Annotated in this window: 104 protein-coding genes and 4 pseudogenes (2 of these 108 cut by a window edge); 57 read left to right on the top strand and 51 right to left on the bottom strand. The window is 69.4% G+C overall.

The window, feature by feature from the left end:
- The 3 genes from ABFO07_RS24605 to ABFO07_RS24595 all read left to right on the top strand — a co-directional run.
- Positions 1–2,298: the 3' portion of a GH92 family glycosyl hydrolase gene (locus tag ABFO07_RS24605; RefSeq protein WP_322229290.1), read on the top strand. It extends 708 nt beyond the left edge of the window; 2,298 of the gene's 3,006 nt are visible here — the last part of the coding sequence; its start codon lies off the left edge, out of view; its stop codon occupies positions 2,296–2,298.
- A 181-nt stretch (positions 2,299–2,479) separates the two neighbouring features.
- Positions 2,480–2,944 (top strand): GNAT family N-acetyltransferase, encoded by a 465-nt coding sequence (locus ABFO07_RS24600; protein ID WP_322229292.1) that lies wholly within the window; start codon positions 2,480–2,482, stop codon positions 2,942–2,944.
- Between the two features lie 263 nt (positions 2,945–3,207).
- On the top strand, positions 3,208–3,681 hold the full coding sequence (locus tag ABFO07_RS24595; RefSeq protein ID WP_155629764.1) for a hypothetical protein: 474 nt from the start codon (positions 3,208–3,210) through the stop codon (positions 3,679–3,681).
- A gap of 222 nt (positions 3,682–3,903) precedes the next feature.
- Here the strand turns inward: ABFO07_RS24595 and ABFO07_RS24590 are convergent, their stop codons facing one another.
- The 4 genes from ABFO07_RS24590 to ABFO07_RS24575 form a co-directional block, all read right to left on the bottom strand.
- Positions 3,904–4,194 carry a hypothetical protein gene (locus ABFO07_RS24590; RefSeq protein WP_060027981.1) on the bottom strand — a complete coding sequence of 97 codons (291 nt, stop codon included), beginning with the start codon at positions 4,192–4,194 and terminating at the stop codon, positions 3,904–3,906.
- 262 nt (positions 4,195–4,456) lie between these two features.
- The gene (locus tag ABFO07_RS24585; RefSeq protein ID WP_059884263.1) at positions 4,457–5,845 is read right to left on the bottom strand and encodes a uracil-xanthine permease family protein; all 1,389 of its coding nucleotides are present in this window, start codon (positions 5,843–5,845) and stop codon (positions 4,457–4,459) included.
- A 134-nt stretch (positions 5,846–5,979) separates the two neighbouring features.
- Positions 5,980–6,447 (bottom strand): cupin domain-containing protein, encoded by a 468-nt coding sequence (locus ABFO07_RS24580; protein ID WP_059910453.1) that lies wholly within the window; start codon positions 6,445–6,447, stop codon positions 5,980–5,982.
- Between the two features lie 64 nt (positions 6,448–6,511).
- The gene (locus ABFO07_RS24575; RefSeq protein WP_322229385.1) at positions 6,512–6,712 is read right to left on the bottom strand and encodes a hypothetical protein; all 201 of its coding nucleotides are present in this window, start codon (positions 6,710–6,712) and stop codon (positions 6,512–6,514) included.
- A gap of 317 nt (positions 6,713–7,029) precedes the next feature.
- Between ABFO07_RS24575 and ABFO07_RS24570 the strand changes: the two genes are divergently transcribed.
- Positions 7,030–7,305, top strand: a complete 276-nt coding sequence (locus tag ABFO07_RS24570; RefSeq protein WP_322229299.1) for a DUF4148 domain-containing protein — start codon at positions 7,030–7,032, stop codon at positions 7,303–7,305.
- 28 nt (positions 7,306–7,333) lie between these two features.
- Here the strand turns inward: ABFO07_RS24570 and ABFO07_RS24565 are convergent, their stop codons facing one another.
- The 9 genes from ABFO07_RS24565 to ABFO07_RS24525 all read right to left on the bottom strand — a co-directional run bounded on the left by ABFO07_RS24565 (position 7,334) and on the right by ABFO07_RS24525 (position 21,795).
- Positions 7,334–8,728, bottom strand: a complete 1,395-nt coding sequence (locus ABFO07_RS24565; protein ID WP_059884260.1) for a heavy metal sensor histidine kinase — start codon at positions 8,726–8,728, stop codon at positions 7,334–7,336.
- Positions 8,725–9,408 (bottom strand): heavy metal response regulator transcription factor IrlR, encoded by a 684-nt coding sequence (gene irlR, locus ABFO07_RS24560; RefSeq protein ID WP_059563553.1) that lies wholly within the window; start codon positions 9,406–9,408, stop codon positions 8,725–8,727. The genes ABFO07_RS24565 and irlR overlap by 4 nt, the downstream gene beginning before the upstream one ends.
- Complete coding sequence (locus tag ABFO07_RS24555) at positions 9,389–12,649, bottom strand: efflux RND transporter permease subunit (protein WP_347468722.1); 3,261 nt, start codon at positions 12,647–12,649, stop codon at positions 9,389–9,391. Before ABFO07_RS24555 ends, irlR begins: the two co-directional genes overlap by 20 nt.
- 63 nt (positions 12,650–12,712) lie before the next feature.
- The gene (locus tag ABFO07_RS24550; protein WP_347468721.1) at positions 12,713–14,170 is read right to left on the bottom strand and encodes an efflux RND transporter periplasmic adaptor subunit; all 1,458 of its coding nucleotides are present in this window, start codon (positions 14,168–14,170) and stop codon (positions 12,713–12,715) included.
- A 10-nt stretch (positions 14,171–14,180) separates the two neighbouring features.
- The gene (locus ABFO07_RS24545; protein ID WP_060013703.1) at positions 14,181–15,485 is read right to left on the bottom strand and encodes a TolC family protein; all 1,305 of its coding nucleotides are present in this window, start codon (positions 15,483–15,485) and stop codon (positions 14,181–14,183) included.
- A gap of 138 nt (positions 15,486–15,623) precedes the next feature.
- Positions 15,624–15,887: a PAAR domain-containing protein gene (locus ABFO07_RS24540; RefSeq protein WP_059563611.1), complete on the bottom strand. Its 264-nt coding sequence runs from the start codon at positions 15,885–15,887 to the stop codon at positions 15,624–15,626.
- A gap of 62 nt (positions 15,888–15,949) precedes the next feature.
- On the bottom strand, positions 15,950–17,287 hold the full coding sequence (locus tag ABFO07_RS24535) for a T6SS immunity protein Tli4 family protein (RefSeq protein WP_059563557.1): 1,338 nt from the start codon (positions 17,285–17,287) through the stop codon (positions 15,950–15,952).
- Positions 17,284–19,083, bottom strand: a complete 1,800-nt coding sequence (locus tag ABFO07_RS24530) for a hypothetical protein (RefSeq protein ID WP_059988943.1) — start codon at positions 19,081–19,083, stop codon at positions 17,284–17,286. The genes ABFO07_RS24535 and ABFO07_RS24530 overlap by 4 nt, the downstream gene beginning before the upstream one ends.
- Before the next feature lie 6 nt (positions 19,084–19,089).
- Complete coding sequence (locus ABFO07_RS24525) at positions 19,090–21,795, bottom strand: type VI secretion system Vgr family protein (RefSeq protein WP_347468720.1); 2,706 nt, start codon at positions 21,793–21,795, stop codon at positions 19,090–19,092.
- Between the two features lie 434 nt (positions 21,796–22,229).
- Here ABFO07_RS24525 and ABFO07_RS24520 point away from each other — a divergent pair, with 434 nt between their 5' ends.
- Positions 22,230–23,387, top strand: a complete 1,158-nt coding sequence (locus ABFO07_RS24520) for an iron-containing alcohol dehydrogenase (RefSeq protein WP_347468719.1) — start codon at positions 22,230–22,232, stop codon at positions 23,385–23,387.
- A gap of 2 nt (positions 23,388–23,389) precedes the next feature.
- Here the strand turns inward: ABFO07_RS24520 and ABFO07_RS24515 are convergent, their stop codons facing one another.
- From ABFO07_RS24515 to ABFO07_RS24505, 3 genes are all read right to left on the bottom strand, one after another.
- Positions 23,390–23,929: a hypothetical protein gene (locus tag ABFO07_RS24515; protein WP_060013694.1), complete on the bottom strand. Its 540-nt coding sequence runs from the start codon at positions 23,927–23,929 to the stop codon at positions 23,390–23,392.
- A gap of 65 nt (positions 23,930–23,994) precedes the next feature.
- The gene (locus ABFO07_RS24510; RefSeq protein ID WP_059808406.1) at positions 23,995–24,993 is read right to left on the bottom strand and encodes a sulfonate ABC transporter substrate-binding protein; all 999 of its coding nucleotides are present in this window, start codon (positions 24,991–24,993) and stop codon (positions 23,995–23,997) included.
- A 214-nt stretch (positions 24,994–25,207) separates the two neighbouring features.
- Positions 25,208–25,615 (bottom strand): DUF427 domain-containing protein, encoded by a 408-nt coding sequence (locus ABFO07_RS24505; RefSeq protein ID WP_059884250.1) that lies wholly within the window; start codon positions 25,613–25,615, stop codon positions 25,208–25,210.
- Between the two features lie 228 nt (positions 25,616–25,843).
- Here ABFO07_RS24505 and ABFO07_RS24500 point away from each other — a divergent pair, with 228 nt between their 5' ends.
- Positions 25,844–27,505, top strand: a complete 1,662-nt coding sequence (locus tag ABFO07_RS24500; protein WP_059924095.1) for an ABC transporter substrate-binding protein — start codon at positions 25,844–25,846, stop codon at positions 27,503–27,505.
- 51 nt (positions 27,506–27,556) lie between these two features.
- Here the strand turns inward: ABFO07_RS24500 and ABFO07_RS24495 are convergent, their stop codons facing one another.
- The 6 genes from ABFO07_RS24495 to ABFO07_RS24470 all read right to left on the bottom strand — a co-directional run bounded on the left by ABFO07_RS24495 (position 27,557) and on the right by ABFO07_RS24470 (position 33,396).
- Complete coding sequence (locus ABFO07_RS24495) at positions 27,557–28,504, bottom strand: TauD/TfdA dioxygenase family protein (protein WP_059963828.1); 948 nt, start codon at positions 28,502–28,504, stop codon at positions 27,557–27,559.
- Between the two features lie 82 nt (positions 28,505–28,586).
- Positions 28,587–29,540, bottom strand: a complete 954-nt coding sequence (locus ABFO07_RS24490; protein ID WP_059988952.1) for a TauD/TfdA dioxygenase family protein — start codon at positions 29,538–29,540, stop codon at positions 28,587–28,589.
- A 147-nt stretch (positions 29,541–29,687) separates the two neighbouring features.
- Positions 29,688–30,545: an ABC transporter ATP-binding protein gene (locus ABFO07_RS24485; RefSeq protein WP_059910491.1), complete on the bottom strand. Its 858-nt coding sequence runs from the start codon at positions 30,543–30,545 to the stop codon at positions 29,688–29,690.
- 61 nt (positions 30,546–30,606) lie between these two features.
- A complete protein-coding gene (locus ABFO07_RS24480) occupies positions 30,607–31,407 on the bottom strand; it encodes an ABC transporter permease (protein WP_347468718.1) in 801 nt (266 codons plus the stop codon).
- A 41-nt stretch (positions 31,408–31,448) separates the two neighbouring features.
- Positions 31,449–32,294 (bottom strand): ABC transporter permease, encoded by an 846-nt coding sequence (locus ABFO07_RS24475; RefSeq protein WP_347468717.1) that lies wholly within the window; start codon positions 32,292–32,294, stop codon positions 31,449–31,451.
- A 16-nt stretch (positions 32,295–32,310) separates the two neighbouring features.
- Positions 32,311–33,396 carry an ABC transporter substrate-binding protein gene (locus ABFO07_RS24470; RefSeq protein ID WP_059982555.1) on the bottom strand — a complete coding sequence of 362 codons (1,086 nt, stop codon included), beginning with the start codon at positions 33,394–33,396 and terminating at the stop codon, positions 32,311–32,313.
- 87 nt (positions 33,397–33,483) lie between these two features.
- Between ABFO07_RS24470 and ABFO07_RS24465 the strand changes: the two genes are divergently transcribed.
- From ABFO07_RS24465 to ABFO07_RS24405, 13 genes are all read left to right on the top strand, one after another.
- On the top strand, positions 33,484–33,846 hold the full coding sequence (locus ABFO07_RS24465) for a hypothetical protein (RefSeq protein ID WP_124490237.1): 363 nt from the start codon (positions 33,484–33,486) through the stop codon (positions 33,844–33,846).
- Positions 33,847–34,259: 413 nt separating this feature from the next.
- Complete coding sequence (locus ABFO07_RS24460) at positions 34,260–34,442, top strand: Flp family type IVb pilin (RefSeq protein WP_059884242.1); 183 nt, start codon at positions 34,260–34,262, stop codon at positions 34,440–34,442.
- Between the two features lie 89 nt (positions 34,443–34,531).
- On the top strand, positions 34,532–35,020 hold the full coding sequence (locus ABFO07_RS24455; protein ID WP_059563571.1) for an A24 family peptidase: 489 nt from the start codon (positions 34,532–34,534) through the stop codon (positions 35,018–35,020).
- 19 nt (positions 35,021–35,039) lie between these two features.
- On the top strand, positions 35,040–36,050 hold the full coding sequence (gene cpaB, locus ABFO07_RS24450) for a Flp pilus assembly protein CpaB (protein ID WP_347468716.1): 1,011 nt from the start codon (positions 35,040–35,042) through the stop codon (positions 36,048–36,050).
- Positions 36,051–36,101: 51 nt separating this feature from the next.
- The gene (locus ABFO07_RS24445) at positions 36,102–37,481 is read left to right on the top strand and encodes a type II and III secretion system protein family protein (RefSeq protein WP_059884240.1); all 1,380 of its coding nucleotides are present in this window, start codon (positions 36,102–36,104) and stop codon (positions 37,479–37,481) included.
- Positions 37,482–37,498: 17 nt separating this feature from the next.
- The gene (locus tag ABFO07_RS24440) at positions 37,499–37,882 is read left to right on the top strand and encodes a CpaD family pilus assembly lipoprotein (RefSeq protein ID WP_059563574.1); all 384 of its coding nucleotides are present in this window, start codon (positions 37,499–37,501) and stop codon (positions 37,880–37,882) included.
- Between the two features lie 17 nt (positions 37,883–37,899).
- The gene (locus ABFO07_RS24435) at positions 37,900–39,114 is read left to right on the top strand and encodes an AAA family ATPase (RefSeq protein ID WP_059808380.1); all 1,215 of its coding nucleotides are present in this window, start codon (positions 37,900–37,902) and stop codon (positions 39,112–39,114) included.
- On the top strand, positions 39,111–40,508 hold the full coding sequence (locus tag ABFO07_RS24430; protein ID WP_059963810.1) for a CpaF family protein: 1,398 nt from the start codon (positions 39,111–39,113) through the stop codon (positions 40,506–40,508). The genes ABFO07_RS24435 and ABFO07_RS24430 overlap by 4 nt, the downstream gene beginning before the upstream one ends.
- Positions 40,505–41,482 (top strand): type II secretion system F family protein, encoded by a 978-nt coding sequence (locus tag ABFO07_RS24425; RefSeq protein WP_347468715.1) that lies wholly within the window; start codon positions 40,505–40,507, stop codon positions 41,480–41,482. The genes ABFO07_RS24430 and ABFO07_RS24425 overlap by 4 nt, the downstream gene beginning before the upstream one ends.
- The gene (locus ABFO07_RS24420) at positions 41,479–42,423 is read left to right on the top strand and encodes a type II secretion system F family protein (RefSeq protein ID WP_059808371.1); all 945 of its coding nucleotides are present in this window, start codon (positions 41,479–41,481) and stop codon (positions 42,421–42,423) included. The genes ABFO07_RS24425 and ABFO07_RS24420 overlap by 4 nt, the downstream gene beginning before the upstream one ends.
- The gene (locus ABFO07_RS24415) at positions 42,420–43,283 is read left to right on the top strand and encodes a tetratricopeptide repeat protein (protein WP_124479952.1); all 864 of its coding nucleotides are present in this window, start codon (positions 42,420–42,422) and stop codon (positions 43,281–43,283) included. The genes ABFO07_RS24420 and ABFO07_RS24415 overlap by 4 nt, the downstream gene beginning before the upstream one ends.
- A complete protein-coding gene (locus ABFO07_RS24410) occupies positions 43,280–43,708 on the top strand; it encodes a TadE/TadG family type IV pilus assembly protein (protein WP_059563580.1) in 429 nt (142 codons plus the stop codon). Before ABFO07_RS24415 ends, ABFO07_RS24410 begins: the two co-directional genes overlap by 4 nt.
- On the top strand, positions 43,701–44,741 hold the full coding sequence (locus tag ABFO07_RS24405; RefSeq protein ID WP_060364575.1) for a TadG family pilus assembly protein: 1,041 nt from the start codon (positions 43,701–43,703) through the stop codon (positions 44,739–44,741). The genes ABFO07_RS24410 and ABFO07_RS24405 overlap by 8 nt, the downstream gene beginning before the upstream one ends.
- On the opposite strand, the gene ABFO07_RS24400 is transcribed toward ABFO07_RS24405, so the two are convergent.
- Positions 44,705–45,967 (bottom strand): glycosyltransferase family 87 protein, encoded by a 1,263-nt coding sequence (locus tag ABFO07_RS24400; RefSeq protein ID WP_347468714.1) that lies wholly within the window; start codon positions 45,965–45,967, stop codon positions 44,705–44,707. The genes ABFO07_RS24405 and ABFO07_RS24400 overlap by 37 nt on opposite strands.
- A gap of 15 nt (positions 45,968–45,982) precedes the next feature.
- Positions 45,983–47,083, bottom strand: coding sequence for a glycosyltransferase family 2 protein (locus ABFO07_RS24395; RefSeq protein WP_060013679.1), 1,101 nt, complete (start codon positions 47,081–47,083; stop codon positions 45,983–45,985).
- A gap of 246 nt (positions 47,084–47,329) precedes the next feature.
- On the opposite strand from ABFO07_RS24395, the pseudogene ABFO07_RS24390 reads away from it, so the two are divergent.
- Positions 47,330–47,679 (top strand): annotated as a pseudogene (locus ABFO07_RS24390) (phage protein NinX family protein).
- 60 nt (positions 47,680–47,739) lie between these two features.
- On the opposite strand, the gene ABFO07_RS24385 reads toward ABFO07_RS24390, so the two are convergent.
- On the bottom strand, positions 47,740–48,618 hold the full coding sequence (locus ABFO07_RS24385; protein ID WP_059808356.1) for a LysR family transcriptional regulator: 879 nt from the start codon (positions 48,616–48,618) through the stop codon (positions 47,740–47,742).
- A gap of 100 nt (positions 48,619–48,718) precedes the next feature.
- Here ABFO07_RS24385 and ABFO07_RS24380 point away from each other — a divergent pair, with 100 nt between their 5' ends.
- Complete coding sequence (locus tag ABFO07_RS24380; RefSeq protein WP_059884233.1) at positions 48,719–50,302, top strand: MFS transporter; 1,584 nt, start codon at positions 48,719–48,721, stop codon at positions 50,300–50,302.
- Between the two features lie 509 nt (positions 50,303–50,811).
- On the opposite strand, the pseudogene ABFO07_RS24375 reads toward ABFO07_RS24380, so the two are convergent.
- The 3 genes and pseudogenes from ABFO07_RS24375 to ABFO07_RS24365 form a co-directional block, all read right to left on the bottom strand.
- Positions 50,812–51,873 (bottom strand): annotated as a pseudogene (locus ABFO07_RS24375) (LysR family transcriptional regulator); the annotation flags it as partial.
- Positions 51,874–51,909: 36 nt separating this feature from the next.
- Positions 51,910–52,077, bottom strand: a pseudogene (locus tag ABFO07_RS24370) (NCS1 family nucleobase:cation symporter-1); the annotation flags it as partial.
- 354 nt (positions 52,078–52,431) lie between these two features.
- Positions 52,432–52,629 carry a hypothetical protein gene (locus ABFO07_RS24365; protein ID WP_185642572.1) on the bottom strand — a complete coding sequence of 66 codons (198 nt, stop codon included), beginning with the start codon at positions 52,627–52,629 and terminating at the stop codon, positions 52,432–52,434.
- A 258-nt stretch (positions 52,630–52,887) separates the two neighbouring features.
- Here ABFO07_RS24365 and ABFO07_RS24360 point away from each other — a divergent pair, with 258 nt between their 5' ends.
- Together ABFO07_RS24360 and ABFO07_RS24355 are read left to right on the top strand one after the other, a co-directional pair.
- Positions 52,888–53,292: a BON domain-containing protein gene (locus tag ABFO07_RS24360; RefSeq protein ID WP_059884485.1), complete on the top strand. Its 405-nt coding sequence runs from the start codon at positions 52,888–52,890 to the stop codon at positions 53,290–53,292.
- Positions 53,293–53,436: 144 nt separating this feature from the next.
- Positions 53,437–54,048, top strand: a complete 612-nt coding sequence (locus ABFO07_RS24355; RefSeq protein ID WP_347468713.1) for a DUF4142 domain-containing protein — start codon at positions 53,437–53,439, stop codon at positions 54,046–54,048.
- A 612-nt stretch (positions 54,049–54,660) separates the two neighbouring features.
- On the opposite strand, the gene ABFO07_RS24350 is transcribed toward ABFO07_RS24355, so the two are convergent.
- The 3 genes from ABFO07_RS24350 to ABFO07_RS24340 form a co-directional block, all read right to left on the bottom strand.
- Complete coding sequence (locus tag ABFO07_RS24350) at positions 54,661–55,158, bottom strand: PRC-barrel domain-containing protein (protein WP_347468712.1); 498 nt, start codon at positions 55,156–55,158, stop codon at positions 54,661–54,663.
- Positions 55,159–55,234: 76 nt separating this feature from the next.
- Positions 55,235–55,666 carry a CBS domain-containing protein gene (locus ABFO07_RS24345; protein ID WP_059563590.1) on the bottom strand — a complete coding sequence of 144 codons (432 nt, stop codon included), beginning with the start codon at positions 55,664–55,666 and terminating at the stop codon, positions 55,235–55,237.
- Positions 55,667–55,717: 51 nt separating this feature from the next.
- Positions 55,718–55,873: a hypothetical protein gene (locus ABFO07_RS24340; protein ID WP_196482759.1), complete on the bottom strand. Its 156-nt coding sequence runs from the start codon at positions 55,871–55,873 to the stop codon at positions 55,718–55,720.
- Positions 55,874–56,224: 351 nt separating this feature from the next.
- On the opposite strand from ABFO07_RS24340, the gene ABFO07_RS24335 reads away from it, so the two are divergent.
- The 4 genes from ABFO07_RS24335 to ABFO07_RS24320 all read left to right on the top strand — a co-directional run bounded on the left by ABFO07_RS24335 (position 56,225) and on the right by ABFO07_RS24320 (position 58,987).
- A complete protein-coding gene (locus ABFO07_RS24335; protein WP_059808339.1) occupies positions 56,225–56,464 on the top strand; it encodes a hypothetical protein in 240 nt (79 codons plus the stop codon).
- A gap of 2 nt (positions 56,465–56,466) precedes the next feature.
- Positions 56,467–56,778, top strand: a complete 312-nt coding sequence (locus tag ABFO07_RS24330) for a hypothetical protein (RefSeq protein ID WP_347468711.1) — start codon at positions 56,467–56,469, stop codon at positions 56,776–56,778.
- A 225-nt stretch (positions 56,779–57,003) separates the two neighbouring features.
- On the top strand, positions 57,004–58,455 hold the full coding sequence (rpoN, locus tag ABFO07_RS24325; protein WP_347468710.1) for an RNA polymerase factor sigma-54: 1,452 nt from the start codon (positions 57,004–57,006) through the stop codon (positions 58,453–58,455).
- Positions 58,456–58,654: 199 nt separating this feature from the next.
- Positions 58,655–58,987: a hypothetical protein gene (locus tag ABFO07_RS24320; protein WP_059884225.1), complete on the top strand. Its 333-nt coding sequence runs from the start codon at positions 58,655–58,657 to the stop codon at positions 58,985–58,987.
- A 58-nt stretch (positions 58,988–59,045) separates the two neighbouring features.
- Here the strand turns inward: ABFO07_RS24320 and mmsB are convergent, their stop codons facing one another.
- From mmsB to ABFO07_RS24305, 3 genes are all read right to left on the bottom strand, one after another.
- Positions 59,046–59,942 (bottom strand): 3-hydroxyisobutyrate dehydrogenase, encoded by an 897-nt coding sequence (gene mmsB / locus ABFO07_RS24315; protein WP_059808330.1) that lies wholly within the window; start codon positions 59,940–59,942, stop codon positions 59,046–59,048.
- Between the two features lie 65 nt (positions 59,943–60,007).
- Positions 60,008–61,534: a CoA-acylating methylmalonate-semialdehyde dehydrogenase gene (locus ABFO07_RS24310; RefSeq protein ID WP_347468709.1), complete on the bottom strand. Its 1,527-nt coding sequence runs from the start codon at positions 61,532–61,534 to the stop codon at positions 60,008–60,010.
- Between the two features lie 98 nt (positions 61,535–61,632).
- Complete coding sequence (locus ABFO07_RS24305; RefSeq protein WP_059910552.1) at positions 61,633–62,952, bottom strand: MFS transporter; 1,320 nt, start codon at positions 62,950–62,952, stop codon at positions 61,633–61,635.
- A 156-nt stretch (positions 62,953–63,108) separates the two neighbouring features.
- On the opposite strand from ABFO07_RS24305, the gene ABFO07_RS24300 reads away from it, so the two are divergent.
- From ABFO07_RS24300 to ABFO07_RS24285, 4 genes are all read left to right on the top strand, one after another.
- Positions 63,109–64,068, top strand: coding sequence for a LysR family transcriptional regulator (locus ABFO07_RS24300; protein WP_059563599.1), 960 nt, complete (start codon positions 63,109–63,111; stop codon positions 64,066–64,068).
- Between the two features lie 86 nt (positions 64,069–64,154).
- A complete protein-coding gene (locus ABFO07_RS24295) occupies positions 64,155–64,766 on the top strand; it encodes a J domain-containing protein (RefSeq protein ID WP_059891050.1) in 612 nt (203 codons plus the stop codon).
- 88 nt (positions 64,767–64,854) lie between these two features.
- Entirely contained in the window at positions 64,855–65,268 is a 414-nt protein-coding gene (locus ABFO07_RS24290) for a hypothetical protein (protein ID WP_330997175.1), read from the top strand.
- A 417-nt stretch (positions 65,269–65,685) separates the two neighbouring features.
- Positions 65,686–67,938 (top strand): putative bifunctional diguanylate cyclase/phosphodiesterase, encoded by a 2,253-nt coding sequence (locus ABFO07_RS24285; protein WP_060013661.1) that lies wholly within the window; start codon positions 65,686–65,688, stop codon positions 67,936–67,938.
- Between the two features lie 39 nt (positions 67,939–67,977).
- Here ABFO07_RS24285 and ABFO07_RS24280 read toward each other — a convergent pair whose 3' ends face one another.
- The 7 genes from ABFO07_RS24280 to ABFO07_RS24250 are packed head-to-tail and all read right to left on the bottom strand — an operon-like array spanning position 67,978 to position 76,832.
- A complete protein-coding gene (locus ABFO07_RS24280) occupies positions 67,978–69,096 on the bottom strand; it encodes a diguanylate cyclase (protein WP_059563603.1) in 1,119 nt (372 codons plus the stop codon).
- Between the two features lie 47 nt (positions 69,097–69,143).
- On the bottom strand, positions 69,144–70,151 hold the full coding sequence (locus ABFO07_RS24275; protein WP_059923174.1) for a chemotaxis response regulator protein-glutamate methylesterase: 1,008 nt from the start codon (positions 70,149–70,151) through the stop codon (positions 69,144–69,146).
- On the bottom strand, positions 70,148–72,493 hold the full coding sequence (locus tag ABFO07_RS24270; RefSeq protein ID WP_347468708.1) for a hybrid sensor histidine kinase/response regulator: 2,346 nt from the start codon (positions 72,491–72,493) through the stop codon (positions 70,148–70,150). Before ABFO07_RS24270 ends, ABFO07_RS24275 begins: the two co-directional genes overlap by 4 nt.
- Entirely contained in the window at positions 72,490–73,194 is a 705-nt protein-coding gene (locus ABFO07_RS24265) for a chemotaxis protein CheW (RefSeq protein ID WP_059910560.1), read from the bottom strand. Before ABFO07_RS24265 ends, ABFO07_RS24270 begins: the two co-directional genes overlap by 4 nt.
- The gene (locus tag ABFO07_RS24260) at positions 73,175–74,611 is read right to left on the bottom strand and encodes a CheR family methyltransferase (RefSeq protein ID WP_347468707.1); all 1,437 of its coding nucleotides are present in this window, start codon (positions 74,609–74,611) and stop codon (positions 73,175–73,177) included. The genes ABFO07_RS24265 and ABFO07_RS24260 overlap by 20 nt, the downstream gene beginning before the upstream one ends.
- A gap of 8 nt (positions 74,612–74,619) precedes the next feature.
- Positions 74,620–75,141, bottom strand: a complete 522-nt coding sequence (locus tag ABFO07_RS24255; RefSeq protein WP_059910563.1) for a chemotaxis protein CheW — start codon at positions 75,139–75,141, stop codon at positions 74,620–74,622.
- A 14-nt stretch (positions 75,142–75,155) separates the two neighbouring features.
- Positions 75,156–76,832: a methyl-accepting chemotaxis protein gene (locus tag ABFO07_RS24250; protein WP_059962372.1), complete on the bottom strand. Its 1,677-nt coding sequence runs from the start codon at positions 76,830–76,832 to the stop codon at positions 75,156–75,158.
- Positions 76,833–76,887: 55 nt separating this feature from the next.
- Between ABFO07_RS24250 and ABFO07_RS24245 the strand changes: the two genes are divergently transcribed.
- Positions 76,888–77,232 carry a hypothetical protein gene (locus ABFO07_RS24245; RefSeq protein ID WP_155628942.1) on the top strand — a complete coding sequence of 115 codons (345 nt, stop codon included), beginning with the start codon at positions 76,888–76,890 and terminating at the stop codon, positions 77,230–77,232.
- 183 nt (positions 77,233–77,415) lie between these two features.
- On the opposite strand, the gene ABFO07_RS24240 is transcribed toward ABFO07_RS24245, so the two are convergent.
- The gene (locus ABFO07_RS24240; protein WP_017329817.1) at positions 77,416–77,640 is read right to left on the bottom strand and encodes a hypothetical protein; all 225 of its coding nucleotides are present in this window, start codon (positions 77,638–77,640) and stop codon (positions 77,416–77,418) included.
- Positions 77,641–77,663: 23 nt separating this feature from the next.
- Here ABFO07_RS24240 and ABFO07_RS34800 point away from each other — a divergent pair.
- The 3 genes and pseudogenes from ABFO07_RS34800 to ABFO07_RS24230 all read left to right on the top strand — a co-directional run.
- Positions 77,664–77,831: pseudogene (locus ABFO07_RS34800) on the top strand (hypothetical protein); the annotation flags it as partial.
- A 102-nt stretch (positions 77,832–77,933) separates the two neighbouring features.
- On the top strand, positions 77,934–78,956 hold the full coding sequence (locus ABFO07_RS24235) for a DUF2891 domain-containing protein (protein WP_347468706.1): 1,023 nt from the start codon (positions 77,934–77,936) through the stop codon (positions 78,954–78,956).
- A gap of 252 nt (positions 78,957–79,208) precedes the next feature.
- Complete coding sequence (locus tag ABFO07_RS24230; RefSeq protein WP_347468705.1) at positions 79,209–80,276, top strand: asparaginase; 1,068 nt, start codon at positions 79,209–79,211, stop codon at positions 80,274–80,276.
- 42 nt (positions 80,277–80,318) lie between these two features.
- Here the strand turns inward: ABFO07_RS24230 and ABFO07_RS24225 are convergent, their stop codons facing one another.
- Positions 80,319–81,293, bottom strand: a complete 975-nt coding sequence (locus ABFO07_RS24225) for a LysR family transcriptional regulator (RefSeq protein ID WP_059884213.1) — start codon at positions 81,291–81,293, stop codon at positions 80,319–80,321.
- A gap of 209 nt (positions 81,294–81,502) precedes the next feature.
- On the opposite strand from ABFO07_RS24225, the gene aspA reads away from it, so the two are divergent.
- Together aspA and ABFO07_RS24215 are read left to right on the top strand one after the other, a co-directional pair.
- Entirely contained in the window at positions 81,503–82,909 is a 1,407-nt protein-coding gene (aspA, locus tag ABFO07_RS24220) for an aspartate ammonia-lyase (RefSeq protein WP_059962367.1), read from the top strand.
- 72 nt (positions 82,910–82,981) lie between these two features.
- Positions 82,982–84,490, top strand: a complete 1,509-nt coding sequence (locus ABFO07_RS24215; protein ID WP_059808296.1) for an amino acid permease — start codon at positions 82,982–82,984, stop codon at positions 84,488–84,490.
- Between the two features lie 39 nt (positions 84,491–84,529).
- Here the strand turns inward: ABFO07_RS24215 and ABFO07_RS24210 are convergent, their stop codons facing one another.
- Complete coding sequence (locus tag ABFO07_RS24210; protein ID WP_124491115.1) at positions 84,530–85,210, bottom strand: alpha/beta hydrolase; 681 nt, start codon at positions 85,208–85,210, stop codon at positions 84,530–84,532.
- A 213-nt stretch (positions 85,211–85,423) separates the two neighbouring features.
- Here ABFO07_RS24210 and ABFO07_RS24205 point away from each other — a divergent pair, with 213 nt between their 5' ends.
- The 8 genes from ABFO07_RS24205 (at position 85,424) to ABFO07_RS24170 (ending at position 92,434) form a co-directional block, all read left to right on the top strand.
- Positions 85,424–85,666: an antitoxin gene (locus ABFO07_RS24205; RefSeq protein WP_059561605.1), complete on the top strand. Its 243-nt coding sequence runs from the start codon at positions 85,424–85,426 to the stop codon at positions 85,664–85,666.
- Complete coding sequence (locus ABFO07_RS24200) at positions 85,663–86,064, top strand: type II toxin-antitoxin system VapC family toxin (protein ID WP_059561602.1); 402 nt, start codon at positions 85,663–85,665, stop codon at positions 86,062–86,064. Before ABFO07_RS24205 ends, ABFO07_RS24200 begins: the two co-directional genes overlap by 4 nt.
- A gap of 380 nt (positions 86,065–86,444) precedes the next feature.
- On the top strand, positions 86,445–88,844 hold the full coding sequence (locus tag ABFO07_RS24195; RefSeq protein WP_347468704.1) for an ATP-binding protein: 2,400 nt from the start codon (positions 86,445–86,447) through the stop codon (positions 88,842–88,844).
- A gap of 2 nt (positions 88,845–88,846) precedes the next feature.
- Positions 88,847–89,584: a methyl-accepting chemotaxis protein gene (locus ABFO07_RS24190; RefSeq protein WP_081068455.1), complete on the top strand. Its 738-nt coding sequence runs from the start codon at positions 88,847–88,849 to the stop codon at positions 89,582–89,584.
- Positions 89,581–90,129: a hypothetical protein gene (locus tag ABFO07_RS24185; RefSeq protein WP_347468703.1), complete on the top strand. Its 549-nt coding sequence runs from the start codon at positions 89,581–89,583 to the stop codon at positions 90,127–90,129. Before ABFO07_RS24190 ends, ABFO07_RS24185 begins: the two co-directional genes overlap by 4 nt.
- Before the next feature lie 49 nt (positions 90,130–90,178).
- Positions 90,179–91,138 carry a chemotaxis protein CheX gene (locus ABFO07_RS24180; protein ID WP_347468702.1) on the top strand — a complete coding sequence of 320 codons (960 nt, stop codon included), beginning with the start codon at positions 90,179–90,181 and terminating at the stop codon, positions 91,136–91,138.
- 29 nt (positions 91,139–91,167) lie between these two features.
- Entirely contained in the window at positions 91,168–91,533 is a 366-nt protein-coding gene (locus ABFO07_RS24175) for a response regulator (protein ID WP_017329799.1), read from the top strand.
- 106 nt (positions 91,534–91,639) lie between these two features.
- Positions 91,640–92,434: an enoyl-CoA hydratase gene (locus ABFO07_RS24170; RefSeq protein ID WP_059808281.1), complete on the top strand. Its 795-nt coding sequence runs from the start codon at positions 91,640–91,642 to the stop codon at positions 92,432–92,434.
- A 64-nt stretch (positions 92,435–92,498) separates the two neighbouring features.
- On the opposite strand, the gene alr is transcribed toward ABFO07_RS24170, so the two are convergent.
- The gene (gene alr / locus ABFO07_RS24165) at positions 92,499–93,614 is read right to left on the bottom strand and encodes an alanine racemase (protein ID WP_347468701.1); all 1,116 of its coding nucleotides are present in this window, start codon (positions 93,612–93,614) and stop codon (positions 92,499–92,501) included.
- A gap of 310 nt (positions 93,615–93,924) precedes the next feature.
- Between alr and ABFO07_RS24160 the strand changes: the two genes are divergently transcribed.
- Positions 93,925–94,296, top strand: coding sequence for an MAPEG family protein (locus tag ABFO07_RS24160; RefSeq protein WP_059561578.1), 372 nt, complete (start codon positions 93,925–93,927; stop codon positions 94,294–94,296).
- Positions 94,297–94,364: 68 nt separating this feature from the next.
- Here ABFO07_RS24160 and ABFO07_RS24155 read toward each other — a convergent pair whose 3' ends face one another.
- Complete coding sequence (locus ABFO07_RS24155; RefSeq protein WP_059561574.1) at positions 94,365–95,315, bottom strand: LysR family transcriptional regulator; 951 nt, start codon at positions 95,313–95,315, stop codon at positions 94,365–94,367.
- A 120-nt stretch (positions 95,316–95,435) separates the two neighbouring features.
- Between ABFO07_RS24155 and ABFO07_RS24150 the strand changes: the two genes are divergently transcribed.
- The 8 genes from ABFO07_RS24150 to ABFO07_RS24115 all read left to right on the top strand — a co-directional run bounded on the left by ABFO07_RS24150 (position 95,436) and on the right by ABFO07_RS24115 (position 105,046).
- Complete coding sequence (locus ABFO07_RS24150; RefSeq protein ID WP_347468700.1) at positions 95,436–98,972, top strand: ABC transporter ATP-binding protein; 3,537 nt, start codon at positions 95,436–95,438, stop codon at positions 98,970–98,972.
- A 343-nt stretch (positions 98,973–99,315) separates the two neighbouring features.
- Entirely contained in the window at positions 99,316–100,068 is a 753-nt protein-coding gene (glnH, locus tag ABFO07_RS24145) for a glutamine ABC transporter substrate-binding protein GlnH (RefSeq protein WP_059561565.1), read from the top strand.
- A 15-nt stretch (positions 100,069–100,083) separates the two neighbouring features.
- The gene (gene glnP / locus ABFO07_RS24140; protein WP_230942283.1) at positions 100,084–100,791 is read left to right on the top strand and encodes a glutamine ABC transporter permease GlnP; all 708 of its coding nucleotides are present in this window, start codon (positions 100,084–100,086) and stop codon (positions 100,789–100,791) included.
- Positions 100,788–101,516 carry a glutamine ABC transporter ATP-binding protein GlnQ gene (gene glnQ / locus ABFO07_RS24135; protein ID WP_347468699.1) on the top strand — a complete coding sequence of 243 codons (729 nt, stop codon included), beginning with the start codon at positions 100,788–100,790 and terminating at the stop codon, positions 101,514–101,516. The genes glnP and glnQ overlap by 4 nt, the downstream gene beginning before the upstream one ends.
- 17 nt (positions 101,517–101,533) lie before the next feature.
- Complete coding sequence (locus ABFO07_RS24130; protein ID WP_347468698.1) at positions 101,534–102,595, top strand: C45 family peptidase; 1,062 nt, start codon at positions 101,534–101,536, stop codon at positions 102,593–102,595.
- Between the two features lie 8 nt (positions 102,596–102,603).
- On the top strand, positions 102,604–103,938 hold the full coding sequence (locus tag ABFO07_RS24125) for an aspartate aminotransferase family protein (RefSeq protein ID WP_060158145.1): 1,335 nt from the start codon (positions 102,604–102,606) through the stop codon (positions 103,936–103,938).
- Between the two features lie 23 nt (positions 103,939–103,961).
- Complete coding sequence (locus ABFO07_RS24120) at positions 103,962–104,516, top strand: carboxymuconolactone decarboxylase family protein (RefSeq protein ID WP_060013639.1); 555 nt, start codon at positions 103,962–103,964, stop codon at positions 104,514–104,516.
- A gap of 107 nt (positions 104,517–104,623) precedes the next feature.
- Positions 104,624–105,046 (top strand): VOC family protein, encoded by a 423-nt coding sequence (locus ABFO07_RS24115; RefSeq protein ID WP_347468697.1) that lies wholly within the window; start codon positions 104,624–104,626, stop codon positions 105,044–105,046.
- A 96-nt stretch (positions 105,047–105,142) separates the two neighbouring features.
- On the opposite strand, the gene ahpF is transcribed toward ABFO07_RS24115, so the two are convergent.
- The 3 genes from ahpF to ABFO07_RS24100 form a co-directional block, all read right to left on the bottom strand.
- Positions 105,143–106,738 carry an alkyl hydroperoxide reductase subunit F gene (gene ahpF / locus ABFO07_RS24110; RefSeq protein ID WP_069236618.1) on the bottom strand — a complete coding sequence of 532 codons (1,596 nt, stop codon included), beginning with the start codon at positions 106,736–106,738 and terminating at the stop codon, positions 105,143–105,145.
- A 119-nt stretch (positions 106,739–106,857) separates the two neighbouring features.
- Positions 106,858–107,421, bottom strand: a complete 564-nt coding sequence (gene ahpC / locus ABFO07_RS24105) for an alkyl hydroperoxide reductase subunit C (protein ID WP_010089952.1) — start codon at positions 107,419–107,421, stop codon at positions 106,858–106,860.
- Positions 107,422–107,547: 126 nt separating this feature from the next.
- On the bottom strand, positions 107,548–108,444 hold the full coding sequence (locus tag ABFO07_RS24100) for a LysR substrate-binding domain-containing protein (protein ID WP_059808250.1): 897 nt from the start codon (positions 108,442–108,444) through the stop codon (positions 107,548–107,550).
- Positions 108,445–108,621: 177 nt separating this feature from the next.
- Between ABFO07_RS24100 and ABFO07_RS24095 the strand changes: the two genes are divergently transcribed.
- The 3 genes from ABFO07_RS24095 to ABFO07_RS24085 are packed head-to-tail and all read left to right on the top strand — an operon-like array spanning position 108,622 to position 111,612.
- Positions 108,622–109,788 carry a branched-chain amino acid ABC transporter substrate-binding protein gene (locus ABFO07_RS24095; RefSeq protein WP_059808247.1) on the top strand — a complete coding sequence of 389 codons (1,167 nt, stop codon included), beginning with the start codon at positions 108,622–108,624 and terminating at the stop codon, positions 109,786–109,788.
- A 32-nt stretch (positions 109,789–109,820) separates the two neighbouring features.
- On the top strand, positions 109,821–110,363 hold the full coding sequence (locus ABFO07_RS24090; protein ID WP_059808244.1) for an L-2-amino-thiazoline-4-carboxylic acid hydrolase: 543 nt from the start codon (positions 109,821–109,823) through the stop codon (positions 110,361–110,363).
- Complete coding sequence (locus ABFO07_RS24085) at positions 110,353–111,612, top strand: Zn-dependent hydrolase (protein WP_347468696.1); 1,260 nt, start codon at positions 110,353–110,355, stop codon at positions 111,610–111,612. Before ABFO07_RS24090 ends, ABFO07_RS24085 begins: the two co-directional genes overlap by 11 nt.
- Before the next feature lie 21 nt (positions 111,613–111,633).
- Here the strand turns inward: ABFO07_RS24085 and ABFO07_RS24080 are convergent, their stop codons facing one another.
- Together ABFO07_RS24080 and glmS are read right to left on the bottom strand one after the other, a co-directional pair.
- On the bottom strand, positions 111,634–112,896 hold the full coding sequence (locus tag ABFO07_RS24080) for a hypothetical protein (protein WP_347469688.1): 1,263 nt from the start codon (positions 112,894–112,896) through the stop codon (positions 111,634–111,636).
- Positions 112,896–113,091 carry the end of a glutamine--fructose-6-phosphate transaminase (isomerizing) gene (gene glmS / locus ABFO07_RS24075; protein WP_059923154.1) on the bottom strand. Its footprint extends 1,628 nt past the window's final position, so the window shows 196 of its 1,824 coding nt (coding positions 1,629–1,824); the start codon falls outside the window, past its right edge; its stop codon occupies positions 112,896–112,898. The genes ABFO07_RS24080 and glmS overlap by 1 nt, the downstream gene beginning before the upstream one ends.

Genomic DNA, 113,091 nt, shown 5'->3' with positions numbered 1-113,091 from the left:
GCGTCGACGGCGGGCAGCATCGGCTATGCGGGCAACGACGCGCTGCAGGGCTCGACGGTGGGCGGCGGCTTCTGCGGCGCGCCGAACTACACGGTCTATTTCTACATTCGGTTCGACCGCAACATCGACAAGACGGCGACCGACCTCGGCAACGGCAACGCGAAAGTGCGCTTTGCCGCGACAAACGCGCCGATCCAGATGAAGGTGGCGTTGTCGTACGTCAGCATCGACAACGCGAAGCGGAACCTGGAGGCGGAGAATCCCTCGCCCCACTGGGATTTCGACGCCGTGCGCAAGGCCGCCGACGACACCTGGAACGATCGGCTGAATACGATCCAGGTGGAGGGCGGATCGCTCGTCGACAAGCGCAAGTTCTATACGGCGCTGTATCACTCGATGCTGTCGCCGAACGTCAACAGCGACGTCACCGGGGATTACATCGGCTTCGACAGGAAGGTTCACCGGGTCGAGAGCGGCCGGACGCAATACGTGAACTATTCGAACTGGGACACGTATCGAAGCCTGATGCCGCTGCTCGGCATGCTGTTCCCGCGCGAGACCAGCGACATGCTGCAGTCGCTCGTGACCGACGCCGACCAGTGCGGCGCGATTCCGCGCTGGTCGCCGATCAACGTCGACCAGGGCATCATGCCGGGCGACTCCGGCGTGCCCGTGATCGTCGGCGGCCATGCGTTCGGCGCCACGGCCTTCGATACCGCGGGCGCACTGAAGTACATGAGGCTGGCCGGCAACAAGCGCGTGGTGCGCTGCGGCAACACGATTCCGCGCGACGGCGACGACCGGATGAGCGATCACCTGACGCGCGGCTTCGTGTCGCTCAGCCGGGGGTGGTGGGCCGGCTCGCTGACGCCCGAATTCAGCGCCGTCGACTTCGCGATTGCGTCGTTCGCGAAATCGCTCGGCAACGAACCGGCCTATCGCCAGTTCCTCGCGCGCGCCGCGCAGTGGAAGAACATGTTCAACGCGCAGCAGAAGCAGATCCTGCCGCGCTTCGACGACGGCAGCTGGAAACTTGCGCCGATCGCGAACCAGGACATGGTCGAGGGCAACGCCGAGCAATATACGTGGATGACGCTGCACGACACGCGCGAACTGTACGCGCTGATGGGCGGCAACGACGCTGTCGTGAAGCGGCTGGATGCGTACTTTTCCAACCTGAACGCCGGCATGTCGCCGCCGAATTTCTATATCGGCAACGAGCCGAGCTTCGCGTCGCCGTGGCACTACAACTGGGCCGGCGCGCCGTGGCGCACGCAGAAGGTGGTGCGCGACATCGTCAACGGCAATCCGGGCGAGAACATCGCCGCCGTGTTCAGCGACGGCCCCGGCGGGCTGCCCGGCAACGACGATCTCGGCGCGGTATCGTCGTGGTACGTATGGGCCGCGCTCGGGGCCTACCCGGCCATCCCGTCCGTCGGCGGGCTCGCACTGCACGCGCCCGTGTTTCCGAAGGCCGTCGTGCGCTGGGCGGACGGCACGAAGCAACTGGTCATCAACGCGAGCGGCGCCGGCCCCGACTCGCGCTATGTCCAGAGCGCTTCGCTGAACGGCGCCGTGCTCGACGTGCCGTGGGTCTGGCTGCAGGACGATCTTCGCAAGGTGGCGAGACTCGATGTCGCGATGGGCAGCGAGCCGTCGAAATGGGGCGCGTCCGCCGCCGGGAAATTGCCGTCCTATGGCCTCGACGGATTCGCCGGCATCGCCGATGCGCTCAACAACACCGGCGTCGGCGCGAACGGTTCGAGGCCGGACCTCGCCGCCGAAGGCTATACGTTCGACGGATCGGGATGGCGATATTCGCGGGAAGCGCTCGCCGCGGCCGGCGCGGCGCCGGGTGCGCAGCTCGCGTTCAACGGTCTGACGTTCGCCTGGCCGGACGGCAGGATGGGGCTGGACAACATGGTCGTCCAGGGGCAGACGATCACGTTTGCGACACCGGTGCGCGGCAGGTCGCTGTCGCTGCTCGGTAGCGCGACCAATGGCCCGTCCACCGGCAGGTTGACCGTCACCTATGTCGACGGCACGCAGGCGGCATACGATCTGACCTTCGACGACTGGACGCTGAACGGCGGCAGCAGGCAGCCGGGCGCCTACAACACGGTTGCGCTGTCGACGCCGACGCGCGTGCAGATGGACGGCAGTGCGGATAACGTCCCGGCCAAGGTGTTCCAGTGGACGCAGGCCATCGATCCGACCCGGGCCGTGAAGAGCGTCACGTTCCCGTATCAGGTCAGCAGCGGGCGTCAGCACGTGTTTGCGATGGCTGTGGGCGGTTGATCGCGATGTTTCGATTTAGCGGCTGGTGACGATTCATCCGGACTGAAACCGGGCGACCGGGAGGCATGGGTCTTCCGGTTTCCTCGTGCTGTCCCGGTGCTGTCGAACATACGGGCGATCCGAAAACGGGTTCGGGGCGGCGCCGTCATCTTGAGAAGGCCGCAACGGAGAAGAAGACGACATGCATGGCCCCTTCATCATCCGCGCTGCCGATCCTTCTGACGCGGATCAGCTTTCGAAGCTGGCATTCGTGTCGAAGGCACATTGGGGCTACCCGAAGGATTGGCTGGACGTGTGGCGAGCCGACCTGACGATCACGCCCGAGCGGCTCGAAAGCGCGATGGGCTGCGTTGCCGAAGCCGACGGAAAAATCATCGGGTTCTGGGTCAGGGAAGCCGTGGCGTCGGATCGACCGACGCCGGGCTCGCTATTCGTTCACCCCGACCATATGGGGCGGGGCGTCGCCCGCGCGCTCTGGACGGCGCTCCGGAAAGAAGCTGCCGCACGGGGCATCCGGCATTTCGTGATCGAGGCGGATCCCCATGCGATGCCGTTCTATCTGGCGCTCGGCGCGGAAAAGATCGGCGAGAAGGAATCGGGCGCCATCCCCGGAAGGTTCTTCCCGATCCTGCGGATCACCATTTGACCTGATTCCCCGCGCCGATGCCGGATCACGCCCGCATCAATGCCTTTCCGGCAAAAACCAGTTCATCACCAGCGCGCAGATGCCGCCCGTGACGACGCGGATTGCCGGATGGATGGATTCAAAATTTCGTGCGAATTGCGATTTAATTTATAAAAATGCACTAATTTGATTTTCGTGGTCGGAAATAAGTATTCCCTTGGTTGTATATCCGGCGATTTTGAATATACTAATTCTGTCTTGCCGACCTAGAGAGGAGTTGAACGATGACAAATCCAATCAATGCTCTTACGACACAAGCCGACAGCACCCCGGGTCCTCAGTATCAACCACCTTGGGACTTCCTCACTGTTGATACAAACACCGGCGTGGGCGGCAAGTATATCTATCTCGGTTATCAGCTTGGCAGCGGTAATCCGGTCACGTCACTCAATTTCGTTGCTTACGACCAGCCGCAATCCAATCCGCCGTCGGGTTGGAGCTGGAGCCCGCAAGATCTGAAGGAAGGCGCGGGCGGGAAATACATCTACATGATATGGAAGAACGGCGAGCCGAATAAAGCGCCTATCACCGCAATCATGCTGCTTGTAAATAACCAGTCCGAACCGCCGGAAATCAAGGGCTATACTCCGATTTATCAGGATTTGAATCAGGGGGCTGGTGGTCCTTATATTTGGCCCTATTACAGCACGACTGTAAATATGGCTCTGAAAGAAGAGGCGGTGATTCGCAAGGCGTGATCGGCTGGCAGCAGATGTGCGGCAAGCTCGTTTTCGGGCTTGCCGCTCTCGGTCTCCCTATATATCGGCCTTCAAACCCGGCAGGGGGCGTCAGACGCTCCCTGGTAGATTCGACTCCCGCTGCCTTCCGCTACCTCGGCAACTACCCCGAAGCGCGAATAGCGCCGACGCGCGTGTACTCGGCGATCCGGCATGAAAGCCGATGTCCGGCCGCACGCGGTGTCAAGCGTGCTCTTCGTGCGCGACATCGTCGCCGGAGGAGTCCGACTGCTCGGTTTCCTGCTGGAACGTCGCAGTGCGCATGCCCGCGCCAGGCGGATGTATCAACTGCACGGCGATGCTGCGAATGGACGGATCCGAGATGTTGTAGGTATTGCCCTTGATCAGATCGCTATTCGGATAGGGCTGGATATTGCTGACCAGGTATCGCGTCGGCGGGCCTGCCTCGACCTGAATGTTGCCTCCGGTCGCGACTTGTGCGAACCCGGGGACTGCCTTGATGGTGGTCGTCATGTTTGCCTCTTGCGTCGAGAGCCCGAGGCCGGGAAAGGCCGCCTCGCGTCGCCTGAACAGGCGCCAGGCACGGACGTGAAGCCGTCGTCATGGCGTCATCGCGCGTACCTTGTGCCTGTCGGAAACGATAGCGTCTGCCGCGAGGCCGCCCAATGCGCCTCAAGTCACATTGGCGACCCGGGAGGCTCGTCATATGTCTGCAATCGAACCGCCTGTCGTGGAATGCGGCGACGGTCGCGCACGGCAGTACATCACGACCGCATCAATGCCTTTCCGGCAAAAACCAGTTCATCACCAGCGCGCAGATGCCGCCCGTCGCGACGCCCGATTCCAGCACGTTCTTGAGCGCATGCGGCAGGTGGGTCAGGATGTCCGGCACCTGCGACACGCCGAGGCCGAGCGCCAGCGAAACGGCGATGATCAGCAGCGCGCGGCGATCCAGCCGGATGCCGGCGAGGATGTTGATGCCGGACGCGGCCACCGCGCCGAACATCACCATCGCCGCGCCGCCGAGCACGGGCTCGGGCACGGCCTGCAGCACGCCGGCGACCGGCGGGAACAGGCCGAGCACCACGAGCATGCCCGCGATCCACAGGCCGACGTGGCGGCTCGCGATGCCGGTGAGCTGGATCACGCCGTTGTTCTGCGCGAACACGGAGCTCGGGAAGGTGTTGAACACGCCGGCCAGCAGCGAGTTGGCGCCGTTGACCAGCACGCCGCCCTTGATGCGCTGCATCCACAGCGGCCCCTCGACCGGCTGCTTCGAGATCTTGCTGGTCGCGGTGACGTCGCCGATCGCCTCCAGCGACGTGACCAGGTAGATGATCAGCATCGGCACGAACAGCGACCACGAGAAACCGAGGCCGAAGTGCAGCGGCGTCGGGATCTGGAACAGCGCGGCCTCGCGCGCGCCGGTGAAATCCAGGCGGCCGAGGAACGCGGCCGCGAGATAGCCGATCGCCAGCGCGATCACCAGCGCGGTGCTGCGCACCCACACGACCGGCACGCGGTTGAGCAGGATGATCGTGCCGAGCACCAGCCCGGACAGCGTGAGGTTCTCGACGCTCGCGAAGCTGCCCTTGGCCATCGCGCCGTAGCCGCCGCCCATGCTGACGAGGCCGACCTTGATGAGGGTGAGGCCGATCAGCAGCACCACGATGCCGGTGACGAGCGGCGTGATGAGCCGCTTGACGAACGGCAGGATGCGCGACACGCCCATCTCGACGAACGAGCCGGCGATGACGACGCCGAAGATCGCGGCCATCACGGTCTCGACCGGCGTGCCTTGCTTGACCATCAGGCTGCCGCCGGCGATCAGCGGGCCGACGAAGTTGAAGCTGGTGCCCTGGACGATCAGCAGGCCGGCGCCCAGCGGGCCAAAGCGGCGGCACTGGACGAACGTGGCGATGCCGGAGATCACCAGCGACATCGACACGATCAGCGTGGTGTCGCGGCTGGGCACGCCCAGCGCCTGGCAGATCAGCAGGCCGGGCGTGACGATCGGCACCAGGATCGCCAGCAGGTGCTGCAGGGCCGCGACGAAGGCGACCGTCGGCGCGGGCCGGTCGTCGGGGCCGTAGACCAGGTCGCGGGCGGTGTCGGCGTCGTCGGCGCCATGGGCGGCGGGTTGGGTGGCGGAGGCGGGTTGCATGACGAAAGGGCCGGTCGGGATGGAAAGTGCGGAATTTTACGGGAAGACGCGGCGGCCGCCGCCGGCGGCGTGTCTGAAGCGGGGGCGGAAGGGGGCGACAGGCGCTCCGGCGCACCGGCTCCGGGTGCCCTCCGTCACGCGCCGGGCGCCGGATACGGCGTGCCGTCCTTGTGCAGGAAGCGGCCGTCGGCGCTGGGGCTCATCATGTCGACGTCGGAGCAGGTGATGACGTCGGCGGGCGAGCGCGAGCCGACTTCGAGATAGACGGCCGTCGCCGCCGAGCGGTTGACCAGGTGATGGCCGTTGCCGCTGTTTTTCGGGAAGGCTGCGCAGTCGCCGGCGCGCAGCACCGTTTCGCCGCCGTCCTCGATCAGCGTCACTTCGCCTTCGAGGATAAACACGAATTCGTCCTCGGCCGAATGCCAGTGACGCTGGCTCGACCAGTTGCCGGGCGGCAGGCGCATCAGGTTGACGCCGAAATCGGCGAGCCCGCCCGCATCGCCGAGCCGCTGGCGTATGCGCTCGGCGCAACGCGCATCGAACGGCGCCGGATAGCCCGTGCCTTTGCGTTCGGGGACGTGGGCGATGTCGATCCTGGGCATGGGCGGCTCCTCGAGGTCGCGCGGGCAATGCGCACGACGTCGATTGTAGGCGTGCCGCGCGCCTTTATCGCCGCGGAAAGACGCAAGGATGCGTCTTCACGTGCAGGTTCTGGTTGCCGCACGGATGCCCCGCATAGTCGACCAGCTGGTCGCTCGACGTTCGCGCGGCGCGCGACGGGTCTGGCGAGGTGGCCGGGGCCGCATTGCCCAGCGCGCAGCCGGCGAGCAGGAACGGAACGGCGAAGGTGACGAGGCGTGCTTTCAAGATCCTGGCGGTGCGTACACATGGAAGGGAAAAGAGCCCCGGACACGCAAGGTGTCCGGGACAAGGCGCAGCCGGGCTACTCGCCGCCCGTGCGCGTCGCGTGGTCGAGGGCCCGGAGCGGGCCACTCAGGCAGCGATCTTAGGCAGCGGCCGCATCGCCGCCGTGATCGGCGCATGACAAATCCGTCATCTGCGCGCCCGGCGGCCGCGCGCCGTCGATGACGGATTTGTCATCCCGTGCTCACGGGCGCGTACCGTCGCTGAACGAGACTGGAAGCACCTGCCGACCGGCAGTCTTCTCACAAGGAGCACTCCAGATGAACGTCGCAAAACTATCGACCTGTCTCGTCGCCGCGATCCTGGCCGCGGGCGGCATCGCGCCGAACGCCTTCGCGCAGGGCAAGACGCGCGCCGACGTGCGCCAGGAACTCGTGCAGGCGCAGCACGACGGCACGATCCCGTCCAACAAGCACGACTATCCGCCCGGCCCGCAGCAGGTCGACCGCAACAAGGTGCTGCACGGGATATCCGTCCACGGGAAGGAGACGACGCCGGGCCTGGACGCGCACGACGGCCGGCTCGCGACGCGCTGAGCCCGGTCGTGCGAGCGGCGGCGCGCGCTCAGCGCGCGGCCGCCGGAAACCGCAGCCAGAACGCGGTGCGCACGTGCGGCTCGCTTTCGACGCCGCACTCGCCGCCGTGGCTCTGCATGATCGACCTGACGATCGCGAGGCCGAGGCCGGTGCCGGACGCCGAGTTGTGCCGCGCCGGATCGACCCGGTAGAAGCGCTCGAAGATCCGTTCGCGGTGCGCTTCAGCGATGCCGGGCCCCGCGTCCGATACGGTGATCGTGGTCGCGTCGTCGGTCTGCGTGCAATCGATATGGATCGTCGTGTCGCGCGGCGCATGCGCGATCGCGTTGCTCAGCAGGTTGCTGAGCGCACGCTGGAACAGCAGCACGTCGGCGCGCACGGTGCCCGCGCCGTCGACCCGGATCGTGACCCCCGCATCGTCCGCCATCGGCTCGTAGTAGCCGGCGACGCGCTCGGTCTCGTCGAACGCGTCGAGTGTGCGGATCGCCAGATGGCTTTCCGCGTTGTCCGCGCGCGCGAGGAACAGCATGTCCTCGATCATCCGCGACAGCCGCTGGTATTCGTCGATCGCCGACTCGATCACCTCGCGGTATTCCCCGGCGCTGCGCGGCCGCGACAGCGCCACCTGCGCCTCGGCAACCAGGTTCGTGAGCGGGGTGCGCATGTCGTGCGCGAGATTCGACGAGAACTGGCTCAGCCGCGTAAACGACTCATCGAGCCGCGCGAGCATGCCGTTGAACGCATGCTCCAGCTCCTTCAGCTCGCCGGCCGTATCGAGGCCCTGCAGCGGCTGAGCGAGGCGGCTCGTCGACATCTCCTCCGCGCGCCGGACGAGCCGCCGCAGCGGGCTCAGCCCGAGCATCGCGATGCCGTACGCCAGCGCGGCGGCGAGCACCACGCCGAGCACCTCGATCACGACGATCGTCCACGCATACGCGTGCAGCAGCGCGCGATCGCTTCGCGCGTCGCGCTGGATCACGACGCGCACGCGCAGGCCGCCGGGCCCGTCGAGCGGCGCGCTCGCGACGAGATAGTGCAGCGTCGAATCCGGCGCGGCGATCGCGACGGGCGTCTGCGAGGCCGGCCCGCCCGTCGCGCGCGCGCCGGGCACGTAGCCGGACGTGGCCAGCAACAGCGCGCCGGCCGCGTCGTACATCGCGAGATCCATGTTCTGGTGGCCGTGCAGCTGGTCGATCCAGATGTCGGCATGGCGCGGGATCTCGTCGACGAAGCGGATCGCGGCCAGATGCGCCTGCAGCGCGCTCATCGTGACGGCCATTTCCTGCGCGGACGAACTCTCGATCCGGTTGTACAGCGCGCGGTACAGCGCGAACCCGCTCAGCGCGAGCACCGCCGACGTCGACAGCACGATCAGCAGCGTCAGGCGCGCGCGCAGCGTGCGGGGCAGGGCGCGCGCGATCATCGGCCGCCGGCGCCGCGCAGTTCGAGCACGTAGCCCATGCCGCGCACCGTATGGATCAGCTTGGGCTCGTACGGATCATCCACCTTCACGCGCAGCCGCCGGATCGCGGCATCCACCACGTTGGTGTCGCTGTTGAAGTTCATGTCCCACACCTGCGACGCGATCGTCGCGCGCGGCAGGATCTCGCCCTCGCGGCGCATCAGCAGCCACAGCAGCGAGAACTCCTTCGCGGTCAGCAGGATCGTGTCGCCCTGGCGGGTCGCCTTGCGCCGCGTGAGGTCGAGCTCGAGGTCGGCCACCTTCAGCACCGTCGATTCGCGCGGCTGCCCGCGCCGCAGGATCGAGCGCACGCGGGCCACCAGCTCGACGAAATCGAACGGCTTCGCGAGATAGTCGTCCGCGCCGAGCTCGAGCCCCTTCACGCGATCGCCGACGTCGTCGCGCGCGGTGAGGAACAGCACCGGCGTCTCGCGCGTGCGGCGCAGGTGTTCCAGCACGGTCCAGCCGTCCTTGCCGGGCAGCATCACGTCGAGGATCACGAGGTCGTAATCCTCGGTGGTGGCCTGGTGCAGGCCGGTGATGCCGTCCTCGACCCAGTCGGCGACGAAGCCGGCTTCGGTCAGGCCCTTGCGCAGGTAGGTGCCGGTCTTGGGTTCGTCTTCAACGATCAGGATTCGCATCGGGAGTTGCCTTGGGTTGCCCGGAAGGTGCGGCGCCGCCGCGTGTCAGTCGCGCCAGCCAGCCGCCGAGCGCCGTCCGGATCGATACCGAATACGCGACGCGGTACAGGACGGGCAGGACGAGCAGCGTCAGCGCCGTGGACGACAGGATGCCACCAATCACGACGGTTGCAAGCGGCCGCTGCACTTCGGCGCCGGTTCCGGTCGCGAACGCCATCGGCAGGAAGCCCAGCGACGCGACGAGCGCGGTCATCAGCACCGGCCGCAGGCGCGTGAGCGCGCCTTCGCGCACGGCCGTGCCGAGCTCGACGCCCTCGTCGCGCAGGTTGCGGATGAACGAGATCATCACGAGGCCGTTCAGCACCGCGACGCCCGACAGCGCGATGAAGCCGACTGCCGCGGTGATCGACAGCGGGATGCCGCGCAGCCACAGCGACACGACGCCGCCGCTCAGCGCGAACGGAATGCCGGTGAACACCAGCAGGCCGTCCTTCACGTTGTTGAACATCACGAACAGCAGCACGAACACCATCAGCAGCGCGACGGGCACGACGATCTTGAGCCGCTCGCTGGCGCTCTGCAATTGCTCGAACTGCCCGCCCCACGACAGCCAGTAGCCGGCCGGCACCTGCACGTCCTGGCCGATCTGCGCCTTCGCGTCGGCGACGAACGAACCGATGTCGCGGCCGCGCACGTTCGCGCTGACCACCACGCGGCGCTTGCCGTCCTCGCGGCTGATCTGGTTCGGGCCCGGCGCGACGTCGACCGTCGCGAGCTCGGCGAGCGGCACGTAGGGCGCCTGCACCAGCGGGCCGCTCGCGCCGATCGCGCCGGCCGCGCCGCCGGCGGCCTGGAACGGCAGCGCGATCGGCAGCCGCTTGATCGCCTCGACGTCCGAGCGCAGCGCGTCCGGCAGCCGCACGACGATGTCGAAGCGGCGATCGCCCTGGAACAGCGTGCCGACCTTTTGCCCGCCGACCGCCGCGGCCACCGCGTCCTGCACGTCGCCGATGCTCACGCCGTAGCGCGCGAGCTTCTCGCGGTCGAGCTGGATCGTCAGCACGGGCAGGCCGCTGGTCTGCTCGACCTTCACCTCGGACGCGCCCGGCACCTTCTGCAGCGCGGCCGCGATGCGCGTGCCGGTATCGTTGAGCTGCGCCATGTCGTCGCCGAAGATCTTCACCGCGACGTCGCTGCGCACGCCGGAAATCAGCTCGTTGAAACGCAGCTGGATCGGCTGCGAGAACTCGTATGCGTTGCCGGGCAGGTCGGCGAGCGCGGCCTCGATTTCCTCCTTCAGCGTGTCGCGCGATTTCTTCGGGTCCGGCCACTGGTCGACCGGCTTCAGCATGATGTAGCCGTCCGACAGGTTGGGCGGCATCGGGTCCGCGGCGATCTCGGCGGTGCCGGTGCGCGCGAACACGCGGTCGATCTCGGGGAAGCGCTGCTTCAGCGTCTTCTCGATCGCCCGCTGCATCGCGACGGATTGCGACAGGCTCGTGCCGGGAATCCGCAGCGCGGCCACCGCGAGATCGCCTTCGTTCAGGCTCGGGATGAACTCGCTGCCGAGCCGGGCGGCGAGCAGCAGCGTCGCCGCGACGATCGCGACCGCGCCGGCGAGCACCCGCGCGGGGCGCGTCATGAAGCGGTCGAGCGCGGGCGCGTAGAGCCGCTTCGCCCAGCCCATCAGGCGGTTTTCCTTTTCCTGCACGCGATTGCCGATGAACAGCGCGACGGCGGCCGGAATGAAGGTGACGGTCAGCACCATCGCGGCGGCGAGCGCCATCACGACCGTGATCGCCATCGGGTGGAACATCTTCCCCTCGACGCCCGTCAGCGCGAAGATCGGCAGGTACACGACCATGATGATCAACTGGCCGAAGATCAGCGCGCGGCGCGCCTCCTGCGACGCGGCGAACACCTCGGCGTAGCGTTCGTCGCGCGTGAGCGGCCGGCCGGCCGCGGCCTGCGCGTGCGCGAGGCGGCGGATGCAGTTCTCGACGATCACCACCGCGCCGTCGACGATGATCCCGAAATCGAGCGCGCCGAGGCTCATCAGGTTCGCGCTGACCTTCGCGTTGACCATGCCGGTGAACGTCATCAGCATCGACAGCGGGATCACGAGCGCGGTGATCAGTGCCGCGCGGATGTTGCCGAGAAACAGGAACAGGATCGCGATCACGAGGATCGCGCCTTCGAGCAGGTTTTTCCTGACCGTCGCGACGGCCTTCTCGACGAGCACGGTGCGGTCGTATACGGGCACCGCGCGCACGCCGGCCGGCAGCGTGCGGTTCACGTCGTCCATCCGCGCGGCCACGGCCTTCGCGACGGTGCGGCTGTTCTCGCCCATCAGCATGAACACCGTGCCGAGCACGACTTCCTCGCCGTTCGCGGTGGCCGCGCCGGTGCGCAGCTCGCGGCCGACGTCGACCTCGCCGAGATCCTTCATGCGCACCGGCACGCCGCCGACGTTGGCGAGCACGACGTTGGCGATGTCGTCGACCGTGCGCGCCTGCCCCGGCACGCGCACCAGGTATTGCTCGCCGCGCTTCTCGATGTAGCCGGCGCCGACGTTGTCGTTGTTGCGCTCGAGCGCGCGCACGACGTCGGCGAGCGTCAGCCCGTACGACATCAGCTTCGCGGGGTTCGGCGCGACCCGGAACTCCTTCACGTAGCCGCCGATCGAGTTGACCTCGGTGACGCCCGGCACGTTGCGCAGCTGCGGCTTGATCACCCAGTCCTGCAGCTCGCGCAGGTCGGCCGGCGTGTAGCGCGTGCCGTCCGGCTTGCGCGCGGCCGGCTCGGCCTCGACGGTCCACAGGTAGATTTCGCCGAGCCCCGTCGACGTCGGCCCCATCGCCGGCGACACGCCGGGCGGCAGCTTGTCCTTCGCCTCCTGGATCCGCTCGTTGACGAGCTGGCGCGCGAAGTAGATGTCGGTGCCGTCCTTGAAGATCACCGTGACCTGCGACAGGCCGTAGCGCGAGATCGAGCGCGTCTGCTCGAGGTTCGGCAGCCCGGCCATCGCGGTCTCGACGGGGTAGGTGATGCGCTGCTCGGCCTCGAGCGGCGAATAGCCGGGCGCGGACGTGTTGATCTGCACCTGCACGTTGGTGATGTCGGGCACGGCGTCGATCGGCAGCTTCTGGTAGCTGAACACGCCAAGTGCCGCCGCGGCGGCGATCGCCAGCATCACGAGCCAGCGATGGGCGATCGCGAAGCGAATCAAGCGCTCGAACATGGAACGGGAATCCTCGGGAATGCGAAAGAGAGAGGCGCCGCCCTCGGGCGGCGTCGGGCGGGGTCAGTGTTCGTCCGCGCTGCCTTTGCCCAGCTCCGCCTTCAACACGAAGCTGTTGGCGGTCACGTATTCCTGGCCCGGCTTGAGGCCGGCCAGGATCTCGACCACCTGGCCGTCGCGCCGGCCCGTCTCGACCGGCTGCGCGACGAAGCCCTTCGGCGAGCGGACGAACACCGACGGCGCGCCGTCGATCTGCTGCAGCGCGTCGTTGGCGATCGCGACGGGCGCGTCCTGCTTGCCCGCGTCCACCGACACGTTGACGAACATCCCGGGCCGCCATGCGCCGTCCGGATTCGGCAGCACGATGCGCGCGGCGGCGGTGCGGGTCTGCTCGCCGAGCAGCGCGCCGACGTACGCGATGCGGCCGCCGGCCTTCGAATCGAAAGCCGCCGCGCTGACCATCGCGTCGCGCCCGACGCGCACGTCGTTCAGCCGCTGCGCGGGGACGGCCAGCTCGGCCCACACGGTGGACAGGTCGGACACGACGAACACGTTCGCGTCGGCGGCGACCGCTTCGCCGGGCGCGAGGTGCTTCTCGACGATCGTGCCGGCGAACGGCGCGCGCAGCTCGAAGCGGTTCAGCGCCGACGCGGACGCGGGCGCATTCAGCGCGGCCAGCTTCTGGCGCGCATTCTGCGCGGCGATTTCCGCTTCACGAAGCTGAACCTGCGCCTGCAGGTAGTCCTGCTCGGCCGAGATGCGCTCCTCCCACAGCGTGCGCTCGCGCGCATAGGACGTGCGGGCCGCCTGCAGCCGGCGCTCGGCGCTCAGCAGCTCGCTGCGCCGGTCGGCGAGATCCGTGCTCGCGATCACGGCCAGCAACTGGCCTTGCTCGACCCGCTGGCCGATCGACACGGCCACCCGTTCGACGATGCCCGCGACGCGCGGCACGACGTGGGCCGTGCGGTCCTCGTTGAACTTGATCTCGCCCGGCAGCTGGAAACTCGTCGCGATCGACGCGGGGCCCGCGCGCGCGGTCTCGATGCCGGCCGCGGCGGCCTGCTGCGCATTGAGCGCGATTGCGCCGTCCGCGCGCGAGAACGGAAACGTCGCGGTGCGGCCGCCGGCCTTCACCGTGATCGCGCTGTCGAACACGTGCGGTGCCGCGACCGGCTGGGCCGTCGTGAACGTTCCTCCGGCCTCGTTGAACGCGAGCGGCACGCGCGCGCCGTCGTAGCGGGTCAGCACGCCGGCCACGTGCGCGCCTTTCGGCGCGGGCTTGCCGTCGAGCGACGGGTAGACGATCAGCCGCGCGTCGCCGGGTTTCTCCGACAACACGATTTCGACCGACAGCGGGCCGTCGGCGACGAGCTGCCCGCCATGCGGGCCGGTGCCGTCGGCGGCCTGGGCGGCGGATGGCGCGGCGGCGGAAGGGCCGCGCGACAGCGCGAGCGCGCCCACCGCAACGGAGAGCGCGCCGAGCGTGGCGGCGGCGACGAGGATCAGTTTCTTGCGCTGCATGACGGAACCTTCAACGGAGAGGGGCGGCGGGATCGAGCGGCTCGCCGACGAGCCGGCCGATGTCCGCGTAGGCCTGGTGGGTGTCGGCGAGCACCTGCACGTAGCGGGATTCGGCCTGGTACAGCGTGCGTTGCGCGTCGATGACGTCGAGCAGCGCGAACTTGCCGAGTTCATAGCCGCGCGCCATCGCGTCGAGCGACTGCCGCGCGGCCGGCAGCACGTCGGACTTCAGTTGCCGCGCCTCGTCGGCGGCGCGCTGGTAGCGCGTGAACGCCTGGGACAAGTCGAGGTCGATGCGCGCGCGTTCGCTGTCGAAGCTCGCGCGCGCCGCCTCGGCCTTGTGGGTGGCCTCGAGGATCGCGCCGCGGTTGGTGTCGAACAGCGGCAGCGGGATCGACACGCCGACCACCGCCTGGTTGTCGGGGCTGCCGCCCGCGACGACGTGCTTCATCCCGGCGGTCACGGTGAGATCCGGGATGCGGCGGGCCTTTTCCAGCGAGATCTGCGCGTTGGCGCGCAGCATGCCGGCGCGGGCGGTGCGCGACTGCGGCGCGTCGTCGAGGCGCTGGCGAAGCTGCGCGAGCGGCGCGACGTCCGGAATCGCATCGAGGTCGCCGGCTGCCGTGCGGCCGGCCACGGCCGGATTGCCGGTGACGTTCGCGAGCTGCTCGGCGGCGGTGGCGACCTGCGCGGCCGCGTTCGCGAGTTCGATCCGCGCGCCGCTTTCGGCGACGCGCGCCTTGGTGGCCTCGACCGGCGACACCTTGCCGGCGCGCGCGCGCTTGTCGGCCATGTCGGCGGAACGGGCGGCGATGGCGGTCGACTGCTGCGCGACCTTCAGCTGCCGCTGCGCGGCGAGCAGGCCGTAGAACGCGCGGACGACGTCGGCGCGCAGCGTGGCGGCCCGCTCGTCGAGCGACGCGAGCGCCGCTTCGCGCCCGTACGACGCGACGTCGAGCCGGGCGCGCCGTTTTCCGCCGAGTTCGAGCGTGTGCGAGAGCTGCCCGGTGGTGGTGCGCTCCTGCGCGGCGAAGCCTTCCTGCAGGAACGACAGCGTCGGGTTCGGGCGCGCGCCGGCCTGCATCAGCGTGCCGGCGGACGCGTCGGCGTCCGAGCGGGCACTGCGCAGCGCCGGGTTGCGTTCGCCGGCCATCGCGAGCACGGCGGTGAGCGATAGTGGGTCTTGTGCGGTGGACGGCGCGGATAAAGGATTCAGCGTGGCACGCGCCGGTTCGCCGGGCGGCGGCGGGGACTGTGCCAGCGCGGCGCCCGCGAACGGGACGAACAGCACGGCGGCGATTCTACGTTTGAGCATGGACGACTGGAGCGGGATTGAGCGCAGTCGATGCTACGGACGGGGTGCAATGCAAACATGAGGCGAAGATGACAATTTCGTCAGAATCGCGGGGAGGGGGGGAGTGGCGCCGATCGAAGCCCGGCGCGATACGTCACGTCAATCGGAAGCGAAGTTCGTTGTGGTGGCGCGGAGGATCGCGCCGCAGCTCGTTTTATGGCCGTCGAGCGCGACCGCGCGACCGCCGACGACGAATCCCGCGTCGCCTTCGACGATGACGCACGCCTGGTGCCCCGCAAGCGGGCAGGTGCACGTGTCGCCAACGCGCGCGATTGCACGGCCGTCGACCAGAAAGCTATCGTCCCCGCTTGTCACGACCCCGCCGTGGCTGGTCGGGTCGCCGATACGAATGACATTCTTCACGATATATTCCACCGGCGAGGATCGGCCGGAAACGCCGAGGCCAGGACATGACCGCCCACGTGTCAGGCATCGTTTTCGGGTGTCGCGTCGTCGACGCCGTCTCCCGCCTTTCCGCGTGGCGGGGTGTCGGGCTGCGGATCGGCGTACCCGACGAGTTGCCAGGTGGTCGAGATACTGAATTGCCTGTGTTTGCCGCGCGCCTTGTCGAACCAGCGCGCCTTGTCCAGCACCTGCGCGGCGGGCATGACCGACCCTTGCGTCAACAGCTGGCGCGCGCCGCCCACGATTTCGTGTCCGCTTGCTTCAGGGCATGTCCACCATCCCGTTTGCGGACACGGGGCGCCGGTGGCCGCGAGCGTGCCGAGCGGGAGCGGCGCGGCGGGGCCGCCGTCCGACAAGGTGCCGCCGGCGCTTGGCCGCAACCGGATCGAATTGACGACGGCGTCGAACAGCTGGGTGGCTTGCTCGTCGGTGACCTTGGGGCGAATCGGTTGCCCGTGGTCGTACTTCGCGCCGCTCTGGAATTCGACGATCAGCGTCGGGTCCAGCGGGGCGTTGAGTTTCGTACCCTGCGCCTCCCAGCGGAACTGATGCAGCCTGTATCCGCCGTCTGTCGGAACCGTGGAAAGCATTTCCTCGCCGGCGCGGCCGGCTGCGATTCGCTCGCCCTTGCGCAGAACGTGGACCTGGGCCAGCAAGCCGGAGAGCGATCGGGAGGACGATGCATTGCCGAGGCGCGCGAGGAGCTTCGGCTCGCCGGGCTTCGACACGGTCATCGAACGCACGGTGACGACGACCCCCGGCCATTGCGGAAACCGGAAGCTCATCCACGCTTCTTCCGGCTGCTCGGTCGTGCCGGCCCCGGCGATGAAGCCGTTGCCGAGACAGAAGCCGGATTTCGATGGAATGTCGTCCGGTTCGCGATACTGCAGCTTGTCGAGCACCTCACCCTGCACGCCGGCAACGACGGACGGCAGTTTTTCGGCGGAATAGCCCGAGTACTGCATGCTGAACGTCGTCCCGCGATCCCACTTGTACGCTTCGAAGCCGCCCGCCATGAACGTAATCACTTTCTTCGAGAGCTCGAAGATGCGGATGTTCTTCGCCGGCTGACGTTCGGCGGCAACGTCGAACCCGTCTTTCTGTTTGCCTGCTTTCAGGGCTTCGTACCGTGTCTTCATGCGCCTGTCGAAACCCGCCAGGTCGCTGTCCTCCTTCGATGCGTCGATGCGTCCGTAGTCGTATTCATATCCCTGTCCGGTCAGTTGGGCGTCCGCTGGAAGATCGACCAGATAGCGGCCGTAGCAGTAGGTTTTCACATTGCTCATCGAAGGCTCTTTCGCAAGGCAGGGAAAAGCAATCAGGCCGGCGAACAGCGCCGGCCACACCTTTGTGTTCATGCGGGTGCTCCTCCTGATGCATCGGCCGAGATCGCCGGCGCCAGCTGTACGATCTTCGCGATACAGTACATCACGTTGTTCAGGACGTTTTCGTTCTTGTAGCTTGCCGCGTGGTCGAAGCCATCCATGCGGAATACCTTGGGCGCCGGCGACCCCTTCTCGATCAGCGCGCCCGACTGCGACGGAACGGTGCCGTCGCCGGCATTGGCCATGTCGTATTCAGTCGGTTCCTGATGGTTCTCGAGGCGGAACCGGATGTTGCTATCGCCCAATTGGACGGTGGATTTGCCCAGCTCGTTGAATGATGCTGCTTTCGCATTCGACAGGAGGCTGGCGATATCCGATCCGAGGTCGGAGCCGGGACGGATCTCGTCGCTCGTCTTCCATACGATGCGCCCGAACGATATCTGCCTGGCGTCGTAGCCGTAATGCGCATAGGTCACCGGGTGGCAATCGAGTTTCACGGTGTCGTGAAATTTTTCCGCCGCGCCGAGCGTCACCATGTATTGCCCATAGGGTTCCATTCCCTTGGGCGTCTTGTTGGCGGGGTCGATCAGCATCTCGTCGACCATGCCCCACCATACCTCCTGTGCACGCTTCGAATAGATTTCCAGATAGGGGTCCGCATTCGGCAAGCGGGGCATCACTTCCTTGCTTTGACCCCCTCGCTCCTGGACGAAGCGTAGCCAGCCGCCCGGATACTGCTTCGTCGGGAGCAATTCGAGCGGGCCTGGAGAGTTTGCCATCACACACGTAATGTCGGCAGCGCTCCATCCGAACACGGCGGCGAGCGCCATGCCCTGCAGATCGAACCAGCCGTTCGTTTCGGTCCCGGCTCGAAGGCGGCGATAGACCACCGGGGCACCGCCGACGGGCTGTACACCGTGAACGACACCCAGGATCGTCTCCTGGAGATCCTGAGCCGCGCGTCGCGTGACGAGCCCTCCCATCGAATGGGTGACGACGATCACCTTGTCGGTTGAAATCCAGTAATTTCCACGTTTGTAATAGTCGAGGGCCGTGTGAATGCGGGCAATCAGCTCCTGTGCCGATTCTTCATTGCTCTTCAGCCAGTTATAGCCGCAAGCCCATACCGGGAAGAAATAGTCGTCGAGCCTGGAGAATTCCTGGCTGCCGAGGGGGGGAACGGTCGTGTTGACCGGATGCCAGTCCTTGTCGACCACGTCGACGTCCTTACCCGACGCGTGGCTGCCTTCCCTGCGTCTCAGGGTCTTGGCGATCTCCCAAACGGGCATCAGGGTGTGGTCCTTCGTGCCTGCGTCGAGGTATTGTTCGTTCAGCGCGATCTCGAGTTCGGCCAGCACATGTCCGTAGCTGTCGAGATGCACCTCGCCCCAGCCACGCTTGCGCGCTTCCTTTTCCGTGATCGTGTACAGGCTGCGCGGAATGCTGATCTTTCCGCCGGTATCGACTCGAACCGATTCGGGCTTCATTTGCTTCTGACGCTCGGCCGGCGTTTGATTGGCGCGTCGCCACAATTCCCCCAGACCCTGTATCTTGCCGTTCGGCGGTCGCCATGCCGCGGTTCCGTCGTCCGCGTCCGTGCCGTTCGAACAGAGATTGCTGCCCATGATCCCGGGCACGAAGATGACCGGAATGACATGTCGTGGCGGCAATACGCACAATGCCCGCATTTTGAAATTCGTCGGGCTCGTGACGCTTTCGAAGTAGGGGTCGCCCGTCTGGTCGTCGAACTGCAACGATACGCGACGGCGCGCCTTCGGGTCGACCGGGCAGCCGGTCGTGAGCGGAGGTTCGGTTTCTGGCGTCGCCATGGTCGATCAAAGTTTCGGAATGAAAGTCAGCGGTCGAATCTGGGCATCCTGCACGGTCGTTTCGTGTGCGCCATCGGCAGCAAGGCGGCCGGTGTCGCGCACGGCCTGAGTCTCGTCCTCGACCTGATGCCCGAGCCGTGAGAACGCGTCGCCGCGACGCGTCGCGACGGCGAATTTCTCGTCTGTCTGCATCGTCGACGCCGGCATGTGAGGCAGGTCGGGATTGCCGCCGCCTCCGCCCGAATGCGTGAAGCCTGCGGACTCGATGGTGTGCGGGCCGCTCGACGACGCGAGCACCTTGCCGTCGGCAAGCGAGTAGGTGACGCCGCTGGCCTTGAACGTGATGCTCGGCGCCTCGATCAGCAGTTCCTTCAGCGAGTACAGATGCAGCCGCTCGGCGGAGCCGACTTCGGCCTTGCCCTGTTGCGCTTGAACGACCACGTCGCCGGTGCCCGCAATCAGCTTCATGCCGGCCTTCGCGAATGCGGACAGGCCCTGGGCCGCACGCAGCAGGATCTTGCGTCCCGTGCTGAGGTTGGCATCCTGTACGGCGATCATGTCCAGGTGCCGGCCTGCCGACGCGACGATGTTGCGCGGCGTCGCAGCCGCGATGCCGTTTGGAGCGCTCAACGCGATCGCGCCGCCGCCGGCCCCGTCCTCCCATTTCCTGATCTGCTCGACGAGCTTCTCTTGTCCGTCGGTATCGGTCGTATCCGCCTCATGCGTTTCGGCGAGGCTCGCAAGCTGCCTGGCGATCGCGAGGGCCGTCTCCAGCTGTCCGATCAGTTCCTGCCGGTCCATGACCTTGCCGGTCGCGTTCTGACGGGAATCCGTGCTGATCATCAACTGTGCAGCGCGAATTGCGCCGGATAGATCAGTGCGCAATTCGAAACCCTCGCCGCGCTTCTCGGATCGGCCGTCCGCACGCGGATGACCGATCCAGCCTTGATTGAGCTGGGTCTTGCCATGCTCGGACGACAATTTGGTCTTCGTCTCCCCGGTCGTGTCGTCGAACAGAAGCTCGCCGTAGCCAACGCCCTTGACCTCCTTTGAGCGAATCCCGTACAGCGCCGCATTGCCGGGCAGCGCGCCAGCGCCGGAGAACTGCGGCGGTGGCGTGTTCGCGCCGTGCAGGGTCGCGATGCCGATCGGTTTGTCGGGGTCGCCATGCTGGAACAGGATCAGGATCTCGTTGCCGACGCGTGGCCAAAATGCCGTGCCCGCGCGCTGGTCGGCCCACGGTGGAGCGTAGCGAATGCGCGCGGAGTCGCGCGGCGTGCCGCTTGCCCCTTTGACTGGGTGATCCTCTTGCCGGGCGAAGTGGAAGCGGACCGCGATTCGGCCTTCTTCGTCCACGTCGATCTCGGCGCCCGGGGCGCCGACAACGCTCGCGGTCATCGGCCCCGGATGCGGCACGGCGGCGGGGTCGTAGTCGGGCACGAAGGGGATATCCGCGCGTATGCAGCGAAAGCGATTGAGGTAGCCAGGCTCGTCCGTCGCGTCGGCGGTCAGGCGATTGCCTGGCGACCGCGGCAGGAAGTTGTTGCGAACGTCGACTTCGACGGACGTAAGCAGAAAGCGGCGTTGATCGGGGGCATGCGTATCGATCTCGGGATGACCGTTCAACGTAAAGATCGAGCCGGCGGCGCCACTGAATGCGCGTACGACGCTTTCGCCCGAAAAGTCCTTGGAGCGCAGCGCGTGCGCCTGTTGACGACGGCTGTTGATCTGTTCGTAATGCAGAAGGCTGTCGGCGACGTGAGGGGCGTCATAGTGGTAGCGGCTGAGCGTCGCGCTCAGCGCGTGACCGCGCGTGCCCTGATCGGCACGGCTATCTTCCGACACCGATTGCGGACGGCCGGTTCGATAATCATGCGAGCGGCCCTGTACGCTTGCGGGCGTCACGCGGCGATGTGCGCGGAACGCGACGATGGTGTCCTCGGGCTCGGTTGCGTCGGCGCGATTGAACCGGACCGAGTGCGCCGGATTATTGCGCCACGCGTGAATGTCGTCGACCAGCCGCAATGTATGAACCGGGTGGTCATTCTTGACTTCATGCGCGAAATACCATGCGATGCCCTCGCGACGCCAGAGCCGCATCAGGAACCCGGCATCGCTTTCGCCGGCCTGCATGGTGAACGCCCGTTGCGGGTACGTTCCGCGCAAGTGGCTCGTGTCCAGCTCGAAGGCGCCGGCCAGAACGTGGTTTTCACGCACGTGTTCGCCGAGGATCGCATCGGTGACGTCGATGACGGATGCGGCCGGAAACACCCGCCACGTGACCCGTTCCTCGATCACGCCGAGTGCGTCGACGCACGTCAGCTCGTTCAGCACGAATCCGCCGTCGGAGGTGATCTGGTCGACTGCGGTGACGATCGCGCAGATCGTGTGTTTGCGATTGTGGTCGTCGACGATATGGAAGGCAATTGGCAGCCCGCTCAACGTCTTGAGCGGCAAACGCACGTCGGTCGACAGGCATTTGAGCGAGTATCGCAACGGTTCGCAAATGCCTTCGCTACCGATGAGCCGCAACGGGAGAAGTGCGCCGTCCGGGAGGCCGGAGTCGGGGGCGAGCGCGATCCGAAACAACCGCTGGGCCTGGGAGAAGGGCGACGCGAGTTGATCGAACTGCCGGGCGATTGCCGCCAGTTGCGCGTCGGAAGGCCCGCCCGACAGGCCGGACGCCGCCGGCACGGATGAAGATATTGGCATGGTTTCATCGGCTGCACGGCGGATCTCGGTCGCCGCGCAATCGCCCCGGAATGATGATGCGGTTTCGTCAAAGCGTGCCGTTGTCGGCCGCCATTGCTCTACTCGCAAAACGCCCGCGAAATCTCTCAGTTTCGCGCTTCAACCTTTTTCAGCGAGACGTATACCACATTGCCCGGGCACTTTTCCAGTGCGGAAAAGGGGATCGACAATGTCCCACGATTGGGCCGTAGATCGCGGGGTCGCATCCTGGATTTTCTGTAACGCCGCTTGAATCCCCGAACCGAACCTCGTTCCGCCCCGGACTTGACGCTTACCGTGAAACCCCGCATGTTCACGCAGTCGGCCAACGCTCCCGCCGTTGCCCGACCGCCGACCCGCAGGCAGCCACGCCGCGCTGCCGGACACGCGCGCGGCGCCAACTCCGGAGACACCCGATGACCCCATTCCAATTCCGCACCGTGCCGACGCTGATCGTCGAGTTCGGCGCGGCACGCAAGCTCGGCGCCTTGCTGCGCGAACGCTTCCCGTCGCTCGTGCGGCTGTGCGTCGTCACCGATGCGTTCCTGCATCGCAGCGGCGTGCTAGCGCCGGCGCTCGAAAGCCTGGCTGCGCACGGCTGGCAGGCGACGGTGATCGACGACGTGATCGCCGATCCACCCGAGCACGTAGTGCTCGACGCAACCGCCCGCGCGATGGCGGCCGATGCGGAAATCGTGCTGGGCCTCGGCGGCGGCTCGTCGATGGACGTCGCGAAGCTGATCGCGGCGCTCGCGCCCGGGCAGCAGCCGCTCGCGGACATGTACGGCGTCGACAAGGTCACGAGCGCGCGCCTGCCGCTCGTGCAGATGCCGACCACGGCCGGCACCGGCTCGGAAGTGACGGCGGTGTCGATCGTCACGGTCGGCGAAGCGCGCAAGATGGGCGTCGTGTCGCCGCACCTGCTCGCCGACGTCGCGATCCTCGACGCCGAACTGACGCTCGGCCTGCCGCGCGCGGCCACCGCGGCGACCGGCATCGACGCAATGGTTCACGCGATCGAGGCCTATACGTCCGCGCGCCTGAAGAACCCGGTGTCCGACATGCTCGCGCAACAGGCGCTGGCGCTGCTGTCGCGCAGCCTGCTCGCGGCCTGCGACGACGGCAACGATCGCCACGCGCGCGAGGCGATGCTGGTCGGCGCGATGTTCGCGGGGCAGGCGTTCGCGAATGCGCCGGTCGCGGCCGTGCACGCGCTCGCGTATCCGGTCGGCGGGATCTTCCATGTGCCGCACGGCCTGTCGAATGCGCTGGTGCTGCCGCACGTGCTGCGCTTCAACGCGCCGGCGGCCGCGCCGCGCTATGCGGAACTCGCGGCGATCGTCGCGCCGGCCGCGACCGGCAGCGACGACGCGAAAACCCGCGCGCTGATCGACGAAATCGATCGGCTGATCGTCGCGACGGGAATTCCGCGCCGGTTGCGCGACGTGGGCGTGACCGAGGGCGACCTGCCGAGGATGGCATCCGAAGCGATGCTGCAAACCCGCCTGCTCGTGAACAATCCGCGCGAGGTGACGGAGGCCGATGCGCTGGAGATCTACCGGCAGGCGTGGTGACGCTACTTGCCGGCCGCGCCGCCGCCGTCGAGGTCGCTGTCCTTGCAGTTCGGCTCGAACTCGCCGTCGAAGTACAGGTACAGGTGCACCAGCAGCTTGCGGCTGCCGGGCTTCCTGCCGAGGTAATGCACGCCTTCCGTCGACGTGCAGGTCGAAAACGCGAGCCGCAGGTCGTCGTCGAGCACGGCTTCCGGATGCGCGCCTGCGCGCACGAAACGCGCCGGCCCGACCACACCGAAGCCCGACGCGTCAGCGGGGATCGACGGCGGCATCGTCAATGCATACGCGGCCATCGTGCGGTCGCGCAGGCTGTCGAAAACCTGCCTCGGCGGTTTCCTGGCGGGCCCCTTGATGGTCGCGCAACAGCGGGCGACGCCCGTGTCGTCGTCGGGCAGGATCTGCAGCGGCGTGCCGGCCGCGAGATGCGGGTTCGGCGTGTAGTAGACGCCGCCCGTCACCACGCCGACCTGCTGCGCGTGCGAAGTCACGGAAACGGCGAGCGCCGAGGCGATCAGGAAAGTGCGGAGGGGATGGATCGTCATGGTGGGCGGTAGCGTACACGAAGCGCGCGCCGCGCGACCGGTCCGCATCCGCCATCGCGTGGCGCTTACCGCGCGTTCGCGACCGTCACCTTGCCCGGGATCAGCTTCAGCGTGCTGAACACGTCGGCGATGTTCTGCTGGTAGGCGAGCGTCTCGTCGGTGATCGGCTGGACGCCGTATCCCGCGCGCTTCAGCGCGATTTCGAGCGTCGGCGCGTCGAGCCCGACCAGCGGCGACAACTGCGCCGCGACCTCCGGCACGTGGTCGCGCCCCCAGCGGTCGACCGCGTCCACTTCGTCGAGCAGCGCGCGCAGCACCTGCGGCTGCGCGGCCGCGTACTTGCGCGATGCGAGGTAGTACTGCGTGTTGCGCACGAGCCCTTCGCCGTTCGCGACCACGCGCGCGTTCAGCTGCCGTTCCGCGGCGGCCAGGTACGGATCCCAGATCACCCACGCGTCGACGTTGCGCTGCACGAACGCGGCGCGCGCGTCCGCGGGCGTGAGGTAGATCGGCTGGATGTCGGTGTACGCGAGGCCCGCGTGTTCGAGCGCCTTCACGAGCAGATAGTGGACGTTCGAGCCCCGGTTGAGCGCGACCTTCTTGCCGCGCAGCTGCGCGACGGTGCGGATCGGCGAATCGGGCAGCACGACGATCGCCTCGCCGCGCGGCGCGGGCGGCTCGTGGCCGATGTAGACGAAGTCGACGCCGCCGGCCTGCGCGAAGATCGGCGGCGTTTCGCCGACCGTGCCGACGTCGATCGCGCCGGCGTTCAGCCCTTCGAGCAGTTGCGGCCCGGCGGGAAACTCGAGCCATTGCACCGACACGCCCTGGCTCGCGAGCCGCTTCTCCAGCGTGCCGCGCGCCTTGAGCACGACGAAGTTGCCGTACTTCTGGAAGCCGACGCGCAGCCGCGTGCCGTTGCCTTGCGCGTGCGCTTGCCGGCCCGCGAGCGGCCCGAGCGCGAGCCCGGCCAGCCCGGCGGCGGCGCCTTGCAGCCACTGGCGGCGATGCGGGTTCGGCGGTGTCGTATCGGTGGCGACGTCTGCGTGCGGTGTGTCGTTCATCGGGTGTCCTGGCGGCGAGGGAGCGGGCCGCGCGCGGAAGCGGCGCGGTCGGCACACGGCGGGGCCGGCCACGGGCGACACGCGCCACGGGCCGGCCCGCGCCGGACCCACGACGATACGGCCGCGCACGCCGGCGGCCAACCAACGAATGCGCATATGCAAATCAGCGGCGCGCCCGATGCGTGAACGATGGATCGGCAGGGTGCCGTGACGCTCAATCGGTGCCGATCGGGCTTTCCTCGATCGAATCGACGCGATCCGGATAGAACGCGAGGTGCCCGCGAATCGCGTCGACGGCCGGGTACGGCTGCTCGTAGGTCCAGACCGCATTGACCGCGCGTGCGCCGCCGGCGGGAATCGAGTAGTACCCGCAGTCGCCCTTGTACGGGCAGTACGTCGCATGATCGGTGCGTTGGAGCAGCGTCATGTCGGCGTCGTCGCGCGGGATGTAGAGCACGGCGGGGTAGGCGGCCTCGCGCAACGCCAGCGCGCGGCGCGTATCGGCGACGACCTTGCCGGCCGCCTTGACCACGACGCGCAACGGGTGCGGCTCGACCGTGATCGGGTGATCGGGGCCCGGCGTCTTTACCGGGCGAGCGGATGTATCGGGGCTGACAGGCATCGTGAGTCCTCCAGGAAGCGGCGGCATGAACCGACACGATGCGCCCGTTTCGGAAAACGCGCAGGGGGCCAGAAGGCGGCTGGCGATGCTCGCGCGGCGATCTCCGTGCACGGGCAGCGGGATGCACCCGCAGCGATAAGCAACGCGGAATTAATTGGTAAGCGATCGGCGGGAGGCGCGCGAAGATCGGCCGTCGTCATTCGCATGACAGCCACCCTTTCCGCCACCATGAAGATCCCTTTCGTTTCGTCGGCCGTGCGCCGCGCGCGCCACGCGCCGCGTGCCGTGACGGCCCTTCGCTGCATCGCCGCGTCGCTGCTGCTCGCCGGCGCGACGGCGCCCGCCTTCGCCGCGCCCGCCGGCAAGACGCTCGTGTTCTGCACCGAAGGCAGCCCGGCCGGCTTCGATCCGGGCCAGCACACCACGAGCACCGATTTCGACGCGAGCACGTTCACGATCTACAACGGCCTGGTGCAGTTCAAGCGCGGCACGCTCGATCTCGAGCCGGGGCTCGCGACGCACTGGGACGTGTCGCCCGACCAGCGCGTCTACACGTTCCACCTGCGGCGCGGCGTGAAGTTCCAGACCACCGCGTGGTTCAAGCCGACGCGCCCGTTCCAGGCCGACGACGTGGTGTTCACGTTCCGCCGGATGCTCGACCGCGACGATCCGTTCCGCAAGGCGTACCCGACGAGCTTCCCGTATTTCAGCGATCTCGGCTTCGACCGCAACGTCGAGCGCATCGAGAAGCTCGACGACGACACGGTGCGCTTCGTGCTGAAGACGCCGGACGTGGTGTTCGTGCGCAACCTGGCGATGGCCTTCGCGTCGATCCTGTCGGCGGAGTATGCGGCGCAGCTCGCCGCGCAGCATCGCGAGGCCGACATCAACCAGCTGCCGGTCGGCACCGGGCCGTTCCAGCTGCGCGCGTACCAGAAGGACGCGGTGATCCGCTACGACGCGAACCCCGACTACTGGAAGCCGGACGACGTGAAGCTCGCGCATCTGGTGTTCGCGATCACGCCGGACCCGGCCACGCGCCTGCGCAAGCTCGTCGGCGGCGAATGCCAGATATCGGTGTTCCCGCGTCCCGAGGATCTCGACACGGTGCGGCGCGACGCGAAGCTCACGCTGTTCTCGGGAACGGGCTTCAACGTGGGCTTCGTCGCGTACAACACGCAGCATCCGCCGCTCGACCGCGTGGACGTGCGGCGCGCGCTCGACATCGCGGTCGACAAGGCCGCGATCCTGAAGACCGTGTTCAACGGCGATGCGACGATCGCGACGAACCCGATGCCGCCCGCGCAATGGTCGTACAACCCGCGGCTGAAGGATGCGCCGCGCGACCTCGCGGCGGCGAAGGCGCTGCTCGCGCGCGCGGGCTTTCCGAACGGCTTCGAGCTGACGCTGTGGGCGATGCCCGTGCAGCGCCCGTACAACCCGAACGCGCGGCTGATGGCGCAGCTGATCCAGCAGGACTGGGCGAAGATCGGCGTGCGCGCGAAGATCGTCAGCTACGAATGGGGCGAATACAACCGCCGCTCGAAGCTCGACGGGCAGCACGACGCGATCCTGTACGGCTGGTCCGGCGACAACGGCGACCCGGACAACTGGCTCGGCGCGCTGCTCGGCTGCAGCGCGGTGCACGGCAGCAACCTGTCGAAGTGGTGCAACGCGGATTTCGAACAGCTGGTCGACCGGGCGCGCGCGAATGCCGATGTCGCGAAGCGCACCGCGCTCTACGAGCAGGCGCAGGTGGTGTTCAAGGATCAGGTGCCGTTCACGCCGATCGCGACGTCGATCGTGTCGCTGCCGGTGTCGAAGCGCGTGCGCGGCCTCGCATACTCGCCGCTCGGCGGGCACCGGTTCGACGGGGTGTGGCTGGATTGATGGGGGGAGCGCGCCGCAGGACGCGGCGCGCTTGCCGGCTTCGGCCGACGCTCAGTTGAGCGCGATGGCGGCCGCCGCGCCCACCGGCGTGCCGTCGAGCGCGACCGACGGCGCGCCGTCCGGCCCGACCGGCACGTCGCCGACGAGCGTGGTGCGATAGAGCTGGCGATCGGCGTCGAGATCGAAGATGTCGACGGGCGCGAGGTGCGCGGTCGCGCGGTTGTCCCAGAACGCGATGCTGCGCGGCTCCCACTTGAAGCGCACCGTGAATTCCGGCCGCGTCACGTGTTCCCACAGCAGCTCGAGCAGCGCCTGGCTCTCGCGCGGCGTCAGGCCGACGATCGACTTCAGGAAGCTCGGGCTCACGTACAGCGCGCGCTCGCCGGTTTCCGGATGCACGCGCACGAGCGGATGTTCGGTCACGAGCGGGCGCTGCGCGACCGCGTCGTCGAACGCGCCGGTGGCGCGCGCGCCCGGCGGCGGCGTGAAGCGGTGGATGCCGCGCAGCCCGTCGACGAAGCCGCGCAGCGGCGCGGACAGCGTCTCGTATGCGCGCACGAGATTGGTCCATTGCGTGTCGCCGCCGTACGGCGGAATCGTCACGCCGCGCAGGATCGATGCCCACGGCGGATTGACGGCCGCCGTCACGTCGGTGTGCCAGCCGGTCCACGGCCGGCGGATCGGCTCGCCGTCGAAGCGGATCGCCTTGCGGTACTTCGCGACCGAATAGATTTCCGGATGATCGTCGACGTGCCCGAACACCGGATGGCCGACGGTGGGCTCGCCGAACTGCGCGGAGAATGCGACGTGCTGCGCGTGCGTGAGGAACTGCTCGCGGAAGAACACGACGCGCCAGCGCAGCAGCGCGGCGCGGATCTCGGCGACCTGCGCGGCCGCCAGCGGCTGCGTGAGGTCGACGCCGCGAATTTCCGCGCCGATGTGCGCGGACAGCGGGATGACGTCGATCGAGCGGGTGTCGGGTTCGAGTACGGCGCTCATGGGAGGCTCCTGGCTGAAAGAGACGAAGGGCAGGGCGGAATCATGGTGACACCGCGGCGCCGCCGCCGCGATGCGCGAGGCGTCATTGCAGCGTCGCGCCGGGCCCCTTGAGCACGACGCTCTGCCGGCCGTCGACGCCCACCGGCACGTCGCCGTGCACGGTCGCGCGGCGCACGACCCGCCGGGCGTCGCCGTAGTCGTTGATCGCGTAGTGCTGCGTCGCCCGGTTGTCCCAGATCGCGACGTCGCCTTCCTGCCAGTGCCAGCGCACGGTGTTCTCGAGGCGCGTCACGTGCTCGTGGAAGACCTGCAGCAGATGCGCGGAATCGTGCGCCGACAGGCCCTTCAAACGCTGCACGAAGTGGCCGAGCACGAGCGTGCGCTCGCCGGTTTCCGGATGCACGCGCACCACCGGGTGCTCGGTCTCGTAGACGGTCGACGTGAACACCTCGCGATAGCGCTTGAGCTGCGCTTCGTCGGCGTTCACGTGCGTCGACGCGTAGTCGTAAGCGTTCGTGTGCACGGCCCACAGCGTGTCGGCGAGCGCGCGCAGCGGCTCGGGCAGGTTCGCATAGGCGGCCGCGGTGTTGGCCCACACGGTGTCGCCGCCGACGGGCGGGATCACGACCGCGCGCAGGATCGAGATCTTCGGATACGCATCGACGAACGTCACGTCGGTATGCCACGAATTCGCGCGTGCACCGTGCACGGAGTCGAGTTCGAGCAGGTGCGCGCTGCCGTCGACGGACGGCACGGTCGGATGCGCGACGGTGTGCCCGAAGCGGCGCGCGAACGCTTCCTGCGCGGTGTCGTCGAGATGCGCCTGGCCGCGGAAGAACAGCACCTTGTGGCGCAGCAGCGCGGCCTGGATCGCGTCGAACGTGGCGTCGTCGAGCGTCGACGACAGCCGGATGCCGGCGATCTCGGCGCCGATCCGGCCCGCGACCGGGCGGAGCTGAAGCGGGACGGCCGACGCGCGGGGTTCCGCGTGCGGCGCATGCGATGACGGGTGGGCGGCGTGCTGGACTTCGGACATCGGGCATCTCCTGGACGCGAGGGGGATCGAGCCTTCATTCAATCAGCGCGCGCGCCGAAACTGAACCGATGAATCGTCACAACCTTAGCGGCGCGGCACGCATGATCGATATGCGGTTCGCTGCTGAGCGCGGCGCGGGCGGCGCCGCTACCACGCGAGCCGCCACGCGCCGATCGGATGCGGGCGGCCCGCGTCGGCCGGCGTGCCGCCGGATCCGCTGCCGGGCCTGTCTTCACCCGGCGGTTCGCTGTCGTCGAAATCGGCCAGCACCGTGTCGCGCAGCCGCGCGAACGCGGGCGCGTCGCGGCGGCGCGGCCGCGGCAGGTCGACGCCGACGATGCGTTCGATCCGGCCCGGGCGCGGCGCCATCGTGACGACGCGGTCGCCGAGGTACACCGCTTCGTCGACGTCGTGCGTGACGAGGATCATCGTGATGCGCTCCTGTTCCCAGATGCGCAGCAGTTCGTTCTGCATGCGCGCGCGCGTCTGCGCATCGAGCGCGCCGAACGGCTCGTCGAGCAGCAGCACGCGCGGCCGGTTCACGAGGCCGCGCGCGATCGCGACGCGCTGCGCCATCCCGCCCGACAACTGGTGCGGATACGCGTGCTCGAAGCCGTTCAGCCCGACCAGCGCGATATGGTCGGCCACCGCGCGCCGCTTCGCGGCCGGGTCGAGCGGCGCGTTGCGCAGCGCCGCCTCGATGTTCTGCGCGACCGTGAGCCACGGGAACAGCCGATGGTCCTGGAACACGATCCCGCGCTGCAGCGACGTGTCGCGCACGAGCGCGTCGCCGGCGCGGATCTCGCCATCGTAGTCGGCGTCGAGGCCCGCGATCAGCCGCAGCAGCGTCGACTTGCCGCAGCCGCTCGCGCCGACGATGGTGACGAATTCGCCGGCGCGCACATGCAGCGACACGTCGTCGAGCACGACGAGGGACGCGCCGCGCTGCGCGTAGCGTTTGCCGACGTGGCGGATGTCGATCGAATCGGAGGCGGTGGTCGTCATGAGGCTATCCGGTGAAGGCGATACGGAACTGGGAAGCAGAACGAAGCAGAACGAAGCAGCGTCAAGCGCGCAGGTCGCCGCGCCGGGCGAGCACCCGGCGTTCGAGCGCGCGCGCCAGCGCATTGATGGCCCAGCCGGTCGCGCCGACCACGACGATGCCGAACAGCACGAGATCCATCCGGAACTGTTCGCTGCCGTCGATCAGCGTGTTGGCGATGCCGCTGCCGGCAACCAGCAGGTATTCGGCGCCGAGCGTCGCGAGCCATGAATAGATGAGGCCGAGATACAGCCCGGTGAAGATCGACGGCAGCGCGGCCGGCAGGATCACGTGCCGCACGAGCTGGACGCGCGAATAGCGCAGCGCCCGCGCGACGTCGACGTACGCGCGCGGCACCGCGTGGATGCCGTCGCAGGTGTGCGCGGCCACCGGCAGCAGCGCGGCGAGCGACAGGAACACGACTTTCGCGGCGTCGCCGAGGCCGAACCACACGGAGATCAGCGGAATCCACGCGAACAGCGAGATCTGCTTGAAGGTGTCGAAGCTCGGGCCGATCGTGCGCGCCGCGATGCGCGACAGGCCCAGCGCGGTGCCGAGCAGCAGCCCGCCGGCCGCGCCGATCGCGAAGCCGCACGCCTCGCGCGCGAGCGACGCCGACAGCGCGCGGGTGAGGGCGCCGCTCGTCACCTGCGCCCATGCGGTGCGCAGCACGGCGTCCGGGCTGACGAACAGCCCGCTCTTCACGACGTGCGACGCGGCGAGCGCCCACCAGATCGCGAACGCGGCGAGCGGCAGCACGATGCCGCGCCAGTCGGCCGCGTGGCGGCGATCGGGCGCGGCGGCGGGGGAAGAAGCGAATGACACGGCGGTTGCCTCCGGAAATGGGCGCGGGGTCAGCCGCGAAATCAGCCGCGAAACGCCGACGGCAGGCCGCGCCGCAGGCGCGCTTCGAGCGCATCGAGCAGCCGGTTGATCGCGAAGCCGACCGCACCGACCACGACCACCGCCGCCATCACGAGGTCGAGCTGGAACAGCTGCCGGCCATAGACGATCAGGTAGCCGAGCCCTTCCGACGACGCGACGAGCTCGACGACCACGAGCGCGAGCCACGATTTCGTGAACGCGAGCCGCACGCCGGTCGCGAGCGTCGGCACCGCGGCGGGCAGCACGACGTGCAGGATGCGCTGCCGGCGGCTGTAGCCGAACCCGCGCGCGACCTCGTCGAGCGCGGCGGGCGCCTGGCGGAACCCCTGCAGCGTGCTCAACGTCACGGGCACGAGTGCCGCATGCGCGATCAGCAGGTACTTGAGCGGCTCGCCGACGCCGACGAGCAGCAGCAGGAACGGCAGCCAGCCGAGCACCGGAATCTGCACGATCGCGTTGAAGCTCGGCAGCACGTACGCCGCGGCCGTGCGCGACAGGCCGAGCGCGGCGCCGGTCGCGAAGCCGAGCAGGGTGCCGAGCGCGAAGCCGAGCAGCACGCGCTGCAGGCTGACCAGCGTGTGGCGCGCGAGGTCGCCGCTCGCCGCGAGTTCGACGAGCGAGTCAACCACGCGCTCGGGCGGCGGCAGGATCTGCGGCGCGATCCAGCCGCGCGCGCAGCCGACCGTCCACAGCGCGAACAGCGCCGCGGGCAGCGCCCACGGCGCGAGCCGCCACAGCCAGCGCCGCAGGCCGGCCGCCGCACGCGGCGGGCGAACGGCCGCGCCTGCGTGCGGCGCGGCGGAAATCGTGATCGCGGTATCGCTCATCCGGCAGCCTCCCGAATCAGGACGACAGCGGCTTGCCGGCTGCGTCGTAGCGCGGCCAGAACTGTTCGAGCTTCAGCGTGCGCAGCGCCTGGTCGAGATACTTCGGCTCGAACCAGCCGTCGACGCTCACCGGCTGGCGGATCAGCTTCAGCCTCAGCGCGTCCTGCGCGACCGCCTTGTAGCGTGCGACGAGGAACGGATCGATCAGCGGCGACACGCGGTCCTTCAGCCGCTGGTTCGCGTATTCGGCCTGCCACGACGCGACCGGCACGCCGCTTTTCGCCCAGAGCTTGAACAGCGCATCGCGGTTCGCCTCGTCCGACGACCATTGCGCGCCCTTGACGACGGTGGTGACGACGCGCTGCACGATGTCCGGATGCGCGCGCTCGAACTCGTCGAGCACCAGCAGGTGGGTTTGCCGCGTCAGTTGCGGGCCGTCCTGCTGCGATTCGTAGACGATCCGCGCGAGCCCCGCGTCGCGCAGCTTGTACAGCGAATAGTCGCCGACCGACGCGTCGATGCCTTTCGACGCGAGCGCGGCGAGCGAACTCGCGTTGTCGAGGTTGATCACGCGCAGGTCGCGCTCGTCGAGCTGGTTCTTCGCGAGCGCGTTGTCGGCGACCAGCTGCAGGTTGGTGCCGCGGAAGATCGACACGCGCCGCCCCTTCAGGTCCTTCAGCGAGCGGACGTCGGAATCGGGCGGCACCGCGATCTTGACGCCGCCGCGCACGCTGGTGGCCACCAACAGCTTCGTCTTCAGGCCGTTCGCACGCGCGAGCACCGCGGGCAGGTCGCCCTGGTAGGCGAAATCGAGCGACTTGTCGGCGATCGCCTCGTTGACGGCCGGGCCCGCGCCCTTGAAGAACAGCCACTGCACCTTGATGCCGTCGGCCGCGAATTCCTTTTCGAGCAGTTGCTGAATCTGTACGGTCGCGGCCGACGAGCCGCCGAACGTCGGCGGGTCGCCCGAACCCTGCTGGGCGACGCCGATCCGGATCACGGCGGGTTTGTCGGCATGCGCGGCGGTGGCGGCCAGCGTCATCAGGGTGGCGGCAAGCAGCGATCGCAGCAGGCGCAGGGGGGAAGGGAATCGATCGGTCATGGTGCGTCGGGTCAAGAGGGAACGAAGTCGGGCCGGGTGGCGTCGGGCCATTCTGGTGGACGCCGCCCGCGCGGGACAAGCAACGATTTGAACTATGCTTATCGCCGCTTCGCGGGTTGCCGGGCCGGGTGGTGGGCGCGGCATGCGGCGGGCGGGCATTGGACATTCGATCAGGATTCCGATCGTCTCAAATGGCGTCGCATGCCGAATCCGGCAGTCGCCGAATGGAAACGCGCTGCAACGGCGATGGCGGATTGGCATGCCGACCGGCCGGAGCATTCGATCAAAAAAGCGCGATTCGGGCCCGTCATATTTACCGGGTTCTCCGCGCGGCGTGCGAATGAATTTCCGGCGCATGCACGCGATCCGACGCTTGAAATGGCGAACATGAAGCTGTCCGGCATATCGAAAAATCGAATGAAAATGGGTTATCCGGGTCGCCGGAAATGACGTATCGCGGCAGTTAACAATCTTTCTGCGGGGTGTGATCCGCGTCGATTGTCGCGAGAAATAATTGCAGCGGATGAGCTGCATGGTTTTCATCGTTGCGGGGTGCTATCCATAAATGCACTCCGACGCCAAATTATTTGAAATCGCCCAAAAAATTGTCTATACCCTAGACGAATCGACGTGGCCGGCATCGTGGCAGCACGGCCGCGCGAAAGAGGCGCAAATGAAACGGCACGTGCCGCCGTTGCATTCAGCGTGTCGCAGCAGTCGAGAGGACTCCGGGGGATGCGGGCGGCCGATGCCGGGCCACCCGCATGAGTCGCAACCTGGCTCACGCCATGCGCAGCCGCCGGAGCAACGCAGCTTTTTTACGTTCAACGGTCGATTACCGGCCCCGTCACACGGAGGTTGTCATGCTGCAATACGTCAAGTCCCTGCTGCGCGACGAACGTGGCGTCAGCTCGCTCGAATATGCGGTTCTGGCCGGTATCGTCGTGGTCGCGCTGGCGGCGGTCGGCGCGATCCTCAGCAGCACGTCCGGCGGCTTGCCGAGCGTGTTCTCGACGCTGATCACGAAGGTGACGAGCCTGATCTGATCCCCTGAACCCGCGCGCCACCGACGCTTGCACGGATCCGCAGCGGCAGAGCGCATCGTGCCGGGGGCGCGCCGACGAACGGCTCTCCCATGCTCACGCTCGTGCAGTCGGTGGCGACGGTCGTGCTGGCGTCGCTCGCGGTGCAGGACCTGCGCGACCGGCGCCTGTCCAACCGCGCGGTGCTGGCGTTCGCGATGCTGTATGTCGTCGCGGCGGCGCTCGCGCGCGAAGGCGTCGCGCCGCTGGCTGGCCACGTCGCGACCGCCGCGGCGATGCTGCTGCTGTTCGGCGGCATGCGTCACGCGGGCTGGCTCGGCGGCGGCGACGTCAAGCTGGCGGCGGCGGTGTTCCTGTGGGCAGGCCCGGCGCTGGCGTTTCCGGTGCTCGTGATCGTCGGCGCGTGCGGCACGCTGTGCGGCATCGCGATGCTGGCGGGCGGCGCATGGCGGCGGCGCGCGGCGCCCGCACGCGCGGCCGCCGGGCGTGGCGTGCGCGGTGTGCCATATGGCGTCGCGCTCGCGCTCGGCGGGGCGCTGGCCGTCTGGGCGCCGTTTCCTTACGCGGTTTCGCCAACCTAGCCGGGGGACGCACGCCGCCATGCCCAAGACTCTGAGATTGGCCGTGCTGATCGTCGCCGCCGGCATTGGCGCGTTCATCCTGCGCGAAGTGTACGTCGCCGCGTCGACGCCGAAGATGGCCGGCGAAGCGGCGGACGAGCGCGTGCGCGTCGCGGCCGCCGACCTGCCGGAGGGGCTGCTGCTGCGCGACAACGATCTCGCGTGGAAGCGCCTGCCGCGCGCGCAGGTGCCGCCCGGCGCGTTCGTCGAGTCGCAGCCCGGCGCGGACCTGAAGGGCGCGCTGCTGCGCAGCCGTGTCGGCGCCGGCACGCCGATCCGCGCGGAGAACGTGATCCCGGCCGGCGCGCCGGATTTTCTCGCGGCGGCGCTGCAGCCCGGCATGCGCGCGATCTCGGTGCCGGTCGACGACGTGTCGGGCAACGCGGGGCTGATCCAGCCGGGCGACTTCGTCGACGTGGTGCTCACGCAGCAGATCGGCGGCACGGCGACGACGCCCGGCACCTACGAAGCGGAGACGGTCGTGCGGCGCGCGCGCGTGCTCGCGGTCGGCTCGGAATTCCAGCGCGCGAAGGCGCCCGCGAGCGCGCCGGACGCGGCCGCCCGCGCCCGCACGGTCACGCTCGAAGTCGCGCCGCGCACCGCGCAGGTCGTGCTGGTCGCGACGCGCCTCGGCTCGCTGTCGCTCGCGCTGCGCAGCTTCGCGACGCGCGACCGCGGGCAGACGCCGGGCGGCGACGAACAGGAGCCGGATACGCAGCCGGTGTGGGCCGGCGACGTGTCGCGCGCGGCCCGCGAGGTCGCACGCGCGCCGTCGGCCGCGCCGGATGGCGGCGTGCGGCCGGCGTGGCAGGGCAACACGGTGGTGATCTATCGCGGCTCGTCGGTCGACGACGGCTCGCGCGGCGGCGGCATCGGCACGCCGGGCCTGCCGCCGTTGCCGTCCGGGCTGCCGGGGCTGCCCGGGCTGCCGGGCGGCGGCACGATCGCCGCGGATGCGGCGGCGCAGCCGAGGGCGGCCGCGCCGCAGTGACGGATCGGGCCGGCCGCCCGGCGGCCGGCGTTTGATTTGACGGGAATACGCATGGTGCGCATGGTTCGTTGGATCGCTCTCTGGTGCCTCGCCTGCGCCGCCGCCCCCGGCGTCGCGCTCGCGCAGGACGCGCGCGCGACGGATGCCGGCGCGGCGCTGTCGATCGCGACCGGCAAGGGCGAGATGCTGTCGCTGCCCGAGCCCGCGAGCGCGATGTTCGTCGCCGATCCGAGCATCGCCGACATCCAGGTGCCGTCGCCGCGCACCGTGTTCGTGTTCGGCAAGAAGGCCGGCACCACCACGCTGATCGCGCTCGGCGCGAACCACCGGCCGATCCTGCGCAGGACGGTGATCGTGCAGGTCGACACGGCTTCGCTGCAGCGCGTGCTCGACAGCCGCTTCCCGCAGCTGAAGCTGTCGGTGTCCGGCGCGCCGGGCTCGCTGATGGTGTCGGGCAAGGTGCCGAGCGCGGCCGATGCGGACGCCGTGATGCAGTCGCTCACGCCGTACCTGCACGACAAGGAAAAGATCGTCAACCGGCTGATGCTGTCGCGCCCGATCCAGGTGAACCTGCGCGTGCGGGTGACCGAGGTGAGCCGCAACATCACGCAGCAGCTCGGCATCAACTGGAGCGCGCTCGGCGGCGCCGGCAACTTCGTCGGCGGGCTGTTCAACGGGCGCACGCTGTTCGATCCGACCACCAGCCTGTTCAACCTGTCGCCGACGGGCGCGTATTCGGTGCTCGGCGGCTTTCGCGCGGGGCGCTGGTCGATCGACGTCGTGCTCGACGCGCTCGACCAGGAAGGGTTGATCACGATGCTCGCCGAACCGAACCTGACCGCGATGTCCGGCGAGACCGCGAGCTTCCTCGCGGGCGGCGAGATTCCGATTCCGGTCGCGCAGAGCGGCAACAACGGCGCGATCACGGTCGAATTCAAGCCGTTCGGCGTGTCGCTCGACTTCACGCCCACCGTGCTCGCCGACAACCGGATCAGCCTGAAGGTGCGGCCGGAGGTGAGCGAGGTCGACGCGACCAACAGCGTGACGACCGGCGGCGTCAAGGTGCCGGGGCTGAGCGTGCGGCGCGTCGAGACGACGGTCGAGCTGTCGAGCGGGCAGAGCTTCGCGATCGGCGGGCTGCTGCAGAGCCAGACGGCCGACACCGTGTCGCAGATCCCGGGGCTCGGCCGGCTGCCGATCATCGGCCGGCTGTTCTCGTCGAAGAACTTCCAGGACAGCAAGACCGAGGTGGTCGTGATCGTCACGCCGTACATCGTCCAGCCGGCCGGGCCCGGCCAGCTCGAGCAGGCGATCGACACCGTCGCGCGGCCGAGCAGCGACCTCGAGTTCGCGGTGCAGCGCAACCTCGGGCTCGACCTGCTGTCGGGCGACACGCCGCGCCTGGTCGGCGCCGCGGGCTTCGTGTACTGACTTCGGGGAGCGCGCGCATGCGAGTTCGAACCACCGTCTCCGCCCTGCTGCCGCTGCTGCTGGCGGGCTGCCTGTCGGCGCCGCCGCCGCTGAACCTGCCCGATGCGCGGGCGATCGGCTTCGACGGCACGCGCGCGGTGCCGCCCGATTGCGCGAAGCTGATGCAGCCGTCGCACCTGGTCGACGCGGGCTTCGGCCGGCCGGGCGTGCCGTTCGGCTGCGCGACCTACACGAACCTCGCGACGATGCTCGCGCGGCCGCAGGATCTCGTCGCGCCGGTGCCGTACGGCGGCGCCGACGCGGCCGTGGCGTCCGACGCGGTGCGCCGCTACGTCGAGGACCGCGTGAAGCAGCCGACGCCCGGCAAGACGCTGACGACGACCGGCTCGCCCGGCCACTGAACCGACTCCCGACGCCCATGAAGGTTCTTGCACGCCAGAACGCCAAACGCGCCGCTCCCGCCGGAGCGGCGGATCTCCTTGCGGTGGTGTCCGATGCGGGCAGCGAGGACGTGATCCGGCGCGTCGCGCAGGATCTGTCGATCACGCGCGCGCACCTGCACACGGGCACCTGCGACGACGCGATCCGGCTGCTGCAGCAGCACGAGCGCTCGCCGCGCCAGCTCGTCGTCGACGTGTCGGATTCGGTGCTGCCGGTGTCGGACCTGATGCGGCTCGCGGAAGTGTGCGACCCGTCGGTGCGGGTCGTCGCGATCGGCACGCAGAACGACGTCGGGCTGTTCCGCAACCTGCTCGGCATCGGCGTGCAGGACTACATCGTCAAGCCGCTGACCGTCGAGCTGATGCGGCGCGCGCTGACGGCGACCGAATCGGTCGTGCAGGCGCGCACCGGCAAGACCGTGAGCTTCGTCGGCGCGCGCGGCGGCGTGGGCGCGACGACGATCGCGGTGAGCCTCGCGCGCTGCCTGGCGGGCGAGAAGCGCCGCCGCGTCGCGTACGTCGACCTGAACCTGCATGGCGGCGGCGCGAACTCGATGCTCGGGCTGTCCAGCAACAACGGGCTGATCGAGTTGCTGAACATGGAGCAGCGCCCCGACGACGCGCTGTTCGACCGCATGTTCGTCACCAAGGGCGACCGGCTGCACGTGCTGTCGGCCGAGCTGGCGTACGGCGCCGACGCGCCGCTGCGCGACGGCGCGATCGCGCGCCTGGTCGACATGCTGAAGGACCGCTTCCACTACGTGCTGTTCGACGTCGGCGGCGGCGTGGGCAGGCTGTTCGAGGACGCGCTCGAGGCGTCCGATCTCATCTATGTCGTTGCCGACCGCTCGGTGCACGCCGCGTACGAAGCCGCGCGGCTCGCGCGCTTCGCGCGGGAACTGCCGGGCGAGCGGCTGCTGTCGATGGTGCTGAACAATCCGCTTGCGCCGGTCGAGGGCCGCGTCGCGCCGGCCGATTTCGAGGAGGCGTTCGGCGGCGTGCGGCTGCGCGAGCTGCCGCACGAGCCGCAGACGCTCGCGGTCGCGGAGAACCTCGGCGAGCCGCTCGACGGCGCGAAGCGCAGCGGTTTCCGCGACGAGATCCGGCTGCTCGCGAACGGCATCACCGGCGAATCGATGGCGGTCGCCGAGCCGTGGTACGCGCGCTTCGTCAAGTGGAGGAAAGGATCGTGAAGTTCGGCACCCGCAGCCGGCCGACGGCCGACCCCGTGCCGGCGGCACCGGCCTCGCCCCCGGCCGCCGTGCGCTCGCCCGCGCCTGCGCCGATGCCGACCCGCGCGCCCGTGGCCGCCGACACCCACGAGTCGCTGATCCGCTCCGGCAAGTTCGATGCGATCCGCACCGCGGTGTTCGCGTCGATGAACATGTCGGCGGCGCTGATGAAGACGCGCGACGAAGTGCGCGCGGGCATCGAGCAGGTGGCCGCGCACACGGTCGAGCGCGAGCAGCTGAAGATCACGGCCGGCGAGCAGGTGCTGATCGTCGACGCGATCCTGAACGACATGTTCGGCGTCGGGCCGATCGAGCCGCTGCTCGCGGACGACACGGTGACGGACATCCTCGTCAACGGCCCCGACCAGGTGTACGTCGAGCGCGCGGGGCGGCTGGAACTCACGTCGCTGAAGTTCCGCGACGACGCGCACGTGACGAGCGTCGCGCAGCGGATCGCGGCGGCGGTGGGCCGCCGCGTCGACGAGAGCAGCCCGATGGTCGACGCGCGCCTGGCCGACGGCAGCCGCGTGAACGTCGTGCTGCCGCCGATCGCGATGCGCGGCCCGTCGATCTCGATCCGCAAGTTCGCGAAGCGCGACATCACGCTCGCGCGGATGGCGCAGCAGGGCAACATCTCGCCCGCGATGCTGCAGGCGCTGAAGATCGCCTGCACGTGCCGGCTGAACATCGTGATCTCGGGCGGCACCGGCTCGGGCAAGACGACGCTGCTCAACGCGCTGTCGCAGCATATCGAGGAGCACGAACGGATCGTGACGATCGAGGACGCGGCCGAGCTGCAGCTGCTGCAGCCGCACATCGTCAGCCTCGAAACGCGGCCGGAGAACACCGAGGGGCTCGGCGGCATCTCGCAGCGCGACCTCGTGCGCAACGCGCTGCGGATGCGGCCCGACCGCATCATCCTCGGCGAGATCCGCGGCCCCGAGGCGTTCGACGTGCTGCAGGCGATGAACACGGGCCACGACGGCTCGATGACGACGATCCACGCGAACTCGCCGCGCGACGCGATCAGCCGGCTCGAGAGCATGGTGATGATGGCGAACGCGAACCTGCAGCTGCTGTCGATCCGCCGCCAGATCGCGAGCGCGGTGCACCTGTTCGTGCAGGTCGAGCGGATGCGCGACGGCGTGCGCCGCGTGACGCGGATCACCGAGATCGTCGGGATGGAGGGCGAGGTGGTCATCACGCAGGACCTGTTCTCGTTCCGCCAGGAAGGCGACACCACGCGCGACGCGGTGAAGGGCGTGTTCGACGCGTCGTCGCTGCGGCCGGCGTTCGCGGCGCGCGCCGCGTACTACGGCGTCGAGGACGCGCTCGCCGAGGTGTTCCGGCAATGAGGGCCGCCGACCTGTTCGCGGTGTGCGCGTTCGTCGTGATCCTCGGGATCGGGCTCGCGCTGTCGTCGCTGCTCGATCGCGCGCGCCACACGCCCGCGCAGCGCATTCGCGAGCGGATGCGGCGCCTGTCGCCGTCGCTCGCGGGCCGCGGCGCGGGCGCGGCCGACGGGGGCGGCATCGCGCTGTTCAACCTCGAACGCCGGCAAAGCCGCGCGCGCACGTGGCTGCAGCGCTACGTGACGCGCGTGCGCGCGGTGGGCGGTGAAGGCGGCATGCGGATCGTCGTCGCCAGCACGGTGGCCGGCGCGCTCGCGGCGATCGTCGCGGTGAAGCTGATCGGGCCGCCGGGCTTTCTGCGTCCGCTGATCTACGTCGGGCTGCCGCTGGTCGCGATGCGCGCCAGCTACCGCATGCTGGTCGAGCGTTTCCGGATCCGCTTTCTCGAGGCGTTCCCGGACGCGATCGACCTGATCGTGCGGGCCGTGCGCGCGGGCATTCCGGTCACGCAGGCGATCAGCACGGTGGGCGACGGCGCGGCCGAGCCGGTGCGTTCGACGTTCCGCACGATGGGCGACAGCCTGCGGGTGGGCGCGGATCTCAAGGAGGTGCTCACGCAGGCGGCGGACCGGCTGATGATCGCGGACTTCTCGTTCTTCACCGTCTACCTGCTGCTGCAGCGCGAAACCGGCGGCAGCCTCGGCGAGACGCTCGACGAGCTGTCGAGCATCATCCGCACGCGCCGCGACATCCGCCTGAAGACCCGCGCGCTGACCGCCGAAGGGCGGATCACGACGAACATCATTTCGGCCGTGCCGTTCGTGATGATCGGCGCGCTGTTCCTCGTGAACCGCGGCTACGTGATGCTGTTGTTCACGACCCATGCCGGCAACATGATGCTGACGATCGCCGCCGGGCTGCTGGCGGTCGGGCTGCTGACGATCCGCAAGATCTCGAAACTGGATACCGCGCGATGACGATGTCGATGCTGGCCGCCCGCGGCCTCGAACTGCTGCTGTTGCTCGTGTGCGTGGCCGTGGCGCTCTTCACGCCCGGCGGCGGCACGCGCCGGCGCATCGCCGCGCGCGTGCAGCAGGCGGCCGGGCAGCGCGCGCCGTCGCTCGCGGCCGGGCGGCTGCAGCCGGGCGACGTCCGCCAGGGCGTGACGCAGCGGCTCGCGCAGCTCGGCGAGCGGCTGCCGGTGCTCGACCCGATGCAGCGCGTGAAGCTCGGCCTGCAACTGGCGCGCGCGGGCTTTCGCGACCGCCGCGCGGTGTCGCAGATGATCGGCATCAAGCTGAGCTGCGGCGTGCTGTTCGCGGGCATCGCGATCGTCTTCAGCCCGTTCATTCCACGCCTCGGCGAATACTTCGTGATCCGCGCGCTGGCAATGGTCGCCGCGTTCGTGATCGGCGTGATCGTGCCCGAGTACGTGCTCGGCGCGATGATCCGGCGGCGGCGGCGGGCCATCGCCGCGTGCTTTCCGGATGCGCTCGACCTGCTCGTGATCTGCACGATGGCCGGCAACAGCCTCGCGTCGGGCATCCGCCGCGTCGCGCACGAGCTGGCGCGCATCTGCCCGCCGCTGGCCGACGAGCTGACGGTGTGCGCGGACGAGCTGACATTGAGCGGCGACGTGTCCGCGACGCTCACGCATTTCGCGACGCGCGTCGACTTCACGTCCGCGCGCTCGCTCGCGACGACGCTCACGCAGTCGCAGCGGTTCGGCACGCCCATCACGCAGGCGCTGCGGACCCTGTCGCGCACCGAGCGCAACGAGCAGATCGTCGCGCTCGAGGAACGGGCCGCGAAGCTCGCGCCGAAGATCACGCTGCCGATGATGCTGTTCATTCTGCCGACGGTCTGCCTGATCGCGGCGGGCCCGGCGGCGATCCGCCTGCTCGAGGTATTCAAATGACCCGATCCGTCGTACGTGTGCTGATGCTCGCGGCCGTGCTGCCGGTGCTGGCCGGCGGCTGCGGCGCGCCGGGCGTCCAGACGCGGCCGGTGCTGTCGCACAAGCGCGACGATCCGCAGGCCGAACTGCGCATCGCGGACAGCGCGCTCGCCGGCGGCAACGTCGATCTCGCGACGACGCTGTACGAGAAGGTGCTGACCGCGCACCCCGATTCGCTCGCCGCGCGCCTGGGGCTCGGCGACGTCAACTACCGCACCGGCAACCTGGAGCGCGCGCGGATCCTCTACGACGAAGCGCAGCGGCAGGCGCCCGCGGAGCTCGGCCCGCAGCTCGGGCTCGCGCGCGTCGCGCTGCGGCAGCGCCGGCTCGACGATGCCGCGCAGCGCTATCGCGACCTGCTGGCCGCGCAGCCGAACCACCCGCTCGCCGCCGAAGGGCTCGGCACCGTGCTCGACCTGCAGGGCCGCCATGCGGATGCGCAGGCCGTGTATCGCGACGCGTTGCGTGCGCATCCGGACGCGCAGGGGCTGCGCGTCGATCTCGGGCTGTCGCTGGTGCTGAGCAACCGGCCGCGCGAGGGCGTGAACGTGCTGCTCGACGTGGCGGGGCTGCCCGATGCACCGTGGCAGGCGCGCCAGAACCTCGCGTTCGCGTATGGCGTGCTCGGCAATGCCGATTCGGCGAAGAAGCTGCTGTCCGCGGACCTGCCCGCGTCGGCGGTGGCCGACAACCTGCGCTTCTACCAGGCGGTGCGCGCGCGGCTCGCGTCGCGCGGGGCGGGCGGGGGTGTCGGTTCGGCGTCGCTGTCCGGCGCGCTGGAGCCGGGCGCCGCGCCGCCGGGCACGGGGGCCGCAAAATGACACGCGGGGCGATGGGCGCGCGCCGCGCGCGCGGCGTCGTGTCCCTCGAGTTCGTGCTGATGCTGCCGTTCCTGCTGATGGTGCTGCTCGGCATCATCGACACGAGCCTGATCCTGTGCGACAAGGCCGTCATCACGAATGCGAGCCGCGAGGCCGCGCGCGCCGGCGTGGTGCTGCGCGTGCCGATGCTGACCACCACGCAGATCGCCAACGTCGCGCTCAGCTACACGCAGAACAGCCTGATCACCGGCGGCACCCCGACCACGCCGACGGTGAACGTGACCCAGGCGAACGGCACGACGTCGGGCACCGCGCTGACGGTGACGGTCACCTACACGTATACGGGGCTGGTGCTCGGTTCCGCGTTCAGCGCGCTGACCGGCCCGGTGACGGTCTCGGCCACTTCGGTGATGCTCTATGAATGACGCGGGCGGCGCGCGGCGCATCGTTGGCGGGCGGCAGCGCGGCTCGATCGCGCTGTTCTTCCTGCTGTTCCTGATCCCGCTGCTGTCGTTCGGCGCGCTGGCGATCGACGTCGCGTGGGTGGCCATTGCGCGCAACCAGCTGCAGAACGCCGCCGACGCGGCTGCGCTCGCGGGGGCCGACGCGATGATGTCGCCGAGCGGCGGCGCGCTGAACTGGTCGCAGGCCGCGTCGGCGGCGAACGGCGTGATCGCGCAGAATTCGGCGGCCGGCGCCCCGCTGTCGTCCGGCACGGTGGCCACCGGGTACTGGAACATGACGCGCAGCCCCGCGGGCATGCAGGCGACCACCATCACGCCCGGCGCGTACGACGTGCCGGCGGTGCAGGTGACCGTGTCGCGCGCGCCGGGCGTGAACGGCGGCTCGATTCCGCTGCTGCTCGGCGGGCTGCTGGGGATTCCCGGCGCGTCCGGCAGCGCGACCGCGGTGGCGGTGCTGGCCGCGCCGGGCGGGGTGGCGGCCGGCGGGCTGTTTCCGGTCGCGATCGACCAGTGCGTGTACAACCAGTACTGGAACGCGGCGACCAACCAGCCGCTGATCAACCCGCTGACGAACCAGCCTTACGAGTTCTCGATCACGAACGGCCAGACCTACGGTGCATTGTGCATGGGCGGGCAGTGGACGTCGTTCCAGTCGACCGCGACCGACACGACGACGATGGGGGCGCTGATGGTGAGCGGCAACCCGACGACGCTGAACATCGGCGACAGCATCTACCTCGCGACCGGCGTGAAGGCGACGCTCTACACGTCGGTGCCGGTCGGCTCGACCGTGATCCTGCCGGTCGTCACGCAGACGGCCAGCAGCACCTACGTGCCGATCGTCGCGTTCGCGGCGTTCCGTATCGACGTGTCGCTCGGCGGCTCGTACAAGTACATCCAGGGCCATTTCGTCGCCGGCGTGAAGATGACCGGCGTCGCGACCGGCATCGGGCCGTACTACGGCGTATACGTGCCGCCGCGGCTCGCGATGTGAGCGCCGGCGCGCGCGCGGCGCAGCAGCATCAGCAGCGCGAGCAGCGTCACGGCCGGGCCGATCTGCGGCAGTTGCAGCCACGGGTTCAGGTATTCGCCGAGCGGCAGCAGCCACATCAGCGCGATGGTGGCCTGCTCGCCGCGCAGCCAGCCGTCGCGCCAGCCGATCCCCAGCATGCATGCGGCCGCGATGCCGAGCCACACGAGCTCGTAGTGCCATACGTACGGGTTCGCGGCGAGCGTCGCGACCGCGAGCACCGCCGCGCGCACGCGGATGTCGCGCGAGCGCGCCCACACGATGCACGCGGCCGCGATCGCGATTACCGCGACGCACGCGTGCGCGGCATACGCGGCCGCGAGCGGCAGGCCCGCGAAGCGGAACGCCGCGAACGGCGTGGGCGACGCGAGCCAGAACACGACGCTGTGCTCGAGGATGATCGACCGTGCGAGCCCCGCGCTGGCGACGAACAGGCGCAGCGATTCGACGCCGCAGACCAGCACGCTCAGCGCGACGAACGCGGTGGTGGCCAGCGCGGCCCACGCGATCGTGCGCCACGCGCGCGCGGCGACCAGCACGAACGGAAACAGCAGCGCCATCTGCGGCTTGACCGACAGCAGCGCGATGCACAGGCCGGCCCACATCGGCCGCCGCTCGGCCCAGTAGACGGCCAGCGCCGCGCACGACACGGTGAGGAACGCGTTCTGCCCGAACATCGCGGTGACGAACACGCAGGGCGCGGCGACCAGCGCGAACGCGCAGCAGCGGCCCGCGCCGGGGATCGCCGCGAGGCCCGACACGCGCCACGCGGCGAAGCCGAACACGACGACGCCGAACGCGACGAACAGCGGATAGCCGACCGCATAGGGCAGCAGCGCCAGCGGCGTCACCAGCAGCAGGTAGGTGGGCGGGTAGAGCCACGCGAGGAAGCCTTCGCGATGGAAGTACGGGAACATCCCGGCCGACAGCCGCGAGAAGGTCGGGTAGTCGTAGGCCTGCCACGGCGTGCCGTGCAGCATCACGTACGACGCCGACCAGAACACCGAGTAGTCGGCGCCCGGGCGCGACGTGACGGGGCCGGGCGCGCTGTGGATCACCCATGCCCAGATCGCGGCGAACTGCAGGCAGAACACGAGCACGAACGCGCTGTACACGACGACGCGCTTCGGCGTCAGCCACGCGCGCACGGGGCGGTCTGCTGCTCGCATCGAGTGTCGGGAAATGTCCATGCGCCGCGTGCCCGGTTACTTGCCCGAGACTTTCCTGACGCCGTGGCCGCTTGCGGCCGGCATCGCCGGCCGGCGGCGCGCGACGTTCGCCCGCTTGAGCGGGAACTGCAGCAGCTTCGACGTCGGCAGCGCGCTCGCGTGACGCGCGGGCTGCGCGGCGGCGGCCCGCTCGGCGCGGTAGCGGCGCCGCACGAGATAGACGGGGCGCTGTTTCGATTCGTGATAGATGCGGCCGAGGTATTCGCCGATCACGCCGATGCCGATCAGCTGGATGCCGCCCATGAACAGCACGACGGAAATCAGCGACGCGTAGCCGTGCACCGGGTTGCCGAACAGCAGCGTGCGCAGGACGATGAACGCGCCGTACACGAGCGCGAGCATCGCGAACGCGACGCCGAGATAGGTCCACACCCGCAGCGGCACCGTGCTGAAGCTCGTGATGCCTTCGAGCGCGAAGTTCCAGCGCCGCCAGCCGGAGAATTTCGAGTGGCCGCCGCTGCGCGGCGCGCGCGCGTATTCGACGATCGCGGTGCGGAAGCCGACCCACGCGAACAGCCCCTTCATGAAGCGCCGCCGCTCGGGCAGCGCGCGCAGCGCGTCGACTACCTCGCGGTCCATCAGCCGGAAGTCGCCGACGTTTTCCGGCATCTCCACTTCGGATAGCGCATTGTGCACGCGATAGTAGAGCGCGGCGGCCGCGCGCTGCATGAACGGGTCGCACATCCGGTCGGTGCGCTTCGCGGCGACCACCTCGGCGCCGGCGCGCCAGTGCTCGATCATCGCGGGGATCAGCGCGGGCGGGTCCTGCAGGTCGGCGTCGATCAGGATCACCGCGGCGCCGGCCGCTTCGTCGAGGCCGGCGGTGAGCGCGGCTTCCTTGCCGAAGCGGCGCGTGAGATCGATCACGCGCACGCGCGGGTCGCCGGCCCCCACCGCGATCAGCCGGTCGAGCGTGCGATCGCGGCTGCCGTCGTTGATGCAAACGATTTCAAAGCGCACCGTGTCGACCGATTCGAGTATGGGCAGCGTTTCGGCAAAGAACGCGTCGATCGCTTCCTCTTCGTCGTGAAACGGCACGACGAGCGATACCAGCGGTTTTCTGGCGTGCGTGGACATGCGTCCCCCCGAGAGATCCGGCGTGCGCGGCATCGTGCGAACCCGTGGTCGTCCGCCGGACGGGCCCGCCCCGGTCCGGCGCGTATTCTGGTTCCGGCCATTGTACGCAGGAATCGGCGATTCGTAACATGGATGCAGGGGTGCGCGCGGCGGGCCGTTTCACCCGTGGAAACCCGGTTCGCCGGCGGCCGGCGAGCCGGGCGAGCGGGCGCTGCGATGGGGTTTTCGACGGCGCAGGAGGGCGCGATGCAAGTCCAGGATTTGAGCGGCGCGCCGTTGGACTATTGGGTGGCGGTGGCCGAAGGGCTCGGCGCGCCGCGCGTCGCCGATGGCATATGCCGGGCGATCTGCGGCGCGGGCGGCGTGCCGGTGCCGTTTGCGCCGTCGTCGTCGTGGGCGGACGGCGGCCCGCTCGTCGAACGCCTGCCGGGCGCGGCGCATGGCGGGCGGTGCTGCACCGCGCGGTGCCGTCGGCGGGCGAGCGCTGCACGTTCAACCAGTCGGGCCCGACGCTGCTGGTCGCGGCGATGCGCACGCGCGTCGCCGCGGCGTTCGGCGACGACGTGCCGGATCTCGACCTGACGAAAGCGCCGTGAGCGTGCATGAGCATTGGCGCGCGACCGGCGCGCCGTGGATCGCGGAATCGGTTCCGCCCGTCACTCAACCCGCGACACGGCCCGCAGGAACGCGCGCACCGCGGGCGCCTTCTCGAAGCGCCGGCACGCGAGCGCGAGTTCGGACGTGATCGGCTTGCCCGCGAGCGGCCGGTAGGCGACGCCCGGCAGCGACACGCACTGCGCGAGCACGTCGGGGATCACGGCCACGCAGCCGTTCACCGACACGCAGGCCAGCACCGCGAGCAGCCCGCCCGGCCGCGCGGCGACCACCGGCGCGAAACGGCCGCGCCGCGCGACTTCGAGCGTGCCGAGTTCCTGCTCGGGCACCGCGAAGCGGGCGCCGGCGAGCTCGGCGGCCTTCACGGTCTCCCGCGCGGCCAGCGGCGAGTCGGCCGGGACGGCCGCGATGAACACGTCGCGCTGCAGCGTGACGGTGCGCAGCTCGCCGGGCAGCGGCAGCGGCGGCCGGACATACGCGATGTCGAGCCGGCCCGCGTCGATCTGCTTCGCGACGTCGTCCATCGGCACCTCGCGCAGGTTGAGCTCGATGCGCGGATGGGCGGCGCGAAACGCGCCGACCGTGCGCTGCAGCGCGCCCGAATAGACGGCCGACGACACGTAGCCGACCTCGATCCGGCCCAGCTCGCCGCGCTCGGCCAGCGCGGCGAGCTCGCGGCCGCGCTGCAGGTGCTCGAACGCGGCGCTCGCCTCGACGAGATACGCCTCGCCTGCGGCGCTCAGCGTGACCGCGCGCCGCGACCGGTGAAACAGCCGCACGCCGAGCAACCGCTCGGCTTCCTGGATCTGCCGCGTGAGCGCGGGCGGCGCCATGTCGAGTTCGTCGGCCGCGCGGGCGAAGTGGAGATGGCGCGCGACGCTGAGAAACGCGCGCACGTGGCGGAATTCGAGCCGGTCCATGATTGCAAAAATCGTCAATAAAACAGCGTGGAGGGTTCAATGACAGGCAATACCGGGCAAGCCTAGCATAGGGCTCGTTCATCCTGTTCCGGAGTTGCAGATGTCCCAGCCTTCCCCGGCGCCGCATGCGGGAGACCCCGCCGCCGCGCCGTCCACCGGCGCCCGCATGCCGGCCGTCGCGACGCTCGTCGTCGCCTCCGCCACCTGTTCGCTGATCGTGCTCGACACCAACGTCGTGGCCGTGTCGCTGCCGAGCATCGCGCGCAGCTTCCATGCGAGCTTCGCCGACATCGAATGGGTCGTCAGCGCGTACATGACCGCGTTCGCCGCGTGCCTGCTGCCGGCCGGCGGGCTGGCCGACCGCTTCGGCCGCAAGCGGATGCTGGCGGCGGGCCTCGCGATTTTCTTCGTCGCGTCGCTCGGTTGCGGGCTCGCGCCGTCGGCCGGCTGGCTGATCGCCGCGCGCGCGGTGAAGGGCGGCGGCGCGGCGCTGCTGCTCACGGCCGCGCTCGCGGTGATCGCGAACCGCTTTCCGGAAGGGCGCGCGCGCACCCGCGCGTGGGCGATCTGGGGGATGTGCATGGGCGTCGCGACCGCGATCGCGCCGCTCGTCGGCGGTGCGATCACGCAGTGGATCGGCTGGCGCTGGGTGTTCCTGCTCAACCTGCCGGTGTGCGTGCTGCTCGGCGTGGGCGCGCGCGTCGCGATCGACGAATCGCGCGATCCGCACGCGAAGCGCGTCGACGCCGTCGGCAGCCTGCTGTTCGGCGCGGCGCTCGCCTGCGGCATCGCCGCGCTGATCGGCGCGCCGTCGCACGGCTGGCTGTCGGCGGCGACGCTCGGCCGTTTCGCGCTCGCCGCCGCGCTGTTCGCGGGCTTCGTCGGCGCGGAGCGCTGGCAGGCGCGGCCGATGATCGACCTCGCGCTGTTCCGCGCGCCGCGCTTCGTCGGCGCGGTGCTCGCGATGTTCGGCTACGCGGCGTGCGCGCAGGTGATGATGACGTTCCTGCCGCTCTATCTGCAGAACGCGTTCGGCATGTCGGCGATCGACGCGGGGCTCGGCATGCTGCCGTTCGCGTTCGCGATGATCGTCGGGCCGTCGTTCGGCGCGATGCTGGCGGCGCGCGTGTCGCCGGGCGGCGTGCTGGCGGGCGGGCTTGCGCTGATCGGCGCCGGCAACCTGCTGACCGCGGCGCTGACGGCGAGCGGCGACTACCGGCTGGTCGCGCTCGGGATGTTCGTGACGGGCTGCGGCGCCGGCATCATGAACGGCGACACGCAGAAGGCGATCATGGCGTGCGTGCCGCCGCACCGCACCGGCATGGCGTCCGGGATCAGCACGACGACGCGGTTTTCCGCGATCGTGACGGCGGTGGGCGTGCTCGGCGCTGTCCTGGCCGCGCGCACGCACGCGCAGCTCGACCACCTGCTCGCGGCGACGCCGGGTTTGCGCGCGAGCGTCGATGCGCCGTTCATGTCGAGCCTGCTGGCCGGCGATCTCGCGCGGGCGCTCGCCCGCGTGCCGCCGCATGCGGCGCGCGTGCTCGGCGACGCCGCGCCGGCGGCGTTCGCGAGCGGGTTCGCGGATGCGCTGCTCGTGAGCGGGGGGCTGGCGCTCGTCGGGGCGCTCGTCGTGAAGACGTTGCTTGCGCAACCACGGCCGAGCGGCGTATCGGCGACGTGAAGCGGAAGCAGGCGGCGCGTGGTGAACGAACCGGGCAGGCCGTCGTCGGCAGGTCAATGCGGCTTCGTCGCGCCGCGATGCGCCCGCGCGGAATGCGCGACGGCGGCCGGCCGAGGCTGCCCGCAGCGCGCCTCGTGCCGTCGGCCGCTGCCGCGCGCCGGTTCGGGCAATCCCGCGGCGGGCGACCCCGCGGCGGGCGATCCTGCGGCGGACGACCCCGCGGCGGGCGATCCCGCGGCAGGCGATCCTGCGGCAGGCGATCCCGCGGTGGGCGATCCTGCGGCGGACGACCCCGCAGCGGGCGATCCCGTGGCAGGCGATCCTGCGGCAGGCGATCCTGCGGCAGGCGATCCCGCGGTGGGCGATCCTGCGGCGGACGACCCCGCGGCGGACGACCCCGCAGCGGGCGATCCCGTGGCAGGCGATCCCGCGGCAGGCGATCCCGCGGCAGGCGATCCCGCGGCAGGCGATCCCGCGGCGGGCGATCCCGCGGCGGGCGATCCCGCGACGGGCGACTCCGCGGCGGGCGATCCTGCGGCAGGCGATCCCGCAGCAGGCGTCGCCGCCTTTACCGCCGCACCGCCCGGACGCGCGGCGTCCGCGTCGAGCCAGCCGCGCGTCGCCTCGGCAATCAGCCCGCGCAGCCAGCGCACGCCATCGACGCACGGCCCGGCTTCGTTCCACGTCATCCGGTAGACGATGTCGGGCGGCTCCACCGGCAGCGCGACCACGCCGAGCGGCAGCAGCTTCACGTAGTGCCGCGCGAGCCGGACGGTGGTCGTCAGGATCAGGTCCGAGCGCACCAGCGCGTGCGCGGCGAGCTCGAAGTGCGGCAGCGTGACGGCGATCCGGCGCTGCAGGCCGACGCGTTCGAGCTGCCGGTCGATCGCGCCGGACGCCTCGAGCCATGACGGCGTCGGGCATAGCTGCGGCGCCTGCGCGTATTCGGCGGCGGTGATCCTGCCGCGCTTCGCGACCGGGTGCGTCGCGCACATCAGGCAGACCACGCGATCGTCGAACAGGTCGTCCTGGCGGAATCGCGACGTGCGCGCGGCGCGGTTGTCGATCACGATGTCGAGTTCGCCGTCGGCGAGCGCGCGTTCGGTGTCGAAGCCGTCCCCGAGCGGATGGAATTCGAGCGTCGCGTGCGGCGCGCGTGCGCGGAACAGCGCGACGAGCTTCGGCACGAACAGCACGTTCAGGTAGTCGGGGCAGCCGATCCGGTAGGCGCGCACCGACGTGCGCGCGTCGAAGGTCGGCTGCTGGATGCGGATGAAGTCGATCACGCGCAGCGCATTGCGCAGCGGGTCGATCAGCCGCGCGCCGAACTCGGTCGGCACCATCCCGTAGCGGCTGCGCACCAGCAGCGGATCGCCGAGCAGCGTGCGCAGCCGCTTCAGCGCGGCGCTCGTCGCCGGCTGCGACATGTTGAGCCGCACCGCCGCGCGCGACACGGTTCGCTCGGTCAGCAGCACCAGCAGGATCCGCATCAGGCGCGCATCGAGCACGTCCAGCACGTCGGCGGCGTCGTGCGGGTGTCCGGCGTCGCCTGCGTCGGGCGGGGCGGGCATGGCGGGCAGGCTTTCGGGCGAGGGTTATCCGAGCGTGCCCGCCAGCACGAAGCTAACCGTCGCGAACACGAGGATGTTGACCGGCAGGCCCCGGAAGTTGCCGACGCGCACCGTCCTCGCGCTCGGCGACGGGCGCGCGAAGTCGCAGAAGTTCAGCGCCAGCGTGCCGTAGATCGCGAGCCACAGCGCGCCGCCCGCGAACACCTGCAGCCGCGGGCTGAGCGCGGGGTCGCGCGCGGCGGCGTCGCCCCGATGCACTGCGTCGTCCGCCGCGAGCCCGAGGCCCGCGCGGTGAGTGGCTTCCAGTTGCACGCCGATGTCTCCTTCCATGTAGGGGCGCGGGCATGCCGCTTCTGTGCGCAGCTTCGGCCCGGGCGCCGTGGACGTTATGTGTCGGATTCCTTCGCGAGTATGTGTGGCGTCCGTGGCAATGGGAAATTAAATATTCGGGTGAGCGTCATTCGGGAAATGAATGGGGCGAGATCGTCGCGCGGGCGTGGTGCGGAACCTGCTGATCGGGGGGCGAAGTTCCTTCGACACGGGAGGTGTCATGCAACGTCAATCACTACGCAACGTATGGCGTGCGCTCGCCGTCGGCCTTCTGGTGGCCGGCGTCGCGGCAGGCACGGGATGCTCGAAGCGGAGCGACAGCGACTCGGGCTCGAGCGCATCGAGCGGCAGCATGGCGCCTTCGCCGTCCACCGTGCCGGGCACCGCGCCGGCCAGCAGCGCGGCGGGCGCGACGAGCGGCGGCATGGGGGCGCCGGGGGCCGCATCCGCGCCGGGCGCGAGCGGCGGCTAGCCGGTCAGTTCGACACGACACCGGGCGTCATCCGTCGCCCGGTGTCGTGTCGCGTGCGCAAAAATTTCAAAGGTCGTGCAGAAATCGAGCGCCGGCGCGGGCCGTCGACGGGCGCCGGGGCGTGTGCGATCAGGCGGCCAGTCGTCGCGGCACGCAGCTTGCGACCTCGTGGCCGTAACCGGCGAACGCCGGATCGACGAATGGAGGTCACGATGAGCGCGAGTCAGTGGCGGGCAGGGCGCCCGGGGCTGAAACGCCGCGCGGCGATGCGACCGGGCGCGGCGATTGCCGTCGCGGCCGTCGCGTTCCTCGTGGTCGTGCCCGGCGCGTCGGCCGCGGGCGACACGGGCGACGCGACCGACGCGGACGCATCTTCGCTGGTGGCGATGATCGGCACGGAGATTCACGACGCGACGATCACGACCAAGGCGAAGGCGGCAATGTTCGGCAGGGAGGATCTGTCGTCCGGCGACATCCACGTGACGACGCGGCACGGCGACGTGCTGCTGACCGGCAGTGTGCCCGACGAGCAGCAGCACATCGCGGCCGTCAGGATCGTGAAGCAGATCGACGGCGTGCAGCACGTGCGCGACGAACTCTCGATCCGCGCGAAGTGATCGCGGCGGACAGCGGTGCGCGCACCGCGCACTGCGCAATGTGGTCGGCCTGCTGCTGCACATGCGCCGATCGCGGATATGGCGCGCCGGCGTCGGCGTCGAAGGCGTCGGGCCGGCTGTCGCCGAAGCGTCAGGAGGTATCCGATGAGAACCGGCATCTGGACGTGCGCGGCGATCGCCGCCGCGCTGGGTGTGGCAGCGACCACGCCTGCACAAACGCCTGACGTGCCGCCCGCGTCGAACACGCGTGCGCCGCGCGGCGTGATCGAGCCGCCGGCCGTGCCCGACGACACGCAGATGTCCAAGCGTCCGCAAGGCATCGACGCGGAGTTCGTCGACAAGGCGGGGCTCGCCGGCAAGAGCGAGATGCAGGCGAGCCAGCTCGCGCTGGAGAAGGCGTCGTCGCCCGACGTGCGCGCGTTCGCGAAGCGGATGGTCGACGATCACGGCAAGGTGAGCGCGCGGCTGCGCGGGCTCGGCGTACGCAAGGGCCTGCCGGTGCAGACCGTGCAGATCGTCGATCCGGACGTCGAGGCGCTGCGCCGCCGTGCCGGCCGCGATTTCGACGTGGCGTACCTGGCCGTGGCCGGACCCGAAGCGCATCGCAAGGCGATCCGGGTGTTCGAGGACGAGGCGCGCAACGGCCACGACGCCGATCTGCGCGCCTTCGCGAACGACACGCTGCCGCTTCTCAGGCAGCACCTCGCGGCGGCGCAGGCGCTGGCGCGCAAGCTCGGTGCGCCAGGCGCGCCGTGATGTGCGCGCCGATGTGCCGATGTGTCGATGTGTCGATGTGCTGATGTGCTGATGTGCTGATGTGCCGATGTGCCGATGCGCCGATGCGCCGATGTGTCGATGTGTCGATGTGTCGATGTGTCGATGTGTCGATGTGTCGATGTGCCGGTGCGCCGATGTGCCGATGTGCCGATGTGCCGATGTGTCGATGCGCTGATGCGCTGATGCGCCGATGTGTCGATGTGTCGATGTGTCGATGTGCTGATGTGTCGATGTGCCGATCTGCCGATCTGCCGATGTGCCGATGTACCGATGTGCCGATGTGCCGATGTGCCGATGTGCCGATGTGCCGATGTGCCGATGTGCCGATGTGCCGATGTGCCGATGCGTCGATGTGCCGATGTACCGATGTACCGATGTACCGATGTGTCGATGCGCCGATGTGCCGATGTGCCGATGTGCCGATGCGTCGATGTGCCGATGTACCGATGTGTCGATGCGCCGAAGTGCCGAAGTGCCGAAGTGCCGAAGTGCCGATGCGCTGATGCGCTGATGCGCCTACGGGCCGACGCACCGACGCACCGGCGCACCGGCGCACCGGCGCACCGGCGCACCGACGACCCAACCCGCTGCTCACTCGCGCTCCGTGCCGCGCTCCGGGCCGTCCGGCGACGCCTCGTGCGGCGGCGCATCCATCTCCGAGTCGTAGTCGTCGTCCATGTTCCAGTCGGGCGCGCTGTCATCCGCGTGCGGCGGCAGGGCGGCCCACTGCGCATCGGCCGTCTCCGGCCAATGATCCTGGTCGAATCCCGGCGCATCGCGGATCCGCGCGGCCGGCACCGCCAGGCGCAGGCACCGTTGCCGCGTGTCGAGCGTGAACGCGCTCCACGGAATCGCGAGCAGCTTGTCGCCGATGCCGAGCGTGCCGCCGCTCGCCAGCACCGCATACGCGATGCGGCCCGAATGCACGTCGAGCATGATGTCCTTGATCCGGCCGACGTCGTCGCCGTCGGCTGCATAGACCCGGTCGCCCGTCAGCGTGCCGGCGGCCATCACGTCGGGGCCGGGGCCGCGCGCGGTGTCGCGCTCCTTGCGGATGATGCGGGTGCGGTCGGGGGCGGGTGTCTGCATGATCGTGCTCCTGATGGGGCGCGCACGCGGCCTGCACGGGGCGGCGTGCGCGCGGATGAGGGGCGGCCCGGCGCGTTTACTTCGGCTTCGGTTGCGACACGCGTTCGAGCGTGTTCGCGACTTCCTCGCGCGATGCGCCGTCTGCGCGCGTCGCGATATCGGCGAGCGTCAGCATGCCCACCAGCCGCCGGTCGTGATCGATCACCGGCATGCGGCGCAGCTGCGCGGCGGCCATGTATGCCTGGATTTCGTCGAGCGCATCGTCGTCGAAGCAGAATTCGAGCGGCCCCGATGCGACTTCGCGCACCCGCGTTTCGGGCGGCTTGCCGGTGGAGATCGCACGCACCGCGAGATCGCGGTCCGTCACCATGCCCACCAGCCGGTTGTGGTCGCACACCGGCAACGCGCCGATGTCGTAGCGCGCCATCAACTGCGCGGCATGGCGGATCGTGTCGGTCGGCGCCACGCGCACGACGTCCCGCGACATGATTTCGTCGACGCGATGCATGAGCGTCTCCTTGCAGTTCGGATGAAGTGAGCCGGCGCGCGCCGGCCGCGGCTACAGTCCGCCGTGCGGAATGCCGAGCGCGGTCAGCAGGCCGAGCACCAGCGCGCATTCGACCGCCGCCAGCGCGGTCACTTCGAGCGCGCCTTCCACTTCGCGCCATCGCGCGGGCTTGCGATTCGTCGCGGGCTTGGGATTCGTCTGAGACATTTTCTTCTCCTGCAGAGTCGGTGCATGGTCGGCCCCGGGCATGCCCGATGTGCCATGCGGCATGCCCTCGTCTCCGCAATGTGTATTCCCGAGCCTGCGTGTGCATGCGGTTTGGCGTTTGGCCGGAGTGCCGGAGCCTCGGAGCGCCGGTACGCCGGTACGCCGGTACGCCGATACGCCGATACGCCGATACGCCGGAGCCCCGGAGCCCCGGAGCCCCGGTGCAGCACGCGATCGCACAGCGAAACGCAGCATGCAAAATATGCCGCGGCCGGTGTAGCAATTGCACACCGGCCGAGCGGCACGCCGATTGCGAACCGGCGGCATGCGTAACGACATGAGGGGGCCCAGATGGAACAGGTGCTTGCGAGGTGGTTGCACCGGCCCGAGCCGACGATGCCCGATATCGATTCGGACGACCCCGATCCGCTCGACGACGACCTGCCGCCCGATCCGACCCGGCCGTACCGGTATCCGGAAGGCGATCGGCCCGGCCACCCGCCGCCGCGGCGCGAACCGCCCGGCGGCAAGCCGCCGGTGCATGCGGCGCGCGCGCCGCGTGCCGGCGCGATGACGTGCCGAGGCGGCTGACGATGAGCATCCGCGTGGTGCCGGGCCTGCGGCGCGAGATTGCCGAGACGCTCGGCCGCTACTTCGAGGCGCGCGGGGTGCCGTTTCATGTCGAGGAGCGGCCCGCCGGCGTGCTGCATGTCGGCTTTCGGGCCGACGGCCATCCGGCCGCGGTTACCGTGACGTTCGACGAGGACGCGTTCGCCGCGTTCGCGCACTGGGATATCGCGCAGCAGCGGCGCGCGCTGGCGCGACTCGAGACGGAATTCGCCGGGATGATGGCGCGGCGCAGCTCGACCGCCTGCGCGGGGGATTTCCATATCAACCGGTTCTGACCGGGCGCCCGCGCCGGCCGCGGGCCACCGCGCGCACGGCGCGTGCCGCGTAGCGCCGGTTGCGCGGGTCAGACTTGCCGCGCGGTTGTAAAAAGGACAGGGTCCGATGCGCCGCGCGGCGTGCGAACCCGCACCGCCCGTCGTTGTGCCGCACGGCGCGCGGATGGCGTGGAAGTTGCGTGCGAGTGGTGGGCCCGTATCACCGACCACCGAGGAGGTCCGCCGATGTCCATCACGCTGACGCTCCAGATGCGGCAGCATCTGGCACTCACGCCGAGGCTTCAGCAATCGCTGCGCCTGTTGCAGCTGTCGTCGCTCGAATTCCAGCAGGAACTGCGGCAGGCGCTCGATACCAATCCGTTTCTCGAGGATGGCCGTGCCGCCGACGAGGAAGCCGGCGTCGCGCCCCAGGCCGACGCCGAGGCCGATCGCGCCGAGCAGGCGCCCGGCGACATATCCGATGACATGCCCGACGAAGCACCGCCGTCGGACGGCGAACCCGCCTACACGGCCGAGCCGTCGGCGCGGGGCCCCGGCCGCCAGGACGACGACGGGCCGGGCACCGGCCCCGGCGAATGGACCGCGGCCGAGCCCTCGCTGCATGCGCAACTGCACGATGCGCTGCGGCTCCATCCGCTGAACCGGCGCGACCACGCGGCTGCGCATCTGCTGATCGACGCGCTCGACGACGACGGCTACCTGCGGCAGTCGCTGCCGGATCTCGTGCTCGCCGCCGACCCGGCGCTGCTGCTGAGCGAACGGGATCTCGCCGTCGCGCTGCGCCTCGTGCAGTCGCTCGACCGGCCCGGGATCGCCGCGCGTTCGCTGTCCGAGTGCCTGCTGCTGCAGCTCGACGCGATGCCGGCCGACACGCCGGCGCTCGACAGCGCGAAGGCGATCGCGCGCGAGCATCTCGAACGGCTCGCGCGGCGCGAGACGGCCGAGCTGCAGCGCCGGCTCGGCTGCGACGTGCACACGCTGCATGCCGCGTGCGCGCTCGTGCGCGGGCTCGACCCGCGCCCCGGCAATCACTACGGCAGTACACGCGGCGATTACGTCGTGCCGGACGTGATCGTGCGCCAGGTGCGCGACGAATGGGTCGTGACGACCAATCCGGCGGTGCTGCCGCGCGCCCGGCTGCACCAGCGCTATGCGGAACTGTTCGCGCGCTCGAGCGGCGAGCGCGATTCGCCGCTCGGCCGGCAGCTTCAGGAGGCGCGCTGGCTGATCCGCAACGCGCACAAGCGTTTCGATACGATCCAGCGCGTCGGTGCGTGCATCGTCGCGCGCCAGCGGGATTTCTTCCGCTACGGCGAGATCGCGCTGAAGCCGCTCGTGCTGCGCGACATCGCGGAGGAACTCGACCTGCACGAATCGACCGTGTCGCGCGCGACCGGCAACAAGTACATGGCGACGCCGTTCGGCACGTTCGAGTTCAAGCACTTCTTCCCGCGCCGGCTCGAAGCGGCCGGCCAGGGTTCCAGCTCGGCGGCCGCCGCGAAGGTGCTGATCCGCGACATGATCGCCGCGGAGCGGCCCGCCGATCCGCTGACGGACGTTGCGCTCACGCAGCGCCTCGCCGGCCGCGGCATCCTGCTCGCGCGCCGCACCGTGACCAAATACCGGCAGGCGATGAAGATTCCGCCCGCCGAGCTGCGGCGGCGCGCGCCGGCGTGACGGGAGCAGGGGGGCGCTTCCTTCATGCGTTTTCCGCATTTTCGGGGCCGGTTCGCGTCATCGCGACCGGCGCAGGCCCCGTCGTTTAATCAGGCGAAACAGTCTGTTCACAATACGTGACATGATCTTCGTCGAATAGCCGGGCATAATGTCGGAAATATTGTCAAATGCCGTCGATTCGACGCATATCTGCTGCCCCATGTCAAATCCCGTTTCTTTCCGATCCTTGCGCTGGCTGCCGGTCGTGGCCGTCGCATGGCTGCTCGCGGCCTGCTCGACCACGTCCGACGTCGCGTCGACGTCGAAGCCGAACGTCTACACCGTGTCGACCCGCACGGTCGGCATGTCGACCACCTGGGCGACCGCTCACGAGAAAGCCGTCGACGAAGCGACGAACTACTGCTCGCAGCGCGGCATGCGCGCGAGCATGAAGCGTGAATCGCTGTCCGCGGGCCGCGGCGTGAGCGCCAGCTCCGAGCTCGCATTCGAGTGCCATCCGACCTTAGAGACCACCGCCGACTCGCGCGGCTGAGCATTGCCGCCGGCGGCGCCGTATCAGGCGCCGCCGGCGCGTTCCGTCCCGCGCAGCGTCATGCGCCGGCCGTCTGCCCCTCGTACAGCTTCACGCACGCGGAGAAATCCAGCCCGCCCAGCCCCTGCTGGCTCATCGACTGATAGAGCTGCTGCGCGAGCGCGCCCATCCACACCGGCTGGCGCGCCTGCCGCGCGGCTTCGGTGGCGAGCCCGAGATCCTTCAGCATCAGGTTCGCGGCAAAGCCGCCCGTGTAGCCCCGCGCGGCGGGGGCCGCGGGCAGCACGCCCGGATACGGGTTGCAGCTGTCCGAGCTCCAGCAGCGGCCGGTCGACGTGTTGATGATGCCGGCCAGCACCCCGGGCTCGATGCCGAGCGCCGCGCCGAGCGCCATCGCTTCCGACACGCCCATCATCGAAATGCCGAGCAGCAGGTTGTTGCAGATCTTCGCGATCTGGCCCGTGCCGGTGCCGCCGCAGTGCACGACGTTCTTCCCCATGTCGAGCAGCACCGGGCGGATGCGCTCGAACAGCGCCGCATCCGCGCCGACCATGAAGGTCAGCGTGCCGGCCTGCGCGCCGGCGGTGCCGCCGGACACCGGCGCGTCGGCGAGCGGGTGGCCGCGCCGCGCGGCCGCATCGGCCACCGCGCGCACCGTGCCGGGATCGATCGTGCTGCAGTCGATCAGCGTCGCGCCGGCGCGTGCGCCCGCGAGCACGCCGTCGTCGTCGAGGTAGACGCCGCGCACGTGCTGCGCGGCCGGCAGCATCGTGATCACGACCGACGCGCGGGCCGCCGCGTCGCGCGGCGAGGCGGCGGCCGTCGCGCCCGCGCGCACGGCGGCCTCGACGGCGTGCGCGTCGAGGTCGAACACCGCCAGCGCGTGGCCGGCCTTGAGCAGGTTGGCGGCCATGGGGCCGCCCATGTTGCCGAGCCCGATGAATGCGATTTCCATGATCTGGTTCCTGGTGTCGACCGGAGTTGGCGCTTTAGCGGTTACTCCGGTCCTATGCATAGCCTTCAACGCAACGCGATCGTCGTATTGACGCCGCTGGCCGTCGTATCGTCGTCGAACCAGCGCGCGGTGACGGTTTTCGTCTGCGTGTAGAACTGCACGACCTGCTTGCCGTACGGGCCGAGATCGCCGAGCTTCGAGCCGCGCGAGCCGGTGAAGCTGAAGTAGGGCACCGGCACCGGGATCGGAATGTTGATGCCGACCTGACCGACGTCGATCTCGCTCTGGAACTTGCGCGCGGCCGCGCCGCTCTGCGTGAACAGGCCCACGCCGTTGCCCATCGGGTTGCGGTTGACGAGCGCGATCGCGTCGTCGAGCGTGTCGGCTTCGAGCACGACCACCACCGGCCCGAAGATTTCCTCGGTGTAGATCGACATGTCGGTCGAGACGCCGGAGAAGATCGTCGGGCCGACGAAGTTGCCGTTCTCGTAGCCGGGCACCTTCACGTCGCGGCCGTCGAGCACGAGCGTCGCGCCGGCCTTCACGCCTTCGTCGATCAGCCCCGCGATGCGCGCATGCGCGGCCTTCGACACAACCGGGCCGACGTCGGTGCCCGGCTCGTGGCCCGCGTTGACCTTCAATTGCTTCGCCTTCGCGACGAGGTCCGGCAGCCAGTCGCGCGCGGCGCCGACCAGCACGACGACCGACGTCGCCATGCAGCGCTGCCCGGCCGCGCCGAAGCCCGCGCCGACCAGCGCGTTGATCGTCTGCTCGCGATGCGCGTCGGGCAGCACCACCGCGTGGTTCTTCGCGCCCATCATCGACTGCACGCGCTTGCCGTGCTCGCTGCCGAGGTTGTAGACGTGCGTGCCGACGCGCGTCGAGCCGACGAACGAAATCGCCTTCACGTCCGGATGCGTGCACAGCCGGTCGACCACGACCTTGCCGCCGTGCACGACGTTCAGCACGCCCTTCGGCACGCCGGCCTCGATCGCGAGCTCGACGAGCTGCATCGTCGACAGCGGGTCCTGCTCGGACGGCTTCAGCACGAACGTGTTGCCGCACACGATCGCCATCGGGAACATCCACAGCGGGATCATGCCGGGGAAGTTGAACGGCGTGATGCCCGCGCACACGCCGATCGGCTGGCGCAGCGTGTAGGTATCGACGCCGCCCGCGACGTTCTCCGCGAACTCGCCGAGCTGCAGCGTGCCGATCGAGCACGCATGCTCGACCACTTCGAGGCCGCGGAAGATGTCGCCCTGCGCGTCGGGCAGCGTCTTGCCCTGTTCGGCCGTCAGCGTCTTCGCGATCCGTTCCAGGTTCTGGCGCACCAGGTCCTGGAACTTCAGCATGATGCGCATGCGCGCGCCGATCGGCGTCGTCTTCCAGGTCTGGAATGCACGCTGCGCGGACGCGATCGCGGCATCGACCTCGTCGACGCTCGCATACGGCACGCGGCCGATCACTTCCTGCGTCGCGGGGTTGACGATGTCGCCCCATTCGGCGCTTTGCGATTCGACGAACTGGCCGTCGATCAGCAGCCGGGCGGTGGGCAGGGCGAGGGTGGACTGGGGTACGGCAGCGTTCATGAACAATCTCCGAGACGAAACGTCGATCAAAGGCGAAAGCGGGGCCCGCGCTCGGCGCGAATGCGCGCCGGGCGGGGCGGGGAAAAACGGCAAGCGCGTCAGCCGCGCGGGTTGCGCATCAGCATCGTGCAGACCAGCGCGAACACGCCGAGCCCGACGAGGTACGCGATCACGTAGTGCGGCTGGCCGCCGCCGGCCTTGAGCAGCGACGTCGCGATCATCGGCGCGAAGCCGCCGCCGAGCACGCCGGCGAGCTGCACCGACAGCGAGATGCCGCTGTAGCGGATTTCCGCGGGGAACTGCTTCGCGAACAGCAGCGATTCCGGCGCATACAGGATCGGGAACACGACGCCGAGGCCGAGCACGATCGCCCACCACGCGAGCGCCGTCTGCTGCGTGCCGAGCAGCATGAAGAACGGCGCGACGAACGCGCACATCAGCACGAGGCCGAACGCGAACATGCGGCGCTGGCCGATGCGGTCGCTCAGGTGGCCGCACAGCGGCATCGTCACGAGCGACAGCACCGCGCCGGCCGTGATCGCATGCAGCATGTCGGCCTTCGGCAGCTTCAGCTGCTGGGTCGCATACGCGAGCGCGAAGGTGACGACCATGTAGAACCAGGTGTTCTCGGCGGCGCGCGCGCCGACGATCGTCAGCACCTCGCGCGGATGCCGGCGGATCGCCGCGATCACCGGCGATTTCTCGGCCTTGCCCTGGTGCTTCATCTTCTCGAAGTCCGGCGATTCCGGCACCTTCGCGCGGATGAACCAGCCGAGGCCGACGAGCGCGATGCTCGCGAGGAACGGGATGCGCCAGCCCCACGACAGCATGTCGGCCTCGGGCAGCGCCGCCACCGCGGCCATCGCGACCGACGACAGGATCAGGCCGAGGCCGACGCCCGTCTGCGGCAGGCTGCCGAACAGCCCCTTGCGGCCGTCCGGCGCATGCTCGACCGCCATCAGCACCGCGCCGCCCCATTCGCCGCCGACCGCCATCCCCTGCAGGAAGCGCATCGCGATCAGCAGCGCGGCGGCCCAGTAGCCGATGCTGTCGTACGACGGGATCAGGCCGATGATCATGCTCGGCACGCCCATCAGCAGCAGCGTGATCATCAGCATCGACTTGCGGCCGAGGCGGTCGCCGAAGTGGCCGAACACGATGCCGCCCATCGGCCGGCCGATGAAGCCGACCGCGAACGTGCCGAACGCGGCGAGCGTGCCGACGACGGGGTCGAGCGACGGGAAGAAGATGCGGTTGAACACGAGTGCGGCGGCGGTGCCGTACAGGAAGAAGTCGTACCACTCGATCGTCGTGCCGGCCATGCTGGCCCAGCCGGCCAGCAGGTAGTCCTTCGCGGTGCGGGCGGGCGCCGGGGCCGCCATCGCCGCATGTTCGTCAAGGGTGGATCGGGTCTGCATGGTGTCTCCTGAGTGTGCCGCGGCTCGTAGTCCGCAGGTCGTGGTCGAGTATAGTTATGCGCAGATTCATGGAGTACCGATAAAGAAACCGGTTGGATATGCAAATTTGCATATCGACGGCCGGCCCGGAGACCTTCCCACCCTGCCTTCCCGACGATGCGACACCTTCCCGAGCCGGTTTCCGGCAACCTGAACTGGGACGACCTGCGGTTCTTCCTCGAAGTCGCGCGCACGCAGCGTGCGAGCGGCGCCGCGAAGCGGCTCGGCGTCGACTACACGACCGTCGCCCGGCGCATCCGCGCGCTGGAGGAGGCGATGGGCACGCTGCTGTTCGACAAGTCGCGCTCGGGCGGCTTCACGTTGACCGCGGAAGGGCAGCGGCTGGTCGCCTACGCGGACGCGATGGAGACGACGGTGCAGTCGGCGTGCGACCAGGTCGCGAATACGGGGCATGCATTGTCCGGGCACGTGCGGATCGGGTCGACGGAAGGCTTCGGGTGTTTCTTCCTGGCGCCGCAGCTTGCGCAGTTCCGCGCCGCGCACCCGCATGTGACGGTGGACCTGCTGCCGGTGCCGCACTTCGTGAGCCTGCCCAAGCGCGAGGCCGACCTTGCGATCACGCTCGAGCGGCCCGAACGCGGGCCTTACGTGTGCACCAGGTTGTGCGATTACCAGTTGCGGCTGTATGCGACGCAGGCGTATCTGGCGAACCATGCGCCGATTGCGGGCGTCGGCGACCTTGCCGCGCACACGTTCATCAGCTACGTCGACGATCTGGCGTTCAGCAGCGAACTGCTGTACCTGGAGCGCGCGGTGCCCGGCGCGACGGCCGGGCTGCGGACGACGAGCGTGATCGCACAGTATTTCGCGGCGCTGCAGGGCGGCGGGCTCGCGATCCTGCCGTGCTTCATCGCCGCGCAGCAGCCGGCGCTCGTGCCGGTGCTGCCCGACGAGGTGGCCGTCACGCGGTGCTTCTGGCTGACCTGCCGGGAGGACTTGCGCAAGCTGCGGCGGGTGACGGCGCTGTGGGATTACCTGCGGGCGGCGGCGGACGCGAATCGGGCGTTGCTGGCGGGGGAGTCGGGGGAAATGCGGTTCGTCGGGGCGGCGGGTTAGGCTGGGTTGGGCGTCACTGCCCGAGCCACGCCGGTGCTGCATTGGCGTGCTAGGATCGACGCGATCCGACTCTCACCCGGTCTGCAATGACGACCCTGTACGAATTGCTTGGTGTGCCGGAGGATGCCACCGACGCCGAAATCAAGCGCGGCTACCGGCGCGCCGCGATGAAGGCGCATCCCGACCGCAACGTCGGGTGCGACGCCGCGCATGTGCGGTTCCAGGAGATCAACGAGGCTTACGCGATTCTCTCGGACCCCGCGCAACGCCGCGTGTACGACACCGTCTATGCCGAGGAGATGCGCCGCCACGCGCACCTGCACGAAGAAGAGGCGCGCAGGCAGGCCGAGCGCGACGCGCAATACGCGGAACGCGTGGCACTGGCGATGCGCTTCGCCGAGCAGGGGCACAACCGCGACGTCGTGTTCGGCGTGTTGCTCGGCCGCGATTGCGAAGCGCCGATCGCCGAACAGATTGCGAACAGCGTGGCCGCGCTGCATGCGTCGCGTCGGCAGGACGCCTCCCGGGGCGCGGCGCGCGACGAGCCGGCGAAACCGGCGGCATCGACCGAGGACGCACGCGAGCCGGAACCGGCGCCGGCGAACGCGCCGAAGGATGACCCCCGCCGCAGCGACGAACACGCGCACACGGACTTTTTCAGCGCGCTGTGGCACAGCGTGTTCGGGCTGCGTCAGTAGGCGTCGATGGGAGTCCGGCCCCATCTGCCATGCGCCGTGCCCGTCATGTCATATCTACCGAATTCCGCCTCAAGGATGTAACCAAACGTTGACGGCCGCGCGCGCCGCGAAACGTGTGCTTACAAGTCGCGGCGCGGTTGCCCGTCCATCGTGGGTACAGTGGTTCATGTTGTACCCAAAATGGGAGGCATCCATGCACGCAAATTCCATTATTTCCCGCGCCGCATTGGCGGCGGCAATCGCAGGCGGCGCATGGCTGACCGCCGGCACCGCGATTGCGCAGGAAGGCCCGGCCCGCGATCCGTACGGCTACGCGCAGCCGGTTCCGGTGGCCGACGTCGACATCACGATCGGCATGCATGGCGACCGCTATTGGGATGGCCGCCGATACTGGCGTCACGAAGAGTGGATGCGTCGTCACGAGCACGAGCACGATCCGTGGCGGCATGACGACGACCGGCGATTGCGGCCGCGTGACGACGAGCCGCGTCATGGATACTGATTCGAATCCGAACCGAAGGCTCGAGCCCGGCATGCGTGCCGGGCGGAGCCGTTGATTGCATCGGCGGCCGGCCGGGCGCCGCACGGCGCGGCAAAAGCCGCTCGCCGCATCGAAAACTTCACAAATCGACGATGGGCTTACCGCGTTGCTCCTTCGCAGTGCGCAACGATCCTGCCGATTGGTTTGACGCCGCGCGGCGCACATTCCCCGCCTCATCCCCGTCCCGTGCAACTCCCTATGCAATTCAGCATGCTGCGGACATCCGATTGGTGTTAAATGTACTGCGGCACGACGCCCGCACGGCGTCCGTCCGGCTGCGCCGAATCTCGGCGTAAACCCGGATCAAGAAAGCGGCGCGATTACACGATAACGAATCAGGCGCCCCAGGCGCGATCGAACACGGACGGGCGGTTTCACTTGGATACCTCACCGCAAAGCCCTCGCTACAGCCTTGGCCTCGCAGCCGAAGTGCTCGCATCCGAGCAGAGCGTGCTGCGCCTGATCACGCGCAACACGCCGCTGCCCGAACTGCTCGCGGAAGTGTGCCGGCGCGCCGAGGCGCTGCTCGGCGCGGGCGCGTCGTGCACGATCCTGCTGCTCGACGACGACGGCGTGCACATCCGCGTCGGCGCCGCGCCGTCGCTGCCGGCTCATTACAGCGCGGCGATCGACGGCGCGACGATCGGCCCCGTCGCCGGGTCGTGCGGCACCGCGATGTACGAGCGCCGCATGGTCGCGGTCGAGGACATCGCCACCGATCCGCTGTGGGAGGTCTACAAAGGCCTCGCGCTGCCGCTCGGCCTGCGCGCGTGCTGGTCGGTGCCGTTCCAGGACGAAGCGGGCGCGGTGCTCGGCGCGTTCGCGGTCTACCATCGCACGCCGCGCCGGCCGACCGACGAGGAAACGGCGCTGCTGCGCGACATCAGCAACAGCGTCGGGCTCGCGGTGCACCAGGATCGCATCGCGCGGCAGCTCGCGCGCAGCGAGGAGCATCACCGGCTCGTCGTCAACAGCCTGAACGAAGGCATCCTCGTCGTCGCGCGCGACGGCACCATCACCGCGAGCAACCCGAGCGCGAGCCGGATGCTGCGTGCGCAGGGCAGCCTCGTCGGCTGCCGGCTGTCGACCGTGATTTGGCGGGAGTTCCACGAGGACGGCACGCCGATCGCGCCGGACGACTGGCCGAGCCGGCGCGCGCTCGCGACCGGCGTGCCGTGGCTCGGCTATACGGTCGGCCTCGGCCTCGCCGACGGCGACGTGACGTGGGTGCGCGGCAATGCGGTGCCGATCGTCCGGCCGGGCGAGACGCAGGCCGATTCGGTGCTGGTGTCGTTCAACGACGTGGGCCCCGTGCGCGAGGCGCAGCAGCAGCTGCGCTACCTCGCCACGCGCGATGCGCTGACGGGCCTCTACAACCGCCGCTGGCTCGCGGACCGGATGCGCGAGCTGTTCGACGCGCGCGACGCGTCTACCGGCGCCGCGCGCGTCGCGATCCTGTTCATCGATCTCGACGGCTTCAAGAAGGTCAACGACACGGCCGGCCACGACGCGGGCGACGCGCTGCTGCGCAGCGTGGCCGAGCGGCTCGCGGCCTGCGTCGGCGAACGGCACGCGCTGACGCGCGTCGGCGGCGACGAGTTCGTGATCCTGGTCGACGACTACGACGCGCCGGACGATCTCGCGGCGCTCGCGCGGCGGGTGACCGATGCGATCGCGCGGCCGTTCGCGGTCGCGGACAACGAGTATTACCTCGGCGTGTCGATCGGCATCAGCCTCGCGCCGCGCGACGGCGACGATGCGGCGACGCTGATGCGCAACGCCGATTCCGCGATGTACGACGCGAAGCAGCGCGGGCGCAACTGTTTCACGTTCTTCACCGCGAAATTGAACCTGCGGCTGCAGCGCCGCTTCGCGATCGAGCAGTCGCTGCGCCGCGCGCTCGCGTCCAATGCGCTGCGGCTCGCGTACCAGCCCGTCGTCGACGGCCGCGACGGGCGCACGGTCGGCGCCGAGGCGTTGCTGCGCTGGACGAGCCCCGAGCTCGGGCCGCTGTCGCCGGCGGAATTCATCCCGGTCGCGGAAGACACGGGGCTCATCGTCGCGATCGGCCAGTGGGTGCTCGAAACCGCGTGCCGGCAGGCGGCCGAATGGCGCCGCACGATCGCGCCCGACCTGATGATGGCCGTCAACCTGTCGCCGCGGCAGTTCCACGAGGGGCTCGTCGAATCGGTCGGCCGCTGCCTCGAGCAGGCGGGGCTCGACCCGTCCGCGCTGGAGCTCGAGATCACCGAAGGCCTGCTGATGGTCGACACCGACACCGTGCTGCCGATGCTCAGGGCGCTCACGGCGATGAACGTGCGGATCTCGGTCGACGATTTCGGCACCGGCTATTCGTCGCTGTCCTACCTGAAGCGCTTTCCGCTGCACAACCTGAAGGTGGACCGCTCGTTCGTGTCGGGCGTGCCGGAGCACCGCGACGCGGTCGCGATCACGCAGGCCGTGGTCGCGATGGCGCATTCGCTCGGGATGACGGTCACGGCCGAAGGCGTCGAGACCGAGGCGCAGTCGTCGTTCCTGCGGCAGATCGGCTGCGACCAGCAGCAGGGCTACCTGTTCAGCCGTCCGCTGGAGCCGGCCGACTACGCGCGCCGGCTCGCCGCCGTGTCCTGACCCGCGCGGCGCACGCGCGGGCAGCGCGCAAGCCGCGCATCAGGCCGGCTGGCTGCCTGCCTGTTCCGCGCGCGCGGCCGCACCGATCACCACGCGGTTCTTGCCGTCGCGCTTCGCGCGGTACAGCGCGCGGTCCGCGGCCTCGATCAGCGACGTCATCGGCGTGTCGGCCGACGGCACGACGCCCGCGCCGCCGATGCTGATCGTCACGTAGCGGCCCGTCGACGAATGCGCGTGCTCCAGCTTCAGCGCCTCGATCGCGAGGCGCATCTTCTCGGCCAGCAGGCGCACGCCGCCCGGCGACGTGCCCGGCAGCACCACCGCGAATTCCTCGCCGCCGAAGCGCGCCGCGAGATCGCCGGGCCGGCCGAGACAGCGCTCGACGGTCGACGCGACCTGCTTGAGCACGTCGTCGCCCGACACGTGGCCGTACGTGTCGTTGTACAGCTTGAAGTTGTCGACGTCGATCATCAGCAGCGACAGCTCGGTGCGCTCGCGCGCGCCGCGCCGCCATTCGGCGCCCAGGTATTCGTCGAGATAGCGGCGGTTCGACAGCCCCGTGAGGCCGTCCGAGTGCGTGAGGCGCCGCAGCTCGAGGTTCGCTTCCAGCAGGTGCTGCTGCGACTGGCGCAGCGCGCGGTAGGCCTCGTCGCGCTGCAGCAGGTTCACGTACGAGCGCGAGTGGTAGCGGATCCGCGCGACCAGCTCGATGCGGTCCGGCAGCTTCACGAGGTAGTCGTTCGCGCCGGCGGCGAACGCGGCGCTCTTGATCATCGGTTCCTCTTTCGTCGACAGCACGATGATCGGCACGTCGCGGGTCGCCGGGTTCGCGCGGTACGCCTTCACGAGGCTCAGCCCGTCGATGCCGGGCATCACGAGATCCTGCAGGATCACGGTCGGCCGCGTCTCGATCGCCGCGGTCATCGCGTCGTCCGAGCGCGTGCAGTAATGGAAGTCGATGCGCTCTTCGTCGGCGAGCGCGCGCCGTATCGCCTCGGCGACGATCGTCTGGTCGTCGACGAGCAGCACCATCACCGGCACGTCGGTGGCCGGCGGGTTCTGCAGCGTCTTGCGCGCGGCCTCGAGCGCCGCGTCCGCGCCGTCCGCGGCGGGCATGTCGCCGTCGTCGCCGCAGCTTCGCGTGGTGTCACTAGTCATGTCGTCGATACCTGTTTCTGCCAGTACTGTCGTGTGGGGCGATGGGTTCAGATCCGGGCGAGCGCCGCCAGCTCGCCCGCGATGCGCTCGAGCGGCAGGATCGCGCGCGCGGCGCCGAGCGTCGCGGCCGCCTTCGGCATCCCGTAGACGGCGCTCGTCGCTTGGTCCTGCGCGATCGTATGGTAGCCCTTCATCCGCATCGCCTTCAGGCCGATCGCGCCGTCGCGGCCCATGCCGGTGAGCAGCACGCCGATCACGTCGCCGGGCCAGTGCTCGGTGACGCTGTTGAAGAATACGTCCACCGACGGCCGGTACGGCGTCTCGGCCGGATCGCGCGTATAGCCGAGCGTGCCGTCGCGCGCGAGGCGCAGGTGGTCGTTGGTCGCGGCGAGCAGCGCGACCGACGGCTGCGGCCGGTCGCCCTCGTGCGCGATGCGCACCGTGAGCGGCGTCTGGCCGTCGAGCCATTGCGCCATGCCGTCCGCGAATGCCTGGTCGACGTGCTGCACGATCACGATCGACGCGCCGAAATCGGCGGGCAGGCTGCCGAGGATCGTCGCGAGCGCGGTCGGGCCGCCGGCCGACGCGCCGATCGCGACGAGCGGCCCGCCGTCGCCGCGCGCGGCCGCGCCGGCCGGCCGCGCGCCGGACGCGGGCCGCTCGAGCAGGCGGCCGATCTGGTCGATCTTCGCGAGCAGCAGCTGCGTGGTGTCGCCGTTCGCGCCCTGGCCGAGGCGCGGCGTGTCGACCGCGTCGAGCGCGCCGGCGCCCATCGCCTCGTACACGCGCCACGCGTTCGCGCCGATGCTGCTCGTCACGATCAGGATCGCGCACGGCCGGCCTGACGCCATGATCCGCCGCGTCGCCTCGACGCCGTCGAACTTCGGCATGATCAGGTCCATCAGCACGACGTCCGGCGGCTGCGCGGCGCAGAATTCGACGGCCTGCGCGCCGTCGGTCGCGACCCACAGCACACGGTGATCGGCGCGCCGCGCGATCGCGCGGCGCATCGCCTCGACGGCAAGCGGGAGGTCGTTGACGATGCCGATGTTCACGGGCGGGCTTCTCCTATCAGGTCTCGGACTGCATCGAGCAGGGTTTCGTCGTGGAAGCTGCTTTTCGCGAGATAGTAGTCCGCGCCGGCGTCGAGCCCGCGGCGGCGATCCTCCTCGCGATCCTTGTACGACACGATCATCACCGGCAGCGCCTTCAGCACCGCGTCGCGCTTGATCAGCGTGACGAGCTCGATGCCGTCCATGCGCGGCATGTCGATGTCGGTCACGACGAGGTCGAACTCGCCGCCGCGCAGCGCGTTCCAGCCGTCCATCCCGTCGACGGCGACCGTCACCGCATAGCCGCGTTTTTCCAGCAGCTTGCGCTCCAGCTCCCGCACCGTCAACGAATCGTCGACCACCAGCACGTGCCGGCTGCGCGCGGCGGCGGCGCGCTGCGTGCGCTGCACGCGGTCGAGCTGGCCGCCGCGCACGAGCTTGTCGACCGAGCGCAGCAGATCCTCGACGTCGATGATCAGCACCGGTTCGCCATTGTCCATCAGCGCGGCCGCCGCGATGTCCTTGACCTTGCCGAGCCGGCGGTCAAGCGGCTGGATCACGAGCATGCATTCGCCGAGGAAGCGGTCGACCGCGATGCCGTAGGTTTCCGACTCGTCGCCGATCACGACGGTCGCGACGCTGTCGCGCGCCTCGTCCGGCGTGCGCGTGCCGAGCAGCTGGTGCGCGGTGACGAGCCCGACGGCCCGGCCGTCGAAGCGGAAGTGCTGCTGGCCTTCCAGCATGTCGATGTCGGCGCGCGCGAGTTCGAGCGTGCGGCGCACGTGCGCGAGCGGAATCGCATACGCCTCGCCGCCGACCTCGACGAGCAGGCTGCGCACGATCGACAGCGTGAGCGGCAGCTGCAGCACGAAGCGCGCGCCGCGGCCGGGCTCGGTGAAGATCCGCACGGTGCCGCGCACGGCCTTCACCATGTCGTGCACCGCGTCGAGGCCGACGCCGCGGCCGGACACGTCGGTCACGCGCTCGCGCATCGAGAAGCCGGGCAGCAGCAGGAAGTCGAGCAGCTCGTGATCGGACAGCCGCGCGGCGGTGTCCGCGTCGGCCAGCCGCCGCCGCACCACGGCGGTGCGCAGCGCGTCGAGGTCGATGCCGGCGCCGTCGTCGCTGACGGAAATCTGCAGCTGGCCGGCGCTGTGGCGGGCTTCGAGCGTCACGCGCGCGTCGGCCGGTTTGCCGGCCGCGACGCGCTGCTCGGGCGCCTCGACGCCGTGGTCGAGCGCGTTGCGCAGCAGGTGGCCGAGCGGCGCGTCGAGCATGTCGAGGATGTCGCGGTCGACCTGGGTCGATTCGCCGACGATCGAGAACTGCACGCGCTTGCCGAGCGAGCGCGCGAGATCACGCACGATGCGCGGATACGCGTGCGCGGCATCGCCGAACGGCCGCATCCGGCAGCGCAGCGCCTCGTCGTACAGCTGCTGCGCGAGATGGGTGCTGCGGCGGTCGAAGCGGTCGAGCTCGTCGATGCGCGCACCGAGCTGCAACTGCAGGTTGCCGAGCCCCTGCCGCACGTCGTTGAGCGCCGCCAGCGCGGCCGGATCGACGCGCTCCGCGAGCGTTTCGACGAGCACGTCGAGCGCGCGGGAGACGTCGCGCTGCATCCGCTTGATGCGCAGGATCGAGCCGGTGAACGGCTTGAGCCAGTGCGATTCGACCAGCGATTCGCCGGACAGGCTCAGCAGCCGGTCGAGCTGCTCGGCGCGCACGCGCAGCATCCGCTGCGGATCGTGGCGCGCTTCGGGCGGCGACGCGGATGGCGCGGCAGGGGGCGTGTCGGCGTCGGCGTGGGCGTGGGCGGGCGGCGGCGGGGCGGGCGCGCGCGGCGGTTCCGGTTCCGGTTCCGGTTCCGGCTCCGGCTCCGGCTCCGGCTCCGGTTCCGGTTCCGGCGCCACGGCGGGCGCTTCCGGCACCGGATGCGCTGCGGCCGCCGCCGCCGGCTCCGGCGCGGACAGCCGCGCGAGCAGCGCGTCGATGTCCGCGCGCGCGACCGCCGTCGCGGGATCGGTCTCGCCGACGCGCAGCAGCAAATCGACGCCGCGCAGCAATTCGTCGATGTGCGCGGGCGTCAGCGTCAGCATGCCGCGCTGCGCGGCGACGAAGCATTCCTCCATCGCGTGCGCGACGTCGACGCCGTCCGGCAGGTCGATGATGCGCGCCGCGCCCTTCAGCGAATGCGCGGCGCGCATGCACGCCTCGAGCGCGGCCGCATCGGCGGGCGCATGTTCGAGCGTGAGCAGGCCGCTCGCGAGCGCCTGCGCCTGGGTCTGCGCTTCCTCGCGGAACAGGTCGAGCAGCGGCGTGCGCGCCAGGTCGTCGTCGACGCTCATCGCAGGCTCCGGGCAAGCGAATCGAACACGCGCTCGGGGTCGAGCATGCCGATCGTCGTGTCGCGCCACGCGAGCAGGCCGCGCGTGTGCATCGCGGCCGCGTGGGTCAGCGTCGTCGGCACCGGCATCAGCGCGGACGCGGCGAACCGCACCACGCCTTCCACCTCGTCGACGGGCAGCGCGGCGGATTCGCCGCGATGCTCGACCACCAGCATCCGCGCGTATGCGCTGCGCGGCGCATGGCGGCCGGCGGCGTCCCGCTCGAGGCCCAGCAGCGCGCCGAGCGACGCGGCGATCGTCAGCGCGCCGCGCACGTTGACGAGCCCGAGCACCACGCCGTTGCGCCGGTGCGGCAGCGCATGGATCGGCCGCGGCCCGTCGATCTGGCGCAGCGCGGCGGCCGGCAGGCCGAGCCATTCGTCGGCGATGCGGAAGGCGAGGGTGGAGTGCAGGGCGTCCGCGTCGTCTTCGGTGTTCGCGTGCGACGCGTCGCGTGGGGTGCGCGCGGCATCGTCGAGATCGTCGTCGGCGAGCGGCCGGTCGAGCAGCGTCGCGGCGGCCTGTTCGAACACCGGGCAGTTCAGGCAGCGCGTGTGCGTCGCGAGCTGCGGGCACGAGCCGTCGCCGTGCGTGCCGATGCGGTTCCAGCAGTCGTCGACGTGCGGCGTCGGCGCGAACGTGTCACGAGCGGCGTGAACCATCGGCTCCTCCTCGGTCCTGCGTCGGGTCCGCCGGCGGCGTGCCGCGCAGCGCGCTCGCGCGTTGCGCCCGCGACATCAGCTGCCGCGCGCCGGCGGCGTCGCCGGCCGCGTCGCGCAGCGCGGCGAGATGCGTGAGCGCTTCGTAATGGTTCGGCTGCAGGTACAGCGTCTTGCGATAGAAATCCTGCGCATCGGCATCGAGGCCGCGCGCATCGGCGATCAGCCCGAGCAGGTAGAACGCGTCCGCGTCTGGCCCGTGCGCGAGCGTGAACGCGTGCGCGATGCGCTCGGCCTCGTCGAGCCGGCCGGTGTCGGCGAGCAGGTGCGCGCGATCGAGCGTCGATGCCGGCGTGTCGGGCGGCGTGACGTGCGCATCGGGCTGGCCGGGTGAGGCGGGCATGGCACGGGGCGGCCACGCGCCAGGCGCGGCGGCCCGCGACGCGGGCGCGGCCGGCGCACGCGCGACGGCGGGGCGCCGGGTCGGCTCGGGCAGCGCTGGCGTCCGCATGGCCGGGCCGGCCGCCTGCGGCCGCGCGGGGGGCTGCGGCGCGCTGCCCGGCGTCGCGACGGCCGCCGCACCGGCCGCGCCCGCCGGCGCGCGATGGAACGCAAACGCGAGCGGAATGCGCGCGGGCGCCAGCGCGTGGCGCATCATCAGCCCGGTCTCGGCCGGGCCGACGAAAATCGTGCCGCCGTCCGCGAGCTGCTGGTCGAGCAGCCGGATCGACTGGTCCTGCGCATCCCGGTTGAAATAGATCAGCACGTTGCGGCAGAAGATGAAGTCGTAGCGCGCGCCGGTATCGAGCGGCAGGTCGAACAGGCTCGCCCGCACGAACCGGACCGGCTCGCGCACGCGCGGGTCGAGCCGCCAGCCGCCGGCCGTCTCGCTGAAATGGCGGTCGCGGAATTCGAGCGGGTGGCCGCGAAACGAATTGCGGCCATAGACGCCTTCGCGGGCCCGTTCGATCGCGCGCGCGCTGATATCGATCGCGTCGATGCTAAAGCGCGCGGGGCCGATGCCGGCGTCGAGCAGCGCCATCGCGATCGAATAGGGCTCCTCGCCGGTCGAGCACGGCGCGCTCAGTACCCGCAGCACGCGCGCCGGCTCGCGCACGAGCCGTGCGTCGGCGAGCCGCGCGAGCGCGACGAACGCCTCGCGGTCGCGGAAGAACCAGGTTTCCGGCACCACCAGCGTTTCGATCAGCGCCTGCCGTTCGTCCGCCGACGTGTTCAGCAACTGCCAGTACGCGTCGATCGCGCCGTCGGCGCTGGCGGCATCCGGCGTCGACGGTTCGCCCAGCGCGACGCGCGCGCGTTCGGCGACGGCGCGCGCGAGCGCCTGGTGGCCGAGCGTGGCGGCGTCCATGCCGGTCTCGCGCATCAGCCATGCGTCGAAACGGGCGTCGTCGGCGTTCATCGCGGCCGTCATTGGGTGACCGCCCGCGGCAGCGCGGAGACCGCCTGCGGCAGCGGCTGCGCGGGCGGGAACAGCAGCGCGCGCGCATCGTCGTCGAGCATGCGCCGCACGTCGACCCACTGCACGAACCCCGACGCGTCGCCGGCAACCGGCCCGAGCCAGCGCGCGTGCGGCGTGGCGATCCCGCTGTCGGCGAACCGCGCGGGATCGATCCGGCACGTCTGCGTCGCGTGTTCGACGATCAGCCCGAGCATGCGTTCGGCGTTGTCGCCCGCGTCGGGTTGCGCATCGTGCCGGCGATAGCGCACGACGACGAGCCGCGTCGAGCGCAGCCGCCGCGCGGCGCGCCCGAGCGCGAGCTGCGCGACGTCGATCACCGGCACCGGCTCGCCGCGCTGGTCGATCGCGCCGGCGATCCACGGCGGCGCGCCGGGAATCGCCTTCACCGGCGCGAGCGCGCGCACTTCGACGATCTGCGCCGCATCGAGCGCATAGCGCTCGCCGTCGAGTTCGAAAAGAAGGAAGAGCATCGCGTGGTCCGGCGTCAGCCTTCGATCTTGAAGCGCGACACGCCGGTGCGCAGCTGGTTCGCGACGAGCGTCAGGTCGTCGATCGCCTGCGACGACTGGCGCAGCGATTCGGCCGTCTGCTGCGCGGCTTCCGACAGCTGCGACAGCGCCTGCGTGATCTGTTCCGCGCCGGTCGCCTGCGTCTGCATCCCTTCGTTGACCATCTGGAAGCGCGGCGCGAGCGTCTGCACCTCGGTGATGATCTGCGACAGCTGGCCGCCCACCTGCTGGATGTCGCGCATCCCGCGGCGCACTTCTTCCGAGAACTTGTCCATGCCCATCACGCCGGCCGACACGGCCGACTGGATCTCCTTCACCGTCTGCTCGATGTCGTAGGTCGCCACGGCGGTCTGATCGGCGAGCCGGCGGATCTCGGTCGCGACCACCGCGAAGCCGCGGCCGTATTCGCCGGCCTTCTCGGCCTCGATTGCCGCGTTCAGCGACAGCAGGTTGGTCTGGTCGGCCACCTTGGTGATCGTCGCGACGACCTGGTTGATGTTGACCGCTTTCTCATTGAGGATCGCGAGCTTCGCGTTCACCGAGCCGGCCGCCTCCATCACGCTGCGCATCATTTCCTCCATGTGCGTGAGCCCGCTCTGGCTCGCGCCGGCGAGCGCCGCCGACTGCTCGGCCACGCCCGCCACCTCGTTCATCGTGTGCAGCAGGTCGCGCGAGGTCGCGAGGATCTCGCGCGACGTCGCGCCGATCTCGGTGGTGGTGGCCGCGGTCTCGCTTGCGGTGGCCTGCTGCTCCTTCGACGTCGCGGCGATCTCGGCGACCGACGTCGTCACCTGCAGCGACGACTGCTGCGCCTGCGAGACGAGGCTGGCGAACTCCTCGGTCATCCGGTTGAAACCGTCCTGCAGCGTGCCGAATTCGTCGCGCCGGTTCAGCGCGAGGCGCTGCGTCAGGTTGCCGGTGCGCATCGCGTCGTGCACTTCGACGAGCCGCGTCATCGGCGCCGTGATCGCGCGATACAGCGCATAGCCGAGCCCGAGCGCGGCCAGCAGCACGACGCTCAGCGCCGTGGCGAGCGTCGCTTCCGCGCTGGTCACCGAGCCGCGGATCAGCCGCGCCGATTCGTCGGCCTGGTTGCGGTTCTCGACGACCAGCTTGTCGTTCGCGCGGATCAGCGCCTCCCATGCCGGGGCCAGGCGCGCGAAGGCGGCCCGCCCGGCCGTGCGGTCGTCGGGCGCGGCGCGGGCGGCGTCGTTCAGCAGCGGCAGGTACTGGTCGTATGCGGAACGGAAGGCGCGAAATTGCGCCTTGTCGTCGTCGCGGAACAGCGTGGTCTCGTACTGGCTCGCGGTCTGGTCGAGACGGCGCAGCGCGTCGGGCAGCCGGCCGAGATCCCGTTTCATGCCGTCGGCATCGTTGTCGACGAACAGCGCGCGCTCGACGATCGCGTAGGTCTCGTTGGACGTCGCGCGCAGCGCCATCGACAGATACTGGCCCGGCACGGAATCGCGCTGCAGGCTGTTGGCCTCGTCGTCGATCGCCGTCAAACGGGTGTATGAAATGGCGGCCATGGCCAGCATCAGCACGAAGATCGCGCCGAAGCTGAGCACGATGCGCGTGCCGAGCGTGTACCGGCCGCCGCGCAGCGGGGCGGGCAGGAGGGGGATGCCGGCGCGGGGCGTCGCAGTAGCCATGTCAGTCTCCCGGAGAGCGTGGGTCGTGGTTGGGTCCGGCGGAGCGGCATGCGGCATGAAACGGGGCGATCCCGGACCCCGCCGAACGGCCGGATGGCGCCGGTTCTGCCCGGTTGCCGACGCCCCGCATGCTGTCATGGGGCGCGTTCGCCGGCAATCGAATTTTCTGCGCATTGCGCCGCGCTTTTTTCATCCTATTAAAGATAGGTCAATGGGCCGCCGCCTGTCGAAAATCGCATGCCCGGCGACGCCGCCGGACGGGCGGCCGCGACGCATCGGCAGCGCGCCGCGATCGCGTGCGGATTCGAACGGCGATCGCAAATCTTTTGAAACCGGATTGAAAAGCGGGCGTGTGCGCGGCGACGGGCGGATATCGATTTTCCGGTCGGGCGCGCCGTGAAAAACGCTGGGTCGAAGCGCAGATTTACGCGGCGGTCGACGTGGTGTTCCGCGCGGCCGGAATGGCGCGGGGAAGCGCGATGGGGAAGCGGGGCGGGAGGGGCGGCGCGTCAGCCTGCGCCGACGCGCGCCGCGGTCACGGGTGAAGCAGGTTCAGGCAAACGCAACCAGGCTCGGGCGCGGCTCAGTGGCTGCGCGCATACCCCTGGATCAGCGCCCGCATCATGCCTTCGACCGTCGCTTCGCGCAGGTCCTGTTCCTGCTCGACGTCCTCGACGAGCGCGGCATAGGCGGTGGCGAGCGTCACGCGGTCGACTTCGTGTCGCTGTTCCATCAGCGTGACCATGCCGTCCTTCGCCAGGTGAGCGGAGAACGCGCGGCTGCCGATGGTCTCGAATACGTCAATCATGGCGGCTCTCCCGTGTGTTGCGGATGCCTTTCAGTGTAGTTGCTGCGCGGGGGCGCCGCCATGCGGGCGGGCGCCGGCAAGCCCGCCCGCGCCGATTCGTCCGACGAAACGGCGGCCCGTCATCGTGCGCGTCGAGGGCGCGACCGGGATGCCGGACGGGCTTCTGCGGTACGCTGATGCCGCCGATGGCCGCGAACCGCTGCGTCGTGCCGGCCGCGCGCCTGCTCCTTTCAGCCGGCGCGCGGCCGATGCCCGTGTTCGCGCTCCGTTACCGACGACTTGAAGAGAGGCTCATGACCGCCCGACTCACACCCGACATCGCGTCGAAATTCGCGTCGCTCGCGCTCGCGCACCTGACGCGCGAATACCCGAACCGGCTCACGCATTCGCTTGCCGGCCCGCAGGACATCCAGGGGCCGCGCGCGCTGCACCCGATCTTCTACGGCAGCTACGACTGGCATTCGTGCGTGCACGGCTACTGGCTCGTGCTGCATCTGCTCGAACGCTTCCCGTCGTTGCCGGAGGCGGCGCGCATCGTCGCGGTGGTCGACGCGCACGTCACCGACGCGAACGTCGCCGGCGAGCGCGCGTATCTCGCGCTGCCGCACAACAGCGGCTTCGAGCGGCCGTACGGCTGGGCCTGGCTGCTCGCGCTCGCGGCGCAGCTCGAGCGGCTTGCGCTGAAGGGCACGCTGCCGCAGGCCGCGCGCTGGGCGAAGACGCTCGCGCCGCTCACCGACCTGTTCGTCGCGCGCTTCGAGACCTTCCTGCCGAAGGCGACCTATCCGCTGCGCGTCGGCACGCATTTCAACACCGCGTTCGCGCTCGCGCTGGCCCTCGATTTCGCGCGGGAAACGCGGCGCGACGGGCTGGCCGCGCTGATCGCCGATACCGCGCGGCGCTGGCATCTGAATGACGCCGCGTGTCAGGCGTGGGAGCCGTCGGGCGATGAATTCCTGTCGCCCGCGCTGATGGAGGCCGAGCTGATGCGGCGCGTGCTGCCAGCCGCCGAATTCGACGGCTGGTTCGCGCGTTTCCTGCCCGATCTCGCGCGAGGCGAGCCCGCGACACTGTTCGAGCCGGCGACGGTGAGCGACCGCAGCGACGGCAAGATCGCGCATCTGGACGGGCTGAACCTGAGCCGTGCGTGGTGCCAGCGCTCGCTTGCCGGCGCGCTGCCGGAAGGCGATGCACGCCGCGCGAAACTGCTCGATGCGGCCGGCCGGCATCTGGACAGCGCGCTTGCGCATGTGGCGGGCGACTATATGGGCGAGCACTGGCTCGCGACGTTCGCGACGCTGGCGCTGGAGGCGTGACGCGCGAAACCCGTTGCCGGCACGGTCATGCGCGCCGGCGGCGGGATGCACCGCCCACCCGGCGAGTTCGATCAAACCGGGCGGCGCGTGGAGGTCGATGAAGGTCTCGCCGGCATCACTGATTTGCCTTTGCGCCGCGCGCAACACCACTTTCCATCCGCGGCGCCGCGCAACCGGGGCCGACTCGATACACTTCCACTCCGGTTTGACCCGGCCCGATGATGTGGCCCCGAGCATGGAGACAGGGAGAGAATGAAAACGAATGGCGCAGCCGTCGTCACGTACCGTGGCAACGCGATCGAGAATACGCACGTCGCCCACGCCGCGGTGGTGGATGCGCGCGGCAGGCTGCTGTACCGGCTGGGCGACCCGCGGCGCATGACGCTCGCGCGATCGGCGGCCAAGCCCGCGCAGGCGCTGGCCGTGCTCGAGACGGGCGGCCCCGACCGGTTCGGCTTCGACGAGGCGGACGTGGCGCTGATGTGCGCGTCGCACAGCAGCGAGGAGCGGCACATCGAGCGCACGCGCGCGATGCTCGCCAAGGTGCGCGTGCAGGAATCGGACCTCCGCTGCGGCGGGCATGCGCCGTTGTCCGACGCGGTGCTGCGGTCGTGGATCAAGCGCGATTTCAATCCGACCGGCGTATGCAGCAACTGCTCGGGCAAGCACGTCGGCATGCTGGCGGGCGCACAGGCGATCGGCGCCGCGATCGCCGACTACCATCTGCCGGCCCATCCGATGCAGGTGCAGGTGATGCGGGTCGTTGCCGAGGCGTGCGGCCTGCGCGACGACGAAGTCGAGTGGGGGATCGACGGCTGCAACCTGCCGACGCCGGCTTTCCCGCTCGATCGCCTGGCGCGCATCTATGCCGGGCTTGCCGATGGCGCGGATGCGGTGGAAGCCGGTGGCGACAGTGAGCACACCGACCGGGTTCGCGCGCTCGCGCGGCTCCATCACGCGATGACGCGCCATCCGGAGCTCGTCGCCGGCGACGGCCGCTATTGCACCGTGCTGATGCGGGCGTTCGGCGGGCAGGTGGTCGGCAAGGTCGGCGCGGATGCGTGCTACGGGATCGGCGTGCGCGCGTCCGAACAGACCCGGCGCCTCGGCGCCGTCGGCGCGCTGGGCATTTCGGTCAAGGTCGAGGACGGCAATACCGACGTGCTGTACATGCTCGTCAGCGAAATCCTCGAACGGCTGCGGATCGGCACGGCGGAGCAGCGCGGGCAACTGGCGGCGTTCCATCGGCCGCGGATGCTGAACACGCAAGGCGTCGAGGTCGGCCGCGCGACGTTCCCGTTCGAACTGCTGCCGGCCTGACCGGCCGCGCGCACAACCCGCCGCGCGGCGGATCGACGGCGCTCAGCGTCGGCCGCCGCGAATCTTCCGCAGTTCCGCTTCGGACAGCTCGCCGATATGGGCGAGGTGCTCCGCCAGGAAATCCCGCAGCACCCGAAGTTTCGCCGAGCTGCGCCGGTTCGCCAGATACGCCATGTAGATGAACTCGCCGGTCAGCTTGTTCTGCAGCCGATAGCGCGGCAGCACGACCTCGAGCTGGCCGCTCGCCAGCTTGTCCCGCACCAGCCAGATCTCGAACTCGGCGATGCCGAGCCCGGCGGTGGTCGCCTCGAGCAGCAGTTCCGAGTGGTCCGTGACCAGGTTGCCGGCCGGCAGCAGGCTGTGCCGCGCGTCGCCGTCGGTCAGTTCCCAGCGCGGGTCGCCTTCCGGGTGGACGTAGCGCAGGCAATTGTGATGCGCGAGCGCGCGCGGCTCGGCCGGGCGGCCGTGGCGATCGAGATACGCGGGCGCCGCGCACAGGATGCTGTCGTTGCGCGACAGCTTCTGCACGACCAGGTTGTCGAGGTAGTTCTCGCCTTCGTGGATGTCGAGATCGAAGCCGCCGGCGACGAGGTCATTGTGGTTGTCGGTCAGCCGGACATCGAGCTGGATCGTCGGGTAGCGCGCGAGAAACGGCGCGATCAGCGGCGCGAGATGGCGCCGGCCGAACGCCACCGGCGCGGTGAGCTTGAGCGGCCCGCTCGGCCGCGCGTTCAGCTCGGCGACGACGCGCAGCGTGTCGTCGAGATCCGCGATCAGCGTGACGGCCCGTTCGAGATAGATGGCGCCCGCTTCGGTCAGCGTCACGCTGTGCGTGGAGCGGTGCAGCAGCGGCACGCCGAGCGCATCCTCGATCGCCGACACCTTGCGCGCGACGGTGGACGTCGACACGTGCATTTCCTTCGCGACGGCAGAAAAACTCCCCGTTTCGACGACCCGCACGAACGCGCGCATCGCGCCCAGGTGATCGACGCCCACTTCTCTCGGCCGCTTGCTCATCCGTTCCTCGCTGTTGCATCCGACGCAAAACCGCTTTCGATAATAAAGAAAGGAGCATGTTTTTGCAAAGGCATAGAATGCGAACGCGCTGCGCGGGCGGCAGGCCGGCGAAGACCGGTTCCGCAACGCGACGCATGCACCGAGGGCCCTTCTGACGCCGGCCGGCCCGGCGTCACGATACACATCCGAGACACATCTGGAGAGACACGATGGCAGGCAGCGATTTCCGCGTCGAGACCGATCTTTTAGGCAAACGAAATATTCCGGCGAGCGCGTACTACGGCGTCCATACGCTGCGCGCGAAAGAGAACTTCGATATTTCAGGCCGCAGCATCGCGTCGTTCCCGTACCTGATCATCGCGCTGGCGGCCGTGAAGGAAGCGGCCGCCGACGCCAACTGCGAACTCGGGCTGCTGCCGCAGTCGTACCGGGACGCGATCGCGGCCGCCTGCGTCGAGATCCGCGAAGGCCATCTGCACGACCAGTTCGTCGTCGACATCATCCAGGGCGGCGCGGGCACGTCGACCAACATGAACGCGAACGAGGTGATCTGCAATCGCGCGCTGGAGCTCATGGGCCATGCGCGCGGCGAGTATGCGTACCTGCACCCGAACGAGCACGTCAATCTCGCGCAGAGCACCAACGACGTCTATCCGACCGCGATCCGGGTCGCGACCTGCTTCGCGATCGAGCACCTGCTCGAGGCGATGGTCCGGCTGCGCGACGCGTTCGGCGAAAAGGCCGAGGCCTTCGCGGGCATGCTGAAGCTCGGCCGCACGCAGCTGCAGGACGCGGTGCCGATGACGCTCGGCCAGGAATTCTCCACCTACGCGGTGATGCTGACGGAAGACATCGCGCGCCTGCAGGAGGCGAGCGCGCTGATCCGCGAGATCAACCTGGGCGCGACCGCGATCGGCACGGGCATCACCGCGCATCCGGATTACGCGTCCAAGGCGCTCGCGGCGCTGCGCCGCATCACCGGCCTCGACCTGAGCACGGCGCCGAACCTGATCGAGGCGACGCAGGATTGCGGCGCATTCGTGCAGATCTCGGGCGTGCTCAAGCGGATCGCGGTGAAGCTGTCGAAGACCTGCAACGACTTGCGGCTGCTGTCGAGCGGCCCGCGTGCCGGCTTCGGCGAGATCAACCTGCCGCCGATGCAGGCCGGCTCGTCGATCATGCCCGGCAAGGTGAATCCGGTGATTCCGGAGGTGGTCAACCAGGTCGCGTTCGAAGTGTTCGGCAACGACCTGACGGTGACCTTCGCCGCCGAGGCCGGCCAGCTTCAGCTCAACGCATTCGAGCCGGTGATCGCGAGCGCGCTGTTCCGCAGCTTCGGCCACCTGACGGCCGCGTGCACGACGCTCGCCGACAAATGCGTGAAGGGCATCACCGCGAACCCCGAGCGCCTGCGCGACACGATGGAGCGCTCGGTCGCGCTCGCCACCGCGCTCAATCCGTACATCGGCTACAAGAGCGCGACGTCGGTGGCCGCCGAGGCGCACGCAAGCGGCAAGACCATCCGCGAGATCGTGCTCGGCCGCGCGCTGATGACCGAGGCGCAGCTCGACGAGGCGCTGCGGCCCGAAGCGCTGGTCCAGCCGCGCGTCTACTGAATGCGGCGCCCCTGAGCCCGCGGCCGCGCCGCCACCGGCGCGCGGCACATCCAATCACATCGGAGACACCTCATGAAGCACGCCAGCGAGCGCCCGGCCGACACGGCCGGCGGCGCCGATCCTCGTCACCCGCATCACGCCGACCGGGACGCGCTGTTCGCGTCGCACGAAACCGGCTATGCGAAGCAACTGAAACCCAGGCACGTGCAGATGATCGCGATGGGCGGCGCGATCGGCACGGGGCTGTTCCTCGGCGCCGGCGGCCGCCTGCAGCACGCCGGGCCCGCGCTGGCGCTCGTGTACCTCGTGTGCGGCGTGTTCGCCTTCCTGATCATGCGCGCGCTCGGCGAGCTCGTGATGCACCGCCCGACCAGCGGCAGCTTCGTGTCGTACGCGCGGGAGTTCATGGGCGAGCGGGCGTCGTTCGTCGCCGGCTGGATGTACTACCTGAACTGGGCGACCACCGGCATCGTCGACATCACCGCGGTCGCGATCTACATGAAGTACTGGGCCGTGTTCTCGGACGTGCCGCAATGGGTGTTCGCGCTCGGCGCGCTCGCGATCGTGTCGACGATGAACATGATCGGCGTGAAGGTGTTCGGCGAGATGGAGTTCTGGTTCTCGCTCGTCAAGGTGGGCGCGCTGAGCGTGTTCCTGCTGGTCGGCAGCCTGTTCCTCGCGAGCGGCCATCCGGTCGGCGGGCACATGCCGGGGCTGCACCTGATCGCCGAAAGCGGCGGGATCTTTCCGCACGGCGTGCTGCCCGCGGTGCTGATCGTGCAGGGCGTCGTGTTCGCGTATGCGAGCATCGAGCTCGTCGGGGTCGCGGCCGGCGAAACCGCCGATGCGCGCAAGGTGTTGCCGAAGGCGATCAACAGCGTGATGTGGCGCATCGCGCTGTTCTACGTGGGCTCGGTGCTGCTGCTGATCACGCTGCTGCCCTGGACCGCGTACAGCGCGCACGAAAGCCCGTTCGTGACCTTCTTCGGCAAGCTGGGCGTGCCGTACGTCGGCACCGTGATGAACGTCGTGGTGCTCACGGCGGCGCTGTCGAGCCTGAATTCCGGGCTGTATTCGACGGGGCGCGTGCTGCGTTCGCTGGCGATGGGCGGCTCCGCGCCGCGCTTCATGGCGCGCATGAACGCGCGCGGCGTGCCGTACGGCGGGATCCTGATCACGGTCGCGATCAACGCGATCGGCGTGCCGCTGAACTACCTCGTGCCGGCGCAGGCGTTCGAGATCGTGCTGAACATGGCGTCGCTCGGCATCATCGCGACGTGGGGCTTCATCGTGATGTGCCAGATCCTGTTCCGCCGCAAGGTCGCGCGCGGCGAGCTGAACGACGTCGCGTTCCGGATGCCCGGCGCGCCGTTCACGTCCTGGCTCACGCTCGCGTTCCTGCTCGGCGTGCTGGTATTGATGGCGTTCGACTATCCGGGCGGCACGTGGACCATCGCGACGATTCCGCTCATCGCGCTCGCGCTGACGGTCGGCTGGGTGCTCGTGAAGCTCGGCGATGCGCGGGCGCGGGCACGGGCCGCCGGGAGCGGTGGCCTCGCGGAGCGCCCGAACAACGCGTGACGCCGGGCTGCCCGCGCCGGGCGCGTGTTTGCTTCGCGGCTAGTTCAGCCCGGCACGCGCGTCGAGCCAGCGGCTGAAGTCGCCGATCATGTCGTCGGTCAGTGCGTGCCCGGCCGGGTACAGCCGCGTGTCGTGCGCGACGCCGAGCGCGGCGAGCTTCGCGTCGGCGGTTTCGGCCCAGGATACGGGCAGCTTGTCGTCGAGGCGGCCGTGCACGATCAGCGCATGCAGCGAGCGGAGCGCGTCGCGCGGCGCGATCAGCGGATCGATCTCGGGCAGGATGCGCCCGCACAGCACCGCGAACGCGGCGACGTCGGCGGGTGAGGTCAGGCCGACGCTCGCGCTCATGATGCCGCCCTGGCTGAAGCCGGCGATCACGGTCGGCAACGCGGCCGCGCCGTCGTGCGAGTGGAATGCGCGCACCATCGCCAGCAGCTTCGCGCGGCTCGCTTCCGCTTGCTGCGCGTCGATTTCCGGGCCGCGCGGGCCGAACCGCACCGGAAACCATGCGTGCTGCCCGGGGCCGAACGTGAGCGGGCCGCGCACGAAGGCGATCTCGATACGCGGATCGATCGCGTCGGCGACATTCAGCAGGTTGGTTTCGTTGCCGCCCACGCCATGCAGCAGCAGGAGCCGGGCGATCGGCCGCGGCGTCGCCGGGCGCAGGCGGTAGGCGAGGCCCGATGCGGGTTCGTCGGTCAGGGGCAGGACGTCGGTCATGGCGGGGGATGTCGGGAGCGGGGAGAAGGCTACAGTCTAGGGTGTTCCGTTTGGGGGATATAGCGATTGGCTGAGTTTGATTGTTTCCTGACGAGAGGCAATATTCGATGCGCAGGCCGTTGCTTACCGTGCCGGCGCACGCGGTTCGGAAGGCGTTGACTCGGGCATCCCTGCTAGAATATCTACAAATTGTAGATACAAAAGGGGGCGTAGATGGATATCGCCAAGATCTTCAAGCACGGCGGGTCACAGGCCGTGCGGCTTCCGAAGGATTTCCGCTTCGAGACCGCCGAGGTTCGCATCCGGCGGCACGGCGCCGCGGTGATCCTGGAGCCCATCCCTCAGGATTGGACATGGTTGACGCCGCTGATCGGTCCGGTCGACGCCGATTTCGAGGCCGCGGCCACCACGCAACCGGGCGAGCAGGATCGCCCCGGACTGGATCTGTTCGAATGAAATACCTGCTGGATGCCAACGCGATCATCGCCATCCTCAAGGGCGAGCCCGCGATGCTGGCGCGCTTGCGCACCCATCAGCCCGCCGATTTCGGACTGCCGTCGATCGTTGCGCACGAACTCTATTACGGTGCATACAAAAGTCAGCGGGCGGCCGCGAATCTGGCGCGCGTCGAGGCGCTGCAGTTCGAGGTGGTCGCGTTCGATGCGGAGGACGCGCAGCATGCAGGCGAGATCCGCGCACAGCTCGCGGCCGCCGGCACGCCGATTGGCCCTTATGACGTGCTGATCGCCGGGCAGGCGCGTGCCCGGCAGTTGGTGCTCATCACACACAACGTGCGCGAGTTCGTGCGAGTCGCCGGCCTGCAGGTCGAAGACTGGCACGCGGCGGCGCCGTAATGCGCGCGCTCGCAATTCAATAGAAAAATTCCGATTGAGCCGGATTCATTCGGCAATAATGCGCAAACGTTTTACATTGTGACGACGCATTATCCGAATGCGCGCATCATCAAAAATAATTCGCGCGCAGCAAACGTCTCATGCATCGCTCGGTCTGCACGAAAAGCCTTCCGCAGCGAGGCTGGGCCAGCAGTTAACGGCATCCGCTCAAAGAACTTTAGAATTATCGTCAGACAATTAATCATTCCGATTTTCAAAATAATCGTTTGATTAAGGTTCATCGGACCGTCATAAAGCATCCCCGATAATTCGGCGCTCGACATTCTTTCAATGAGAACGCGCGAGCGGTTGACGCCGGATCGCTACGGGGAGTTGTACACATGACCATCCGTCATCGCATTACGTTGCTTGTCGTCCTGACGTTTCTCGCCCTGTCGGCGATCGGCGTCTATGCCGTGGTCCAGACGCGCAAGAGCGCGTCCGAGGTGCGGCAGGTCACGCAGGGGATCGTGCCGAGCGCGCTCGCGTCCGCCGATCTCGTATCCGACGTGAAAAACATCCAGATCGCGACGATGACGCTGATCTACGCGCCGGACGCGAACACCGCCGCGCAGGCGCGCGACGAGCTGAAGGCGAAGCAGGCGGCGCTGCGCGCGGCGCTCGACGCGCAGGCGAAGTCGGCCGCGGGCCACGCGCAGGAAGGGCTCGTGTCGCAGGCGAAGGACAGCGCGACGAACTACTTCTCGGCGATCGACGACACCGTGAAGATGAAGGCCGACGGCAAGACCGAGATGGCCCAGGCGTTCCTGTTCGCGAACGTCGCGCAGTATCGCGACGAGCTCGAGAGCATCGTCGACACGCTGCGCGTCGAGAAGAACCGCCAGAAGGACGACGCGATCCGCGCGCTGAACGGAATGCTGGCCACGACGGCGACCGCGATCGCGGGCGTCGCCGGCACCGTGATCGTGCTGCTGACCGCGCTCGGCTTCGTGCTGTACCGCCAGATCACGCGCCCGCTGAGCCGGATGCAGACGATGATGAGCGAGATCGCGACGAGCCAGGATTTCACGCGCCGCGTGCCGGTGGGCCGCATGGACGAGATCGGCCATTCGATCGTCGCGTTCAACGGGATGATCGAGAAGATCCAGGAGAACGCCGCGCAGCTCAAGCAGAAGACCGCCGACATCCAGGCGATGCTGCAGAACATGCCGCAGGGCATCCTGACCGTCGTCGGCGGCGGGGTCGTGCATGCGGAATACTCGGCCTACCTCGAGACGATCTTCGAGACGCAGGACATCGCCGGGCGCGACATGATGGCGCTGGTGTTCGACGATTCGAACCTCGGCTCCGATGTGCGCGCGCAGGTCGACGCCGCCGTGCATGCGTGCCTCGGCGAGGACAGCATGAACTTCGAATTCAACGCGCACCTGCTCGTCAACGAAGTCGCGAAGCGCATGCCGGACTGCCGCGAGAAGTGGCTCGACCTGAGCTGGTCGGCGATCACCGACGAGACCGACACGATCGTGCGCCTGATGCTGTGCGTGCGCGACGTGACCGAGCTGCGCGCGCTGACCGCGCAGGCCGGCGAGCAGCAGCGCCGGCTCGAGATGATCGGCGAGATCCTGTCGATCAGCCAGGACAAGTTCCACCAGTTCGTGAACAGCGCGAAGGGCTTCCTCAGCGAAAACGAACGGATGATCCGCCAGCACGAGCGCGCGGACCATTCGATCATCGCGGCGCTGTTCCGCAACATGCATACGATCAAGGGCAATGCGCGCACGTACAGCCTGCAGCACCTGACCAACATCGTCCACGAGGCGGAACAGGCGTACGACGCGCTGCGCCGCGCGGACGCGGGCCCCGAGTGGAACCGCGACGCGCTGATGGACGATCTCGCGCGGGTGCGCGACGCGGTCGAGCACTACGCGACGATCAGTACCGAGACGCTCGGCCGCAACGGCGACGCCGCGCCGCACGCGCACGGCCACTACCTGATGGTCGAGCGCGCGCACATCAGCGAGAGCCTGCGCATGCTCGACGGCGCCGACCCCGCGAATGCGGCCGACTGGCACGCCGCGCGCGACGCGGTGCGCCGCATGCTGAGCGTGCTCGGCACCGAAGGCATCGGCGACGTGCTCGGCGGCGTGATCGAATCGCTGCCGTCGCTCGCGGCGGAACTCGGCAAGGCGGCGCCCGCCGTGCGGATCGACAGCCACGGCCACCGCGTGCGCAGCGAGATCGGCGGCACGCTGAAGAACGTGTTCATGCACCTGCTGCGCAACGCGATCGACCACGGCATCGAATCGCCGGACGAGCGCCGCGCGGCCGGCAAGGCGGCGGTCGGCACGATCGACCTCGCGGTCGGCGTCGACGGCGGCAGGCTGCAGTTCGTGCTGAGCGACGACGGCCGCGGCCTCGCGCTCGACCGGATTCGCGGCATCGCGCGCGAACGCGGCTGGCTCGATGCGGATACCGAGCACGCGCTGACCGACGAAGCGGTCGCCGAGCTGATCTTCCGGCCGGGCTTCTCGACCGCGCACGCGGTGACCGAGGTGTCGGGGCGCGGCGTCGGGATGGACGCGGTGCGCAGCTTCCTGAAGCGCGAAGGCGGCGACATCCGGCTGAGCTTTGCCGACGACCGGCGCGGGGCGGCCTATCGCGCGTTCCGCACGATCGTGTCGCTGCCGGACACATTCGCGGTGGACGGCGCCGGCATCGACGCGTCGGCCGATCGCGCGCGCGTGCGCGCCGGCATGGCGGACGCCGACGCAGCGGAGTGATCGTGCAGGCATGGATGCTTATCGGCGCCGCGCTGGCCGGCGCCCTCGTGGCGGGGATCGTCGCGGCGATCGTGTTCCGGATGCAGCGCGCGCGGCTCGTCGCGCGGATGGCCGCCGATGCGGATGCATTGCGCGATGCGCTCGAGCTTGCGCAGACGCGCGCCGGCGAGATCGACGCGGCACACCGCGAGCAGGCCGATGCCTGGGCGGAAAAGGAAGCCGGGTTCGCCGAATCGCTCGCGCGGCAGGCGGCCGAGGCCGACGCGCAGCGCGACGCACGGCAGGCGGCGCTCGCGCAGAAAGGCGCGCTCACGCAGCAGGCCGAGAAGATCGTGCACGAGGCGGCGCGCCTGCGCGGCCTCGCCGGCACGTTCGAGCGCTGGCACGAGCAGATGACGTCGCTGACCACGCAGAACCAGGACATGCGCGCGAAGAACCTGGAGCTGTCCGCGATCGTCGCGCACGTGTCGATCGTGTCGCTGAACGCGTCGATCGAGGCCGCGCGCGCCGGCACGGCCGGCCGCGGCTTCTCGATCGTCGCGAGCGAGGTGCGCGGGCTCGCCGCACGCTCGCAGGAACTGTCGAACAGCTATCGCGACAGCCTGAACCGCAACGATCTCGTGACGGCGGCGACGTTCCAGGACATCCAGGCGGGCGGCAAGATGATCACCGCCGCGCTCGCGACCGTCGAGACGCTGGCCGGGCAGCTGCATGCGCGGCTGGAAGGGGCGGCGGCGTGATCGGCGCGCAGGCGAAGGCGAGCTTCGAGCGGATCTTCTTCGACGCGGCGCATACGCGGCTGGCGTCCGGCGGCGGCGCGTGCGACATCGCGCCGGCCACGGGCGAGCCGCAGGTCGAGCGCCGCCCGCGCTCGAAGCCGGCCGCGCAGGTCGCCGTGCTGACGATCTCCGCGCTGCATTTCCGGCTGCTGCTCGCGCTGCGCTTCAGCGACGACGACGCGACGCGCCGCTACTTCGCCGGCGCCGCGCAACTGCCGCTGCAGGAAGCGTTCATGGAAGTCGCGAACCTGTGCTGCGGCGCGATGAACCAGGCGCTGACCGCGTATTTCCCGGATCTCGGCATGTCGACGCCGTACCTGCTGACCGACGCGAGCATGGGCTACTTCGCCGCGCTCAACCCCGATCACGTTGCCGCGTTCGACGTGACGCTCGACGACGGCGTGCGGATCGGCGCGACGCTGTGCGTGTGCGCGAACGCGCCGTTCGATTTCCACGCGCCGGAAGCGGCGGCGGTGGATACCGGCGGCGAACTCGAACTGTTTTGACTGCTTTGACCGCACCGGTCGACGAAACCGAACCCAAGGAATCCGCGCCATGACCGAAGGCAAACCCGTCAGCAAGGTGCTCGTGCTCGACGAAAGCCGCGCGCACGCGGACGCGATCAAGCGCTTCTGCGACGACCACAACCTGATCGGCCTGACGGTGCGCCGCAACCGGCTGCTGCAGGTGCTGCGCTCGAACATCGATCTCGGCGCGATCCTGCTCGCCGAGGATTACGGCGGCTCGTCGGCAGAGAGCGCGATCGTCGCGACGCAGATCGACGCGCTGCGCCCGGAGCTGCCGATCATCCTGCGCCGCGATGCGCACGCGTCGCGCGACGGCCTGCCGGACGCGCTCGCGCGCGTCGCGTGCGCGACCTACGTCGCCGACGACATGACGCCGCTGCGGCGCGTGATCGACGAATTCATCTTCAGCCGCGACTATCCGAACGCGCTCGTGCGCGGCATCGCGGAGATCACCGAGGCGCGGCTCGACGGCCTGTTTCCGGGCATGACGATCCGCTGCGACACGCCGTGCATCGTGCGCGACCAGATCATCTTCGGCGAGGTGTTCAGCCTGATCGCGCTGGAGAGCGCGTGGTGCCGCGGCTACATGATGCTGCAGACGAGCGAGCAGCCGCTGCTCGACAGGCTCGGCGGCGTGCGCGTCGACGGCCGCACGCCGGATTTCCGCGACGTGAACGGCGTGCTCGGCGAGCTGACCAACCTCGTGTGGGGCGCGTTCAAGAACCGCTACCTCGGCGACGCGGAGGCGCTCGCGCGCCATCAGGCGGAAGTGCCGCTGCTCGTCAATCACAAGCAGAAATTCATCTCGTTCGGCGGCGACTGCCCGCAGCTCTGCTTCAAGTACTGGATGACCGATCCGGCAACGGGGCAGGCGGTGTGCATCGACCAGCGTTTCGTGTTCAGCCTGAGCTGGTCGCCGGAGGATTTTCGTGAATCGGTGCAGGACGTCGGCCCGATGGTCGAGTCCGGCGAACTCGAATTGTTTTAGGCATTCAAGCAAGAGAAGGGGAAACTCGCATGGCAAAGATTCTGGTGGTGGACGATTCGGGCACGGTGCGCGACGAAGTCGCGGGCTTCCTGCGCAATCACGGGCTGGATGTCGCGACGGCGGTGGACGGCAAGGACGGGCTCGCGAAGCTGAAGGCGACGCCCGGCATCCGGCTCGTGATCAGCGACGTCAACATGCCGAACATGGATGGCCTGACGATGGTCGAGAAGATTCGCGGCGAGCTCGCGAACGCGGCGGTCAACGTCGTGATGCTGACCACGGAAAGCAGCCCGGCGATGAAGGAGCGCGGCAAGGCGGCCGGCGTGAAGGGCTGGATCGTGAAGCCGTTCAAGGGCGATGCGGTGGTGGAGGCGCTGAAGAAGCTGGCGGGGTGACGGCGCGTAGCTGCTGCGCCGAAGCGGCAGCCTCCACCGGGGCCCCCGATTGGACTATATTGATCCGTTACCGAACCGCGATCGATTTCAATCAGGTGGACCCATCATGGAAGCGAATCCCTCTTCGTCGGACCCCATCCTGCTGCGCGAAGCCCACGACGGCGTCGTCACGCTGCGGCTGAACCGGCCCCGGCAATTCAACGCGTTGTCCGAGGCGATGCTCGCGAGCCTGCACGACGCATTCGAATCGCTCGCCGCCGATCCGCACGTGCGCTGCGTCGTGCTCGCGGCCGAGGGCAAGGCGTTCTGCGCGGGCCACGACCTGCGCGAGATGCGCGGCAAGCCCGACCTCGACTACTACCGCGCGCTGTTCGCGCAATGCAGCCGCGTGATGCTCGCGATGCGCGCGTTGCCGGTGCCCGTGATCGCGCGCGTGCACGGCATCGCGACGGCCGCGGGCTGCCAGCTCGTCGCCGCATGCGATCTCGCGATCGCGGCCGACACGGCACGCTTCGCGGTGTCCGGCATCAACGTGGGGCTGTTCTGCTCGACGCCGGCCGTCGCGCTGAGCCGCAACGTGACGGCGAAGCGCGCGTTCGACATGCTCGTGACGGGGCGCTTCGTCGATGCGCCGACGGCCGCCGCATGGGGCCTCGTAAATGAATCGGTGCCGGAAGATGCGCTCGATGCGGCCGTTGCGCGCAAGGTCGCGGAGATCGTCGCGAAGAGCCCGGCCGCGGTGCGCTACGGCAAGACGATGTTCTACCGGCAGCGCGAGATGACGCTCGACGACGCGTATGCGTACGCGGGCGACGTGATGGCGCGCAACATGATGGAAGAGGATGCGGGCGAAGGCATCGACGCGTTCCTCGAGAAACGCGCGCCGCGCTGGCGCAGCTGACGCGCGCGGCGCATGAAGCGGGCCGTCGCGGCGCTGCGTAGCGCTGCGACAGCCGACGTCCGACTTACCGCCCGTAGCTGCCGGTGCGCAGCGGCGCCGCCGACGCGCCCGGCGGCACGACCACGACCGGCACGCGCGGTGCAACCGCGCACATCAGCTCGTAGCCGATCGTGCCGCTCGCTTCGGCGACGTCATCGACCTTCACCTGGTCGCCCCACAGCTCGACGTGCGAGCCGATGCCGGCATGCGGACAGGGCGTGAGGTCGACGGTCAGCATGTCCATCGACACGCGGCCGACGACGCGCGTCCGCACGCCGTCCACCGCGATCGGCGTGCCGGCCGGCGCGTGGCGCGGGTAGCCGTCCGCATAGCCGCACGCGACCACGCCGACGCGCATCGGCTGCTCGACCGTGAAGCGGCGGCCGTAGCCGACGGTTTCCTGCGGCGTGAGCGTCTGCACGCCGATCAGCTTGCTGGTCAGCGTCATCGAAGGCAGCAGCGGCGTGTCGGCGATGTGCCGCGCTGCGCCGGTCGGCGATGCGCCGTACAGGATCGTGCCGGGGCGCACCCAGTCGCGGTGCGCGCGCGGGTGCCACAGCACGGCGGCCGAGTTCGACACCGAGCGCTCGCCCGGGATGCCGGCCGCCGCCGCGTCGAACTGGTCGAGCTGCCAGTCGATCTCGCCCTCGTCGGCGTTCGCGAAGTGCGTCATCAGCGTGATCCTGCCGATCGACGGCGCGCCCGCCGCGCGCTCCCACGCGGCGCGGAACGCGGCCGGGCGGAAACCGAGCCGGTTCATGCCGGAATTCATCTTGAGCTGGATGTCGATCGGCCGCCGCGGCTTCGCGGCGATCAGCAGGTCGAGCTGTTCGTCGCAGTGGACGGTCACCGTGAGCTCGTGGCGCTCGGCCAGCTCGACGTCGGCCGGCTCGAAGATCCCTTCGAGCAGCAGCACGGGCTTGTCCCAGCCGAGCGCGCGCACGCGCACCGCTTCGTCGAGATCGAGCAGCGCGATGCCGTCGGCCGGCGCGAGGCCCGGATAGATCCGCTCGATGCCGTGGCCGTACGCGTTGGCCTTGACGACGGCCCACACGCGCGACTGCGCGGCGGTGCGGCGGATGAATTCGAGGTTGTGGCGGACGGCGTCGGGACGAATATGGGCGACGATGGGACGGGGCATGGCGTGGGCTCGGGGCGGAGGTCGATCGAAGCGCAGCGCCGCGATGGCGTGCCGCGCGGGAGAGCAGGTCTGGCGTCGGAGCGCATCCGGCCAGTGTCGAGCGCTATGGTATTGGGGAATGACCAGTTTTAATTAACGTATTTGTCGGCAATTTGGTGGAAGTTTTTGCGGCGCATGGCCGGTGACGCAGGGCCGGCGGCCGTCCGGCAGAGTCCCCCGTCTAGAAAACCGGTGCGCGATCGCGGCGGCGCGATGCTAAGCTCTCGGCGATCTTGTCATTGAACGATGTAAACAAAAGGAGGAGGCTTAGATGACGACGTCCCAGCTGTGCCTGTTCATCGTGGCGGTGCTGCCGTTCCCGCTGACGATGCTCGCGAAGGCGAACAAGGGCTACGACAACCACGCGCCGCGCGACTACCTCGCGAAGCTCGAAGGCTGGCGCGCCCGCGCGGCGGCCGCGCACCACAATGGATGGGAGGCGCTCGCGCTGTTCACGGCCGGCCTCGTCATTGCATGGCAGTCGGGCGCGAACGCGCATCGCGTCGACCAGCTCGCGATCGCGTTCGTCGTGATCCGCGTGGTGTACTCGCTGCTGTATCTGCTGAACTGGGCCGCGCTGCGCTCGCTCACCTGGTTTGCCGGCATGGCCTGCGTCGTCGGGTTGTTCTTCGCCGCGCCGTGAGCGCGCGAGGCCGGCGGCAGGGCGGTATCGCCCGCGCCGGCTTCCTTCATTGGCGGGCCGGTCGCGCGTTATGCGCCGCCCGCGTTTCTCGCATGCGCATCATTGGATGCGGGCGCAACCATCGTGGCGGCGACCGGCGTCGCCGCCGCTTCCTGTCGCAGGAATGCGACGAGCGGATCGAGCAGCCGATGCCGCGTGGACGGATTGCGCCGCAGCACGAAGCGCCATGACGCGGCGCGCTCCAGGCCCCGCACGAGCGGCACGAGGCGCCCGCTGCGCAATTCCGGCTCGATGAGCGGCGCGCGGCCGAGCGCGATGCCCGCGCCGCCGACGGCGGCGCCGATCACCTGGCTGAAGCTGCTGTAACGGACGATTTTCGTCTCGAAGTCGCCCGGCAGGCCGAACTCCGCCGACCAGTTGCGCCAGTCGATCTCGGGGCTGTTCTCGTGCATTTCCTGCAGCAGCCGGCAACGGCACACGGCCCCCGACGCGAACGGATACAGCTCGGGGCTGCACACCGGAAACACGCTCTCCTGCAACAGCACGTCGTCGTCGGCCGTCAGCCGGTGCGCCGGCACGTGCACGATCGCCAGATCGACGCTGCCGCGTGCGAAATCGGGCTCGTCGTCGAGCACGACCGCATGCAGCGGCGTTTCGGGATGAAGGGATGAAAATTCCGCGAGGCGGCGCGCAAGCCACATTGACGAAAACGGCGCGTTGGCGGACACCGTCAACCGGTGCGCGGTGCCGCGAATCTCCGCGCAGGCGTCGGTGAGGCGCGACAGCGCGTCGCTGACGGCCGGCAGCAGGCGCGCGCCGGCCGGCGTGAGGCCAATGCCGCCGAGCCCCGTGCTGCGTTCGAGCAGCCGCGCGCCGAGCGCTTCCTCGAGCGCGCGGATCTGGTGGCTGACCGCGCTGGTCGACACGTTCAGCTCGGCCGCCGCGCGTGCGAAACCGCCGAGGCGGACGGCCGCTTCGAAGGCACGCAGTGCGCCAAGGGGAGGGAGGTGCTGCGACATGCGGGGTATTGTAGTTGACTCAATACCCCTTGAAAAATCATCTTTTGCCGCGCGGCGACGGCGCGCGTAGCCTCTGTCCGGTCAAGAAAAACCGTAACGAAAACCGACCGGAGGGCACGCATGTATTTCGATGGACGACTGTGGGCGATGATGGCGGGGGTGCGCTGGCGGGTGGCCGCGGCGGTCGCGCTCGGGCTCGTGGCGATGGGTGTCGGCATCCTCCGTTTCGTCTTTCTCGGGCGCATGCTGGCGCTCGTCTTCAACGGCGCGCCGGTGCGCAGCATCGCCGGGGCCGCTGCGGCGACGGCGGCCTGCGTGCTGCTGCGCGCATGGCTCGATCATCGCCGCACGGTGCTGGCGCAGCACACGGCCGGGCAGGTGCAGGCCCGGCTGCGCGCACGGCTGTTCGACCGGATCGCCGCGCTCGGCCCCGCGTGGTTCAGCGGCGAACGCACGGGCGGCGTGATGCTCGCCGTCGTCGACGGCGTCGAGCAGCTGCAGACCTTCTTCGGCGTTTACCTGCCGCAGCTCGTGATCGCCGCGTGCGCACCCGTGATGATCTTCGCGGTGCTCGCATGGTGGGACGTGCCGACGGCCGCGATCCTGCTGGCCGGTGCGCTCGTCACGCTCGCGCTGCCGCAGCTCGTGCATCGCGCCGACCGGCGCGCGGCGCTCGCACGCTCGGCAGCGTTCAACGCGTTCGGCGAGGAGTTCCTCGACGCGGTGCAGGGCCTGCCGACGCTGAAGGCGTTCGGGCAGGGCGCCGCGTTCGGCGAGAAGCTGGCGCGCAAGGCGCGCGCGCTGTCCGACAGCACCTTCTGGGTGCTCGCGCTCGGCCTGCTGACGCGCTTCTTCACCGATCTCGGCACGGGGCTCGGCGCGGCCGCGGCCATCGCGGTCGGCGCATGGCGCGTGCGGCACGGCGACATGAGCCTCGAGGCGCTGCTGATCGTGCTGATGGCGGGCAGCGAAATCTTCCGGCCGCTGCGCGACCTGCGCAGCGTCCTGCATCAGGGCATGATCGGCCAGTCGGCGGCGAACGCGATCCACGCGCTGCTCGACGCGCCCGGCACGGCACCCGCCGCCGCGCCGCGCGTGACGGGCCTGCGGCCGGAGCTCGTCTTCGACGGCGTGCGCTTCGCCTATCCGGGGCGGCGCGCGGATGCGCACGCGGCGCTGAGCTTCGCCGTGCGCGAAGGCGAGACCGTCGCGATCGTCGGCCCGAGCGGCGCGGGCAAGTCGACCATCGTGCGGCTGCTGCTGCGTCAGCACGATGCGCAGGGCGGCGCGATCCGCATCGGCGGCCACGACGTGCGCGCGCTCGACCCCGACCAGGTGCGCGAGATGATCGCGGTCGTCGCGCAGGATGCGACGCTGTTCGACGGTAGCGTCGCCGACAACCTGCGGCTCGGCCGGCCCGATGCGAGCGACGCTGACATGATCGCGGCCGCGCGCGCCGCCAACGCGCACGATTTCATCATGGCGCTGCCCGACGGCTACGCGACGCGCATCGGCGAGCGCGGGCTGATGCTGTCGGGCGGCCAGCGCCAGCGCATCGCGATCGCCCGCGCGCTGCTGCGCGACGCGCCGATCCTGCTGCTCGACGAGGCGCTGTCGTCCGTCGATGCGGAAAACGAGGCGCTGATCCAGCAGGCGCTCGATCGGCTCACGCGCGGCCGCACGACGCTCGTGCTCGCGCATCGGCTGTCGAGCGTGATCGGCGCCGACCGCATCCTGGTGCTCGACCAGGGGCAGGTGGTCGACACGGGCACGCACGCGGCGCTGATCGCGCGCGATGGCCCTTATCGCCGGCTGATGGGGCCGCAGCTCGAAGCGGCGGCCGACGCCGTCGGCGCGGCGGCGACGGCCGGCGCCGCCGCGCGCGCATCGGCGGGCCCGCAGGTCCGGCCGCTGGACGACGATGCCGCGACGATCGGCTGGCCGGAAACGCTGCGGACGCTGCTGCGCTTCGTGCGCCCGTGGAAGGGCAAGGTCGCGCTGACCGTGCTGTGCGGAATCGGCCGGGTGCTCGGGTTCATCGGCGTCGGCGTGATCGGGGCGCGGGTGGTCGGGGCCGTGTCGGCGGGGCAGCCGAGCGCGGCGCTCGTCGCGGCGCTGCTGGCCGTCGCGCCGCTCGCCGCCGTGCTGCACTGGCTCGAATCGTGGCTCGCGCACGACATGGCCTACCGGCTGCTCGCGGAGATGCGCATCGCGCTGTTCGCGACGCTCGAACGCCTCGCGCCGGCCGGGCTGCTGCGCCGCCGTTCCGGCGACCTGGTCGCGCTGGCGACGCAGGACGTGGAGACCGTCGAGTATTTCTATGCGCACACGCTCGCGCCGGCCTTCGTCGCGCTGCTCGTGCCGGCCGGCGTGCTGGCGCTGCTCGCGTCGGTGGCGTGGCCGCTTGCGCTCGTGCTGCTGCCGTTCCTGCTGTGGGCCGGGCTCGCGCCGGTGCTGGCGCGTCGCGACGTCGACCGCCTCGGCAGCCGTGCGCGCGACGCGCTCGGCCAGCTCGGCGCGCACCTGACCGAAACGATTCAGGGGCTTGCGGAGCTCACCGCGTTCCAGGCGCTCGCCCGCCGCAGGGAGGCGTTCGTGGCCGAGGTCGACGCGTACGGCAAGCAGCGCGCGAAGCTGCTCGACGATCTGTCGGCGCAAAGCGCCGCGCTCGAAATCGCGAGCGGGCTCGGCGGGCTGGCCGTCGCGGCGCTCGGTGCGCTGCTGTGCGCGCACGGCGGGTTCCCGCGCGAAGCGTTGCCGCTGCTGGTACTGGTCGCGGTGGCCGCGTTCATGCCGGTGGCCGAGATCGGCCAGGTCGCGCGCCAGCTCGCCGACACGATCGCGTCGACGCGGCGGCTGCGCGCGCTCGAGAAGGAACCGGTGACGGTCGTCGACGGCACGCAGGCGATGCCCGGCCATCCGACGGTGCGCTTCGAGGAAACGCGCTTCACGTATCCGGGCCGCGGCGTGCCCGCGATCGACCGGGTGAGCTTCGACGTGCCGCCCGGCAGCACGGTTGCGCTGGTGGGCCCGTCGGGTGCAGGCAAATCGACGGTGGCGAGCCTGCTGCTGCGCTTCTGGGATCCGCAGCACGGGCGCGTGACGCTCGGCGGCGTCGACTTGCGCGACTTGAGGCTGGACGATCTGCGGCAGCACATCGCGCTCGTCGCGCAGGATACCTATCTGTTCAACGACACGCTCGAGGCCAACATCCGGTTCGCCGCGAACGATGCATCGGCAGCGGACGTGCAGCGCGCGATCGACCACGCGGCGCTCGGCGAGTTCGTCGCGCGGCTGCCGGACGGGCTCGCGACGCGCGTCGGCGAGCGCGGCGTGCAGCTGTCGGGCGGCCAGCGCCAGCGCGTGGCGATCGCCCGCGCATTCCTGAAGGATGCGCCGGTGCTGATTCTCGACGAGGCGACTTCGCACCTCGACACGATCAGCGAGCAGCAGATTCGCGCGGCGCTGGAGGGCCTGATGGCGCAGCGGACGTCGATCATCATTGCGCACAGGCTGTCGACTGTCCGGAACGCGGACCTGATCCTCGTCATCGAGCACGGCAAGGTCGTCGAGGCCGGCCGCCACGCGGAATTGATGGCGCGGCAGGGCGCGTATGCCCGCCTCGTCGCGCATCAGGCGAGCGGGATCGCGGCCTGATCGAAACACCATGGGGGCGCCGCCGGCCGGCGTCCTCGCTTCACCCGTGCGCGCGCCCGCGCGGCGTGCTCCCGCCCGGCCCACTCCCGCCGGGCCACTCCCGCCCGGCCCGCCCCCGGGCGCCTTTCTCCCGCCATACCGCCCATTCCTCCGATCAACCCGGTTCGGGTTTGTCTCGATGCATTTGCCTGTTGCACATTTTTTTGTTGTCGTAGTATCGGCGTTGACAACACATGTTGCACTACGTTCTAATTCGACATCGCATGTTGCGGTGCGGCTTGCTGTTCGTCGCTTCACCCGGCCGGGGTGCCGGGCCCATCGCCAATCAATGCGGAGAAATGCCGTGAGTCGCCGTTCCTTCCTGAAAACTGCCGTGTTCGTCGCGATGCTCGGCGCGGGCCTCGCCCATGCCGACACGAAAACGCTCGTCGTGGGCACCGACACGTCGTTCATGCCGTTCGAATTCAAGCAGGGCGACAAGTACGTCGGCTTCGATCTCGACCTGTGGGCGGAGATCGCGAAGGACCAGGGCTGGAAATACACGATCCAGCCGATGGATTTCGCGGGCCTGATCCCGGCGCTGCAGACGCAGAACATCGACGTCGCGCTGTCGGGGATGACGATCAAGGAAGAGCGGAGGAAGGCGATCGACTTCTCCGCGCCGTACTACGACAGCGGCCTCGCGGCGATGGTGCAGACGGACAACACGGCGATCAAGTCGATCGACGACCTGAACGGCAAGGTGATCGCCGCGAAGACGGGCACCGCGACGATCGACTGGATCAAGGCGCACCTGAAGCCGAAGGAGCTCCGCCAGTTCCCGAACATCGACCAGGCGTACCTCGCGCTCGAGGCCGGCCGCGTCGACGCTGCCATGCACGACACGCCGAACGTGCTGTTCTTCGTGAACAACGAAGGCAAGGGCAAGGTGAAGGTCGCGGGCCAGCCGGTGAGCGGCGACAAGTACGGGATCGGCTTCCCGAAGGGCAGCCCGCTCGTGCCGAAGGTCAACGCGTCGCTCGTGAAGATCAAGTCCGACGGCCGCTACGCGCAGATCTACAAGAAATGGTTCGGCGCCGAGCCGCCGAAGATGTGAGCGTGACGGCGCACGGTGGCGCGGCCCTCGGGCCGCGCCGGTCTTGAATCGAATGGGGAGCGGCAAGTGAATTTCGATTGGTCAGCGATCTGGGCGGCGCTGCCGGACCTGATGGAAGGGGTCCGGCTGACGGTGTTCATCGCGTTGTTCGGGTTATTGGGCGGCTTCGTCGTGGGGATGGTCGCGGGCATGTTCCGCGCGTACGGGCCGAAGTTCATGAACGTGCTCGCGCAGGTGTACATCGAGCTGATCCGCGGCACGCCGATCGTCGTGCAGGTGATGTTCCTGTATTTCGCGCTGCCGCTGCTCGCGCACATCCGCATCGACGGGCTGACGGCCGCGATCATCGCGATCACCGTGAATTCCGGCGCGTATCTCGCGGAAGTGGTGCGCGGCGCGCTGCTGTCGATCCCGAAGGGATTGACGGAAGCGGGGCTCGCGATGGGGCTGTCGATGCCGCGCGTGCTGCTGAAGGTGGTCGGGCCGCTGGCGTTCCGGCGGCTGATTCCGCCGCTCGGCAACCAGTGCATCGTGAGCCTGAAGGATACGTCGCTGTTCATCGTGATCGGCGTCGGCGAGCTGACGCGCAAAGGGCAGGAAATCATCGCCGGCAATTTCCAGGCGGTCGAGATCTGGACTGCGGTGGCGGCCATCTACCTGATGCTGACGGGCGCGATGACGTTGACGCTGCGTGTGGTCGAGAAGCGGATGAGGATCCTATGAGCATGATCGAATTCCAGAACGTGTCGAAGAGCTTCGGCCACGTGCCGGTGCTGAATCACATCGACCTGAAGATCGACGCGGGCGAGGTCGTGGTCGTGATCGGCCCGTCGGGCTCGGGCAAGTCGACGATGCTGCGCTGTATCAACGCGCTCGAGAAGATCACGGGCGGCGAGCTGCTCGTCGACGGCCAGAGCGTGCGCGGCAACGCGGCGACGATCCGCAACATCCGCCTCGAGGCCGGCATGGTGTTCCAGCAGTTCAACCTGTTTCCGCAGATGACCGCGCTCGAGAACGTGATGTTCGGGCCGATGCAGGTGCGCGGCGCGTCGCGCGCCGACGCACGCGACCAGGCGATGGCGCTGCTCGACAAGGTCGGCCTCGAATCGCGCGCGAATCATTACCCGTCGGAGCTGTCGGGCGGCCAGCAGCAGCGCGTCGCGATCGCGCGCGCGCTCGCGATCCGGCCCCGGCTGATGCTGTTCGACGAGCCGACCTCCGCGCTCGATCCGGAACTGCGCCACGAAGTGCTGAAAGTGATGCAGGATCTCGCGAACGAGGGGATGACGATGATCGTCGTCACGCACGAGATCGGCTTCGCGAAGCGGGTCGGCACGCGGCTGCTGTTCATGGATCAGGGCGGCATCGCCGAGGACGGCCCCCCGGCCGACCTGATCGACCGGCCGCCGACGCCGCGCCTGAAGGAATTCCTGAAACACGTGTCCTGAGCACGCCAACGTTCGACATGCCGCTTTCCCTTTCTCCCGTCATCGCCGGCACGCCGTTCGACATCGGCGTGCGCCTCGGCGAACTCGCGCGCCCGGTGTTCGACGCGTACATGCAGCAGAGCAGCGCGTGGCAGGCGGTCAGCCGCTGGCGCGGCCATCCGTTCGCGCAGGCGCTGCGGCAGGCGGCGCTCGCCGCGTATCCCGATCTCGTCGCGGAGCTCGACGGCATGGCGGCCGGCCTCGGCTGGCCGGCGGAAGACGTCTTTCTGTGGAATTGCCGCGGCGAGCTGATCCACAACGCGCCGGACGGCTGCACGACGCTGGCCGCGCGCGGCGCCGACGGCGCGCGCTGGATCGCGCACAACGAGGACGGCGATCCGTACCTGCGCGAGCGCTGCCTGCTCGTCGACGTGCGGCCCACCGGCAAGCCCGGCTTCATCAGCTTCTATTACCCGGGCTCGCTGCCGGGCCACACGTTCGCCGCGAATCGCGCGGGCATCGTGCAGGCGATCAACAACCTGCGCATCAGGGCGCCGGCTGTTGGCGTGCCGCGCATGATCCTCGCGCGCGCGGTGCTCGACGCCACGTCGCTGGATGCGGCCGTGGACGTGCTGCGCGCGCATCCAAGGGCGAGCGGCTTTCATCACACGCTCGGTGCGACCGGCGACGCGCGGCTCCTGAGCATCGAGGCGAGCGTCGCGCGCTGTTCGGTGATCGACGTCGCGCGGCTGTCCGGCCATGCGAATCACATGGTGCATGCGGGCTGTGAAGCGGAAGCGCAGATCGTCACGCAGTCGTCGGCGGATCGCCAGCGGCGCGTCGACGCGCTCGCGCCCGGCATCGATGCGATCGACGAAGCCGCGCTGCTGCATGTGCTCGGCGATCGTGCGCCGGAAGGCCTGCCGATCTATCGCGACGATCCGCACGATCCCGACGACGAGAACACGCTCGCCACCGCGGTGTTCGCGATCCGCGACGCGGGCATCGACATGACGGTTCATCAACACGGCACGCAGCGCTTCGCGACGCGCATCGTGCCGGACAGACGCGCGGCAGACGCGTCCCGATCCATTCAATGAGGCAACGCATGACTACCGTTTTCCATCGCGCGCCCCGCGCGACCCTGCCTGTCGCTGTGGCCGGCGACGGCATCGAGATCATCGATTCCACCGGCAAGCGTTACATCGACGCATGCGGCGGCGCGGCCGTGTCGTGCCTCGGGCACAGCAACCAGCGCGTGATCGATGCGATCAAGCGGCAGGCGCAGCAGCTGCCGTACGCGCACACGTCGTTCTTCACGACCGACGTGGCCGAGGAACTGGCCGACCGGCTCGTCGACGCCGCGCCGGCCGGGCTCGATCACGTGTACTTCGTGTCGGGCGGCTCCGAGGCGATCGAGGCGGCGCTCAAGCTCGCGCGCCAGTATTTCGTCGAGAAGGGCGAGCCGCAGCGGCGCCATTTCATCGCGCGCCGCCAGAGCTACCACGGCAACACGCTCGGCGCGCTCGCGATCGGCGGCAACGCGTGGCGGCGCGAGCCGTTCCTGCCGATCCTGATCGAGGCGCATCACGTGAGCCCGTGCTATGCGTATCGCGAGCAGCGCGCGGACGAAACCGAGGAAGCGTTCGCGCAGCGGCTGGCCGACGAACTCGAACGGAAGATCCTCGAGCTCGGCGCGGCGAGCGTCGCCGCGTTCGTCGCGGAGACGGTGGTCGGCGCGACGGCCGGCGCGGTGCCGCCGGTGCGCACCTACCTGAAGAAGATTCGCGCGGTGTGCGACAAGTACGGCGTGCTGCTGATCCTCGACGAGATCATGTCGGGGATGGGGCGCACCGGCTACCTGTTCGCCTGCGAGGAGGACGGCGTCGCGCCGGACCTGCTGACGATCGCGAAGGGACTCGGCGCGGGCTACCAGCCGATCGGCGCGACGCTCGTCAGCGACGAGATCTACCGGACGATCGTCGGCGGGTCGGGCTTCTTCCAGCATGGCCACACGTACATCGGCCATGCAACGGCCTGCGCGGCCGCGCTCGAAGTGCAGCGCGTGATCGCCGACGAGAAGCTGCTCGACAACGTGCAGGCGCGCGGCGAGCAGTTGCGCGCGTCGTTGCGCGAGCGTTATGCCGCGCATCCCCACGTCGGCGACGTGCGCGGGCGGGGGCTGTTCGTCGGCGTCGAATTCGTGCGCGACCGCGACAGCAAGGCGGCATTCGATCCGGCGCTGAAGCTGAACGCGGTGATCAAGCGCGAGGCGATGCAGCGCGGCTTGATGGTGTATCCGATGGGCGGTACGATCGACGGGCGGCAGGGCGATCACGTGCTGATCGCGCCGCCATTCATCTGCACGGCGCAGCAGATCGAGACCATCGTCGAGCGTCTCGCGGCGGCGGTCGACGCGGCGATCGCGTCGGTTCGCGCATGACGGAATCAGCAGACGGAAATTTCATGACCGACAGACTTCCCCCGTTCGACGCGGCATCGGCGACCGATGCGCAGAAGGCCGTGCTCGACGAAATCCTCAACGGCCCGCGCGGCAACCTGAACGGCCCGTTCCTCGGCTGGATCGCGAGCCCCGAGCTCGCGCAGCACGCGCAGCGCCTCGGCGCGTTCTGCCGGTATCGCACCGGCTTGCCGCTGCGCCTGTCGGAGCTGGCGATCCTCGTGACCGCCGCGCGCTGGCGCTCGCAGGCGGAATGGCACATTCATCATCCGATCGCGCTCGACGCCGGCCTGCCGGCCGCGACCGCGGAAGCGATCCGGGACGGCGTCGAGCCCGTGTTCGAGTCCGACGACGATGCGCTGGTCTACGCGTTCGCGAACGAGCTGTACGACACGCGGCGCGTCAGCGATGCGACGTTCGCACGCGCGGAGGAGCGCTTCGGGCATGCGGTCGTGGTCAACCTCGTCGCGCTGCTCGGCTATTACGCGCTCGTGGCGATGACGCTCAATACGTTCGGCATGCGCGCGGAAGGGCAGACGGAGTTGCCGTTTGCGGAGTGATCGCCGCGGCGCCACGCGGCAGGCAGCGACTTCGGCGATCGATTACGATGCGCGTTTCAGTGCCCGTTTGCATCGAACGGGCGGTATCGCACATCGGAGGCCGAACAATGAAACCCAGAATCAGCGTGCTGACAATCGGCGTCGACGATCTCGACGCGGCCGTGCGGTTTTATCGCGACGGCCTGAGCCTGGCGACGGACGGCATCATCGGCACGGAATTCGAACATGGCGCGGTCGCGTTCTTCGATCTCCAGAGCGGCCTGAAGCTGGCGCTCTTTGGTCGTCACGACATCGCGCACGACAGCGGGCTGCCGGTTGCCGCACGCAGCGCGACCGAGTTCACGATCGGCCACAACGTCGGCAGCACGCAGGAAGTCGACGACGTGATGCGGCAGGCGCTTGCCGCTGGCGCGCGGCTCGTGAAGCCCGCCGGCAAGACGTTCTGGGGCGGCTATGCGGGCTATTTCCAGGATCCCGACGGCCATCTGTGGGAAATCGTGTTCAATCCCGCCTTCGTTCCCGGGGATTGAGCGCCGCCCGTTCGTGCGGCGAGCTGGCAAAAGCCGATAAAAAAGGACCCCGCAAGCCGACCAGGGCATGCGGGGCCAAGAGAGACACCTTGTGTATTACGCGGCCACGGCTTCCTCGGCCCGCGGCCGCGGCGCGGCCGCCGCGACATCCTGCCGGATCAGGTGATCGAACGCGCCGAGCGAGGCCTTCGCGCCTTCGCCGACCGCGATCACGATCTGCTTGAACGGCACCGTCGTCACGTCGCCGGCCGCGAACACGCCGGGCACCGACGTCGCGCCGCGCGCATCGACGACGATCTCGCCGTGCTTCGACAGTTCGATCGTGCCCTTCAGCCATTCGGTGTTCGGCACGAGGCCGATCTGCACGAACACGCCTTCGAGCTCGATGCGCTTCACGTCGCCCGTTTGACGATCCGTGTAGACGAGCCCGTTCAGCTTGCTGCCGTCGCCGGTCAGCTCGGTCGTCTGGGCCTGCGTGACGACGGTCACGTTCGACAGGCTGCGCAGCTTGCGCTGCAGCACTTCGTCCGCGCGCAGTTGCGCGCCGTATTCGACCAGCGTGACTTCCTTCACGATGCCGGCCAGGTCGATCGCGGCTTCCACGCCCGAGTTGCCGCCGCCGACCACCGCGACGCGCTTGCCCTTGAACAGCGGGCCGTCGCAGTGCGGGCAGTACGCGACACCGCGGTTGCGGTATTCGCGCTCGCCCGGCACGTTGATTTCGCGCCAGCGCGCGCCGGTGGCGAGCACGATCGTCTTCGCCTTCAGCACGGCGCCGTTCGCGAGGCGGATCTGGTGCACGTCGCCGGGAATCAGTGCCTCGGCGCGCTGCACGTCCATGATGTCGACGTCGTATTGCTTCACGTGCTGCTCGAGCGCGGTCGCGAACGTCGGCCCTTCGGTTTCCTGCACCGACACGAAGTTCTCGATCGCCATCGTGTCGAGCACCTGGCCGCCGAAACGCTCGGCCACGACGCCCGTCGCAATGCCCTTGCGCGCCGAGTAGATCGCGGCTGCCGCACCGGCCGGGCCGCCGCCGACGATCAGCGTGTCGAACACGGGCTTGTTCTCGAGCGACTTCGCGGCGCGGGCGCCGGCGCCCGTGTCGAGCTTCGCGAGGATTTCCTTCACGCTGCTGCGGCCCTGGCCGAACGTTTCGCCGTTCAGGAACATGGTCGGCACCGCCATGATCTGGCGCGCCTCGACTTCATCCTGGAACAGCGCGCCGTCGATCGCGACGTGACGGATGCGCGGGTTGATCAGCGACATCACGTTCAGCGCCTGCACGACTTCCGGGCAGTTCTGGCACGACAGCGAGAAATACGTCTCGAACGCGTAATCGCCGTCGAGCGCGCGGATCTGCTCGATCACGTCGTCGTCGAGCTTGATCGGGTGGCCGCCCGTCTGCAGCAGCGCGAGCACGAGCGACGTGAATTCGTGGCCCATCGGGATGCCGGCGAAACGGATGCCGGCCGGCTTGCCCGGTTCGCCGATCGTGAACGACGGCGTGCGCTCGGCATCGCCGCGGCGTTCGACGACGGTCACGCGAGCCGTCAGCGACGCAATCTCGTTCAGCAGCGCAAACAGCTCCTGCGACTTCGCGCTGTCGTCCAGCGACGCGACGAGTTCGATCGGGCGCGTGATCTTTTCGAGGTACGCTTTGAGTTGGTTCTTGAGATTGGCGTCGAGCATGGCGATTCGGATTCCGTATTAATGATTATGGTCGGGCACGTCGTGCCGAAGGGGCGGGCGGGCTGCGCGATGCGGCAGCCCGCCGCTGCGCGCCTCGTGTGGGGCGCGCGGGGCGATCGTCAGATCTTGCCGATCAGGTCGAGCGACGGGGTCAGCGTTTCCGCGCCCGGGGTCCACTTGGCCGGGCACACTTCACCCGGGTGCGCCGCGATGTATTGCGCAGCCTGCACCTTGCGCAGCAGTTCGCCCGCGTCGCGGCCGATGCCGTTGTCGTGGATCTCGCACAGCTTGATCTCGCCTTCCGGGTTGATCACGAACGTGCCGCGCAGCGCCATCCCTTCTTCCTCGATCAGCACGTCGAAGTTGCGCGACAGCGTGAGCGTCGGGTCGCCGATCATCGGGTACTTGATCTTGCCGATCGTATCCGACGTGTCGTGCCATGCCTTGTGCGTGAAATGCGTGTCGGTCGACACCGCGTAGATTTCGACACCCAGCTTCTGGAATTCCGCGTAACGGTCGGCGAGGTCGCCCAGCTCGGTCGGGCAGACGAACGTGAAGTCGGCCGGGTAGAACACGACGACGGACCACTTGCCCTTGAAGTTCTCGTCGGAGACGGGCACGAAATCGCCGTTGTGGTATGCGGTTGCCTTGAACGGCTTGATTTGGGTGTTGATGATCGGCATCTTGTGATTTCCTTTGCGTCGGGAGTGAATGGAGTGACGCCAGTATCCGGGTTCACCCTGAGCTTGTGAAATTGCTTGTTTCAATCCGCGGCATCGGGAATTTCTATGCGCGCCGGCGGGGGTGCGTCATTCCGCCGCCATCCTCCGCAACCACGCCGCCAGCCGCTGCGCGCCATCCGGCAAGTCCGCATCGTCGCGCGTGCACAGGTAGTAGTCGCGGCCGTCGTCGAGCGCATGCTCGAACAGCCGCACGAGCGCGCCGCTCGCGAGTTCGCGTTCGACGAGCGGCGGCCGCAGCAGCGCGACGCCGAGATCCGCGCGCGCCGCGCTCAGCGTCAGCTGCCCGTCCTCGAACATCGGCCCGACCGCGTGCGACACGTGCGACACGCCCGCGCCCTGCAGCCAGTTGACCCACGTGCTGCGATCCTCGTCGTGCACGAGCGGCGCGTGCGCGAGATCGGCCGGCGTGCGGAACGGCCCGTGGCGCTGCAGGAACGACGGGCTGCACATCGGCGCCATCGCGCCCGGCAGCAGCCGCTCGCAGCGGTAGCCGGGCCAGTCGCCGGTGCCGAAGCGGATCGAGAGATCCGATGCGTCGCTGCGATAGTAGCGATGGTTCGCGTACAGCACCGTCACGTCGACGTCGGCGTTGTCCGCGAGAAACCCGTGCAGGCGCGGGATGAACCAGCCGATGCCGAACAGCGGTATCAGGCTGATCGTGATTTGCCGCAGCGACGAGCGGTCGCGCACGAAGCGCGTCGCGCTGCGCAGCACCGAGAACGCGGCGCTGATCGAGCGGTAATAGTCGCGCCCTTCGTCGGTGAGCGCGAGCAAGCGCCCCTCGCGCACCGTCAGCGGCGTCTGGATGAACGCCTCCAGCAATTGCAGCTGGTGGCTGACCGCCGACGGCGTAATGTCGAGTTCGGCCGCCGCCGCGGTGACCGACCCGAGGCGCGCGAACGCCTCGAACGCGCGGACCGCGCGCAGCGGCGGATCATGTGGCAATTGTTCGATATTTTTCATGTATGGAATTTTATCGAAAAGTCGAGGCGGGCGGCAAACATAAAATATCTTGTGTTTACAGGCGTTTGAGCTATTGTGTCGGGAATGGCATAAGCATCCAACAATTGGATATTTGGGGTGCAGGCATCAACTATTTAATATTTTTCATGTTTTGATTCGATTTCCCCGATCCTCCACATGAAAATCTCCTTCGTTCCCGCCAGCCTCGCGCTGTCCGCCGCCGCGCTGATCGCTTCCGCGCCCGCCCTCGCGCAAGCCGCGCCGCAGACGATCCTGATCGGCCTTGCCGCGCCGCTGACCGGCCCGTCCGCGCGGATCGGCCAGGATCTGCGCAACGGCGCGCAGCTCGCCATCGACGACGCGAACGCGAAGCACCCGAGCGTCGGCGGCAAGCCGGTCGTCTACAAGCTGGTCGCGGCCGACGATCAATCCGATCCGCGCACGGCCGTCACGGTCGCGCAGCAGCTCGTCGACCAGCACGTGGCCGGCGTCGTCGGCCACTGGAACACGGGCTGCAGCGTGCCGGCGTCGCGCGTCTATCGCGACGCGGGCATTCCGCAGATCGCGCCCGCGTCCACCGGCCACCAGTACACGCAGCAAGGCTACACGACGGCGTTCCGCATCATGGGCCACGACGACGCGGGCGGCACGTACACGGGCGCCTATGCGGTGAAGACGCTGAAGGCGAAGCGCATCGCGGTGATCGACGATCGCACGTCGTTCGGCTCGGGCCTCGCCACGCAGTTCATCAAGGGCGTCGAGGCGAACGGCGGCACGATCGTCGATCGCCAGTACGTGAACGACAAGACCACCGATTTCAGCGGCGTGCTGACCGCGATCAAGGGCAAGCGCGCGGATCTGGTGTTCTTCGGCGGGCTCGACGCGCAGGCCGCGCCGATCGCGCGCCGGATGCGCCAGCTCGGCGTGAACGCGCCGCTGCTCGGCGCGGGCGGCTTCGTGAGCCAGACCTTCCTGTCGCTCGCGGGCAAGGACGGCGACGGCGTGACCGCGCTCGAACCGGGCCTGCCGCTCGCACGGATGCCGGGCGGCGGCGCGTTCGACGCGCAGTACCGGGCGCGCTACCGCCAGCCGATCGAGCTGCACGCGCCGTTCGCCTACGACGCGGCGGCGACGCTGATCGCGGCCACGCAACAGGCCGGCACGACGCAGCCCGCGAAGCTGGTTGCGGCGGTGCATGCGATCAATCGATCCGGCGTGACCGGCGCGATCGCGTTCGACGAAGCGGGCAACCTGAAGAACCCGGCCTTCACGATCTACCAGGTGCGCGGCGGCAAGTGGACCGTCGTCGACGTGCTCGGCGGCACGCGCACCGCGACGAAGTAAACGAAACGACTGCCTTGCAGGAGACGATCCCCATGACCGAACCGACCCAGGCCCAGGCCGCCACCACGGAGGACGCGCGCCTCGGCATCCTCGCGCGGCGCCGCATCGAAGCGGAAATCATCAAGCCGATCTACGAGATCATGAAGCGCGAATTCGGCGCCGAGCGCGCGCAGGCCGTGATCGCGGAAGCGGTGCGCGGCGCGGCCGTCGACGCCGGCCGCACGTTCGCCGCGCAGGAGCCCGACGGCACGAGCGTGAAATCGTTCGTCGCGCTGCAGGTGCTGTGGGAGAAGGACGATGCGCTCGACGTCGAGGTGCAGCGCGTGGACGACGCGCACTACGACTACGACGTGCACCGCTGCAGCTACGCGGAGATGTATCACGCGATGGGGCTCGGCGAGATCGGCCACCTGCTGAGCTGCGCGCGCGACAGCTATTTCATCCAGGGCTACGACCCGCGCATCGCGCTCACGCGCACCAGCACGATCATGCAGGGCGGCCAGCGCTGCGATTTCCGCTATCGGCTGCAGGAAACCGCGCAGGCCGGCACGCAAGGAGCGGGCGATGCGGCGTGACGACACCATGAGCGTGCCGCGCGTCGACGGCGAACGTCTGTGGGCTTCGCTCGAGCGGATGGCGCAGATCGGCGCGACGCCGAAGGGCGGCGTGTGCCGGCTCGCGCTGACCGACCTCGACCGCGAATCGCGCGACCTGTTCGTGCAATGGGCGCGCGACGCCGGCTGCACGGTGCGGGTGGACCGGATGGGCAACGTGTTCGCGCGCCGCGCGGGCCGCAACCCCGGCGCCGCGCCGGTGATGACCGGCTCGCACGCCGATTCGCAGCCCACCGGCGGCCGCTACGACGGCATCTACGGCGTGCTCGGCGGGCTCGAAGTGGTGCGCGCGCTGAACGACGCGGGCGTCGAGACCGAGCGGCCGATCGACGTCGTGATCTGGACCAACGAGGAAGGCTCGCGCTTCGCACCGGCGATGGTCTCGGCCGGCGTGTTCGCGGGCGTCTATACGCTCGACTACGGGCTGTCGCGCACCGACACCGCGGGCAGGACGATCGGCGCGGAACTGGCGCGGATCGGCTATGCGGGCAGCGAGCCCGTCGGCGGCTATCCGGTGCACGCGGTGTACGAGCTGCACATCGAGCAGGGTGCGATTCTCGAGCGCGCCGGGAAAACGATCGGCGTCGTCACGGGCGGGCAGGGGCAGCGCTGGTACGAGGTGACGCTGAGCGGCGTCGACGCGCACGCCGGCACGACGCCGATGGCATTCCGCCGCGACGCGCTGGTCGGCGCCGCGCGGATGATCGAATTCGTCGACGCGCTCGGGCGCCGCCACGCGCCGCATGCGCGCGCGACGGTCGGGATGATCGAGGCGCGGCCGAACTCGCGCAACACGGTGCCGGGCGGCTGCTTCTTCACGGTCGAATTCCGGCATCCGGACGACGCGGTGCTCGATGCGCTGGATGCGGCGCTGCGCGCGGAACTCGCGCGCGTGGCGGCCGACGCGGGCCTCGGCGCGCAGATCGAGCAGATCTTCACGTATCCGCCGATACCGTTCGCGCCGCGCTGCATCGACGCGGTGCGCGACGCGGCCGACGCGCTCGGGCTGCCGCACATGGACATCGTGTCCGGCGCGGGCCACGATACGTGCTATCTCGCGCGCGTGGCGCCGGCCGGGATGATCTTCGTGCCGTGCGTCGACGGGCTGAGCCACAACGAAGCCGAGGCGATCACGCCCGAATGGGCGACGGCGGGGGCGGACGTGCTGCTGCGCGCGGTGCTGCGCAGCGCGCAGGAGCTGGGCGCCTGACGGGGGCCCGGCGACGCGCCGTCATTGACGGGCGGCGCACGGTTCGTCGGACTTTTCGAGCGCGGTTTCCCGCGCCGGTTCGACATCGGCTTCCCGCACGCCCGACGGCGTCAGCGACACGAAGTGCAGCGCCGTGTCGCTGGCCGGAAAGCCGACGATGCCGGTGGTGCCCCACGGAATCGGCGCGCGCTGCGCGCCACGCGCGGTGATCTTCTCGGGCGCAAGTGCGAGCGCCAGCAGCCGCCCGTCCTGCGTCGGCACATACGCGCTGGCGCCGGCGACGGCCACGCCCGATTCGCGCACCGTGGCCGGCAGGCAATCCCGGGTCGCCGTGCGGCGGCCATCCGGATCGATCAGCATCGCGACGCCGCGGTCGTTCGCCGTCGTGGCGACGACGATGAAGCGGTCGATCGCGGGCACATAGGCCGCGGCGTACACGTAGTACCGAATCGCGTCGCTCAATTCGCCAAGTTTCTCCAGCCTGGCCGTTTCGGGATCGAACAGCGCGTATTCGAGCTTCGCGTTCGTGCTGCCCTCGATATATTTCTGCCAGACCAGCAACGCGCGGTGCGGCGAGCCGGCAATCACGGGCCACCACTCGCGGCTGTGCGGCGCGACGGCGACGCGGTTCAGCAGCCGCCCGGCGGCGTCGTAGGTCTTCAGATAGACGCCGCCGCCGGTGCCGAGGTTGTCGACGCCCCCGCCGTCGACCCAGTCGGCGGAATAGAACACCACGAAGCGCTCGCCGGCCGTGGCCGCGTGCCCCGAATGGCCGCCCGATTCGACGTCGTTCGGGTAGGGCTTGACCGGCGTCAGGTCGCGCCGATACACGCCGTACCGCTGGCTCACTTCCTGCGGCGCGTTCCAGCCGTCCTCGAACGTGACGAAGATGTCGCCGCGCGCGTTCTGCGCGATCGATACGGGCTCCTGCGCCTCGGGCCGCCGGATGAAGACGCGCACATGCGCGAGATGCGCGCTGCCGGGCGACCACTCGCCGACATACACGTCGTGCGGCCAGTTGCCGTTCGGCAGCGCGCCATGCGGCGGGAGGCCGGAGCTGCTGAAGAAGACCCAGCGCTTGCCGTTGCCGGCATCGGCCATGCCGATGCCGTGCATGAAGCGCCGCGGATCGCCGCTGTCCTTCTGCTGGGGCGCCGGGCGGGGCGCCGCCTTGTGCGGCGTGGCCGCGGCGGCGAGCGCGTGTTGCGGCGCGAGGCTCGACGCCGCGGCGAAACAGCCGCCGACGCAGGCCGCAGCAGCAGCGATCCGCACTGCCCGCCGCATCATTCGACGGTCACCGATTTGGCGAGGTTGCGCGGCTTGTCGACGTCGGCGCCGCGTGCACAGCCGACGTGATAGGCGAGCAACTGCAGCGGCACCACGTGCATGATCGGCGACAACGCGTCGCCGGGTTCGCGCAGGCGGATCACGCGCGTGTCGTCGGCGTCGTCGATTTCGAGCTGGCTGCCCGCCAGCACG

Source organism: Burkholderia stagnalis (genome assembly GCF_039848545.1).
Classification (GTDB): Bacteria; Pseudomonadota; Gammaproteobacteria; order Burkholderiales; family Burkholderiaceae; genus Burkholderia; species Burkholderia stagnalis.
The sequence above is the reverse complement of the archived record's forward strand: the minus strand, read 5'-3'. Positions and strand labels throughout refer to the sequence as shown.

Coding starts and splice junctions, on each gene's coding strand:
- ABFO07_RS24600 (WP_322229292.1), top strand. CDS start 2,480: ATGCATGGCCCCTTCATCATCCGCGCTGCCGATCCTTCTGACGCGGAT.
- ABFO07_RS24595 (WP_155629764.1), top strand. CDS start 3,208: ATGACAAATCCAATCAATGCTCTTACGACACAAGCCGACAGCACCCCG.
- ABFO07_RS24590 (WP_060027981.1), bottom strand. CDS start 4,194: ATGACGACCACCATCAAGGCAGTCCCCGGGTTCGCACAAGTCGCGACC.
- ABFO07_RS24585 (WP_059884263.1), bottom strand. CDS start 5,845: ATGCAACCCGCCTCCGCCACCCAACCCGCCGCCCATGGCGCCGACGAC.
- ABFO07_RS24580 (WP_059910453.1), bottom strand. CDS start 6,447: ATGCCCAGGATCGACATCGCCCACGTCCCCGAACGCAAAGGCACGGGC.
- ABFO07_RS24570 (WP_322229299.1), top strand. CDS start 7,030: ATGAACGTCGCAAAACTATCGACCTGTCTCGTCGCCGCGATCCTGGCC.
- ABFO07_RS24565 (WP_059884260.1), bottom strand. CDS start 8,728: ATGATCGCGCGCGCCCTGCCCCGCACGCTGCGCGCGCGCCTGACGCTG.
- irlR (WP_059563553.1), bottom strand. CDS start 9,408: ATGCGAATCCTGATCGTTGAAGACGAACCCAAGACCGGCACCTACCTG.
- ABFO07_RS24555 (WP_347468722.1), bottom strand. CDS start 12,649: ATGTTCGAGCGCTTGATTCGCTTCGCGATCGCCCATCGCTGGCTCGTG.
- ABFO07_RS24550 (WP_347468721.1), bottom strand. CDS start 14,170: ATGCAGCGCAAGAAACTGATCCTCGTCGCCGCCGCCACGCTCGGCGCG.
- ABFO07_RS24545 (WP_060013703.1), bottom strand. CDS start 15,485: ATGCTCAAACGTAGAATCGCCGCCGTGCTGTTCGTCCCGTTCGCGGGC.
- ABFO07_RS24535 (WP_059563557.1), bottom strand. CDS start 17,287: ATGAACACAAAGGTGTGGCCGGCGCTGTTCGCCGGCCTGATTGCTTTT.
- ABFO07_RS24530 (WP_059988943.1), bottom strand. CDS start 19,083: ATGGCGACGCCAGAAACCGAACCTCCGCTCACGACCGGCTGCCCGGTC.
- ABFO07_RS24525 (WP_347468720.1), bottom strand. CDS start 21,795: ATGCCAATATCTTCATCCGTGCCGGCGGCGTCCGGCCTGTCGGGCGGG.
- ABFO07_RS24520 (WP_347468719.1), top strand. CDS start 22,230: ATGACCCCATTCCAATTCCGCACCGTGCCGACGCTGATCGTCGAGTTC.
- ABFO07_RS24515 (WP_060013694.1), bottom strand. CDS start 23,929: ATGACGATCCATCCCCTCCGCACTTTCCTGATCGCCTCGGCGCTCGCC.
- ABFO07_RS24510 (WP_059808406.1), bottom strand. CDS start 24,993: ATGAACGACACACCGCACGCAGACGTCGCCACCGATACGACACCGCCG.
- ABFO07_RS24505 (WP_059884250.1), bottom strand. CDS start 25,615: ATGCCTGTCAGCCCCGATACATCCGCTCGCCCGGTAAAGACGCCGGGC.
- ABFO07_RS24500 (WP_059924095.1), top strand. CDS start 25,844: ATGAAGATCCCTTTCGTTTCGTCGGCCGTGCGCCGCGCGCGCCACGCG.
- ABFO07_RS24495 (WP_059963828.1), bottom strand. CDS start 28,504: ATGAGCGCCGTACTCGAACCCGACACCCGCTCGATCGACGTCATCCCG.
- ABFO07_RS24490 (WP_059988952.1), bottom strand. CDS start 29,540: ATGTCCGAAGTCCAGCACGCCGCCCACCCGTCATCGCATGCGCCGCAC.
- ABFO07_RS24485 (WP_059910491.1), bottom strand. CDS start 30,545: ATGACGACCACCGCCTCCGATTCGATCGACATCCGCCACGTCGGCAAA.
- ABFO07_RS24475 (WP_347468717.1), bottom strand. CDS start 32,294: ATGAGCGATACCGCGATCACGATTTCCGCCGCGCCGCACGCAGGCGCG.
- ABFO07_RS24470 (WP_059982555.1), bottom strand. CDS start 33,396: ATGACCGATCGATTCCCTTCCCCCCTGCGCCTGCTGCGATCGCTGCTT.
- ABFO07_RS24460 (WP_059884242.1), top strand. CDS start 34,260: ATGCTGCAATACGTCAAGTCCCTGCTGCGCGACGAACGTGGCGTCAGC.
- ABFO07_RS24455 (WP_059563571.1), top strand. CDS start 34,532: ATGCTCACGCTCGTGCAGTCGGTGGCGACGGTCGTGCTGGCGTCGCTC.
- cpaB (WP_347468716.1), top strand. CDS start 35,040: ATGCCCAAGACTCTGAGATTGGCCGTGCTGATCGTCGCCGCCGGCATT.
- ABFO07_RS24445 (WP_059884240.1), top strand. CDS start 36,102: ATGGTGCGCATGGTTCGTTGGATCGCTCTCTGGTGCCTCGCCTGCGCC.
- ABFO07_RS24440 (WP_059563574.1), top strand. CDS start 37,499: ATGCGAGTTCGAACCACCGTCTCCGCCCTGCTGCCGCTGCTGCTGGCG.
- ABFO07_RS24435 (WP_059808380.1), top strand. CDS start 37,900: ATGAAGGTTCTTGCACGCCAGAACGCCAAACGCGCCGCTCCCGCCGGA.
- ABFO07_RS24425 (WP_347468715.1), top strand. CDS start 40,505: ATGAGGGCCGCCGACCTGTTCGCGGTGTGCGCGTTCGTCGTGATCCTC.
- ABFO07_RS24420 (WP_059808371.1), top strand. CDS start 41,479: ATGACGATGTCGATGCTGGCCGCCCGCGGCCTCGAACTGCTGCTGTTG.
- ABFO07_RS24415 (WP_124479952.1), top strand. CDS start 42,420: ATGACCCGATCCGTCGTACGTGTGCTGATGCTCGCGGCCGTGCTGCCG.
- ABFO07_RS24410 (WP_059563580.1), top strand. CDS start 43,280: ATGACACGCGGGGCGATGGGCGCGCGCCGCGCGCGCGGCGTCGTGTCC.
- ABFO07_RS24405 (WP_060364575.1), top strand. CDS start 43,701: ATGAATGACGCGGGCGGCGCGCGGCGCATCGTTGGCGGGCGGCAGCGC.
- ABFO07_RS24400 (WP_347468714.1), bottom strand. CDS start 45,967: ATGGACATTTCCCGACACTCGATGCGAGCAGCAGACCGCCCCGTGCGC.
- ABFO07_RS24395 (WP_060013679.1), bottom strand. CDS start 47,083: ATGTCCACGCACGCCAGAAAACCGCTGGTATCGCTCGTCGTGCCGTTT.
- ABFO07_RS24385 (WP_059808356.1), bottom strand. CDS start 48,618: ATGGACCGGCTCGAATTCCGCCACGTGCGCGCGTTTCTCAGCGTCGCG.
- ABFO07_RS24380 (WP_059884233.1), top strand. CDS start 48,719: ATGTCCCAGCCTTCCCCGGCGCCGCATGCGGGAGACCCCGCCGCCGCG.
- ABFO07_RS24365 (WP_185642572.1), bottom strand. CDS start 52,629: ATGCCGCCGCTCGTCGCGCCCGCCGCGCTGCTGGCCGGCGCGGTGCCC.
- ABFO07_RS24360 (WP_059884485.1), top strand. CDS start 52,888: ATGAGCGCGAGTCAGTGGCGGGCAGGGCGCCCGGGGCTGAAACGCCGC.
- ABFO07_RS24355 (WP_347468713.1), top strand. CDS start 53,437: ATGAGAACCGGCATCTGGACGTGCGCGGCGATCGCCGCCGCGCTGGGT.
- ABFO07_RS24350 (WP_347468712.1), bottom strand. CDS start 55,158: ATGCAGACACCCGCCCCCGACCGCACCCGCATCATCCGCAAGGAGCGC.
- ABFO07_RS24345 (WP_059563590.1), bottom strand. CDS start 55,666: ATGCATCGCGTCGACGAAATCATGTCGCGGGACGTCGTGCGCGTGGCG.
- ABFO07_RS24340 (WP_196482759.1), bottom strand. CDS start 55,873: ATGTCTCAGACGAATCCCAAGCCCGCGACGAATCGCAAGCCCGCGCGA.
- ABFO07_RS24335 (WP_059808339.1), top strand. CDS start 56,225: ATGGAACAGGTGCTTGCGAGGTGGTTGCACCGGCCCGAGCCGACGATG.
- ABFO07_RS24330 (WP_347468711.1), top strand. CDS start 56,467: ATGAGCATCCGCGTGGTGCCGGGCCTGCGGCGCGAGATTGCCGAGACG.
- rpoN (WP_347468710.1), top strand. CDS start 57,004: ATGTCCATCACGCTGACGCTCCAGATGCGGCAGCATCTGGCACTCACG.
- ABFO07_RS24320 (WP_059884225.1), top strand. CDS start 58,655: ATGTCAAATCCCGTTTCTTTCCGATCCTTGCGCTGGCTGCCGGTCGTG.
- mmsB (WP_059808330.1), bottom strand. CDS start 59,942: ATGGAAATCGCATTCATCGGGCTCGGCAACATGGGCGGCCCCATGGCC.
- ABFO07_RS24310 (WP_347468709.1), bottom strand. CDS start 61,534: ATGAACGCTGCCGTACCCCAGTCCACCCTCGCCCTGCCCACCGCCCGG.
- ABFO07_RS24305 (WP_059910552.1), bottom strand. CDS start 62,952: ATGCAGACCCGATCCACCCTTGACGAACATGCGGCGATGGCGGCCCCG.
- ABFO07_RS24300 (WP_059563599.1), top strand. CDS start 63,109: ATGCGACACCTTCCCGAGCCGGTTTCCGGCAACCTGAACTGGGACGAC.
- ABFO07_RS24295 (WP_059891050.1), top strand. CDS start 64,155: ATGACGACCCTGTACGAATTGCTTGGTGTGCCGGAGGATGCCACCGAC.
- ABFO07_RS24280 (WP_059563603.1), bottom strand. CDS start 69,096: ATGACTAGTGACACCACGCGAAGCTGCGGCGACGACGGCGACATGCCC.
- ABFO07_RS24270 (WP_347468708.1), bottom strand. CDS start 72,493: ATGAGCGTCGACGACGACCTGGCGCGCACGCCGCTGCTCGACCTGTTC.
- ABFO07_RS24265 (WP_059910560.1), bottom strand. CDS start 73,194: ATGGTTCACGCCGCTCGTGACACGTTCGCGCCGACGCCGCACGTCGAC.
- ABFO07_RS24260 (WP_347468707.1), bottom strand. CDS start 74,611: ATGAACGCCGACGACGCCCGTTTCGACGCATGGCTGATGCGCGAGACC.
- ABFO07_RS24255 (WP_059910563.1), bottom strand. CDS start 75,141: ATGCTCTTCCTTCTTTTCGAACTCGACGGCGAGCGCTATGCGCTCGAT.
- ABFO07_RS24250 (WP_059962372.1), bottom strand. CDS start 76,832: ATGGCTACTGCGACGCCCCGCGCCGGCATCCCCCTCCTGCCCGCCCCG.
- ABFO07_RS24245 (WP_155628942.1), top strand. CDS start 76,888: ATGAAACGGGGCGATCCCGGACCCCGCCGAACGGCCGGATGGCGCCGG.
- ABFO07_RS24240 (WP_017329817.1), bottom strand. CDS start 77,640: ATGATTGACGTATTCGAGACCATCGGCAGCCGCGCGTTCTCCGCTCAC.
- ABFO07_RS24235 (WP_347468706.1), top strand. CDS start 77,934: ATGACCGCCCGACTCACACCCGACATCGCGTCGAAATTCGCGTCGCTC.
- ABFO07_RS24230 (WP_347468705.1), top strand. CDS start 79,209: ATGAAAACGAATGGCGCAGCCGTCGTCACGTACCGTGGCAACGCGATC.
- ABFO07_RS24225 (WP_059884213.1), bottom strand. CDS start 81,293: ATGAGCAAGCGGCCGAGAGAAGTGGGCGTCGATCACCTGGGCGCGATG.
- aspA (WP_059962367.1), top strand. CDS start 81,503: ATGGCAGGCAGCGATTTCCGCGTCGAGACCGATCTTTTAGGCAAACGA.
- ABFO07_RS24215 (WP_059808296.1), top strand. CDS start 82,982: ATGAAGCACGCCAGCGAGCGCCCGGCCGACACGGCCGGCGGCGCCGAT.
- ABFO07_RS24210 (WP_124491115.1), bottom strand. CDS start 85,210: ATGACCGACGTCCTGCCCCTGACCGACGAACCCGCATCGGGCCTCGCC.
- ABFO07_RS24205 (WP_059561605.1), top strand. CDS start 85,424: ATGGATATCGCCAAGATCTTCAAGCACGGCGGGTCACAGGCCGTGCGG.
- ABFO07_RS24200 (WP_059561602.1), top strand. CDS start 85,663: ATGAAATACCTGCTGGATGCCAACGCGATCATCGCCATCCTCAAGGGC.
- ABFO07_RS24195 (WP_347468704.1), top strand. CDS start 86,445: ATGACCATCCGTCATCGCATTACGTTGCTTGTCGTCCTGACGTTTCTC.
- ABFO07_RS24180 (WP_347468702.1), top strand. CDS start 90,179: ATGACCGAAGGCAAACCCGTCAGCAAGGTGCTCGTGCTCGACGAAAGC.
- ABFO07_RS24175 (WP_017329799.1), top strand. CDS start 91,168: ATGGCAAAGATTCTGGTGGTGGACGATTCGGGCACGGTGCGCGACGAA.
- ABFO07_RS24170 (WP_059808281.1), top strand. CDS start 91,640: ATGGAAGCGAATCCCTCTTCGTCGGACCCCATCCTGCTGCGCGAAGCC.
- alr (WP_347468701.1), bottom strand. CDS start 93,614: ATGCCCCGTCCCATCGTCGCCCATATTCGTCCCGACGCCGTCCGCCAC.
- ABFO07_RS24160 (WP_059561578.1), top strand. CDS start 93,925: ATGACGACGTCCCAGCTGTGCCTGTTCATCGTGGCGGTGCTGCCGTTC.
- ABFO07_RS24155 (WP_059561574.1), bottom strand. CDS start 95,315: ATGTCGCAGCACCTCCCTCCCCTTGGCGCACTGCGTGCCTTCGAAGCG.
- ABFO07_RS24150 (WP_347468700.1), top strand. CDS start 95,436: ATGTATTTCGATGGACGACTGTGGGCGATGATGGCGGGGGTGCGCTGG.
- glnQ (WP_347468699.1), top strand. CDS start 100,788: ATGAGCATGATCGAATTCCAGAACGTGTCGAAGAGCTTCGGCCACGTG.
- ABFO07_RS24130 (WP_347468698.1), top strand. CDS start 101,534: ATGCCGCTTTCCCTTTCTCCCGTCATCGCCGGCACGCCGTTCGACATC.
- ABFO07_RS24125 (WP_060158145.1), top strand. CDS start 102,604: ATGACTACCGTTTTCCATCGCGCGCCCCGCGCGACCCTGCCTGTCGCT.
- ABFO07_RS24120 (WP_060013639.1), top strand. CDS start 103,962: ATGACCGACAGACTTCCCCCGTTCGACGCGGCATCGGCGACCGATGCG.
- ABFO07_RS24115 (WP_347468697.1), top strand. CDS start 104,624: ATGAAACCCAGAATCAGCGTGCTGACAATCGGCGTCGACGATCTCGAC.
- ahpF (WP_069236618.1), bottom strand. CDS start 106,738: ATGCTCGACGCCAATCTCAAGAACCAACTCAAAGCGTACCTCGAAAAG.
- ahpC (WP_010089952.1), bottom strand. CDS start 107,421: ATGCCGATCATCAACACCCAAATCAAGCCGTTCAAGGCAACCGCATAC.
- ABFO07_RS24100 (WP_059808250.1), bottom strand. CDS start 108,444: ATGAAAAATATCGAACAATTGCCACATGATCCGCCGCTGCGCGCGGTC.
- ABFO07_RS24095 (WP_059808247.1), top strand. CDS start 108,622: ATGAAAATCTCCTTCGTTCCCGCCAGCCTCGCGCTGTCCGCCGCCGCG.
- ABFO07_RS24090 (WP_059808244.1), top strand. CDS start 109,821: ATGACCGAACCGACCCAGGCCCAGGCCGCCACCACGGAGGACGCGCGC.
- ABFO07_RS24085 (WP_347468696.1), top strand. CDS start 110,353: ATGCGGCGTGACGACACCATGAGCGTGCCGCGCGTCGACGGCGAACGT.
- ABFO07_RS24080 (WP_347469688.1), bottom strand. CDS start 112,896: ATGCGGCGGGCAGTGCGGATCGCTGCTGCTGCGGCCTGCGTCGGCGGC.